Source organism: Kribbella kalugense, assembly GCF_004365875.1.
GTDB classification, from domain to species: domain Bacteria; phylum Actinomycetota; class Actinomycetes; order Propionibacteriales; family Kribbellaceae; genus Kribbella; species Kribbella kalugense.
On record NZ_SODF01000001.1, the window covers coordinates 1,365,155 to 1,478,871 of the forward strand.

Here is a 113,717-nt window from a genome sequence, read left to right on the forward strand (position 1 = left end):
CGAACTGGTCGAACTTGATCCACTTCAGCGCCGCGACGACCTCGTTCTTGGTCGCCTTCGGGCTGATCATCTTCAGCGAGCCACCGGTCAGCGTGCCGTACGGGCCGCCGTCCTGCGGCAGCGCGCCCTCACCGAAGTCGGCGGGCTTCATGCCGAACTGCTTCACGCTCATGTCGTAGGCGTCCGGCGCCTGCAGGACCATGCCGATCTTGCCGGCCGCGAAGTCCTGGCGGACCTCCTCCTGGTTGTACAGGAAGCGGCTGCCCATCGAGTTGTCGGTCCAGCGCATGTCCTTGAGCAGCTGCAGCGCCTTCTTGGTCGGCGCGTCGTTGAACGTCGACTTCTTGCCGTCCGCGCTCTCGACCGTGCCGCCCATGCTGTAGGTCATCGTGGTCAGCATCCAGCCACCGGTGTTGTTGGTGGTCAGCTGCGAGTACCCGGCCTTGCCGGTCTTGTCGTGGATCTGCTTCGCGTACTGACGAACCTCGTCCCACGTTGTCGGCGGCTTGTCAGGGTCCAGACCGGCCTCGGTGAACAGCTTGCGGTTGTAGGCGATGCCGACCGAGAACACGTCGATCGGTACGCCGTAGATCCGGCCGTTGGCGTCCTGGACGATCTTGAGGACGTTCGGGTTCAGGTCCTTGGTCAGGTCGACCAGCTTCAGCTCGTCGGTGATGTCCGGCAGCTGCTTGTTCGGGATCATGTTGGCCGGCTCGGTGAAGCTGATGTTCATCACCGTCGGCAGCGTGCCGCCGGCCACCTGAGCCTGGAAGGTCTGCGCCTGCCAGCTGGTCTCGGTCGACTTCACCGTGATGTTCGGGTTCTTCGCGGTGAAGTCCTTGACCTTCTGGTTGAACGCCTTCAGGTCGTTCGGCTTGTCGGGGGTCGGACGGTCCCCGATCGTGATCGTGACCGGCGCGTTCTGGTCGATACCACCGCCGGCACCACCGGACGACGACGGCGTCGTCCCCTTCGCACAGCCGGCAACCAGCATCAGGCCGGTCACACCGAGGGCAGTCCCGTACCGGGCCCACCTGCTCACACTCGTCATCGGAACTCCTCAGGTTTCCGGATGCCGCCGATGTGCTCTGAGCCACACACCGGCCAGGTCCCGAGTAAGTTAAACCAAGCGTGTTACTAACTCAAGACCTCGCCCAAGACTTTTGGGGTAACGCTTTCGCTACATGTCGATCCGGCTTGTGGCGCTCCGACGTACCCGCTGACGAAAGGAGACACAGATGGCTAACCAGGTTGTGCACTTCGAGATCATCGGTACCACCCCGGCCCGCCTGCGCGAGTACTACGGCGAACTCTTCGGCTGGACCTTCGACGTCGGCGACACCGTGTCCGGGGCGGTGTCCGAGCCGGGCGAGTACGGCTTCGTCCCCGACTCCGTCGCCGGACTCAACGGCGGAATCGGCGGCGGACCGTCGCTGCAGCCCAAGTTGCTGTTCTACGTCGGTGTCGACGACGTAGAAGCCGCGCTGGTTGAAGCCGAGGCCCTCGGCGGGCACCGAGTCTTCGGCCCAGACGGCGTACCCGGCAAGCTGGTCGTCGGCCAGTTCACCGACCCGGAAGGCAACTTAATCGGCCTCGCCGGGCCTCAGTAGCGCTGCAGCACCAGGCGTTCGGCGGCGGTGACCATGAGGTCCGCGACCTCGTCGGCAGGCAGGCCGCGTCCTGTGTAGAGCTGGTCGAAGAACTCGAAACCGGTGACTGCCCACAAGAGGTGCGTCGCCTCCGCGGCGGTGATGCCTGGAGCGAGCACGTCCTGTTTGGCGAGGCGTTCGGCGTGCCAGGCGAGGCCGGCGGCACGGTCGGAACCCATCCGCTCCACCACGCCGCCGACGGCCTGCGGATCCAGCGCTGCCATCGAGTAGAGCGCGCGCAGGACCGGCCGGTGCTCGGCGAAGAGCGGGACCGAGGCGCGGATCGAATGCAGCAGGCCTCGACGGGCGTCCGCTTCCCCGTCCGCCGGACGGTCGAATCCGCCGCGGCGGCGCAGGTCGTCGCCGAGTGCGTCGAAGAGACCGGCACGGGAGCCGAAGACCAGGTAGACCGTTGATCGCGACACCTGCGCCATCGCAGCGATCCGCTCGACGCTGACCGGCTCGGCCGGCTCCTCGCGCAGCCGCTGGTACACCGCGTCCAGGATCCGGCGGCGGGTCTGCTCGGCGGCGTCCGCGCGCAGCCGCTGATCGTACTTCCGGGTCGCCATAAGCCCAGATCCTACATTTCGCTTGACAGCCCGTCCATTGAAACCACAGCATGTCCATCGAAAGACACCCTGTCCGATGAAAGAGGGCATCTCCCATGGACCTGCAGCTGAACGGCAAACGCGCCCTGGTAACCGGCAGCACCAGTGGCATCGGCCAGGCCATCGCGACCGCTTTAGCAGCCGAAGGCGTAGCAGTAGTCGTCCACGGCCGCGACGCCGAACGGGCGAAGGCCACGGCCAGTGCGATCGACGCGAACGGCGGTACGGCGGCCGTCGTACTAGGCGAACTGAGTCACGATGCCGGTGCGCAATCGGTCGCGAGCGCGGCAGTCGAGGCGTTCGGTGGCATCGACATCTTGGTCAACAACGCCGCCTCGGCGGGTGAGGTGGACGGGTGGATGGCGGGCGGGCCGCAGGACTGGCTCAACCTGTACAACGCCAACGTCGCATCCGCGGTCCGGCTCATCGGCCTGCTGACTCCGGCGATGCGGACGGCCGGCTGGGGCCGGGTGATCCAGATCGGCAGCGCCGCGCAGCCTTACCCGCTCCCCCTCAAGGCCGCCTACAGTGCAACCAAGGCCGCGCTCTCCAACCTCACCGTCAGTCTGTCGAAGGAGCTGGCCGGCACCGGCGTGACGGCCAACACGATCAGTCCCGGCCCGACGTCGACTGCCGCGTTCCGCGACCTCGCCCTGTCCTTCGCTCAGCACCACGGCATGGGTGACGACGTCGAGGCGGGCGCCCGCACCCTGATCGCCGGACCGCTCGCCAACCCGTCCGGCCGCCTCGCCGAGCCCGACGAGATCGGCGCGCTGACCGCGCTGGTCGCCAGCCCGTTAGGGGCCTCGATCAACGGTGCGAACCTGCGTATCGACGGCGGGTTCACTCCTACGGTCAACTGATATTGCTCGAGCATTAGCCGAAGCCGCGGACTCGGAACTGCATTACTCGGTAGGGCCAGCCGTTGTCGGTGTTCCATTGGCTGACGGAGAGGTGGAGGTCGGACAGGGTGGAGCCGGGGATGACGTAGCCGCCGTACAGCTGGGCGACGTGGTTGTCGTCTTCGGAGCCCCAGGCGCCGCCGTAGATGAGGGTCTGGCGGTACGCCGTGTAGAGGTTGGACGTCGGCGTGTCCATGATGATGCCGTCGATCCGGTAGTCGCCGGCGTTGAACCAGGTCAGGACCCACTTGCCGCCGAGCGGACGCAGGCTCATCTCGCCGAAGGAGCCGGACAGGATCGGAGTTGCCGGGTTGCCCCAGGCCCAGACGCCGTCGCGGTAGCCCCACGGCTCGTACGCGGCCGGGTTCGCGATCTGGTCGGAGCGGACGCGCTTGAGGATGATCGGCTTGTCCCGCTGGAAACCGGTCGAGTAGACGTACACGTACCCGTCGTTCCCGAGTCCCCAGGTCAGCAGCTGGAACAGCCCGCCGTCGATGCCCGGATCGAACTTCGCCCCGGTGTGGTACCAGCTCGCACCGGAGTCGTCCGACCGCCAGATCTCCGTCCACACCACGTTGCCGAGACCCTTGTTCACCATCGCGTGCAGGTACATCGACCCGCCGATCGTGATCACGTCCGACGGCAGCACGGTCGAGAACGTCGGGTTGTCGTGCGGGTAGTCCCACAACTGCTGCGCCGCCTCTCCCCCGACCGCACCCGACCACTTCACGCCGCTGGCAAGGTCCGTCGTCGTCGACCACAGCGCGACCGGCGAGCGCCACCACCCGCCACCAACAGTCGGCTGCTCGAACGTGTCCCCGAACATGAACAGCAGCCGCCCATCCGGCGTACGCGCGGGAATCCCAAGATCGGTCGCGGCCATCCGGAACCGGTCGGTCAGCCCCGGCCCGGTCAGATCGGCCACCTTGTTCGTCGTCAGCGCCTGACTGCTGGCCAAAGCCCTCGACGGTACGGCGGCAATCACGCCGGCACCGAGCGCGGCACGAAGGAACGTGGATCGCTTCATCATCGACTGTCTCCCAGGGGCGGTTGGGTGTGGGAAATCGATTTCTGACTCAGAGTGCTTCAGGTGCGCATCGGTGTCAAGTGTTCACCAGGACGGAGGCCAGTTGGGTGAACTGTTTGCGTTGGGTCGCGTTGAGTCGTTTCGTCAGCTCGGTGATCCGCCGGTTGATCTGCGCCTCCCCGACCTCGACGAGCCGACGGCCGGCTGGGGTCAGGGCGACGAGTACGCCGCGGCCGTCGTGAGGCGAGGGCGAGCGCTCGACGAGGCCGCGTTTCTCTGCTCGGGAGACGAGGCCGGTGATGGAGGACTTGTCGAGGCCCAGGTGCTGGCCGAGTTCGAGCATGCCGGGTTGCCGGTCGCGAAGGATCCCGAGCAGCCGGAGCTGGACGATCGACAGGTCGTGCTCGGCGCCGGCCTCGGCCAGGATCCGCTGGACCTGGAAGGACAGCTGCACGAGGGCGTCCACGGTGTTCATGTCCACAGTCTAGTTGACCTGGTACGTGACACAAACTATCTTCAGTAGTACGTGAGACAAACTACTTTGCGAGGTGCTGGATGTACGCAGCCGTGGTGCGGTCGTTCGACGAACCGCCGGCGTACGACGTGTTCCCCGAGCCGGCCGTGTCGGGTGACGGCGAGGTGCTGGTCGACGTTGTTGCCGCAGGCCTCCATCCGCGGGTGCGGTCGTCGGCGGACGGGACGCATTACACGTCGGAGGGTTCGCTCCCGATGGTCCCGGGTATCGACGGGGTCGGGCGGACGAGCGACGGCGAGTTGCTGTACTTCGTTGCCCCGGACAACGCGGTGGGCACGATGGCGGAGCGGGCGGTCGTGGATCGCCGGCGGGCCGTCGTACTGCCTGATGGAACCGATCCGGTGGCGGTGGCGGCCGCGATGAATCCGGCGATGTCGTCGTGGATCGCGCTCCGGCGGCGGGCTCAGTTCGAGGCTGGTGGGTCGGTGCTGGTTCTTGGCGCGACGGGGAACGCCGGCCAACTCGCAGTACAGCTCGCCAAACACCTGGGGGCGTCGACGGTGATCGGCGCCGGTCGAGATCCCGAACGGCTGAAGTTGCTCACCACCCTTGGCGCGGACGAGGTTGTCGACCTCCACTCCCCCGACGACTTGGCCAAGTCCGCTGCCGACGTCGACGTGGTCCTCGACTACCTGTGGGGTGCGCCCACCGAACAGGCGATGCCGGCGCTATTGCACGCCCGCTCCGACCGGGCTCGCCCGCTCACCTGGATCCAGATCGGCTCGATGGCGGCCCGCGAACTGACGCTCCCGTCGTACCTCCTCAGAGCCGCCGCCCTAACCATCATCGGCAGCGGCCAAGGCTCCGTCCCCGCCCAGGACATCCTCGCCGAACTCCCCGCCCTGGCCACCCTCATCACCTCAGGCGACCTGGCGATCAATCCTCGCCTCGTCCCACTCGCCGACGTACAACAGGCTTGGACAAAGCCCACATCCCCAGGCGAACGAGTGGTACTGATCCCCTGACCGCACCTGGGTCCGCCCCAACCCCCGGGACGTTTCAGGGGTCAACCCCTCAGATTGCCGGTTGCCCACCCGGAATCCGCCTACGCAACCGACCGTCTCGGGGGTTGACCCCTGAAACGTCCCGGGAGTGCTGTCGCCGGGAGCGGGTGGCTAGGGCGCGGCGCCGGGCGAAGGGTCGCGTGAGTCGGTGTGGGTCGGTCTGGTGGGCGTGGGGTCCGTCGGGGTGGCCGGTCGGGCGTGGGGTGGGCGTGGGGTCAGGCTTTGCCGGTGGCTACGGGGCGGTCGGGGTTGGTGATCCATTCGGACCAGCTGCCGATGTAGACGGTGGCGGGGAGGCCGGCGGATTCCAGGGCCAGGGCTTCGTGGGCGGCGGTTACGCCGGAGCCGCAGTAGACGGCTACCTCGGTGTCGGGGGTGACGCCGAGGGCGGTGAAGCGGGCGCGGAGGTCGGCGGCGGGGAGGAAGTGGCCGGATCCGTCCACGTTCGCGGTGGTTGGAGCGTTGACGGCGCCGGGGATGTGGCCGGCGACCGGGTCCATCGGTTCGACCTCGCCGGCGAAGCGTTCAGGTGCACGTGCGTCTAGCAGTACGCCGGACTTCGCCGCAGCAGCCGCGCCTTCGGCGTCGAGCATGGGTAGCTGGCCGGGCGACGCGGCAAATCCGCCGCTCGAGGCGCCGCCAGCCGCATCGGCAGCACCTGAGGCGCCGTCAGCTGCATCTACAGCAGCCGGGGCGTCCGTGGTGACGTCTCCGCCGGCTGCCTTCCAGGCGGCGAGACCGCCGTCGAGGACGCGGACGTTGGTCAGGCCGAAGTACCGGAAGATCCAGCGGGCTCGGGCGGCGGACATCGCGTTGGCCGCGTCGTACACGACGACCGGGGTGTCCGCGGCCGTCACGCCGATCCGGCGGAAGGTCGCGGTGACGGTGGTTGCGTCCGGCAACGGGTGGCGGCCGGGGCCGGGTGGGCCGGCGAGCTCGGTGTCGAGGTCGACGAAATACGCCCCAGGCAGGTGACCGGCGTCGTACGCCTCTTTGCCGGGCGGACCCGCGAGGTTCCACGTCACGTCCACCAGCACCGGGGACAGCGCGCGGAGTTCGTCAACGGTGATCAACGCACTCATCCACGTCCTCGCTTCGCTCCGGGCGCGGATGAGGCACGGTCCGCGCTGTGCATATTGATGAACTCGCTGCGCTCGTTCATGAAGCGGCTCCTCCGAAGGGTAGGACCTCGGGTGACAGGGTGGCTCGGGCGCGGGCCTGGGTGAGGCGGCGGCGGTGGTGCCGGCGGCAGAGCACCTCGTACGCGGGCTCGTGGTCCCGCGTCACCATGTCGCCCACCACCAGCTGCTCGCCCTCGGTCACCATCTCCCCACCGATCGTACGGGCGTTGTGCGTGGCCCGTTCACCGCACCAGCACAACGCCTCGACCTGGAGCAGCTCCATCCGGTCCGCCAGCTCGACCAGCCGGGCCGAACCCGGGAACAGCGTCGCCCGGAAGTCGGTCAGGATCCCGAAGCAGAACGCGTCGATCTGCAGCTCGTCGACCAGCCGCGCCAACTGCTCGATCTGCAACGGGCTGTAGAACTGCGCCTCGTCGCACACCACGTAGTCGATCCGCCCGCCCTGGGTGAGCTCGTTGACCACGTAGTCCCAGAAGTCGAAGTCGGGCCGGACCTCGACCGCATCCGCCGACAGCCCGAGCCGGGACGACAACACCGACTCGCCGGCGCGGTCGTGGCTGGTGAAGATCCGCCCCAGCCGGCCGCGCGCCTTGTGGTTGTGATCCATCTGCAGGGCCAGCGTCGACTTACCGCAGTCCATGGTCCCGGTGAAATACAGGAGCTCCGCCACGGGCGGACATCCTGCCAAGTCAGTGGTCCAGGTTGCACGTTGGGGTCTGTCTGCGGGGGCGGGTTGGGTTCTGGGCCCTCGTACGGTTTGAATGGAACGTGCGCAAAGCTCTGCTCCTCGTTCTCGCGGCCTGTCTCACGGTCGCCACCGCCGCCCTTCCGGTCACTCCCCCGGCCGCCGCGGCGCCGGTTCGGTCGGAGGCAGGGCTCCGTGCGTACTTCGTGATCACCGAGCCGAACCAGACCGGCAAGGTCACCGGAGCGATCACCCAGAAGGGTGGGACGGTCTACGCGACGTACGACGCCATCGGGGTAATCGTGGCGCACTCGACCGCTTCCGACTTCGCCACCAAGATGCGCGGCGTCGACGGAGTCCAGAAGGCCGGGGCGACGCGTACGACGGACCTGCCGGCCGATGTCGGCAACCCGGCGATCCCGCCGGCGGTCACGGAGACCGCGACGGCCGCACCGGAATCGGAGCGCGCCGACATGACGCAGATCGGCGCCGACCGGGCCTGGGAGAAGAACCCGGGCTCGAAGAGCATCACGGTCGGCGTACTCGACACCGGCATCGACGACCAGCACCCGGACCTGAAGGCGAACTTCGACGCGTCGAAGTCGGCGTCCTGCGCCTACGGCAAGGTCGACACCCGGCCGGGCGCGTGGCGACCGGTCGAGGAGCATGGCACGCACGTGGCCGGCACGATCGCCGCGGCGAAGAACGGCATCGGCATGATCGGGGTCGCGCCCGGGGTGAAGGTGTCGTCGATCCGGGTCGCCGAGGCCAAGACCTCGCTGTTCTTCCCGGAGAACACGGTGTGCGCGTTCATGTTCGCCGCCGACAAGGGCGTCTCGGTGACGAACAACAGCTACTACGTCGACCCGTGGCTGTACAACTGCCCGAGCGACAAGGACCAGGACGCGATCGCCGAAGCGGTACGGCGGTCCGTCGCGTACTCGGACAGCAAAGGCGTCGTGAACGTCGCCGCCGCCGGCAACGAGGACGCCGACCTGGCCAACAAGACCGGCGACGACTCGAGCCCGGACGACTCGACCGCCACCCCGCGGACCGTCACCACCGACTGCATCAGCCTGCCGAACGAGCTGCCCAACGTCGTCGTGGTCGCGTCGGTCGACCCGACGAGCATGAAGTCGCAGTTCTCGAACTACGGCGTGAACAAGATCAACCTGGCCGCCCCGGGCGAGGACGTCTACTCGACCGTGCCGGGCGGCGGCTACAAGATTCTCGAGGGTACGTCGATGGCCTCGCCGCACGTCGCCGGCGTCGCGGCACTGCTCCGGAGCATCAATCCCAAGCTGACTCCCGCCCAGGTGCGGGCTCGACTCGCCCAGGAGGCCAACGATCTTCCGTGCCCGGCGGGTTCGTCCGGCCAATGTGCAGGGGCGGCAGCCAACAACTCGTTCTACGGCGAGGGTCTGGTCGACGCGGCCGAGGCGGTCGGCGCCGCGTCCGCACAAACTCAGGGTGCGCTCACGATCACCGAGCCGTCCGAGCAGATCGGCGTCGGCGGAATCCCCGGGATCCCCCTGCTGATGAAGGGCACCGGCGGCACGGGCAAGATCAGCTATACCGCCACCGGTCTCCCGCCCGGCCTCTCGATCGACGCCGAGCGCGGCTGGATCACCGGCGTACTCACCCCTGGCTCCGGCCGCTACAAGGTCACCGTCACTGCCCGCGACGGCGAAGCCAAGACGGCCGGGACCACTTTCTACTGGGACGTGTGGAGCTTCTAGCGGGGCAATTGCACTTTCACGCGAAGTCCGCCGGCGGCGCGGGGCGTGAGAGTCAGGGTTCCTTCGTGCGCTTGCGTGATGCTTTTGACGATCGCCAGGCCGAGGCCGACACCTGCGTGGTCGGTGCGGGTGCGTTGAGTGCCGCGCTGGAACGGTTCGGTGAGTGTCGAGACCAGCTGTGGCGTGAGCTTCTCGCCGGTGTTCTCGACGGTGAGCACCACAGTCCTGGAGCGAAGGCTGGTCGTGACCCACACCGTGCCGTCCGCCTGCAGGTTGTGGACAATCGCGTTGTTGACGAGATTCGTGGTCAGCTGCAACAGCAGCGTGTGTGAGCCGGTGGTCGGGGTGATCTCGCCGGAGGTCTCAATCGTCAGACCGCGCTTCTCCGCCAATGGAAGCAGTGTTTCGGCTGCCTCCTCCGCGATCAGGGACAGGTCGACGGGTTCCCGGCTGAAGGTCCGCTGGTTGGCCCGGCTGAGCATGAGCAACGCTTCGGTGAGGTCGATCGCCCGGTTGTTGACGTAGAGCAGGCGGTCGACGAGTTCACCGCTGTCGCGGTTGCGATCGTTGCGGGCCACCTCGAGAAGGGTCTGCGTGATCGCGAGCGGCGTACGCAGTTCGTGCGAGGCGTTGGCCGCGAATCTCTGTTGCTCGGCGTCGTGTGCCTCGAGCTGCGCCAGCATGGTGTCGAAGGCATCGGCGAGCTCACGGAACTCGTCCTCGCGGCCCTCCAGTTGGATCCGGTGCGACAGCGATCCGGTCGCGGCCAGTCGCGCGGCGTTGGTGATCCGGGTCAGCGGCGCGAGCATGCTGCCGGCCAGGATCCAGCCTCCGATCAGGCCGAAGACCAGCAGAAACGCGATCATCAGGGCTGCCTTCGGGGCGAACGCGCTCAGCAGGTCGAAGCGGTCGGGACCGCTCATGTGCGTGGGACCGAAGTTCGTGGGGACGTACCGCAGCAGGAACACCCACACGACCGCGAGCAGCGCACCACCGGCGAGCATGATGACCGCGGCATAGCTGAGGGTGAGCTTGAGGCGAACGCTCAAACCCGGCTCTCTATCCACGGTCCTCTCCTTCGCGTCCGGTCGCTGCGTCTATGCGGTAGCCGACGCCCGGCACGGTCGCGATGATCCAGGGTTCGCCGAGGCGTTTGCGCAGTGCCGAGACAGTGATGCGTACGGCGTTGGTGAAGGGGTCGGCGTTCTCGTCCCAGGCCCGTTCGAGCAGCTCTTCGGCGCTGACCACACCACCTTCGGCTCCGACCAGGACCTCGAGTACGGCGAACTGTTTGCGGGTCAGGGCGACGTACCGGTCGTCGCGGTAGACCTCGCGGCGGAACGGATCCAGTCGCAGACCGGCGATTTCCCGCACGGGCGGCCGGTTGTGGGCGCGTCGACGGTCGAGTGCTCGGAGACGGAGTACCAGCTCTTGGAGTGCGAAGGGCTTGGTGAGGTAGTCGTCGGCGCCGAGCTCGAACCCGGTGGTCTTGTCGTCGAGCCGGTCGGCCGCGGTCAGCATGATGATCGGCATACCGCTGCCGGAGGCAACGATCCGTTTGGCCACCTCATCGCCGGAGGGACCGGGGATGTCGCGGTCGAGGACGGCGATGTCGTAGCTGTTGATGCTCAGCAGTTCCAGCGCGGTGTCGCCGTCGCCGGCGATGTCAGCCGCGATCGCTTCCAGGCGCAATCCATCACGGACGGCCTCTGCCAGATAGGGCTCGTCCTCGACGACCAGCACACGCATGCCGTCCATGTTACGGACCGGACCATATCGCCCGCGTATCGAAAACCACATACATAGTGACAACACCGCGGCGCCTTGACTGGCAGTATGACGCGAGCCGTGAGGCATATGCCTACCGAGGATGACGGTGCCGTTCCCGATGGCGCGACAGTCTTTGACGACCAGTATCCGGGCGTGGCGAACCTCGACGGGGAGCTGCTCAAGGCTCTGCGGGAGGCCGCGATCGATGCGGCTGAGGACGGCGTCGAGTTCTATGTGAACAGCGGTTGGCGTTCCCCGGAGTACCAGCAAGAGCTGCGCCTGGACGGGGTTGCGAAGTACGGCTCAGAAGAGGAAGCCGCTCGCTGGGTGGCCACGCCCGAGACGTCTCCGCATGTGCGGGGGCAGGCGATCGACATCGGGCGGTCCGACGCCAGGGCTTGGCTTTCCGAGAATGGTGCCAGGTATGGGCTGTGCCAGATCTACAGCAACGAGCCTTGGCACTATGAGTTGCGCCCGGATGGTTGCCCGCCGATGTACCCCGACCCGAGTCACGATCCGAGGATGCAGCAGTGAGTCTTACCGTCAGGCCGATCGGGGCCGACGAGCATCTGGCGTTCGTGCGGGCGCAGCGGTCGGTCAGCTTCCTGCAGACCCCGGCCTGGGGCAGCGTGAAGACCGAGTGGCGCAGCGAGTCTCTCGGTTGGTACGACGGCCTGCAGTTGGTCGGAGCCGGACTCGTTCTGCATCGTCCGGTGCCGCGGCTCGATCGGTACACGCTGGCCTATCTGGCGGAGGGGCCGGTCATCGATTGGACCGGCGATATCGGCGCGTGGCTCGAGCCGTTGGCGGCGTACCTGAAGGCGCATGGCGCGTTCGCGATCCGGCTCGGGCCGCCGGTGCGTACGGACAGCTGGAGCGCTGGACAGGTGAAGGAGGGCATCGCTTCGCCGGACGTCCGGCGGCTGACGGACATGCCTAGTCAGGTCGACCCGGTCGGAGCGCATGTGACCGGCTGGCTGAGCGGGGCCGGCTGGTTGTCGCAGAGTCCGGAGGACGGGTTCGGGGCGGGGCATCCGCAGTACAACTACGAGGTGCCGCTGGCGGGGAAGTCCGAGGACGACGTACTGCGAGGCATGAACCAGCTCTGGCGGCGAAACATCAAGAAGGCGGCCAAGGAGGGGGTTGAGGTCAGTCAGGGCTCCGTCGACTTGAAGGCCTTCCACGACCTCTACGTCCACACAGCTGAGCGCGACCACTTCACTCCTCGGGCGCTGGGGTACTTCGAGACGATGTTCGCGGCGATGAGCGCGGAGGATCCGGAGCGGATCAAGCTTTATCTGGCCCACCACGAGGGTGAGCTGGTTGCTGCGACCGTGCTGGTCCGCGTCGGCGGGCAGGCGTGGTACTCGTACGGCGCCTCGTCCACCGAGAAGCGTGAGGTGCGCGGATCGAACGCCTGTCAGTGGGCGATGATCCGTGACTCGCTTGCGGCCGGCTGCGATGTCTATAGCCTGCGCGGCATCACCCCGACGCTGGACGCGGACGACTCGCATGTCGGGCTGATCCAGTTCAAGGTCGGCACCGGCGGCGAGGCGGTGCGGTACGTCGGCGAGTGGGACCTGCCGCTGCGACCGTTGGTCTACCGGGCTTTTGACCTGTACATGACGCGGCGCGAGTCCGTCAGGCGGCGCGGGCGATGAGCCACACGGACAAGTCCCTTGGCGTGATGATGCACGGCTGGGTCGAGACGTTCACCGGCGTGGCAGCACTCACCGTCTTCGCACTGCCGCTCGCTGCTTTGCTGGTATGCCTTCTGGCCTACCGGCGTGGCGGCAGTACGTCGGCCTGGCGTACGTCGCTGGCCGAAGTCGGGATCGTCTACTGGACGGTCCCATCGGTCTGGCTGACCATGGTCCCCGGCAGCCACGCCGGCTCCGCCGCACGCCGGGTAAGCCTGATCCCACTGCGAGACCTCGCCACGATGCCTGCAGTCCAAATCGTCGGCAACCTACTGATCTTCGCCGCACTAGGCTTCCTCGCCCCACTACGCTTCACCACCCTGGCGTCACTCCCCCGAATCCTGGCCCTCGCAGCCACCAGCTCAATCCTGATCGAGCTAGCCCAGTACACGTTCCCCCTGGACCGAGTCTCCTCAATTGACGACGTACTCCTAAACACACTCGGAGCAGGCCTAGCCGCCCTAGCCTCACGCCCCTGGTGGCACACCACACAACCAACAGCGCGCCCTCGCTCGACATCGACACCGGGCCGCTGAGCCTCTGACCACGTGAGCGCGACGATCTCGATCGGCTCGTGTGCCGGGGCGCAGCTACGTGAGGGCGGCGGCGACCTCGTCTAGGTGTACTCCGCGGGAGGCCTTGATTAGGACCACGTCGCCGGCTGCGAGGTTGCCTCGGAGCCAGTCGATGGCTGCGTTGTTGTCGGCGAGGGACACCGCTCGCTCGCCTGCGCCGTCGGCGATCGGCTGGGCGAGCTTGCCGACTGCGACCACTACGTCGGCGCGGGAGGCGGCGTACTCGCCGACGGCGCGGTGTTCGGCCTCGCTGGCGTCGCCTAGCTCGAGCATCTCGCCGAGTACGGCGATGCGGCGGCCGCCCTCGATCGCCGCGAGCGCGTCCAGGCCGGCGAGGGTCGATTCGGGGTGGGCGTTGTACGAGTCGTTGAGCAGCGTGGCGCCGACGGCGAGGTCGCGCAACTCCAGCCGCCACTTCGACAGGGAGACGGTGGCCAGCGCTGCCGCGGCGGCATCCAGCGGTATGCCGGCCGCAAGTCCCGCTGCGACCGCGGCCGAGGCGTTGAGTGCCTGGTGGGCGCCGAGGACCGGCAGCGCTACCTTCGCGGAGCCCTTGGCGGTCTGCAGTCTGAAGGACGGTCGGCCGAGGCGGTCGAGCACCAGGTCGATTACACGTACATCGGCGTGCTCCGCCTGACCGAAGGTCAGCACCGGGCCGTCAGCGACTGCGCGCATCGCGACCACACGTGGGTCGTCGGCGTTGAGTACGGCGGTGCCTCCGGGGGGCAGCGCCTGGACCAGTTCGCTCTTGGCCGTGGCGATCGCCGCGCGCGAACCGAACTTGCCTAGGTGAGCCCGGCCGACGTTCAGTACGACGGCGATGTCCGGTGAGGCCAGACCGGCGAGGTGAGCGATGTGGCCGATGTGGCGAGCTCCCATCTCGAGGACGAGGAACCGTGTGGAGGCGTCGGCGCGCAGCATGGTGATCGGCACGCCAAGCTCGTTGTTAAGCGAGCCAACTGTGGCGATCGTCGGCCCGCTGCTCGAAAACACGGCCGCCAGCAGGTCCTTAGTGCTGGTCTTCCCCTGAGACCCAGTCACCCCAGCAACCATCAGCCGACCGCGCAGTCCAGCCTCGACGTCAGCGCGAGCGTGCAGTCGGGCTACGACGTACGCGCCGAGCGCCTGCAGCGCGGCTTGAGCGTCCTCGACCACGATCGTGGGAAGCGGCGTCGGTCGCGAGCCCAGCACGGCCACCGCGCCGGCCCGGCCGGCCTGATCCGCGTAGTTGTGGCCGTCGACGTGGTCGCCGGCGAACGCGACGAAGAGCCCTCCCGGCTCCGCCTGCCGACCGTCCAGCACGGCCGGTGCAGTCACCTTTACGTCACCTGCGCCGTTGACCGTCCCGCCGACGATCGCGGCGATCTCGTCGAGCCTGAGCGGGATCACGCGGAGGCCGCCTGAAGGCCGGCCGTGTGCAGCGAGCTGGCGAGGTTGTTGGAGTTTCGTTCGGTGGGGTTTGGGTCGGGGTGGGGTTGTTCGCGGCGGCGGCGGGAGCGGACGCGTACGGCGCGGACTATGAAGACGGCGGCGAGGGTGAGGAGGGCGAGGGTGTAGATCACGCGTTCAGTCAACGAAGGGGCGTGTTGCCGACGCGTATCTGAATTTACATATGCGGACGATATGTGCACTGAGCGGTGCTACTGGCGGTTAACATATCGTCGGCGTATTCAAAACCGGATACGTGCTGGCAACACCTTGCTTACTTGACTGTGCGCATGACCTTCAGCGAACAGGCGCGAGCAGGGGTACGCCGTCCCCGGTCGCTGGCGGCCTGGATGTCCTCCCCCGCTGTCCCGGAAATGGGCATCACGATCTACGGCTGCGGCGAGGACGAGGCCGTGCTGTTCCGGGACCTGGCGCCCGGTTTCGGCGTTGCGCCAACCATCACTGCCGCCGCGGTGTCCGAGGCCAACGTAGAACTTGCCATCAGCAACCAATGCATCAGCGTGGGTCACAAAACTCCTATCTCGAACGACACTCTGCTCGCCCTCAGCAAGGCCGGCGTCACCTACATCTCGACGAGAAGCATCGGCTACAACCATCTCGATGTGGAGTACGCCGAGAGCGTCGGCATCTGCGTCCAGAACGTCGCGTACTCCCCCGACAGCGTCGCCGACTACACGTTGATGCTGATGCTGATGGCAGTACGGAACGCCAAGTCGATGATCAGGCGTGCGGACGTCCACGACTACAGACTCAACGCCGTACGCGGGAAAGAACTTCGCGACCTGACCGTCGGTGTCGTCGGAACAGGACGCATAGGTACGGCGGTCATCGACCGGCTGCACGGTTTCGGCTGCCGAATCCTGGCTCACGACAGCTTCCCGCAGACTGCCGCCGACTACGTTCCGCTCGATGAACTCCTCCAGCTGAGCGACATCATCACGCTTCACACGCCGCTCACCACAGACACCTATCACTTGCTGGATCGTCAGCGTCTCAAGCTCCTGAAGGACGGCGCGTTCATCATCAACACCGGACGCGGCGCGCTCATCGACACCGACGTTCTGCTGTCGGAGCTGGAGAGCGGCCGACTGGGTGGCGCGGCGCTGGACGTCCTCGAAGGCGAAGTAGGAATCTTCTACGCCGACTGCAGCGACAAACCCATCGAAAGCGAGCGGCTGGTGCGCCTGCAGAAACTGCCGAACGTGATCGTCAGTCCGCACACCGCGTACTACACGGATCATTCGCTGAGCGACACGGTCGAAAACTCAATCGTCAACTGCCGGAAGTTCGAGAGTAGAAAGCAGCAATGGATATGAAGCTCGGCATCGTCTTCGGGGGATCTTCCGAAGAACACCCCATCTCCCTCAAGTCCGCGCAACAGGTCGCCGACAACATCGACCGCGAGAAGTACGAGCCGTACTGGATCGGGATCACGAAGAGCGGCGCGTGGATGCTGTGCGACGGCCCCGACGCCGATTGGGAGAGCGGCAACTGCCGACCCGCCGTACTGTCACCCGACCGGAACATGCACGGACTGCTCGTCCTGGACCAGGGGCGTTGCGAGACGATCCGACTGGATGTCGTGCTGCCCGTTCTGCACGGCAGGTTCGGCGAGGACGGTTCGGTGCAAGGTCTGCTCGAGCTCTCCGGCATCCCGTACGTCGGCTGTGACATCCCGAGCTCTGCCCTGTGTATCGACAAGTCCCTGGCCTACACCGTCGCCGGCAGTGCTGGAATCGCCACACCGAAGTACTGGATCATCACGACGGACGACGACATCGATACGAGTCAGTTCACCTATCCCATCTTCGTGAAGCCGGCTCGTTCGGGTTCGTCGTTCGGCGTCAGCAAGGTCTCCGGAGAAGACGAATTGCATGATGCACTGAAGGCCGCGCGGCAGTACGACTCGAAGGTGCTGATCGAGGAAGCTGTCGTCGGCAGCGAGATCGGCTGCGCCATCTTGGGGAACGGTCCGGAGTTGCTCGCCGGCGAGGTGGACCAGATCGCGCTGACTCATGGTTTCTTCAAGATCCATCAGGAGAGTACGCCGGAAAGCGGCTCGGACAACTCGACCGTCATCGTCCCCGCGGACATTCCGGCCGAGTCACGGACACGTGTCCAGGAGACCGCGAAGGCCATCTACCGCGCTCTGGGCTGCCGCGGGTTGTCGCGGGTGGACATGTTCCTCAAGGAAGACGGGACCGTCATGCTCAACGAGGTCAACACCCTGCCCGGGCTGACGTCGTACAGCCGCTATCCGCGGATGATGGATGCCACCGGACTGTCGCGGACCGAGGTGATCGACCGGATGGTGTCGTTGGCGTTCGCAGCAAAGTCCGATGGACGCTGATCGACCTATTTCGATTTCGCGATCACGCGGTAGCCGACCAGCAGATAGCCCGTCGGTGAGGTCGTGCTTTCGATCGACTCGAGCCGAATCGCCGGCAAGCTTTCGAGCAGCTTCCGCCCACTGGCCGGAATCGTCGGTGCGATCACCAGCCTGAGCTCGTCGACGAGGCCAGCGGCAAGCAGCGCCTGGGCGACCGCGATGCTTGCATGTACGCCGATGTCGCGCCCAGGCTGGTTCTTCAGCTCCCGAACGAACTCGACCAGGTCGCCGTCGACCGCAGTCGCGTTGGCCCAGCCCCGATCGAGCGGCGTGGAGGTGGCGACGTACTTCGTGACGCCGTTGATGAACGTTGCGAACGGCTCGACGTCACTGGTCGGCCAGTACCCGGACCACTCGTTGTAGCTGCGCCGGCCGAGGATCACCAGGTCCTGCGTTGCGATGACGGCGTCGAGGTTGTCCTCCATCGCGTCGTCCCAGTCGGTGAAGAACGTGTCGGGCGCCTGCGCGACGCCGTCGAGGGACAGCAACTCGTACACGACAACCTTGCGCTCGCTCACACCTGGACCCTACTGGGAGGCAGGCAGCTCGCGGAGGAACCGGGACGATTTTCCTGCTTGATCGGTATAGCCGCGGCCCTGGTAGAACTTGTGCGCAGCTACCCGCCGGTCCGCACTCGTGACTTCCATCCGGACACATCCGTGGTCCGCAGCGAAGGCCTCAGCGGCCGCGACCAGTCGCGAGCCGACCCCTTGTCCGCGCACCGCATCCGAGACCACCAGCGCGGTGATGCGACCCCAAGCCCCGTCGCGCTCGAAGAACCGACAGAGCTGTACGGCGATGACGCCCTGCACCTCGCCGTCGTCGGCGACATAGACCGCGCAGGCCGGGTCGTCTAACCAGGTCTGGATCCGGACCGCCGGACTGTCCTGGGGATAACCGAGTTGGTCGAGCAACTCGCCGATGGCGTCAGCACTAAGCGCTGGTCGTATCCGCATGCGTCAGAACGCTACGAGCCGACGCATATCGTCGGCGTACGAATTAGTTGCCTGGATCGACGAGCAGGGGGATCAGCATCTCGTCCGAGGTCAGGGAACCATGGAGGCCGATCAGGCCGGCTTCCTGGGTGTGGCGGCGGCTGGCGACGAGCGCCACCGGGCCAAGAGACGCGACGATCACATCGCCCAGCCGAGGCGACACCCGATCCTCGACCGCGCCGAACCAGCCGCGGCCAATCGCGTCGGCACGAGACAACACCAACGCCTTGTCACCAAGGCGTTCCCGGTACGTCGCGATCACGTCGGACTCGGCGCCGGAAACGCAGTACAAATGGCGGAAGCGAGACTCACCGCCAACGAGACGTACGCCGTCCGTCAACGCCGGCTCTGCATCGATGTCGACGCGATGCTCAGGCGCGACGTCGATCATGCCGTGATCGGCGACAACGACCAGTACAGCGTCACGCGGCAACGCGGACCGGACCTGCAGAGCCAACTCGTCAGCCGCGGACAGTTCCTTCTGCCACTGCAACGAATCGCAGCCCTGCTGGTGACCGATGTAGTCCAGCTGGGAGTCGTACACATACACCAGCGACGACCGACCCTCACGACTCGCGAACCGGGTCGCATCCAACCGGTCCTCGACCGTGTCGGCACCACGATGCGCACTCCCCCGGAACGCAGCGGCCGTCAGCCCGGACGAGTCGAACCGCGCCTTGCTGACGTTGCGAGTGGCAACACCCGCGGCCGCTACCCGCTCGAAAACGGTCCCGTGCGGTTGCCAGCGCCGCGGGTCGACCGGAGCGTCCCAAGCGAGTGCATTCAGCAGATCGCCGGTCTCCGGCACGATCGACGTGTAGCCAACGATCCCGTGCGCGCCAGGCGGCAACCCGGTGCCCAGACTGGTCAAACTGACTGCAGTCGTCGACGGCACCCCCGCGGTCAGACTCCGACCGGCTGGCAACAGTGACGACAGGTACGGCGCAGCTTCGGCGTACCGCTGAAGCAGGTTCCACCCGAGTCCGTCCAGCAGCAGTACGGCGTACCGCGAGGCGGAGGGCAGGCCGAGGAGGTTGGTCTCCCCCGGCACCGATAGCGCGCCGGCCACCGACGGCAGTACGTCGGCGAGCGATCCGCCGCCGTACTGCGGGGAAACGGGGTCGATCACGGCACTACCTGCTGGTCGCGAACGACAGCGCCTTCGCGAACTCGAGCACCTGCTGGATCCCCGCCGGCCCGTCGGCCGCGGCGCTGATCCGCAGCGAGATGTCGTCGGCCGCGACCGAACCGGTGTACCCGTGGTCGGCCTCGCAGTTCGGGTCCGCGCAGACGGCCGGCTCGAGGTCGATCCGGTTGACCATGCCCCACCCGATCGTTAGCACCACCTCACCGGCGCCGGCCACCGCCGGGTCGGACTTGCCCGAGGCGTAACCGGCCGGGTTCGGTACGACGCGGTTGACGACCACGGCGTTGACTCGCTGCAGCGGGATCGCCTCGGTGGAGGTCGACGCGTACGGCGCGCGGATCAGCTCGTCGGCGGCGTGTTCGTCGGTGTGGCCGACGATCAGCCGGGTCGAGGTGAGCGCCAGGATGGTGATGTGCCGCCGGACCTCGTCGCGGTCGAACGTCGGCTCGTGCTGCAGCACATAGGCCCGGATCGGCTCGCCGGCGATCGCCACCTCGAGCGAATCCGTCACCACATCGGGGTAGTAGCCGCACCGGTCGATCGCCTCGCGCAGGTCCGCCGACGCGTCCGCGAGCTCCGGCGTATTCAGGTCACGCATGCCCTCTATCCTTGCACGATCGCGCGCCCGGACGGTTCACCCTTGTGGATAACCGCGATCAGTTCGCACTTGCCTTCCGCAGTACCGGCGCACCGGCGGCGCCTGCGACCGCGACCAGGACCAGCCCGGCCACGACCTGCCCGATCAGCAGCAGGATGCCGGAACTTCCCTGCGTGATCACCTTGCCGCCGCTCAACGCCAGCCCACAGAGCGCACCGAACCCGACCACCGGCAGTCCAACCCCAATGACGGGTACGACGGCCGCCAGTCGAGCGGACCGCTCGATCACCCGCAGTGGTACGCCGGACCGCCGCAGCGCCCGAGCCGGAGCCGCCTGGTCCAGCGCCGTACCGACCGCACCTGCTGCAGTGGACGCGGCGACAGTCAGGAACACCAGTGACAGCAGCAGCGCCACGCCGATCCGCATGTCATGGAAGCTCGGGTCGTCGTCACCAGGCGGCATGAACACCGAGATGAACCCGGTGACGAAGCCCGACAGCACTAGCGCGGCAACAGGCCGAAAAGCGCCCTTCGGATCATCAACAAGCCGACGACCGGCCAGCAGCGCCACAGGTCCGTTTGCCAGGTTCGCCATGGTTTTGCCGACGATCTGCACGGCCCACGGCCCGATGATCCGTACGGCGAGTGCAGCGAACCCGACTCCGATCAGCAACGGCAGCAGAGCCGCCTGCATCCCGTAGTACGCCAGGACCAGCGGACCGATCACCAGCAGCCCAAGACGAAGCACGCTGACCCTCTTACGGGTCTGACCGCGTACGACGCCAAGCGGGGTGATGCTGACCCGACCCAGCCCGATCAGTGCACTCACCACAGACAGGATGGGTACGGCGAACAGGACGAGAAGGACTGTCCACCAGTTGACGGTGATGTCAGCGACGTACCAGCGTCCACCGCCAAGCGGGATGCGGGCGATCAGTGGACTCAGAACGGTGTAGCCGACCAGTCCGACCACAGCGCCGGCCAGACCGAGTACGGCCTGTTCTACTGCGCTCAGCCAGAGCACCTGGGTCCGCGTGGCACCTGCCAGTCGCAGAGCAGCCAATCTGTGCTCGCGGCGCTTGGCCGCTACCCCGGCCGCCTGACCGACGAGGCTCAGGATCGGGAACAGCACCAGAGTGATGCCGAAGGCCACAGCGATCAGCAGGCCAACCATCCGGCTGTCCCAGACATCTTCGTTCCAGCTGCTGACGTACTGCGGATGGTCGTCAGCGGAGATCGTTTTGACGCCGCGGATGACGATGTACTCCTCCGGCGAGGACAGGCCCTTCTCGCTGATCACGCCGGTCGGCTGCTCGACGCCGTACTGCGTGCTGAGGCTGGACCAGTGCTTGGCGACCTCGGGCGATACGAAGACCTCGCCGGGCTTCGGGGTGTGGTCGAGGCCGGGTGGTGGCGGGAGTTCGTTGGGACGGAGCGTTGCGAGGTCGAGGACGCTCATCCGGTGTCCGGCCACGCGCTGGTCGTCGTCCAGATTCAGCATGCCGATCGCTGTCGCCGGGTCGGCCTTGTCCGCGCTGCGCCACCCGATCCGGTCCGACCGATGCGACAACCCGAGTGAACCAGCAATGAGAAACGTGACCAGCAACGCGACCACAGCCGTCGCGCCCAGCGCAGCCAAGTTGGCGGCCCGTCCGCCAGGCCCTGGCCGCCGTACAAACCGCAGCCCGAGTTCGGTCATCGGGTTCATCGTCCGACCCCCATCCCAGCGGACACGCGACCGTCGACGATGTGGAGAGCCCGGTGGCAGCGGGCGGCTACTGCGTTGTCGTGAGTGACCACTACTACTGCCGCGCCGCGATAGGTAGCCGCACCAACCAGCAAGTCGATGACCTGGGAGCCAGTAGCGGCGTCCAGAGCGCCGGTCGGCTCGTCGGCGAACACCACCTGGGGCTCGCCGACCAGTGCACGAGCAATCGCGACGCGCTGCGCCTGACCACCGGACAGCTCGCCAGGCCGTCGCCCGACCTCAGCAGCAAGCCCAACCTGCGCCAGCGTGTCGCGCGCCCGGCCGATCGCGTCCCGCCGGCTCAGCCCGTCGACCATGAGTGGCAGCGCCACGTTCTCGTCAGCAGGCAGCTCGGCGAGCAGCTGGTTGTCCTGGAACACGAAGCCGAGACGACGGCGACGTAGTACCGTCCGGGCGGCGTCGTTCAGCTGGTCTACGCGTTCACCGCCCAGCCACACCTCTCCCTGGTCCGGCGTGAGGATGCCGGCCAGCACATGCAGGAGGGTGGTCTTGCCGTTGCCGCTCGGGCCCATCACCGCAAGCGCCTCGCCGGACCGGACGGCGACATCCACGCCGGCCAGGCCGACCACGTCGCCGTAGTACTTGACCAGGCCGTGACCACTGAGGACGACCTGCGACTGGGGACTCTGGAAACTCATACCCAGAGCCTTTCGCGAACCGCACCGGCGATCGTCCGCCCGTGGACCGGTCTTGTTGTCGTCCTTCGACGCTACGGCGTACGACTCCAGTCGTACGTCAGGCCTCAGCGAACGCCGACGGATAGGCGTCCCGGTAGCTCGGAATCGTGCCGCCCGGCGTCTCCACGGACTCGGCGTTCAGCATCGCGTGCACGATCGCCCGCGACAGCGTCCGCGCACCCGCCGCGTACGCCGTCTCCAACTGCCCGAGCGCCAGCGGATCCGTGACACTCAGCCGCTGCCGATCGTCCTCGGCCACCCGGGTGGACAGCGCGAAGATGCTGTCGCCATCGACCAGCGTGTGAATCGGATCGATCGCCCGCGCGAGCCCGTCGTGCGCAACCATCGCCATCCGCTGCGTCGCCGCCTTGTCGAGCGGTACGTCGGTCGCCACCACCGCGATCACCGTGTTCATCGACGGCCCCGGGATCAGGTTGCGACCAGGCGCCGCCGGTGGCGGGGGCTCAACCGGCGTTCGCAGATGGCCGAACTCGTCACCGAGACCAAGGCGAGCGCCGTACAAGTTGCCGTCGGCGTCGACCGTCGAGCCGGCCGCGTTCACGATCACCAGCGCGCCGACCGTCGTACCGTCGTCAAGCCGCACGCTGGCCGAGCCGACGCCGCCCTTCAACGAGCGCGCCCGCGCACCGGCCCCGGCTCCATGGTTGCCCAGGGCAACTGGTCCGGAGGTGGCGGCGGCGATCGCGTCCGCTCCCCAGGACGGCTCCGGCCGCGCCTTGAAGTCGCCGCCGCGGGCGAGGTCGAAGATCACCGCGGTCGGCACGATCGGTACGACGTCGTACTCGCCCTGCCCGACGCGCACACCTTCGCCGCGCTCCTCGAGCCAGCGCATCACGCCGCCGGCCGTGTCGAGACCGAACGCGCTCCCGCCGGTCAGCACGATCGCGTTCACGCCGCCGTTCGAGTTGACCGGCGACAGCAGGTCCGTCTCGCGAGTGCCGGGTGCACCGCCGCGGACGTCGACACCGGCGACGGCGGTGAGTGGCACGTGGATGACCGTCGTACCGGTGAGGTACGGCGCGTCGACGCGCTCCACCTGGCCGACAAGGACTCCGGGGACATCGGTGATCGCATTGTGCAGACCAGGTTGCATGCTGCGGATCATAATCCGGTTGCGGCGAGCGTTAGCGTGAAATGTATGAACGCCGATCAGCTCTGTGGTCTGCTGGCCGAACCGTCGAGGTTGCGCACGTACTCCGCGATCGTCCTCGGCGCCTCCACTCCCGAGCAGGTTGCCGGCAGCACCGGACTCGCCGCACCGGTCGTGGTCAAGGCGCTGCAACGGCTGACCAAGGGCGGGCTGATCGAGGCCAGCCGGGACGGGTTCACCGCCGACGAGGCCGCGTTCAAGGACGCCGTACGACAGAGCCGTCCCGAGCGGGTGCCGCTCGATCCGGATCCGGCCCGCGACAACGTGCTGAAGTCGTTCATCCGCGACGGGCGGCTGACGCATTTCCCGACGTTCCCGGAGAAGCTCCAGATCGTGCTCGAGTACCTGGCGCAGAGCTTCGAGGTGGGCCGGAGCTACCCGGAGTCCGAGGTCAACGAGATCCTCAACCGCTGGCACCCGGACCACGCCGCGCTCCGCCGCAACCTGGTCGATGCACTTCTACTCGACCGTGAGAACAGCATCTACGTGAGGCGGCGTGCCGGGGTGTCCTGACGAGGCTTCTCGTTTGGCGCGATCCGGACCCTAGTGTCGAGGATGGTCGCCCCCTGGGCCGCGACCAGCACCGAACGGAGATCGAGGCGGACGACCTCCTCGAGGTCGAGGGTCAGCCGGGACACCCGATGCAGCAGGTCCTCGATCGCCGGGATGTCGACCGGGTCTGAGCCGCGGTACCCGTACAGCAAGGGAGCCGCCTTCACCTCACGGACCATCTCGGCCGCGTCCCGCGTGGTCAACGGCGGCATCCGGTACGACCGGTCCCCCAGCAGATCTGTCGCGACCCCGGACAAGCCGAACGTGACCACCGGTCCGAACGACACGTCCTCGATCGTCGAGATCACCACCGGCACTCCCGGTGGCGCCATCTTCTGTACGACGAACTGCGCCCGCGCCGGATCGGACGCGACCCCGAACATCTGGGTCATCTCCGCCCAGGCCGCCCGCATGTCGCCCTCGTCGTGGATGTGCCGCCAGATGTCGGCCAGGTCCGGCCGCATCCGCCACTGCTCCGCGGTCGCCTTCAGGATCACCTCGAAACCAAGGTCCGCGGCCCGGTCGACCGCCTCGTCCGCGCTCAGCACCGGGAACGCCGGCAGCACCGAAATCCCGTAGAAGCTCAGCAGCCGCTGCCGATCCGCCTCGTCCAGGTACGCGCCCTGCGGGTGCCGCTGCAGGAACTCCGAGACGAAGTCCTCTGCCCCGGCGGTGTCCACCTCCGGGAGGTCCGGGATCCGGCTGTCCGACCTGCGCCGCCACTCGGCGTACTGCGTCGCCTTCGCCAGCGCACCGACGGCGTACTGCGGATTGAGGAACGACGGGATCGAACCGCGGGCAGCGCCACCGTCCTCGTCCGGCACTCGCAGCTCTTCAGGGACGCTGCGGGAGGCGAGGAACGTCGACACGACCGGCTTGTCCGAACCCGCGGCCGCCGCGGCCAGCACCTGAGCGACCTCCGCGCCGTTCGACAGCACCGGCGGCGTGTAGATGACCACGACGGAGTGAACGCGGTCGTCGGCGAATACCTCGGACAAGGCCACTCCGAAGTCCGAGGCGGTCGCGTCCGCGCTCAGGTTCTGCGGCTCACCTGCCACCTCCAGGCCGACGCCCGCCATCGAGTCCAGTGCGAGCAGCGTCAAGGCGTCGGAGTTCGAGACGATCGCGACTCGGCGCCCCTTCGGCAGCGGCTGGTGTGCGAGCAACTGAGCGACATCGAAAAGTTCGCCAGTCGTGTCTACCCCGATCAGGCCGCTCTGCCGGAACATCGACTCGACGGTGGCCGGTGGCAACTTGCTGCGCCGGATCAGCTGACCGACCGGGACGCCCTGCGTCGAGCGCCCGGACTTGAGCGCGATCACCGGCTTCCGACCTGCCAAGCGGCGCGAGACCCGGCTGAACTTGCGCGGGTTGCCGAGCGACTCCAGGTACAGCAGGACGACCTCGGTCGCCTCGTCGGAGTACCAGTACTGCATCAGGTCGTTGCCCGACACATCGGCCCGGTTGCCGGCCGAGACGAAGGTCGACAGCCCAAGGCCACGCGCGGCCATGTCAGCCAGGATCGGCACCCCGAGCGCGCCCGACTGGCAGAAGAACGCCACCCTTCCCCGGCTCGGCATCAGCGGCGACAAGGTGGCGTTCAGCGACACCCCGGGCGCAGTGTTGAGAACGCCAAGCGCGTTCGGCCCGATCACCCGCATGCCGTACGACCGCGCGAGTCCGACCAGGTACCGCTGCCGCTTCCGGCCTTCGTCCCCGATCTCCGCGAACCCGCTGGACACCACGACCAGCCCGCGCACGCCCTTCGCCGCGCAGTCCAGGACCACGTCCGCGACCATCTCCGCCTTCACCGCGACCACGGCCAGGTCGACGGTGTCGGCGACGTCCCGGATCGTCGGGTACGCCGGGATGCCCTCGATCTCGTTGGCCTTCGTGTCGGTGTTCACGGCGTACAACCGGCCCGGGAAGCCGCCGTCGCGGACGTTGCGCAGCAGTGCGTTGCCGATCGTGCCCTCGCGCCGGCTCGCACCGATGACGGCAACCGACGACGGGGTCAGCAGGCGCGCGATCGACAGTGCCTCGGACCGTTGCTCGCGAGCCTGCATCACGCCGAACGAGGTGTCCGTCGGCGCGATGTCGAACTCGACCACGATCACGCCGTCCTCGAACTCCCGGGCGACCTTGTAGCCGGCCTCGGTGAAGACCGTGATCATCTTCCGGTTGTCCGGCAGCACCTCGGCGACGAACCGGTGGATGCCGTTCTCCCGGGCCGCCTGGGCCAGGTGCTCCAGGAACAGCTGGCCGAGCCCGCGGCCCTGGTGTGCGTCCTCGATCAGGAACGCCACCTCCGCGGTGTGCCGCCCGGTCCGCTCGTACCGCCCGACGCCGATCATCTCGTCACCGACGGTGACGATCAGCGCGAGCCGGTCGTGGTAGTCGACCTGAGTGAACCTCGCCACGTCTCGATCGGACAGTTCCGGGTACGGGGCGAAGAAGCGGTAGTACTTCGACTGCTCGGACACCCGCGCGTAGAACGCCACCAGCAGCTCGGCGTCGGCGGGCGTGATCGGGCGGAGATGCGCGGTCGCGCCGTCCCGGAGGACGACGTCGGCCTCGTACTCCTCCGGATAGCCGTCGGGGAGCTCGTGGTCATACTGGAGCTCGTTGTCGGCGGGCCCGGTCATGGCGCCAGCGTACTCAAAGAGTCACCTCGGAGGTCGTGAATTTGGTCGCGCGGATCGCACCGGTGCTGGTGTTCCTGATTGCCGTGACCGTCATCGCCGAGCTGGCCGACCAGGCCAAGGTGTTCGATGTCGCGGCCCGGGAAGCCGCGCACCTCGCCCGCGGCCGGGTCTGGCGGCTGTGGCTGCTGGTCGTGGTTCTCGCCACAGGCTTGACGATTGTGCTGTCACTGGACACCTGCGCGGTGCTGCTGACCCCGGTGGTGCTGTCGATGGCACGCCAGCTGGACATCCCGCCGAAGCTGTTCGCGTTCACCACGGTCTGGCTGGCCGGTACGGCGTCGTTGCTGTTACCGGTGTCCAATCTCACGAACCTGTTGGCCCAGCATCCGTTCCGCCAGTTGGACGCCAACTTCATCGCCGTGAGTTGGCGGCCGGCGATCGCGTCCATCCTGATCACGGTCGCAGTACTCGCTGTGCTCTTCCACCGCGATCTGCCGCGCAAATACGTCGTACCGGCGACACCTGATGTGGAGGACAAGGTCCTGTTCTGGGGCTGTGCTGTGGTCTGTCTGCTGCTCGGGCCGGCGTTTGTGTCGGGTGTCGAGGTCGCGTACCCGGCCAGTGTCGGAGCGATCGTGCTGGTCGTCCTGTTCGCGATCCGTCGGCGCAGCGTGCTGCGGTGGACGCTGATCCCGTTCAAGCTGGTCATCACGGTCGTGGTGCTGTTCACGGTCGTCGGTTTCCTCAGCAACCACGGTCTGGAGGACCTGCTCCGCCGGATCGCCGGTACGACCTCGGAGCTGCGGTTGAGCGCAACGGCTTCAGTCGGGGCGAATCTCTTCGACAACCTCCCGGCGTACCTCGCCATGGAGCCGGTCGCCTCGAACAGCCCACACCGGATGATGGCGCTCCTCATCGGCGTCAACTGCGGCTGCCTACTCACACTCTGGGGCTCACTGGCCACCCTGCTCTGGCGAGCCCGGTGCGACGCCGCCCGAGTCGAGATCTCCTGGTGGTCGTTCCTGTGGCGCGGCCTGATTCTCACGCCACTCGTGGTCACGGGGTCAGTTCTCGTACTCAATGGGTAATGTGCGGGACATGGCCACGGAGCAGAGCACTTCGGACGTCACGCGGGAGTTTCGGGCGGCGCGGGATTTTCTGGTCGCGCATCGGGAGGACTACGAGACGGCGTACCGGGACTTCAGTTGGCCGGCGTTCGAGCGGTTCAACTGGGCGCATGACTGGTTCGACGCGCTCGCGGTCGAGCAGCCCGAGATGGCCGCGCTGACGATCGTCGAGGAGGACGGCGAGGTCACCTCCCGGACGTACGCCGAGATGGCCGAGCAGTCTCGCAAGGTCGCCGGCTGGCTCACCGCGGCCGGGCTGAAACCAGGCGACCGCGTGCTGATCGTGCTCGGCAACCAGGTCGAGCTGTGGGAGACGATGCTCGGCTGCATCCGGGCCGGCGCGGTGATGATCCCCGCGACCACTCTGCTCACCGACGCCGATCTGGCCGACCGGATTACCCGCGGCAACGTCCGGGCCGTGGTCACCAGCGGCGCCGACGCCGGCCGGTACGCCGGGATCGCGGATGACTGCATCCGGGTCGCCGTCGGCTCACCGGCCGACGGTTGGCTCCACTACGACGACGCGGCCTCGTACGACGGCGCCGTACCCGAGGTAGAGACCGCCGCGGACGACTCGCTGCTGCTGTACTTCACGTCCGGTACGACGAGTCAGCCGAAGCTGGTCGAGCACACTCAGGTCAGCTACCCGCTCGGCCATCTGTCGACGATGTACTGGATCGGCCTGCAGCCCGGCGACGTACACCTCAACGTGTCCTCACCCGGCTGGGCGAAGCACTCGTGGAGCAACCTGTTCGCGCCGTGGAACGCCGGTGCGACCGTCTTTCTCTACAACTACACGCGCTTCAACGCCGAGCGGATGCTCCAGGTCCTGCAGGAGTACGGCGTGACCACCTTCTGCGCACCGCCGACGGTGTGGCGGATGCTGATCCAAGCCGACCTGTCCGCGGTCGACGTACGGATCCGTGAGTGCATCTCGGCCGGCGAACCGCTGAACCCCGAGGTGATCGAGCAGGTCCGCAACGCCTGGGGCATCACCATCCGGGACGGATACGGCCAGACCGAGACGACCGCGCAGATCGGCAACCCGCCCGGTCAGCCGGTGAAGCTCGGCTCGATGGGCCGGCCGCTGCCCGGGTACAGCATCGCGCTGATCGACCCGTCGACCGACGAGATCGGCGACGACGGCGAGATCTGCATCGAGCTGGCGCCCGCACCGGTCCCGCTGATGCGCGGCTACCGCGACGCCGACGAGCTGACCGCCGAGGTGATGCGCAACGGGTACTACCACACCGGTGACGTCGCCAGCCGGGACGCGGACGGCTACATCACGTACGTCGGACGCTCGGACGACGTGTTCAAGGCCAGCGACTACCGGATCTCGCCGTTCGAGCTCGAGTCGGTGCTGATCGAGCACCCGGCCGTCGCCGAAGCAGCCGTCGTACCGTCGCCGGACCCGGTGAGGCTCGCCGTACCCAAGGCGTACGTCGTCCTCGCGGCCGGTCACGAGCCGTCACGGGAGCTGGCCGGGGAGATCCTGGCGTTCTGTCGGGAGCACCTGGCGCCGTACAAACGGATCCGGCGGCTCGAGTTCGCCGAGCTGCCTAAGACGATCTCCGGGAAGATCCGGCGGGTGGAGCTGCGCGCCGACGAGGCGGAGAAGGTGCAGAACGGGTCGGACGGCGGGCACACCTACGACGAGGCCGACTTCAAGTAGCGGCGTACATTTTGCTCATGACCGACGACAAGAGCATCATCAGCCGGATCGACGAGCTGGTCGCAGAGGAGAAGGACCTTCGGGCCAAGCACGCCGCCGGGCAGATCAACGACGCCGACGAGCACGCCCGGCTGAAGGCCGTCGAGGTCGAGCTGGACCAGTGCTGGGACCTGCTCCGCCAGCGGCGTGCGCGGCGCGAGTTCGGCGAGAACCCCGACGAGGCCCAGCCCCGCTCGGCCGACACCGTCGAGGGCTACCTCAACTAGAAGCCTCTGAGCTTCTCCGGGGTGATCCGGATCAGGACCGAGTACGACGCGTGGAACTGGTCCGGAGTCATCCCGATGTCTTCGGTGTACTTCGCGTCGTACGCCGCTGGCTGCTGATCAGGATCTGGTCACACTTTCAGAGGCCGGTCCGAGGCGTCCCCACTCGATCGCCGGGCAATGGTTCATCACCATGGTGAGACCCGCGGCCGTCGTCCGTGTATAGGCGTCCTGATCCACTACACCGAGCTGGAACCACACCGCCTTCGCGTTGATTCCCACCGCCTGGTCCGCGATGTCGCCGGCCAGCTGCGAGCGGACGAACACGTCCACGCAGTCCACCGGGAACGGGATCTCCGCGAGCGTCGCGTATCCCTTCTCACCGTGCACCGTCGATGCGGACGGATGCACCGGCACGATCCGCTTCCCGTGACTCTGCAGGAACCGAGCCACGCCGTACGCCGCCCGGCTCGTGTTGTTCGACAGCCCGACGACCGCCCAGGTCTCGCAGTCCGCCAGGATCTTCCGGATCGTCTCGTCCATCTTCAGCCCCTCAGATAAGTCAGCACCGCGGATACACGCCGGTCCAACCCATCTTCCAACCGCAGTTTGGCGAAAATGTTTCCCACGTGCTTGCGTACGGCGGCCTCGCTCACGACCAACTGCTCCGCGATCGACGCGTTCACCCGACCCTCCGCCATCAGCGCGAGCACCTCCAGCTCGCGCGGAGTGAGTGCGGCCAACGGCCCGTCGTTCCGCCGCCGCGCCAGCAGCTGCCGGACCACCTCGGGATCCACGACCATGCCACCACCCGCGACCCGGTCCAGCGACTCGAGGAACTCCGTCACATGCCCGACCCGGTCCTTCAGCAGGTACCCGATCCCGCCGCTCGTTGTCTCCAGCAACGACGAGAGATAGGCATCCGCGACGTACTGCGAGAGCACCAGGATCCCGATGACCGGCAGCTCCGCCCGGATCACCGCCGCGGCCCGCAGACCCTCGTCACTGTGCCCGGGCGGCATCCGCACGTCAGTGATGACCACGTCCGGCGGATCTTTGCGTACGACGGCCAGCAGGGTGTCCGCGTCCCCGACACTGTCCCGTACGTCGTGCCCGGCGCGATCCAGGATGCTGGCCAGACCCTCCCGCAACAGCAGCGAGTCTTCGGCCAGCACGATGCTCAGTCGCCGAGTCGGCACGGGCACTCCATCCTCAGTCGGGTCGGCCCTCCAGGTGGGCTGTCGACGTCGAGTGTGCCGCCCAACGCGTCCAACCGCGTCACCAACCCGGTCAGTCCGGTCCCCGCGCCGAGTCGCGCGCCACCGATGCCGTCGTCCTGCACCGTGATGACGAGCCGGTCGCGGTCGACCCAGCCGGACACCTCGCAGTTCGCGGCCTGGGCGTGCTTCGCGACGTTCGCCAGCGCCTCGCTCACCACGAAGTACGCCGCGGCCTCGATCGGCGGCGGAAGACGCATCGGGATCGACAGCTGCAACGTCACCGGGAGCGGCATCCGGTCGGCCACCTCCCGTACGGCGGCCTCCAGCCCGTGATCGACCAGCACCCGCGGATGGATCCCACGCACCGCGGCCCGCAGGTCGGCCAGCGCAGCCTCGGCCTCGGCGTGCGCCTTCACGACCAACCGCCGCCCGTCACCCTCAGGCAGGTCCAGCTCGGCCAGCCCGAGCGTCATGGTCAGCCCGACCAGCCGCTGCTGTACGCCGTCGTGGAGGTGCCGTTCGATCCGCACCCGCTCGGTCTCGAACGCGTCGACCAGGTCGAGCCGTGAACGACGCAGCTCGGCCAGGTTCCGCTGCAGCTCCTGTTCGCGCGGCCCCAGCATCGCCTTCGCCAGCGATGCCTGTGCTCCCGCGATGACGCCGAGCAGGTACGAGCTGACGACGTAGAACGGCGGCGTGAACAGGACCAAGAACAGCAGTCCTTCCCAGAACGTGTCCAGCGTCCACGGTCCCATGCCCATCTCGTCGCCGTCGGCGATAATCGGCGCGGCGAGGGAGACGCCCAGGACGGTCGCGCTGATTCCCGCGAACAACGCGCTGAGCGGCCAGAGCAGCACACCGAGGACGAAGCTGTACCCGAGAGCCCGCATCGACGCCTGCTCGCGCCGGCGGAACGTCCGCCGCTGGCGGAGCGAAAGCGTGCGCGGCAGCTTCGCGTGTGGACTGCTGATGCCGTCCAGCAGCATCAGCCCGGCACGCCACCGCTCGACCCGACCGATCGCCGCACCGACCAGCGGGAACGCGGTCAGCAACAGAATCCCGATCAGAATCGGGCTGAGCACCGCACCCAGGGCCGCCAGCCCGATCAGGACCCCGATCGCCAGCCCGCCCATCGGCACCGACGTGAAGAGATACCCGTAGCTACGCCACGGCCACGACGAGATCAGGTAGCGCGGCGACGCCAGCGCTGCCCACACCGTCTTCGGACTCTCCACTCCACAACCCTAGGGCCCCTACAACCCGCAGGTCGGTAGCGTGCGCGCTACCGCTGGTCTCCCCCACAGGCCAGGGTGCACATCGCCGTACGACGGTTCGCTGGAACCATGACCGCTACTGCGCCTTCGTATCCGACCGTCGCCCCCATCGAGCCGCCGGCGCTGCTGCTGGACGGCATCACCAAGACGTACCGTTCCAAGGCCGGAGCGGTCGACGCGCTGCGTGGGGTGACCTACCAGTTCGCCCGCGGCTCGTTTACTGCCGTCATGGGACCGTCCGGCTCCGGCAAGTCGACGCTGCTGCAGTGCGCGGCCGGGCTCGACCAGCCGACCAACGGCACCGTCGTACTCAACGGTGCGCCTCTCGGCGGGCTGAGCGAGGTAGAGCTCACCAAGCTGCGCCGGGCGGAGATGGGGTTCGTGTTCCAGGCCTACAACCTGCTGCCGTCCCTGACCGTGTACGACAACGTCGCACTGCCGCTCCGGCTGACCGGGCGGCGTCCGTCCCGGTCCGACGTACATCGGGTGCTGGAGCAGGTCGGGCTGGAAGGTAAGGCGAAGCGGCGGCCTGCGGAGCTGTCTGGCGGTCAGCAGCAGCGGGTCGCGATCGCGCGGGCGCTGATCACGAAGCCGTCGGTGTTCTTCGCCGACGAGCCGACCGGTGCGCTGGACAGCGGCACCAGCCGGCAGATCCTCGGGCTGTTGCGTGAGGCAACCGACCGCGCCGGGCAGACCGTCGTGATGGTCACCCACGACCCGGTCGCGGCGGCGTACGCCGAACGCGTGCTGTTCCTGTCCGACGGGCTGCTCGCCGGCCACCTCGATCGCGCCACCCCGGCGCAGATCGCGGCGTCGATGAGTGACCTGGAGCGATGATGTTCTACCTCAGCCGGCAGACAGTCAGCCGCCACCGGTCGCTGTACGCCGGTTCCTTCGTGGCACTCGCAGTCGGAGTGTTCCTGCTCGGTCTGGCCGCAACCGCGACAGCCGCGACCATCGCTTACAAAGGCCCGGCCAGCTCGATCATCAGCGTGATGACACTCGGCGGCGACGGCGCTGAGCCACGCCGGATGAACGTGCCCATGTCCGGCGAGGACGTCTCCGGTCTGCAGGTCGTCCTGAGCATGGTCGGGACGATCAGCGGGTTCATCACGATCTTCGTCATCGCGAGCACGTTCGCCTTCGCGGTCGCCTCCCGTCGGCGTGAGCTCGGCCTGCTCCGACTGGTTGGCGCAACCCCGCGACGGGTACGCCGAATGGTGCTCGGCGAAGCCCTCGTCGTCGCAGTCGCCGCCTCCCTCACCGGTGCGGTCCTGGCCCAACTAGCAACCCCGCTCCTGCTCCGCAAGGCGTCGTACTCCGAACTGGCGCCGGTGAAACTCGAACCCGCCGCGCCGTGGATCCCGCTCGCCATCGCGGTCGCCGCCGGACTGCTGGTCGCGATGCTCGGCGCGCGGTCCGCCGCCCGCCGAGCTGGACGGGTCGGCCCGATCGACGCACTGCGGGAGTCCGCGCTGGAGGGGTCGCGGATCGGGCCGGTGCGGATCATCTTCGGGCTGCTGTTCATGGCGGGCGCGATCACGATGCTCACGCTGATCCGGCCCGCGACCGGCGACGGCGCCGTACCGCTGGCGATGTTCGCACCGATGGTGATGGTGATCGGGCTGACGCTGCTCGCGCCGCTCATCGTGCCTTTGGTCGGTCGGCTCTGGGCGCTGCCGCTGGTGGCGTGGACGCGGGTGTCCGGGCGGCTGGCTCGCAGCAACGTGGTCGCCGCGCCTCGGCGTACGGCGTCGTTGGCGGCGCCGATCCTGGCGATCTCGGCGATCGCGGGCTCGATCGTGCTGAGCCTCAGCATTGCCGCCGATACGGCCGGCGCCCAGATCCGCGACGCCGTCAAGGCACCGATCGTGGTCACCGGCGGCGCCGACGTCTCGCGCTTCCCGGGTGTCGAGACGGTTGACGCGGGGCTGCCGCTGCAACTGGTCCGGATCGATCGGGACGACGCTCAACTGGAGGACGCGGAGGGCATCGACCCGGTGATGGCGACCCGGACCCGTGATCTCGTCGCGCTGTCCGGCGATCTCCGTGGGCTGACCGGCAATACCGTTGCCGTCAGCAAGGAGATGTCCGGGTTCGAGAACTATCGAGTCGGCGACGAGGTGCCAGTGACGTTCCTCGACCGGACCTCGGTGAAGCTCCGGGTCGTCGCGATCGTGAAGGACGCGTTCGGCGTGAACCCGTCGCTGCTGCTGCCGCTCGACCTGGTCCGCGCACACGCACCGAAGGCGGTTCCCGATCGGCAGTTCGTCGTACCGGCTGCGAACGTCGACCCGGCGCCGTTGGTGACGCGGTTGCCGAACGCTCAGTTGGCGACTCGGTGGGAGGCCGACCAGGCGGACGGCGTACGCAAGGGGAATCAGCTCGGTCTGATCCTGCTGCTCGGGCCGGCTGGGTTCTACAGCGCGATCGCAATCGCCAACACGCTGCTGATGGGCAGTCTGCAGCGTCGGCGCGAGTTCGTCACGTCACGGCTGTTGGGTGCGACGCCGGCGCAGATTCGGCGGATGGTGTTGTGGGAGTCCTCGCTGGTCGGTGCGGTCGCGCTGAGCCTCGGTACCGCGATCACGATCACCGTCGGTGTGCTGATCCGGCACGCGATGACGGCCGGGCTGATCGACGTACCGCTGACCGTTCCGTGGGGTGTGCTGCTGGGGATCGCCGGACTTTGTCTGATCCTGGCGATAGGGTCCGCTCTGGCCCCGACCGCGTACATCCTGCGCCGGTCCGAACCGTCGGCAGCGGTGGACTAGACCGCTCCGCAGGCTCAGATCGGCCCAACGGTGGGTCGTGGCCAGGTAATCCGCCGTTCACCAGGGACAATGGGCACGGCGCCGGACCGTCGCGGCGCCGTACCGGTTTGATCGAGGAGTTCGTAGACCCGCATGGCACGCCGTACCAGCACCGCCGAACCCGAGGACTTCGAGGAGCGCATCCTCGACGTCGACGTCTCCGACGAGATGCGTACCAGCTACCTGGAGTACGCCTACTCGGTGATCTACGCCCGGGCGCTGCCCGACGCACGGGACGGGCTGAAACCGGTCCAGCGGCGGATCCTGTTCTCGATGGCGGAGAACAACATCCGCCCCGACCGCGCCCACGTGAAGTCGGCCCGCGTCGTCGGTGAAGTCATGGGTAAGTACCACCCGCACGGCGACGGCGCGATCTACGACGCCCTGGTCCGGACCGCGCAGCCGTGGTCGATGCGGGTCCCACTGATCGACGGCCACGGAAACTTCGGCTCGCTGGACGACGGCCCGGCCGCGATGCGGTACACGGAATGCCGGATGGCGCCGTCCGCGATCGCGATGACCAGCGGCCTGGACGAGAACGTCGTCGAGTTCAAGCCGAACTACGACGGTCAGGAGAACGAGCCGCAGGTCCTGCCGGCGGCCTTCCCGAACCTGCTGGTCAACGGCGCCACCGGCATCGCGGTCGGGATGGCCACGAACATGGCCCCGCACAACCTGGTCGAGGTGATCCAGGCGCTGCGGCACCTGATCAAGACGCCGACCGCCGACCTGGACGACCTGATGCGGTTCGTGCCCGGACCCGACCTGCCGACCGGCGGCAAGATCGTCGGCCTGGAAGGCATCAAGGACGCGTACGCGACCGGCCGCGGCAGCTTCAAGATGCGCGCGACCGCCCGGATCGAGAACGTCACCCCGCGCCGCAAGGGCATCGTGGTCACCGAGCTGCCGTACGCCGTCGGCCCGGAGAAGGTGATCGAGAAGATCAAGACCCTGGTCCAGTCGAAGAAGCTGCAGGGCATCGCCGACGTCAAGGACCTGACCGACCGCACGCACGGCACCCAGCTGGTGATCGAGGTCAAGAACGGCTTCGTCCCCGAGGCCCTGCTCGAGCAGCTGTACAAGCTGACCCCGCTCGAGGACGCGTTCCACGTCAACAACGTCTGCCTGGTCGAGGGCCAGCCGCGCACCCTCGGCCTGAAGGAACTCCTCGAGGTCTACCTCGGCCACCGGTACGACGTGACCCGGCGGCGCACCGAGTTCCGCCGGAAGAAGGCCCAGGACCGGCTGCACATTGTCGACGGACTGCTGATCGCGATCCTCGACATCGACGAGGTCATCCAGATCATCCGGTCCAGTGACGACGCGGCCGCGGCGCGAGCCCGGTTGATCGAGATCTACGACCTCAGCGAGATCCAGACCAACTACATCCTGGACATGCCGCTGCGCCGGCTGACCAAGTTCTCCAAGCTCGAGCTGGACACCGAGAAGGGCGAGCTGGAGCGCGAGATCGAGGCACTGACCGCGATCATCGAGGACCCGAAGCTGCTGCAGAAGACGGTCTCCGACGAGCTCGCCGAGGTCGCCAAGACCTACGGCACGCCGCGACGGACCGTGCTGCTGGAGTCGTCCGGCGCGACCAAGACGGCCGCCGTACCGCTCGAGGTCAGCGACGACCCGTGCTGGATCCTGATGAGCTCGACCGGTCTGCTCGCGCGGACGAATGGAGTCGAACCGTTCGGGGCCAGTGACTCTCGGGCGAAGCATGACGCGATCGTGTCCGCGGTGAAGAGCACAGCGCGTGGACAGTACGGCGTGATTACCAGCGCCGGCCGGTTGATCCGGCTCGAGTCGCTCGACCTGCCCGCCGTACCGACGACCGCGAACGCGCCCAACCTGCAGGGCGGCGCGCCGATCGCGGAGTTCGTGTCGCTCGACCCGGGTGAGCGTGCGCTCGCGCTGAGCACGATGGACCCGGAGTCGATCGGTGTTGCTCTGGGTACGACGAGTGGCGTGGTGAAGCGAGTCGTGCCGGATCACCTGAGCAACCGGGACTCGTGGGAGATCATCGGGCTCAAGGACGGCGACGAGGTCGTCGGCGCGGTCGAGCTGACGACCGGCGAAGAGGAGCTGTGCTTCATCACGTCGGACGCGCAACTGCTGCACTTTGCGGCGTCTGCGGTGCGGCCGCAGGGACGGACAGCCGGCGGTATGGCCGGGGTCCGGCTGGCCGCGAAGGCGAAGGTGGTCTTCTTCGGTGCCGTCGACGCCGGCCGCGAGGCGCAGGTCGTGACGATTGCTGGCTCCTCGTCCGCGCTGCCGGGCACGGAGGTCGGCGCAGTGAAGGTGACGCCGTTCAGCGAGTACCCGGGCAAGGGCCGCGGGACCGGTGGCGTGCGTTGCCAGCGGTTGCTGAAGGGTGAGGACGGGCTGCTGCTCGGGTATATCGGCGCGGCGCCGGTGAAGGCCAGTGCGAGCAGCGGTGCACCGGTGGATCTGCCGCCGATCGACCCGCGCCGGGACGGTTCCGGCGTACCGGTCGCGCAGCCGATCGCTGCGTGCGCTTCCGATCTGGCAGGCTGAGCCCGTGAAGAGACTGCTCGCGCTCGGCGCGGTCGTAGTACTTGCGCTGGCCGGATGCAGCAGCAAGAAGGACTCCGGCGGGGGTGCTGCGCAGTCCGGCGGCGACGCGGTCTCGCTGCTGACCGACGTCAAGAAGACGATCGACGACGCCGCTAGCGTGCACATCGTGCTGACCGGTCGCGATCTGCCGGACAGCGCGCAGACGCTCGCCAGTGGTGACGGCGTTGCGACGCACGCGCCGGCCTTCAAGGGCAAGCTGACGGTGCGGTCCGGTGGTTCGCCGATCGACGCCGAGGTGGTGGCGATCGGCAGCAAGGTCTACGCGAAGCTCTCGTACATCCCGAGCTACATCGAGCTCCCGCCGTCCCAGTTGGCCGCTCTCGGTGCGCCCGACCCGTCGGTTCTGCTTGACCCGGCGAAGGGCCTGACCGCGGTCTTGCCGACGCTGAAGGATCCCAAGATCACCGGCGACACCCGTCAGGGCGCGAAGGTGCTGACTGAGGTCACCGGGTCGGTCCAAGGCAAGTCGCTGCAGGGGATCTTCCCGAAGGCGCCCGCGGACAAGGACTTCCCGAGCACGTTCAAGATCGACAAGGACGCCAAGCAGCTCATCTCGGCGACGATCACCGGGCCGTTCTACGCCGGCGCGACCAGCAGCTACGACGTCACCCTGGACAAGTACGGCGAGAAGGTCGAGATCACCAAGCCGTGACCTCGTCAGTCGGCAATCCGAGGACCCGGCTGACCCTGGCCTCGATCGCCGTCGCTTTCGCGGCGGCGGACACGTACGTCGTTGTGCTCGCCTTGCCGAACATGATGGCCGGGGTCGGGCTGTCCGCGGACGAGTTGCAGCGGGCGGCGCCGATCATCTCCGGGTTCCTGCTCGGGTACATCGCCGTACTGCCGCTGATCGGACGGATCGCGGACGTCGTCGGGCGGACGCCGGTGCTGGTCGGTGCGCTGCTGCTCTTCGCGGTCGGGTCGCTGATCACGGCCGGCGCGTACGACCTTCCGCTGGTGGTAACCGGTCGGTTTCTCCAAGGGGTCGGCGGTGGCGGGCTGGTCCCGGCGACACTCGCGCTGGTCGCCGACCTGTGGCCGGCCGAGCGTCGCGGACTGCCGCTTGGCGTGGTCGGCGCGGTGCAGGAACTCGGATCGGTCCTCGGTCCGCTGCTCGGTGCCGCCGTACTCGCGGTTGCCGACTGGCGGTACATCTTCTGGCTCAACCTGACCGTCGCCGTCGTCCTCGCACTCCTCCTCCGCGGACGCCGATGGCCACCGATCTCAGGTCTGGTCGGTGTCCTCGCCTGTGTTGCTCTAGGCCTCACGTTGACCGCGCCCGAACGGCTCGCATCCGGCGTCACGCTCGGCCTGCCCTTCGTACCCTTCACCGGGTCGTCACGGCTGCTCACACCGATCGGCGTCGTCACGCTGGTACTCGGTTTGCTGTGGCTAGGCCTCGTCTTGTGGCGGCAGCGCGGTCGACTGAGCGGCGTACTGTCGCAGGTCGACCTGGTCGGCGCCCTGCTGCTCGCGCTCGCTCTGGCCGGGGTCGTACTGGCTTTTGCGACTGCCGACCCCGAACGTGAGCTGATGTCGCCGGCCGGTCCGTGGCTGCTGGTCGCGGCTGCTGTCTTCGCGGTGGCGTTCGCGCTGTGGCAGCGTCGTACGGCGGCCGCCATCGTGCCGCGTGGTCTGCTGGGTGCGCGACCGGCCTGGGGGTCCTTGCTGGTCAGTTTCCTGATCGGATGCGCTTTGATCGCCGCGCTGGTCGACGTACCGGTCTTTGCACGCACCACCCAAGGCGGTGGGCAACTGGAGGCCGCGCTGGTGCTGGTGCGCTTCCTCATCGCGCTGCCGGTTGGTGCAGTTGCCGGTGGCTGGCTCACACGACGCTACGGGCTCGGACTGATCGCGGGCGGCGGGCTGGGGTTGTCCGGCGCGATGTTCGTGGTGATGGCGTTCTGGAGTCGTACGGCGCTCGATCACTGGCCGGCGACCGTCGTACTGCTGGTGTGCGGCTTCGGCTTCGGCCTGGCGTTGTCACCACTCAACACGGCAATGCTTGGCGCGACACCAGCCGGTAGCCACGGTCTGGTGAGTGCGCTGGTCGTGGTCGCCCGGATGGTCGGGATGCTCGTCGGCGTCTCGGCCCTGACCGCGATCGGCCTCCGCCGGTACTACGCCATTGCCGACGGCATCAAATCGCCGAACGAGCTGTGCCCGTCCTCCCCCGGAACCTGCCGCCCGTTCCTCGACGCGCTCCGCGACGCGGCCATTTCACAAGTTCACGCAATCTTCGCCGGCGCCGCCGTCTGCGCCTTCCTGGCCGCCGTACTCGCCGTCCTGCTGCTCGGCCGACGTGGCGTTGTGCACACATCATGATCAACATGAGGGACAGCCGTCTCACCTCGCGTACCGTGATGGTGTGACCCCTGCGCCCGACGCCACCGGCCGGTGTTCGACGTTCTGTCGAGTACTGCGTGAACCGCTGGCGGGGACTGCTGTCGTGGCGGCCGGATGGGTCGTTGTCGAGCAGCCAGGTCCGTGGGGCGCGAAGGCGCCCACTCAGAGTCACCTGAACCCTGACTTCGGCGGGTCGTTCGACGACAAGTGCAAGAAAGTGGACGTGCGCTTCGGGCTGATCCGCTCCCCTGGGCGGCACGCCGACGCGGTTGAGCGGTCGCACCAGGTGTTCGTCGCCTCGACCGGGCCGGGCAGGTCCTGGTTGCTCGGCGGCGGGATCGCTGATCCATCCGAGCTGGACGACCTCGACCTCGCTGCGGTCGCGCGTGGTGACCGCGCTGCTGTCATGGCGTCCCTCCCCACGCTCCAGCCGGTGGACGAGCCGGTCGTGCTCGTCTGCACGAACGGCAAGCGCGACGGCTGTTGCGCGATCCTCGGGCGGCCGCTGGTGTCAGCGCTGGCCGAGCGGGCACCGGGCCGGGTGTGGGAGGCCAACCATCTCGGCGGACATCGCTTCGCGCCGACCGCGACGTACCTGCCGGCCGGCACGATGCACGGGCACCTCACCGTCGAGACGGCGGTCGAGGCGCTGGCCGCGGCCGACCGGGGCGAGACGGTCCTGACCGGGCTGCGTGGGCGGTCGACCTGGACCAAGCGCGGTCAGGCCGCGGAGGTCGCCGTACGCGAACTCACAGGCGAGCTTTCCCTCGATGCGTTGCGAGTCGTGGCCGAAGGTCCCGAGACTGTCACTGTCCAGCATGTCGATGGCCGGTCGTGGATCGTGCCCGTCACCAGTGCGCCCGCTGATCCTCCCCGTCCGGACTCGTGTGGAAAGGAACCGTTCGCGATGTCGATCCTGCAAGCCGGAATTCCAGTGTCAGGTGGTGTCCGATGAGCGGCGGATTCGACGATCTGCTCGCGGCCAACGCGGAGTACGCCGCCGACTTCCACTACGGCGGGTTCGATGGGATCGCCCATGCCGGCATCGGTGTGGTCACCTGCATGGACTCGCGGATCCCGCCGCTGGAGATGCTCGGCCTGAAGCCGGGTGACGCGAAGGTACTGCGCTCGGCCGGTGGCCGGGTCACCGAGATCACGCTGACCGGGCTGGTGCTCGGCGTCCAGCTGCTCGGCGTACGGCGGATCATGATCATTCCGCACACCCGCTGCGCGATGGCCGCGATGTCCGAGGACGACCTGCGCGCCAAGGTCGAGCAGGCCGCGGGCAAACCGGCCGGCTACCTGCCGATCTCGGTCATCCCCGACCAGGTCGAAGCGCTCCGTCGCGACGTCGCCGCAGTCCGCGAGCACCCGCTGATCGGCGACGACATCCTGGTCGGCGGCTTCATGTACGACGTCGACAACGGCCGCCTCACCGAGATCGACTGACCAGCACCTCGAACCCGTCGAGGTGACGGGCGAGGCTGTACTCGAACAGAGCGCGCAGGTCGGACGCAGCGTCCTCGGGGACGGCCGCGAGCAGCGGGAACCTGCCGGTGGCGAGCAACTCTTCGGCGCGGCGGCGGGTGTCGAGTCGCCAGCGGTCGAGGGTCACGCCGGTCTCCTGCTCGGCCTCGATCTCGTCCGCCATCGCGCGGGCCGCGGTGATGACGAGGCCGTGGAGGGTCAGGGCCTCGCGGATGCAGACCTCCGTCGGGAGCCCGAGTCCGTCGATGGCTCGCATGGTCCATTCGGTTTGGGCGGTTAGGTTCGGCACCAGGAGCGGGCGGGTGAACGAGACCGCCGCAGGGAGCCATAGGTGGCGGCGGCACAGCTCCCACTGCAGCCAGGCGATCAGCTCGAGCTTGGCTCGCCAGCCGTCGGGGCCTGGTTCGGGGAGCTCGTACTCGCCGAAGACGGCGTCAACCATCTCTGTCACCAGTTCGTCCTTGCCGGCCACGTGGCGGTAGAGCGACATCGCGCCCACGCCTAGCTCGACTGCGACGCGCCGCATCGAGACGGCCTCGATCCCCTCGCCGTCCGCCACCGAAACCGCCGCCCGCAAGACATGGTCATGGCTCAACACCACCCGCGGCTCCACCGCCCGCCTGGGGGTCCGCCGGCCTCTGGGTAGTGCGACGACTGTGCCGGCGCCGACCTTCGTCTCGACCAGGCCGGCGTCGCGAAGGCTCGCCATCACCTTGGTCGCGGTGGCGATCGCGATCCCCCAGCGGCGCGCGATCTCGCGTACCGACGGCACGCGTTCTCCAGGTCGCAGTTCCCCGGTCAGGATCCGGGTCCGCAACTCCGCAACCACTCGCTGATACGGCGCTTCCATGACCGGAAGTGTACTAGTTCATTCGACCTTGGCCTGGCACACTTCCTCCCGTACTGGCGGGCGTTTGAAGATGTAGCTGAATACGGTGTACGCATGATCCACCGCGCCACTCCCGCCGACCACGACACGGTGGTCGCCATCCTCGCCAGAGCCTTCACCGACGACCCGATCGTCAGCTGGCTCTTCCCAGACCCGACAACTCGGGCTCACCTCCAGACCGAGCTCTACTACGCCCCGCTCCTCACCCACCCATCCGTCGAGACCGACCTCGTTGCCGAAGCCGGCGCTGCCATCTGGCTACGTCTCGCCACCGGCCAACCGCCGTACGGCGATGGGCCCACCTCACCGCCGTACCGCAACGAGCCGGCCGAGCTGCCCGCTGCCGCGCACCGCCTGCAAGCGCTCGGCGAGGCCCTCGCCCAGCGGCACCCACACGACCAGCCGTACCTGTATCTCCCATGCATGGGTGTCGCCGCAGCACACCGCGGCGCCGGAATCGGCTCGACCATGCTGCGCGACCGCCTCCGGTACGCCGACTCACTCGCCATCGGCACCTACCTGGAGGCGAGCTCACCCCGCAGCCGCGCCCTCTACCTCCGCCACGGCTTCCGAGACCAGGGCTCACCGGTGCAAGTCGCCGACAGCCCAACGCTCTGGCCGATGTGGCGACCCACGACAGGAGACAAACGATGACAAAGCGACCGATCTTCGTATTCGTCCACGGCACCCACTCGTCCGGCGCCTCGTGGCTCGACCTCGTCAACGAACTCACCCTGCGCGGGCACCGCGCCGTCGCCGTCGACCTGCCCGGCCACGGCGCTAGGGGCTTCTTCCCGCACGCCTACCAGGCTCCCCAGGACGTCCGCGGACTCGCCACCGAGCCGTCGCCGCTCGCTGACCTCACCCTCGACGACTACGTCGACCACGTGATCCGCGTCGTACGCCGTGCGCACCAGCTCGGACCGGTGATCCTTGTCGGCGCTAGCCAGGGCGGTGTGACGGTCAGCCGTGTCGGCAACGCAGTACCCGAGCTACTCGAGCGCGTCGTCTACACGTCGGCGTACTGCTGCGTCGACCTGCCGAGCATGGCGGAGTACTTCGCTACACCGGAGAACAGCGAGAGTCTCGTCGATCAGGTCACCAAAGCACTCGCCGGCGACCCGGCGACCCTCGGCGTCGCCCGCGTGAACTGGCGGACAGCCGACCTGGACCTGATCGCCGGCATCAAGCAATGCCTGGCCGACGACTTCACCGACGAGGCGATGCACAACCTGCTGAACCACTTCCAGCCGGACGAGCCCATCGCCATCCCCGCCTCCGACGCTCGCGGCCATGCTGACACGTGGGGCCGCATCCCCCGCACGTACATCCGCTTCACGGAGGACCGCCTCATTCCACCCGCACTTCAAGACCGCTTCATCGCCGAGGCCGACCGCCTGACTCCCGACAACCCCACCGACGTCCACAACGTCCCGGCGCCCCACGCCGGCCCCATGTCCCGCCCCGAGCTCGTCCAAATCTTCGAAACCCTCGGCGCGTGATCAGCTGCTGATCTTGAACTTCGGTGACGTGACCAGCTCGGCCAGTTGGTGGGTGGTGAAGACCGGTTGTGTGAGTGGCGATCGGGCCGGGTTGTCGGTCTTCTTGGCCTGCGCGAGGTACACGACGGTGCCGTCGCCGTACCGGTAGGCGGCCCACTGGTCGTAGCTGCCACGCCCGCTGTCGGTGACCACTCCGACCTTCTTACCGCCGACGTTCATGATGGTGCAGCTACCGGTCCCACCCCAGAACTGCTTCGCCAGCTTGCACAGGTCCGTCGCCGGCTTCCCGTCGGGTGTGGTCGACTCCACCAGCAACTGGCCGACCCGGTCGTCCTTCTGCACCGGGATGATGGCCTGGTACTCCCAATAGTCCTGCTCACCGTCATTGGACGCGTACTGGCTCTGCGGCCATCTCATCGCGCGACCGTCCGGGTACTTCAGATCCGGCGTACTGGACCCGGGCGGCACTGACGAGCTCAGGTCGTTCATCAGCGTCACGGCCCGAACGGCGCGAGGACCCGCGGTCGCTGTGCGATCCACCTGGCCCTCCGGCCACGGGTCACCAGACTTACGCGTGGTCGGCGTCGTCGTCGGGGGCACGGTGGAGACCGGCTTCGAAACTGAGGGCGTTGCCCCCGACGGCGTAGCCACTGGCTGCGTCGTGCCGCCGCCGTTCGCCACCAGCTGGTCGGCCGGCCCACCGGTGAAGTTCGCGACCAGTGCGGGACCGGCCCCGACGCCAACCGTCAGCGTGACGACGGCGACCCCGCCCCACGCCACCCTGCGCCGCTTGCGCACCCGGCGGGCCTGCTCGAGAGCGCGCGCGGGATCCATCGACGCCGGTGGACTGCTGCGCACTATGACGTCGTGGAATGCCTCGTTGAGATCCTCTTCGTTCATCGAACCTTCTCCTCTTCCAGCAGACCCCGTAGCGTCGCCAGCCCGCGCGCGGCCTGACTCTTGACATTTCCGGTCGAGCAGTCGAGCAGCGCGGCGGTCTGCTCGACGGACTGGTCCTCCCAGTACCGCAGTACCAGCACGGCGCGTTGCCTCGGCGGCACCTGCACGAGCGCCTCCAGCAACACCAGCCGATCGTCGGCGAGGTCAGGCGACCGCGCCGGCGGGTCGGTCTCCGGGGACCCGACCGACTCGTGCCGGAACCACCCCCGGCGCCGCTCGGACAGGAACGTACGGACGAGCGTCTGCCTGGTGTAGTTGTCCATCGCCTCGTGCCGGTGGATCCGGCGCCACGCCAGGTAGATCTTCGTGAACGTCTGCTGTACCAGGTCTTCCGCGCGATGCCAGTCGCCACAGAGCAGGTATGCCGTGCCGCGCATGGCGTCGGAACGTGCCGCGAAATAGGCCTCGAACGCGGCGTCCCGATCACTCATGTGTTCTCCCATCCTCGATACCGGGTTAGACACGCCTACGAGACCGAAGTTGGTTGCATCTGATAGACACCAGGGATGAGACTCCGCCCCAGCTCATTCCATCGTTCCCTGCTCGTCGGCGCCCTGGCGCTGACTGCCGTCCTGTCCGGCGCTCCGGTAGCCCAGGCATTGCCCGACGCTGCACCAGCGCTTCGCGGCGGTCCGGTAACCGGGTGCCTCGATCATTCGATCGTCGGCACCGTCGAGGAACAGCGGCTCAACAGAGGCGTGGCCGACGGACCGTCGGTTCCGGCCGAGATCCTCCGGCGGTCCGGCTTCGACCGGCAGGTGGAGCTGTTCGCCCAGCTCCTGTGCCGGGTCCCCAACCGCCAGGCCGCAGCAGCCCTCGTACAGACGCAGGGCGAGACCCTCTGGCGTACGGCGACGTACCGGGCACAGCATCCCGTGCACGGTACCGACGCACTGCCCGCGACCGACGACCGCGGTCTGTACTGGGCGCGGATCTCGATGGCGCTGGCGTTGCGCCAGTGGCAACCACGCTTCGGCCTCGGTACGACGGAACGCGCCGGGCTGATCCGGTCGTTCGAGTACGCGTCCCGGGGTATCACGAGCACACGCTTCACACCCGGCGTCCGCAAGATCCTCGTCACCGGCTTCGACCCGTTCACCCTCGACGCGGACATTCGCATCGGCAACCCGTCCGGGGCGAACGCGCTCACGCTCGACGGTCAGCGCTGGACGGTGAACGGCAAGACGTACGAGATCCAGACCGTGGTCTTCCCGGTCCGGTACACCGACTTCGACGAGAACATGGTCGAGAACGCGCTCGCACCGCATTACCGGCCGGGACCCCAGCACGCGGACCTCGTGATGACCTCCAGTCAGGGCCGCGTCGGCATCTTCGACCTCGAGGTCTTCAACGGCCGGCGTCGTTCGGTCAGCTCGATCGGCGACAACAACAACCTCTGGGGCGGCGGCACGATCAACGCCCCGGTCGTCTCCCCCAGCATGCCGGCCGGCCCCGAGTTCATCACCTCAAGCCTCCCGCTGGCCCGCATGTCACACGCCGACGTCGCCCCGTTCAGGACCCGTGTCAACACGTCAGTCCTGGAGATCCCAGCCGGCCAGACCGAACCAGTCCGCCAGGCCGATGGCCCGACCCCCGGCTCGATCGCCTCGGAAGGCACCGGCGGCGGCTACCTCTCCAACGAGGTTGCCTACCGCAACACCCTCCAACGCGACCTCCTCGACCCCTCCATGCCCGCCGGCCACCTCCACGTCCCCGTCCTCACCTTCGACCCAACCAACAAGACCAACCTCACCGACCCAACCTACGAAGCCAACCGCCAAGCCATAGTCAACGGCGCCCACGCAGTCCTCCGCGCAGCACTCGGCTAGGACAGAAAACTGATCACAGTCCTTCGGCGCATGATCAGTATTCTGTCCATCAGATCGTGAGTACGTCGGCCGTTCGGACTGGGAGGCCGGTTTCGAAGGAGCGGTTTGCTGCTAGGCCGGTTACCAGGGCTAGGGCTGCTTGGCGGGCGTCGGCGATGTCGGCTCCTTCGGTGGGCTCGCCGTCCAGTAGGGCTGCCAGGACGCGGGCGTCGGCGCCTCCGTGGCCGGTGTGGTCGTGGGGGACGGTCTTGTCGATCGGCGGTTCCCACAGGGGGCGCAGGGTGATTGTTGTGCGGCCGGCGGTTGGCGCGGCGAGGTCGCCGTGGACCCAGCCTTTGGCGGATTCGACCCGGCGATTCGGTGGGGTAAATGTCGACTCTTCGACATTCAGCTCCAGTCGGCCGCGGGATCCGTTGAACATCACCCGGTAGCCCTCGGACGGTGAGTACGCGGTCAGGTGGTACGTCATCGTCGCGCCGGTGTTGTAGGACACCAGCACGGCCATGTCGTCCTCGATCGTCACCCCTGGCGCGAAGACGTTGCGATCGCGGTAGTACCCATCCTCGGCCTCTGCGTCCAGATACAGCTCGCTCAACGTCGCGTTGTCGGCCAGGTGCAACGCGAACGGATCGTCCAGGGCCTCCGCGGCTCCGTGCACTCGGGCGTACGGACGTGCGTAGCCGTGCCGCTGACCAGGCCCGTAGAACGCCAACTGCCCTTGTGCGTAGACGATCCGCGGCTCCGCGCCCAGCCACCAGTTCACCAGATCGAAGTGGTGACTGGCCTTGTGGACCATCAGTCCCCCGGAGTTCGCCTTGTCGCGATGCCAGCGCCGGAAGTAGTCCGCGCCATGCGACACGTCGAGCATCCACTCGAAGTGCACGGAGTGGATGTCCCCGATCGCGCCCTCGGCCAGCAACGAACGCACCCGGCGATGCACCGGGTTGAACCGATAGTTGTAGGCCACCGACAGCGACCCGCCGGTCTCCCGCACTGCGGCCAGGATGCTCGTGGCCTTGGCCGCGTCCGTGGTCATCGGCTTCTCGCTGATCACTCGTACGCCGGCCCGCAGCGCCGCCTCGATGTAGCGGTTGTGGGTCGCATCCACGCTGGTGACGATCAGCAGTTGGATCCGCTCAACCCGAAGCATCTCGTCGAATCGGGCGGGCGGCCACTGATGCGCCGTACGACGGCCGGCCGCGAGCAGCATGCGGTTGTGGAAGGCCATTCGGACCGAGTTCGGGTCGCACAGCGCCACGACGTCGTACCTGTCCCGCTTGGCGAGGCCTTCGGTGAAGAGTTGAGCGCGGTTCCCGGTTCCGACGATTGCCGTCCGCACAGGCATGGAGTACCTCCTATTGCTTGACCGCACCGGCCAGACCGTTGACGAAGAAGCGCTGCAGGAGCACGAAGAGCAGGATGATCGGGGCGAGCGTGATGACCGTGCCGGCGCACAGCAGCGTCCACTCGGTCGAGTTCTCGCCGATGAATGCGTACATGCCGATCGCGAGCGTCCGCAGCTCTGGCCGGCCGAGCGTGAACACCAACGGGATGAAGAAGCTGTTCCACGCGCTGATCGCGGTGAACAGGCCGACCGTGGCCAGCATCGGACCGGACAGCGGCAGCATGATCCGGGCGAACGTCTGGTGGAAGTTCGCGCCGTCCACCTGGGCCGCGTCCTCGAGCTCTTTGTCGATCGCCATGAAGTAGCCCATGAACAGGAACGTCCCGAAGACCACGCCGCCCGAGGCCTGCACGATGATCACGGACCACAGGCTGTTCAGCAGATGCAGCCGCTGCATCAGGTCGAACACCGGAATGATCGTGTAGCCGTGCGGCAGGAACAACGTCGCCGACACCAACCCGAGGCAGAAGCCGCGGCCTGGGAAGCGTGTGCGGGCAAGTACGTATCCCGCGCAGGACGTGACTACTAAAGTGATCACTACCGTGCCTACGGTGATCAGTATTGTGTTCATGAAGTACCGGCCGAACGAGGCCTCCTGCCAGGCGTTGAGGTAGTTCGCCCAGAGGAAGTGCGACGGCATTGGATTCAGCCCGTCGGTGAAGAAGTCGTCGTCACTCTTCAGCGACGACCCGAGCGCCCAGAACAACGGGTACAGCCAGGCCAATCCGCTGACCAGCAACGCCATATGCGTCATCACTGTCACTACCCGCCGCCGGGTCATCAGGCACCTCTCCGACGAGCGAGCGAACGCAGTACGATGACTTGGACCACGGAGAATCCGATCAGTAGCAGGCCGTAGATGAACGACGCCGCGGACGCCAGACCGATATCCGGCTGGACCGCGTTGGCGTTACTTCCGCCGAACGCCAGGTGGTAGATGTAGGTGTTCACGACCTCGGTGGCGAAGTACGGACCGCCGCTGGTCAGCACCTGGACCAGGTCGAAGATCTGGAACGTCCCGATCACGGCCAGGATCACGATCACCACGCCGACCGCACGCAGCATCGGGATCGTGATGTACCAGAAGGTCGCGAACCGGCCGGCGCCGTCAAGCCGCGCGGCCTCGTAGAGCTCGTCCGGAATGGTCTGCAAACCGGCCAGGAAGTACACCAGGTTGTAGCCGAACGTGTGCCAGATCCCCACCAGGATGATGATCGCCAGCGCGAAGTGCGGATCCCCCAGCCAGTCGATGTGCTGGTGGACCAGGTGCAGGTTGAGCAGCAGCGTGTTGATCGAGTCGCCGAAATTCGACACCAGCAACTGGATGACGACACCGATCACCGCCGCCGATGTCACCACCGGCAGGAAGAACAGCGTCCGGTAGAACGACGCGAACCGCAGCCGCTTGTTGTTCAGCACCAGCGCGAGCGCCAACGCCAGCACGAGCTGCACCGGTACGACGAAGGCGGCGTACACGAAGGTGTGGCCGAGCGAACGCCAGAAGATGCTGTCGTGGACGATCTGCCGGAAGTTGGCCAGCCCGACGAACTCCGACGGATCGCCGATCCCGTCCCACTTGTAGAACGTGTAGCCGAGCGAGGCGACGATTGGGTACACGATGAACGCGAGCAGCAGCACCATCATCGGCGCCAGGTACACGTACGACCACAGGTAGGTCCGGCGCCGCGATCGCCGCCGTCCGGCCGAGCGCGGCGGCTCGGCCGTGACGACGTCCTCGCGGACCTGGGTGGTCATCACCATCAGGCGCCCGGCTTGGTCGTATAGGGCTTGGTGAGCTCCCAGTCCGCGAACGTGAAGTCCTTCGCGCTCACCCCAGGCGCCTTCTTGATCGCATCCGCCAGCGCCTGGTTCGTCTTACCCTCGAGCTCGGTCAGCGCCCCCTGCGGATCCTTGATCTGACCGGTGTAGATGCCTGCGAGTACGTCGTTGATGTCCGGCTTCACCGCGGCCAGTTGAACCGCCGACACCTTCGGGTTCCGGATCGCCGGCTGCGGACCGACCACGGCCGTCCCCGACATCGCGACGTACTGCGCGAACGGTGCGAAGCTCACGCCCTTCGGGTCGTTGTTCTTCGCGTAGACCGACAGGCCCTGGCCCTGCTCGACCCACCGCTTCCCCGCGTCCGCGCTGTAGAGCCAGTCGAACCACGCCCATGCCTCATCGGTATGCGTCGACTTCGACGAGACCGCTACGAACCGTCCTCCAGGCGGCCCGTAGAACAGCGCCTTCGGGTCCCCGGCAGGCGAAGGCAGCGTGACCAGGCTGTAGTCGGTGAACTTGTGCTGGCTCCACTCCGGCTGGTTCCACACCCCACCGACCGTCATGCCGAACCGGCCGCGCTCGAAGAACGCGCGCGCCTGCTCGTCGGAGATGCTCATCGAGTTCGGGTAGAACCAGTTCTTGTTCTTCCACTCGAGCAGCAGGTTGACCACGTCGAGGTAGTTCCGGTCGCTGCCGAACGTCCACTGCCCGGTCCGGTAGTCCATACCGTCGATCCCGCCGACCGCCGCACCACCTGGCGAGCCGGCGCCGCGGACGAACAGATCCAGCCACCAGGCCAAAGTCGTGTTCGTCGAGTTCCCGAAGCCGAACGGCGCGACCTTGCCACCACTCTTCGACGCGATCGCCTCCGCGGCGGCAGTCACGTCGTCCCAGGTCTTCGGCAGCTTCGCGCTGCCGTCTTCGTTGGTCAGACCGGCGTCCTTGAACACACCGTGGTGGACGTAGAGCTGCAGCGACGGTGCCAGCGCGGCAAACGGCGCGGTGTAGACCTTGCCGCCGAAGACATCCACTCCTTCAACGAAGCTGTTCGAGGGGAAGCGGGACTGCCACGACTTGGTCGCCCACTTGTCCACCGGCAGCAGCCAGTCCTGCGACACCTGCTGGCTGAGCTGCGGGCTCTTCGGCACCATCAGGATGTCCGGCGGGTTGTTGCTCCGGTACGCGAGCGACACCAGGTCGGCGTACTTGTCGCTGACCTGCGTGGTCTTCTTCACGATGACGTCGGGGTGGGCTTGCTGGAACAGCTTGATCTCGTTGTCGACCCAGCCGGCCTGGCTCGCGTACCAGTCCCAGTAGGTGATGGTGGTCTTGGCCTTCGACCCCTCGGCGTCGTTGCCCGAGGAGCAGCCCGCGAGTGCGCCCGCGCCGGCCAGAGCGGCCGCACCGCGAAGCAGTGACCGCCGTGAGATGGGTGATGACATGAGAGTTCCTCCAGTGACTTAGCTGCAGGCCGGCGAAGCCGACGAGGCGGTCTGGGACAGAGAGCCGAGCCGCCAGGTGAGGGGGCTGCCGTCCCAGGTCACCGCGACGCGACGCGGGCGCTGGAAGGGCAGGAACGAGACGGTCTGGCCGCGATCCGACGGTCCGGGGCTGAACGCGTTGTCAGTGCCGACCGGGATCGGGATGTAGTAATTGTTGGCGTTCGAGTAACCGAAGTACGCCGTGTACGAGTCGACGTTGTGTACGACGCACGCCGCCGTCGGCTGCACCGGGTTGAACGCCGTCTCTTCCGGACCGGTCGGCGGATTCGCAACGGTCTTCGCCATCGGCGCGAACGACGCGTCATCGACCAGCAAGTCGCCGGCGCCTGTCGCGGTGCTGATCCACCACTCGGCCTTGGTCAATGTTCCGGTCCAGGACACCGTGGTGTTCAAAGCCGAGAGCTGTGTCCACCCAGTGGAGGTAACTGGCGCCGACCCGAGCCTGACAGTGGTCGATCCGGTCGACGTGGTCAGCTTCAGACTCACCGTCGCGGTGTCCGATCCGGACGCCAGCCGCACCCAGGCCGACGAGTCGTACAGCCCGCCGCTCACGACCGACACTCCCTGTGCCGGACCGGCCCAAGCCGCCTCTCGCCCAGCTGCCGACAGATCGCCCGCGCCGGTGTGCGGCGTCGTCGACGCGTTCTTCAGCGTGCAGGTCCCCAGGCAGTACCAGCCGGTGGTGTTCGACTGGTTCTCCAGCGATCCGTTCGCCAGCACAGACGGCGTCGGCAGGTACGGCGCAATTGCGGGCGGACCCTGCGCCGGTGGCGGCGTACCATCCGTCGGCGTGATGGCCAGGTCGTCCAGAGTGCACTCGGGCGACGAGGCGCTGGGGTTGGACCAGGCGAACACTTGGACCCACTTGGTGCCCGTCGGTGGAGTGAACGCCGCCAGCTTCTGGGTGTACGCGCGCTCGTCGGCGTACGTGAGCTCGTACTGGAAGGTCGGCGTACCGGCAGTGGCACCACCACGGACTCCGACGTAGCACTGGGTACCGCCAGCGTTCAGACGGCCCCAGCCGGAAAGCAGGTAGCTAGTGCCGGGGGTCAGACCGGTGATGTTCTGGGTCACGCCGGAGCCTGGGGTCAGTGAGAGGGCGGTGTGGCCGCTGTGCGCATTCGCGGCGGTCGCCGGGCCGGTACCGAGTGCTGTCCAGCCACGGGTGCCGCTCTCGAAGTCGCCGTCGCCGACCGGGTTCGGCTGGTCGGTGCGGACCGTGGTGGCGATGCCGTCGGTGATCACCTTGACCGATGCGCCGGCCGTGGTCGGCATAGCGACCTTCACCTGCTTCGAGACGCCGTTCACGGTGACCGTCACCAGGTAGTCACCGAGGAAACCGCGCGTACCGAACGTCCCCGCCGCACTGGACTGCCCCGCGACGCTGGTGTGCCACTGGTGCTGGATCAGGTCCTGCCAAACCAAGGCGTTCGGCTTGGGCGACCAGTCGTCGTTGTAGAGCGCGACCTGCGGGTTGTAGATGTTCTTCGACCAGATGCCGAAGTTGCTGATCTGGTTGACGTTCGGGTTCGAGAACATCGCGGTCATGAAGTCGCGGGTGTAGTCGGCCTGCAGCTGCTGGTCGTCGGTGTCCACGTCGAACTCGGTGACCGCCACGTTCACGCCGAGTCCAGCGAACTGGTCGACGATCGTCATCAAGTCGTCCGGCGAGGTCAGCTGCAGCCCGTTGAAGTGGCTCTCGAAACCGACGGTATCGATCGGCGCACCCGACGACTTCAGCGACTGCACCATGTTGTAGACGCTGTCGCGGTGACGCTTCTCCCAGCCGTTGTTCTCGACCAGGCCGTAGTCGTTCAGGGTGAGCTTCGCCTGCGGGTCGGCCTGGTGCGCGAGCCGGAACCAGTTCGCCATCTCGTTCGGACCGAGGACGTCCTGGACGTTGTGCTCGGAGTACGGCTCGTTCACCACGTCCCACTCGTCGATCAGACCGGCCAAAGAGCTCGCCTCGTCGGTGATGTGCGTGTTGATCCGGGCTCTGAGCGCGGCCGGATCGCTCTGCAGGTTCACGACGTCGGGTTGCATGAGGCCCCACGACGGCCAGATCAGGTTGTGGCCGCGGACCCGCAGCCCGTGCTGCCGCATCCACTGGATGGCCGGCAGCGTGATCGCGTCGCGTTCGGCCGGGGTCTCCCAGTGGTTCCACTTCAGATTGTTGCCGAGGGCACCTTGGTTGAAGAGCGTCGAGTACTTCGACTGGTACTGCTGCAGATCGGTCCCGCTGATCCCGCCCGACGGATCCCCGATCAGCCGAGCCCCGTCGGACGCCGCGCCGAACTTGAACGCACTGGTCTGCTGTACTGCGGACACCGTCGCACCACTGACTGGGTTGCCGGCCGGGTCGACGACGGAGACCGCCAGATTCCCCTTGCGATACTGATCGATCCGGGCGTTGGCCGCCGTACGCCAGGCTGCGTTCGGATCACGCCCGTCATACGTCACCTGCGGGTAGCCGGCCGGATTGCCCGGGCCGAGGTCCTGCACCGAGACACCGGCGATCTGGAACTTCTGTGTGCCGTAGCCAAGCCAGAGGTTCAGATGCGCGGCAGTGGTCGTGCCCGCGGTGTAAGTGACAGCGGCGCGGAAGGGGAACTGGAACTTCTTCCACTCGGTGCCGTACAGCAGCGCGGCGTTCAGCGACTTCTTGAACGGCGATCCGTCGGTCTCGAAGACGACGTGAGCATTGCCGGTGGTCGCGCCCGGCGTCGGCTCGATCGACCGGGCCCATACGGTCGCCACCAGCGCGTCGCCGGCGGTGACCGTTGCGGCAGCGGGTACGCCGAGGCTGATCTCGTACTCGCCGTCCAGACCGGGACTCTGCGGTCCGTTGGGGACGGTGATCTCGAGGGCCTTGGTGAAGTCGGGGTTGCCGGTGATGTCGACTTGGCGGGTGGAGTCGGTGGGGAGGCTCTTGAACTCAGTAAAATTGGCGACGGCATCGGTCGGGAGGACCTCGAACGGTGTCGCGTCGGCCTGGGCGCTCGGCTGGATCGCGACCGTGGCGACGAGCGCGAGAACCGCACCGGTGGCCAGTTTTCTGAACACTGGAGGACTTCCTTCCAGAAGGCGCGCAGCAGCGCATGACCCGCCGGCCATCGGCCTGGGTCTGAACGCGTTGGGCTGCTGCGGGTCGGGAGTGCTCGGTCGGGCGGGACCTCGATCCGGGGATCAGGCCTTGGTGGTCTGCGAGCGTCCGCGCGGGGATCGGGTCACGGGCACCGGCCCGCAACTCGCCCGGACGATAAGGCTGGTCGGCATCACAAGACGAGGCAGTTCGGCGGGCGGTTCCACGACGTCGGCCTCGCTGGAGTCGTCGGTCGGGCCGATCTCGGCCAGCAGCATTTCGGCCGCCCGCTTGCCCATGTCGATGAACGGTTGCTGGATAGTGGTCAACGGCGGCCGGATCTGCGCCGCCGACTCGATGTCGTCGAAGCCGATCACAGACACGTCCTCCGGCACCCGCAGCCCCGCTTCGGCGGCCGCCGTCATCACGGCGTACGCCGTCACGTCGGAGTGAGCGAACACCGCGGTCGGCCGTTGATCGGCAGGCAGGGCGAACAACTCGTGCGAACGCGACCGGATCTGCTCGGGCAGGAAGTCGCCGGGTTTCGTGAGCTCAGGGTCCGGCTGGAGACCGGCGGACCGGAGCGAGTCCAGGTAGCCGCGGTAGCGATCCTGGCAGCACCGGTACGTCATTCGGCCTTGCACACAAGCGATCCGCTCGTGCCCGAGCTGCAGCAGATGATCCATCGCCGTCAACGCGCCGTCGTAGTTGTCGGCGGTGACCGACGGCAGCGCCACATCGGCGTCGATGGTGTTCACCAGGACGACCGGCAGGCCCTCCTCGTGCAGCTGCACCAGCGGCTCGAGCGGCTGTTCATGACTGACCACGAGCAGACCGGACGCCATGCTCGAGGTCAGGATCCGGTCGATCAGCGAACCGTAGTCGCGGTCGTTGGTCGCCGTGTAGAGGATGATGTCGAACCCGCTCCGCTCGGTCACCGCGGCCACCCCGATGTTGATCGAGGCAACCATGTGCCAGGACAGGCCGGGCACGACCATGCCGATCAGCCGGGTACTCCCCTTGGCCAGCGCGGTCGCGGCGAAGCTCGGCACGTACCGGTGCCGGCGCATCACCGCGAGGACGTGCCGCCTGGTCGCGGGGTCGACCTTGGGGCTGTTGTTCAGCACCAGCGAGACGGTCGACTTGGACAGACCCGACAGCGCCGCGATGTCGCGGATCGTGAGCTTCGCCATCCGGTTCGTCCTTTGCTGTTGTCCGTTGGACTGGTCCAACGGCCTCTGGCACCGGAACGTAACAGCGCGCCGGTACGGCGTCAACACCTTGCCTGCAATCGGTTTCAGTACGAGCCATTGCGCCCGGCGCGGTCTTCATGCCACGATCGGCGCACCGTGTTGGACCGGTCCTATGCAGGCCGGGATCACCTGCCGGGACCGGTCCGGCACGCCCCCCCAATTCCGACGAGCCGCAGCAGGAAGGCCGCCCGCATGCCGCCGTACGCCCTCGACGACTTCGCCTTCGATCTCCGGCGCGCAGTACCTCCGGCCGCGATCTGGGCCAGCAGCGGCACCGCGACCGTCAGCCAGCTCCCCGGGACCGTCTGCGGAGCCGGCGGTTGGTTCGCTCCCCCACTGGCCGCGCCCGACAGCACGCTCACGATCTCGTTCGACCTCGACGGGCATCGCCTCGTCGACGCGGCCCGCCCGGGCGCCGGCAATCGCGGTCTGCTTCCCGCGGGCGGCACGTGGCGTCCGGATCGGATCGTCCGTCGCGGTACCTATCACCAGTACGCCGATGGCCGCCTCACGTCGTTGGCCGTCGAGTCCACTCTCGTCCCGGCGTACAACTCCCCCGGCTATGTCCTCACCCTCACGATCCGCAACCGCTCCGCCAACACTCACCGGATCGCCGTTCACCCCGAGCTCGCGCCGACCCAGGTGCACGATGTCCCGCTGGCGAGTTGGGGCTGGGTACCACCGCCGCCCGGATCCGGCGAGCCCGTCGCGCTCACGCATGACGGCCTGACGGCGGACCTTGCAGCCGAAGGCGAGGCGACCTTCACCATCGGCGTCCAAGCCGGCGCGGCGTCGGAAGCCGACGTGGCGTCGGAAGCCGACGCTGCGAACACCACCCGCGCCTGGGAGTCGCGCATCGCCCTGGCGCTCCGTCGGATCCCGGTGCTCACGTCCGACATTCCCGGTCTTGAGCAGTACTACCGCCGCTCGCTCGCCAGCGGACTCGTCTGCTGGTGGGATCACCCCGGCTTCGTCACGCAGCCGTTCATCGCAACGTCCGGCCTCGACGGCGGCGCGTTGTGCGCCTACGCCTGGGACACCGGTGGCTACGCCCCGAACGTGCTGAGCCTGATGCTCGGCGACAGCGTCCTCGACATCATCGAGTCGTTCCTCGACGCCGACCTGACCGATCGCTACGCCATCGCCCCTGACGGCACCGGCCTCGGAGTCGCGTACGCCTACAGCGGCTGGTCCCTCGTCGCCTTGACCCGAGCGGCCGCGGCCGAACGCCGGCTCGATCCGGATCTGATCGCCCGACTGCACGACGTACTGACTGCCCTCGACAAGCGGTTCCAGCCGGACGACCAAACCGGCGTACTGCGGGATTACGGCGACCAGTCCAATCTGCTCGAGATGCGCGGATCCGGATGGGAACACGTCGTCGCCAGCCCGAATGCCGAACGCGCCTCGACCCTCGACACCCTCGCCGAACTGTCCGACCTCACTGGCGCCGCGCTTCCGGCCGACGAGCTCCGCGCGGCCGCACAGCAGATCCGGACCGAGGCGATCCGCCAGCTGTGGGATGACGACGCGGGATGGTTCCGCAGCCGCTACCCCGATGGCCATACCGAGCTCGCGTACTCCGTCCAGGCGTTCGACGTACTGCGGTCCGGCGACTACCCGCCCGAGATCGCGGCCGCCTTGATCAGTCATCTTCGACCGGGCGCGTTCCTGGGTGAGTACGGCGTCAGCAGTGTGAGCGCCGAGGACGAGCTCCATTACGAGACCGCCGACATCGACTGGTCGGGCGCCGGCGCGTACACAGGCGAGGCGCCCCAACTGGCCCTCACCCTGTGGCAGCAAGGTGAGCCCGAGCTGGCCTGGGACGTGCTCCGGCGGCTGTTCTGGATGGGCGAGCACTATCCGTACCTCCCCCAGGACCACTATTCCGACAAACCCGGCGCCCCCGCATCCGGCCGCCGGATCAACGTCATCGCCGGCCTCACCGGCGCCGAGGCCATCCTCACCGGACTGGCCGGCGTCCAACCCAACCCCGACGGCTCCCTCCACATCCGGCCGAACCCTGTTGCCGCCGGCAACATCACTCTCAGTGGCCTCGGCTTTCGCGGTCACACCGTCGACATCACCATCAGCACCGACGACTTCGAGGTCATCGTCGACGGTCAGCGAGTGTCAGCCGAACCAGACGGCACCGTCATCGCAGTACGCCCCGCTGTCAGCAGTTGCGGTTCGCCGAACAGCGCCGGATGATTCATAGGTTCGATCCGCCCGCCGAACACTGGGGACCAGTCATGAGAATCCGGCTTCTGGTCAGCGCTGCCGCAGCGACCGCACTCGTGGTTGCGGCCCTTGCCAGTCCCGCATCCGCCAAGCCGTCGCAGCCGCTGACACCGACGTTTGTCGACGGTCTCGCGCAGCCGGTCTTCTCGACCAACCCGGCCGACTGGTACAGCGGTGAAGTCTGGGTACAGGCGCCGTTCGACAGCGACCACGACGGCGTACCGGACCGGATCCACGCGGACTTCACCGCGCCGCCAGAGGTCCTCACCCAGGGGCTCAAGGTGCCGGTCATCTTCGAGGACAGTCCCTACTACGCGGGTACGGCGGACACGTACAGCAACTGGGGTGTCGACCACGAGTTGGGCTCCCCGCCAGCGACACGACCGCGCGCGCCTTTCTGGTCTGCGTTCGACACCAGCCCAGTGATCAGCACCGTCTACGAGTCGACCTGGGTGCCACGCGGGTTCGCCGTCGTACACGCGGAATCGCCCGGCACTGGTCACTCGGACGGCTGCCCGACGTCCGGTGGCACGAACGAGACGCTGGCCGGGAAGGCAGTGATCGACTGGCTGAACGGTCGCGCCCGCGCGTACACGACCAGGGACGGCTCCACCCGAGCCGTAGCCAGCTGGACGACCGGCAACGTCGGCATGATCGGTACGTCGTACAACGGCACGCTGCCGGAGGCTGTCGCCACGACCGGGGTCGCCGGGCTGAAGGCGATCGTGCCGATCTCGGCGATCTCTGACTGGTACGACTACTACCGCGCGAACGGCATGGTCCGGGCGCCGCACTCGTCGTCGAACCCGTCCGGTGACAACAACGCCTTCCAGGGCGAGGACCTGGACGTGCTGGCCGACGTGGTGTACTCGCGGCTCGACGAGACCGGCGCGCGGACCATCTGCCAGCCGGTGATCGACGACATCGAGAAGCACATCGACCGCGCCACCGGGAACCGGAACAGTTTCTGGCAGGAGCGCAACTACATGAAGGACGTGGGCAAGGTCCGCGCCGCGACCTTGCTGGCCCACGGCAATAACGACTTCAACGTCATCGCGAAGAACGCGGCCCAGTTTTACGACGCGCTCAAGAAGCAGCACGTGCCGCACATGTTCTACTTCCATCAGGGCGGGCACGGCGGTGCGCCGCCGGACGTGCTGATCAACTACTGGTTCACCCGGTACCTGTACGGCGTACAGAATGGTGTCGAGCGGCTGCCGCGGTCGTGGGTCGTCCGCGAGGCCGCGTCGTGTCCGCCTCGCCAGACCGGCGTCAAGGGAGATCAGTCGAACACGGCGACGCTGACGGTGGCCGACACGAAGCCGTTCCGGATCGGGTTCTCGTTGACCGTGCCGCAGACCAACGCCGACGGCACGATCACCACCACGAACCGGTTGATCTCGAAGATCCCTGACTCGACTCATCTCGTCCTCGCCTCGCCGGTGGCGACCACGGCCGGTCAGAAGGTCGCCGATGGCGCGACGGTCAGCCTGCTATGCAGCAACGCCAACCCGACGCCGTACGCCGAGTGGCCGGATCCTGCCTCCAGTCAGGCCGGGCTGCATCTCACGCCGGGAGCACCGACCCGCGGCGGCCTGACGTTCGGGCCGAGCAATGCGGGTACCGAGACGCTCACCGACGACGCGTCCATCGCCGGCATCACGTCCGCGAACGCGGCGTCCTCGAACGTGCGGCTGATCTACCAGACTCCGCCGCTCACGAAGGCGGTCCGCATCAGCGGTACGCCGTCGGCCTCACTGCAGCTCGCCTTCAGTGCGTCGAAGGCGAACGTGACCGCGGCGCTGGTCAGCTACCCGCCGACCGGCAACGGCACGATCCTCACCCGCGGCTGGATCGACCCGGCCAACCGTGTCTCCGACTGGATCGACGCCCCGGTCAAGCCAGGCAAGATGTACCGCATGGACGTCGACCTGCAACCCAAGGACGTCGTCGTACCAGCCGGAAACCGCCTGGCCCTGATGCTCATCTCCAGCGACCGCGACTTCACCATCCGCCCTGCCCCAGGCACCCAACTCACCCTCGACCTGACTCACAGCTCCGTCGACATCCCAGTGGTAGGCGGCCGCAAGGCACTAGCCGACGCCCTCAACTGAGAGAACGCTTCAAGCACAGACTCAAATTGATAATCTGCAACCGGCAAGTCCACCGCATGATGACTGCCGACACGGATCGTCTTCAGCCCGGCGTGGATCCCCCCGGCGATGTCGTACGCCGGATGGTCCCCCACCATCCACCCGCCATCGAGCACCGCGCCCGCCCCCGCCGCCGCGATCTCGAAGATCCGGGCATCCGGCTTACGAACCCCGACCGCCTCTGAGATGCAGCAATAGTCGACAGCATCAGCGATACCAGTGTGCTCGAGCTTCCGGCTCTGCTGGACGACGCCGCCGTTCGTCACCACGGCCAGCCGCCACCCCGTCGTACGCAAGGAAGCGAGCCCGTCGAGCACTGCAGGCTCCACCCAGGTGAACCCCGGATGCTCCCGGTCGTAGTCGTCGGCCGAGATGCGCACGCCGAACTGCTCCTCGAAGCCGGCGAACAGTTCGGCCCTCGGTGTGAAGCCGCCGTTGTCGTGGGCGAGTAGCCAGTCGACCGCGGTCAGGCCGAGCCCGGCGCGGTCGACCCACCAGCGGGCCCAGGCCAGGAAGGCACCGTCGCGGTCGATCAGGGTGTTGTCCAGGTCGAAGCAGGCCAGGGGCATCAGACGTCGATGCGGTTTTCGTCCAGGTCGTAGGCGCCTTGGACGATGAACTCCTTGCGGGGCGCGACGTCGTTGCCCATCAGAAGGTCGAAGACCTGGGCCGCGGCTTCGGCGTCGTCGACGGTGATCCGGCGCAGCGTCCGGTGACGTGGATCCATGGTGGTCTCCGCCAGCTGGTCGGCGTCCATCTCACCGAGGCCCTTGTAACGCTGCGGGGGCTCCTTCCAGCGGACGCCCTTCTTCATCAGCTCGGCCGTCTTCCGCTGGTGCTCCGCGTCGCTGTACGTGTACAGGTACTTGTCCTGGCCCTTTTTCGGGTTCGTCAGCTCGAACCGGTGCAGCGGCGGTACGGCGGTGTAGACCCGCCCCGCCTCCACCAGCGGCCGCATGTACCGGAAGAACAGGGTCGCGAGCAGACACCGGATGTGGGCGCCGTCGGAGTCGGCGTCCGCCATGAAGATGATCTTCCCGTACCGCGCCTGCTCCAGCTCGAACGTCCGGCCGGAGCCGGCGCCGACGACCTGGATGATCGATGCGCACTCGAGGTTCTTCAGCATGTCGCCGACGGACGCCTTCTGCACGTTCAGGATCTTGCCGCGGATCGGCAGCAGCGCCTGGAACTCCGAGCTCCGCGCGAGCTTCGCCGTACCGAGCGCCGAATCACCCTCGACGATGAACAGCTCGGACCGGTCGACATCGTTGCTGCGGCAGTCGGCCAGCTTCGCCGGCAGTGCCGACGACTCCAGCGCGGTCTTCCGCCGCTGCAGCTCCCGGTGCTGACGAGCGGCCACCCGAGTGCGTGACGCGGCGACAACCTTCTCCAGCACCGCCCGCGCTTGTGCCTTCTGCGCGGCCTTGGTCGAGGTCAGGAACGCCTCGAGCTCGGTCTGCACGACCTTCGCCACGATCCGCGAGGCCGCCGGCGTACCGAGGACCTCCTTGGTCTGGCCGTCGAACTGCGGCTCGGCCAGCCGAACCGTGACCACCGACGTCAGACCTTCGAGTACGTCGTCCTTGATGATCTCCTCGCCGCTCTTCAGCAGCCGGGTGCCATCAAGTGCGTTCGTGAAACTCTTCGACAGCGCGCGTTCGAATCCGCTGACGTGCGTCCCGCCCTTGGGCGTGGCGACGATGTTCACGAACGACCGCAGCTCGGTCTCGTACCCGTCGCCCCAGCGCACCGCGATGTCGACTTCCAGGTCGCGCTCGACGTCCGACGGCGTCATGTGGCCGGCGTCGTCGAGCATCGGCACGGTCTCGGTGAAGTGTCCTGTGCCAGACAGCCGGACCACGTCGGTGACCTTCTGGTCGGTCGCGAGGAACTCGCAGAACTCGCTGATCCCGCCGTCGTGCTTGAAGTGCTCCTCGGTGGTCTCGTCAGCGCGTTCGTCCCGGATCACCAGCTCGAGCCCCGGCACCAGGAACGACGTCTGCCGCGCCCGGGTGACCAGCTCGTCGTAGTTGAACGCCGCGTCCTTGGTGAAGACCTGCCGGTCCGCCCAGTACCGGATCCGGGTGCCGGTCACACCCTTCTTCGCCCGACCGGCCTTGCGCAGTCCCTTCGACGGCGTGAACGGGGCGTCCGCACCGTCGCCGTCGAACTCGCCCGCCACGCCACGCCGGAACGACGTGGTCCAGATCGTGCCACCGCGATCCACCTCGACGTCCAGCCGCGCGGACAGCGCGTTCACCACCGAGGCGCCGACACCGTGCAGACCGCCGGAGGCGTTGTACGACCCGCCGCCGAACTTGCCGCCGGCGTGCAGCTTGGTGAACACCACCTCGACACCGCTGAGCTTGGTCTTCGGCTCGATGTCGACCGGGATGCCGCGCGCGCGGTCGATCACCTCGACCGAACCGTCCTTGTGCAGGACCACGTCGATCAGCTCACCGTGACCGGCGAGCGCCTCGTCGACGGCGTTGTCGATGATCTCCCACAGGCAGTGCATCAGACCGCGGCTGTCGGTCGACCCGATGTACATCCCGGGCCGTTTCCGGACCGCCTCGAGGCCTTCGAGGACAAGCAGATGGCGGGCGTTGTACGCCGGGTCGATCTCGGTACTGCGAGGCGTCGGGGCGGCCACTGGGCTCCTTCACTGGTTCACCACACTTACACAGACAGCCTATGCGGCCGGACCCCCAAAACGCGGCAGGCGGGGCCTGATCCGGCATGCGCCTGGGTATAGGAGATATGTGTTGCGACAGGTATCGATCCGGACTCGATTAAGAGTGGCGTACGACACTCCGATCGTCAGCACACGGTGACTGCGTCATGGCGCACAGTGAGAGAAGAAGCACTGGACCTCCGTGACTCGCCAGAATTCCGCCGTGCACGAAACGATTCCTCGTCAACAAGCGTCATACGGGAACAGGTGGTTCGTCTCACATACGGACACGTTGTCCCCACCGGGAAGCGATCCGCGTGTCAGGATGTTGCTATCTGGTGAGTACGGAACTAGATGAGATGAGGCCTCAATGACTACAGCACTCGCCCCGAGTTCGGCCCTGTCGGCCGCGGATCGTTGTGACCGCTGCGGAGCACAGGCCTACGTCCGGGTCACCCTGACCAGCGGTGGGGAGCTGCTTTTCTGCGCCCATCACGGCCGGGAGCACTCGGAGAAGCTGCGCAACATCGCGATCACCATCCACGACGAGACGGGTCGGCTTGAACCCACCTCAACGGTCGCCGCGGAAGAAGAGCGGTAACCACCAGGCTGTTCCAAACGCGCCAACGGCGGCGCCAAAGTCATACAGGCTTCGATGGCGGTTCACCCGAGCAGGGTGACCGCCATCCCTCTGTTACACGACAGGTACGCCAGGCCCGGGGCCGTGCCGGCGTAGTTCTCGCCAGGCTCGGGCCAGCCGGGTGACCGCATCATCAAGCACTTGTTCGGAGTAAGCGAACGGCACCCGTAAGTAGTCGTCGTGCGAGCCGGACGGATCCATCGCCTGACCGGCTACTACCTCGACACCGTGCCGCAAGGCCACCTGAGCGAACACCCGGGCGTCTGTGTCCGGTAGCCGGATCCACAGCGCAGACCCACCGACTGGCACCGACCACTCCCATTCCGGAAGTCGTTCCGTCAGCAACTCCCCCATCAACTTCTTCCGCGCCGTCGACAACCGAGCCCGCGTCGCTGTGAGCTCGCCGAGCCGCGGCAGCAACCGAGCCGTGAGTGCCTGATCGATCAGCGGACTGCCGAGATCGGCCAGCGCCTTGTGCCGGGCCAGTCGTTCTGCCAGCGGCCGCGGTGCGCGGATCCAGCCGATCCGCAGACCACCCCAGACGGCCTTCGACACCGACCCGATCGTCAGCACCCCCGCGTCGTCCGGGGCGTACGCCGCCAACGGCGGAGGGATCGTCGGCCCGGACGGGTCCCAGGCGGAGTACGCGTTGTCCTCGACGACCACAACGCCGTACCGCGCGGCCAGCTCGGCGACCTGTCGGCGCCGGTTCGCCGACATCAGACCACCGGTCGGATTGTGGAAGGTCGGCATCACGAACAACAGCGCCGGCTGATGCTCAGCGAACGCCTTCGCGAGCAGATCAGGCCGGATCCCGGCGTCGTCCAGCGGTACGCCGGCCACCCGCCCGCCGGCCGCCCCGAACAGGTCGAAGCACCCCGGCCAACTGGGCTGCTCGATCACGACCGCCGCACCGTTCCGCAGATACATCTGCGTCACCAAAGCGATCGCCTGATGCGCGCCGGTCGTCACCACGATCTCGTCAGGAGACGTCGGCAGGCCGGATTCGGTGAAGTGCTCGGCCACTCGCTCCCGCAGAATCGGCAGTCCGCGCGGGTGATAGCCGACGTCGCCGAGGAGTGCGGGCAGCTCGGTTGACGCCAGGTCGATCAGCTCCGAGGTGAGCTCGGGCAGTCCGGGATCGACGGCGTACGTGAGTGAGATGACCTCGCCCGGTCCGACGGTGATCCGGTGGAAGAGCGACTCGCCGTACCCGGCGGGCATCCGCTTGTCCGCTCGTGAACGACCACGTCCGGCCGCGCGGGCGACCGTCGTACCGCTGCCGCGTCGGCTTTCGACCAGGCCGCGAGCGCGGAGTTCGTCGTACGCCGCGACGACCGTCGAGCGACTGATCGCCAAGGACTCGGCCAGCCTGCGCTCGGCTGGGAGGCGGGCGCCGACCGGGAGCTCGGCGGAACCGATCAGCGCGGCGATCTCGTCGGCCAACCGGCGGTACAGACCGCCGGTTCGATCGCTGAGTCGGTGACCGATCAGGTGGGCCAGATCGGCAGCAGCTCCAGAACGGTCCACTTCTCCTCTTATTGGCTCGGGTGGACTGCTTCTCGCGCGACCAGGCTAGTACCGCCAAGCAGTCCAGTTCGATGAGGAGACACATGGGGATCGGTCGCGTACTTGGGTTCGCCGGTGCGACGGTGGTGCTGGTGGGGATGCCGGGGCCGAACAACCTGTACATCTCGCTCCGCAGCCTCACCCAGGGACGTCGCGCCGGCGTGGTGTCCGCGCTTGCGATCGAGACCGGGACGCTCGTCTACATCGTCGTCACTGCCCTGGGACTGGCCGCATTGGTGCAGGCCTCCCCCGCGCTGTTCACCGCAATCACCATCACCGGCGCGCTGTACCTCGCCTACCTCGGCGTGAAGACGCTCAGGGCGTCGGGGGCCGAGCTCGGCGGCATCGCGCCGGCGCCGCTGGGGCGGGTGTTCCGCGATGGTGTCGTCGTCAACCTGCTCAATCCCAAGGTCGCGCTGTTCTTCCTCGCGTTCCTCCCGCAGTTCACCACCCGCGGCGCCGGACCTGACCAACTCCGCACCGAGATGCTGCTGCTCGGAGTCGGCGCGATGCTGATCGGCCTCACCTTGGACCTGTGTTACGCCGTCGGCGCCGACGCGATCGGCCGACGCTTCCGGTCAGTCCGTACGACGGGACGCGCGCGGAACCTGGTCGTTGCGACCATCTACCTCGGGCTGTCGGCGTTCGCGCTGATCACCGCACTCTGAGGTGCTTCGAGCACGGTCAGCTCGTCGCCGTCGAGGCGCACGGACAACGTCTCGCCGCCAACCCGCAAGCCGCTTACCTCAAGGGCGTTCCAGGGCATCGACTCCGCCGGGTTGATGACCAGGGTGCCGCCTGGGACGTCCGGCTCGATGCCGAGGGCAGCGACGAGTACGGCGACCGCGGACGCGGCTGCCCAGGCCTGCGGGCGACACGACAGCGGGTACGGCGTCGGAGTGGTCTCCTCGCTCGTCCCGCGTCCGCCGTACAACTCCGGCAGTCGGTAGTCGAACGCTTCCGCCGCACGGATCAAGCCCTCGGTGTACGACGACGCCACGTCAGACTGCCCGGTCGCGAACAGGCCCTGGACGGTCATGGCCGTGTCGTGCGGCCAAACGCTGCCGGTGTGATAGCCGAGCGGGTTGAAGCGGGTCATTGCTGTCGACAACGTACGGAGGCCGAAGCCGCTGTTCAGGTCCGCGCCGGCGAGGACCTCGGCGACTAGCTCCTCCTCGTCCGCGTCGAGCAGGCCGGTGCCGAGCAGGTGGCCCATGTTCGACGCGCGGCCGACGACCGGGTTCTTGGCGCCGTCGAGGGCGATCGCCGGGTAGCCGTCGACCCAGAACGTCTTCCGGAACCGCTCTTGCAGCGCGACCGCCCACTCACGCCACTCGTCGCCGGACTCATCGTGTGCCTCGAGCAACTCGGCACCCTTGATCGCGGCGGCGTACGCGTAGCCCTGCACCTCGCACAACGCGATCGGCGCGGTCGCGAGCGTGCCGTCGGGCCACTGGACCGCGTCGGCGGAGTCCTTCCAGCCTTGGTTGGCCAGGCCGTGACCGGACTCGTCGACGTACTCGAGGAAGCCGTCGCCGTCGGGGTCGGCGTACTCCTTCATCCAGGTCAGCGCGCGCTCGAGGTTCGGCAGCAGGTCGCGGACTTCCTCGGCCGGCATGCCCCAGCGCCAGGCTTTGTGGAGCGTGGTGATCCACAGTTGGGTCGCGTCGTGCGTGCCGTAGTACGCAGCGGGCAGGACCAGGCCGCCACCGTGATCGGCGACCTCGGCGCGCAACTCGTGCGGGATCTTGCCCGGCTGCTCGGCCGACTCCGCGTCGACCTTCGTGCCTTGCCAGGCGGCCAGTGCACGCAGCGTGCCCGCGGCGAGGCCGGGGTCCACCGGGATCAGCATGCCGGACGAGATCAGCGAGTCGCGGCCGAAGAGCGTGAGGTACCACGGCGGGCCGGCGCCGAGATAGCGATCATCGTCGGCGGCCAGTTGGAGCGCGCGGACGTCTTCCAGGGAGCGGTCGATCCAGCGCTCGACCCGCTTGTCGTCGCAGCGGACAGTGACGTCGTACGCCGCACGCTCGGCAGGCGGGTCGATGGTGAAGCCGGTGTTGGACTTCGGGAAGTCTGCCGTGACGCGGAGCGTGATCGTGAAGTCCTCCCCCGGCTGCAGCTGCGGCGTCGCGGAGGTGCCGGGGTCGGCGGTCGCGATGACACGGGTGTCGTCGCTCTCCCAGCTCAGGCCGTCTGGGCTGGGCGTGAGCTGCGGCAGGCTCGTGGCGGCGCCGCTGCGTACGGCGGCTGTGCCGGCGAGATCGGTGCCTAGGGCAACGTCCAGGCGGCACTCGATCGCCGACCGGGAGCGGTTCACCAGCGTGATCCGCTCGGTCAGGCCATCGGAGTCGACCGTCCGGGTCCGGTACAGCATCACGGTCGGGTCGTGCCGGGTGTCGCCGACGCCTTCGACCATCGCGACGTACTGATGAGTGGCGGCGTCGCGCTCGTCGACGTGGACCGGGATCGGTTCTCGGCCGTCGACGGTGACGCTCAGCCGGGACAGGATCCGCCGGTCCCGCGCGTACACGCCCTCCGCGCCGGAGCCGGTGAGCTGACCGGATCGTGGCGAGAGGACCACCCACGGGGCGGCGAGTGCGGTGACCAGTTCGTGTAGCTGGGACATGTCTTCACCCTAAAGGTCTACTTTTCGGGCACAGTGTGGGTGTGGAGACTGGAGTGACTGTCCTGGTCGGGATCGCGATCTTCGTCGGGATCGTGGGCATCATCGTGCCGATCCTGCCCGGGGCGATTCTCAGCCTGGCGGCGATCCTGGTCTGGGCGATCGTCGAGCAGAGTGCGACCGGGTGGATCGTGTTCGCGATCACCGCGGTCCTCATCGGTGCGAGTCAGGTGGTGAAGTACGTCGTACCGGAGCGACGGCTCCGCGAAGCCGGCGTACCGCGGCGATCGATGTTCTTCGGGATCGTGCTCGGGATCGTCGGATTCTTCGTGATCCCGGTGGTCGGGATGTTCGTCGGGTTCCCGATCGGGATCTACCTGTCCGAGCTGCAGCGGCTGCGCACGCACGCGGCCGCGTGGACCTCGACCAAGCACGCGCTGCGCGAGACCGGGGTGTCGATCCTGATCGAGCTCATCGGCACTTCGCTGGCCGCGGCGCTCTGGCTTGTTGCAGTCCTCTTCATCGTCTGATCTCTCAGGTGATTGCCAGAGCCTTCTTATCCGCAGCGGAGGTTCGTCTCAGGTCCGCGGGGCAGTGTGGGGAGGATCAGTGCCAGGTGACGGTTTGGCACGCTTTACGGAAAGGCACACGATGAAGCTTTCGCAAAAGCGATGGCGGTTGCTCGGCACCGTGGCCGCGGTTGCCGCGACGGCCACGGCCGGCGGGGTCGCCTGGGCGACGACCAGCACAGATCCGACGCCGTCGGCGTCCCCTTCCACACCTGGGCAGCAACAGCAGAAGCCCGATCATCCTGGCAAGGGTGGTTTCGGGCCGCGGGGCGAGTTCGGGCTCGGCGGTGCCCTGCACGGCGAGTTCGTCGTACCGAAGGACGGTGGCGGGTACCAGACCGTCGCCACCCAGCGCGGTTCGGTGACCGCGGTCAGCAAGGACTCGATCACGGTCAAGAGCGACGACGGCTACAGCCGGACCTACAAGGTCGCGGCCGAGACCCTGGTGAACGCCGCTCGGGACGGTATCTCCTCGATCAAGACCGGCAGCACCGTGAACGTCAGCGCCGTGGTGGCGGACAACACCGCGACCTCGATCAACGACGGCTCGGCCCGCGACGCGGCCGCCCAGAAGTGGGGTTTCAAGCACGGTCCACGCTGATCACGAGCCGACTCACAGGTGATTGCCAGGAAGCTTCCAGTGTTCACATGGGTAGCGGCGGCACACTGTGACCATGAGTCCGCATCTGCTGGTGGTCGACGACGAGCCGAACATCGTCGAGCTACTGTCCGCGAGTCTGCGTTTCGCCGGGTACGACGTGACTACGGCGACCCACGGCGCCGAGGCGCTGCGCAAGGCCCGGGACGTGGAGCCCGACCTGGTTGTACTCGACGTGATGATGCCTGGCCTGGACGGGTTCGAGGTGGTTCGCCGGCTGCGCGGTGAGGACCGGCACGTGCCAGTGCTGTTCCTGACCGCCCGTGACGCCGTCGAGGACAAGGTGCTCGGCCTGCAGACCGGTGGAGACGACTACGTCACCAAACCGTTCAGCCTGGACGAGCTGGTCGCCCGGGTACGCGCCCTGCTCCGCCGGTCCGGTCACCGCGAGCAGACCGCCACGGAGGCCGCCGTACTGCGTTATGCCGACCTGGAGCTGAACGAGGACAGCTACGAGGTGTTCAAGGACGGTCAGGCTGTTCAGCTGTCGTTGACCGAGTTCAAGCTGCTCCGGTGCCTGCTGGAGAACGCCGAGCGGGTCATGTCCAAGGGCCAGATCCTGTCCGCGGTCTGGAACTACGACTTCGCCGGGGACGCCGGCGTGGTCGAGTCGTACATGTCGTACCTGCGCCGTAAGGTCGACACCGGCGACCAGAAGCTGCTCCACACCGTCCGCGGGGTCGGCTACGTCCTGCGCACCCCGCGAGGCCCCAACTGATGCAACTGACCCACCGGCGGTTCGCCGACCGGTACCCGTTGCGCGTCACGATCGTCGTCGTCCTACTGGCGCTCGTGGTGGTCGCACTCGGCGCGTCCGGCGTGCTCGCGACCACGATCATGCGCGGCTACCTGATCGACCGGGTGGACGAGCAGCTGCAGCAGACCGCCGTACCGCTGTCGCATGCGCAGGCCGATCGGCGTCCGCTGCCGCCTGGTGCGGGTCCGGCGCGCCGGCAGTTGCCGAGCCAGTTCGTGGTGCAGTTCAACAACTCGGAGGGGGCGAGCGACAACGGGCCGTTCGGCTCCCGGCCGGACGAGACCGAGCCGCTGCCCAAGCTTCCGTCGCTCAACCTGAACCAGGTCCGCGCGCTCGACGGGAAGTCGTTCAACGTCGACGCCCAGTCCGGCGGCGCCAGATGGCGGGTCCTGGCCGTGCCGACCGACGACGGCACGGGGTCGGTCATGGTCGCGCAGAGTCTGAAGGACATGGACCACACGATCCAGCGCTTGGTCGGGATCCAGGCGGCTGCCGGGCTGATCCTGCTGATCCTGCTGGCCGGTGTCGGGACTTACGTCGTACGGCGAAGCCTGCGCGGACTCGAGGACGTCGAACACACCGCGGTCGCGATCGCCGGCGGTGATCTGAGCCGACGCGTACCGCAGCGCGATCCGCGGACTGAGGTCGGACGGTTGTCGCTTGCGTTGAACCAGATGCTTGGGCAGATCGAGACCGCGTTCACCCAACGGACGGCTTCAGAGTTCGCCGCTCGGCGGTCCGAGGACACAGCGCGACGGTCGGAAGAGGCGGCGCGTCAGTCCGAGGATCGGATGCGGCGGTTCGTGGCGGACGCGTCGCATGAGTTGCGTACGCCGTTGACGTCGATCCGCGGATTCGCCGAGTTGTCGCGGCAGCGCGGTGACGTGACTGATTCCGACACGATGCGCCGGATCGAGGACGAGGCCAAGCGAATGGGCCTACTCGTCGACGACCTGCTGCTCCTGGCCCGACTCGATCAACAGCGCCCGCTGCGGATGGAGTCGGTCGACCTGCTCCCGATCGCGGCCGACGCTCTGCATAACGCCCAGGCAGTCCAGCCCGACCGCAACATCTCCCTGCGAATCCTGCCCGACTCGGAGGCCCCGGTCGTCGAAGGCGACGAGGCCCGCCTACGCCAGGTCCTCGGCAACCTGGTCAGCAACGCCCTCCACCACACGCCGATCGAATCCCCCATCACCGTGTCGGTCGGCACCCGCGGCACCGAGGCGATCCTGGAAGTCAGCGACACCGGCCCCGGCCTGACCGACGAACAAAAGGCCCGAGTCTTCGAACGCTTCTACCGAGCCGACACAGCCCGCACCCGAACCACCGGCGGCTCAGGCCTAGGCCTCTCCATAGTCGCCGCTCTCGTCGCCGCCCACCACGGCCGAGTAACCACCACCGACACCACTCCCCACGGCGCCACCTTCACCGTCCACCTACCAGTCGCCCAGTAGCACCACCCGCCTGCTCCCTCACCGCCGCCAGCCAACCCTCCCTTTCCGGAACGAAATTGCCAGATACCGCCTAAATCGTTCCGGAAACCGGGCCACGCGTGGGACAGACCTACAGCTTCGGGAACGCGCGGTTGGCGGTTTCGCCGTGTTCTAGGACCTCGGCGGCGGGGCCGAGGATTTTGGGGTCGGGTTGGCCTACTAGGGCTACGTCTTTGTCGGTGTAGTCGTAGAGGCTGAGGACGTGGCGCATCGCCTCGAGGCGGGCTCGTTTCTTGTCGTTGCTCTTGACTACGGTCCACGGAGCGTACGGCGTGTCCGTGTAGTGGAACATCGCCTCTTTCGCCTCCGTGTACGCCGCCCACTTGTCGAGGGACGCGAGGTCGGTCGGGGACAGTTTCCACTGCCGGACCGGGTCGATCTGGCGGATCGTGAATCGGGTCTGCTGCTCGGCCTGTGACACCGAGAACCACAGCTTGACCAGCAGGATCCCGGACCGGACCAGCATCCGCTCGAAGTCCGGCGCCTGCCGCATGAACTCCTCGTACTGCTCCTGCGTGCAGTACCCCATCACCCGCTCGACGCAGGCGCGGTTGTACCAGGACCGGTCGAACATCGTGATCTCGCCGGCGGCCGGCAGATGAGCGACGTACCGCTGGAAGTACCACTGGCTCTGCTCGCGGTCGGTCGGCTTCTCCAGCGCGACGATGCTCGCGCCGCGGGGGTTCAGGTGCTCCATGAACCGCTTGATCGTGCCGCCCTTGCCGGCCGCGTCCCGGCCCTCGAACACGATCACCATTCGCTGCTTCGACCGCTTGACCCAGTACTGCAGCTTGAGCAGCTCGATCTGCAGCAGCCGCTTGTCCCGGTCGTAGATCTCCCGCGGCAGCCGTTCGCCGTACGGATAACCCTCGCGCCAGGTGTCGACCGGCGTACCGTCGGCACGCAGCAGCACCGGGTCGTCGTCCTCTTCGTCGAGGACGCGGAAGCCAAGCTCTTGGACCAGGTCAGGCCCGCTCATCGACGTCCTCGCTTCGCTCCGGGCGCCGATGAGACTCGAACGGTGCTGTGCCTTTTGATGACCTCGCTGCGCTCGCTCATGAGCACAGACTCAGCCTCGATGATGACGTGCAGGTGAACAGTCTCAGCGGCGGCGGAGCTTGACGGTGCAGTCGCGGCGATTGATCGGCTGACCGTCGCGCATCACCTGTGCTCGGTCGTGCACGCGACTGACCAGCGTCTCCCATTCGTCGTCCGGCAGGTCGAGGCCGGCGATCACCTCGTCCGGGGTCGGAAAGTGAATGTCGGGGTGCGGGTTGTGCTCGCCCGGCGGGAACCCCATGTGTCCCTCGATCAGCAGTACTCCGTGCTGCGCGACCACCGATGCCGCGCTGCGCAGGATCGCGTCCCGCGACAACTCGGTCTTCGAGTGCAGGAACTGGGCCGAGACGAGATCGAACTCACCATCCGGGAACGACTGCCCGAGCTCGTGCTGCTGCCAGTCGATCCGATCGTCGACCCCGGCGTCCTTCGCGTGCTGCGCCGCACGTCCCAGCGCGACCGACGAGATGTCGACCGCGGTCACCGTCCAGCCCTGTTGCGCGAGCCAGATCGCGTCCGCACCTTCGCCGCAGCCGAGGTCGAGTGCGCGACCCGGCGCAAGGTCGGACACCTCGTCGACCAGGACCACGTTCGGCCGGCCGCTCCAGATCTGGTCGTGCTCGGCGTAGAACGAATTCCAGTAGTCCTCGGAGACCTGCTCGGTTGTCATAGGACGATGCTGCGTTGGTACTCCGTCGTCGCGCAAACATGTTTGCCGGGTTGGCAAATCATCCTAGGATCGGGCATTCATCCAACGGACTGGGGGCTTCAAGTGATCGAGGACGGCGAGGAGATTCCGCTGCTCGGCGGCGACGTGACCGAGGGCTTGGTCCGGGTCGGTGACACGGTACGGCGTCCGCCCGGAGAGCGGGCCGAACTCGTCCAGGACGTCCTGCTCTACCTGGAGAAGGCCGGGTTCGAGGGCGCACCACGATTCCTCGGCATCGATTCCGCCGGCCGTCAGGCGCTCACGTACATCGAGGGCGAGGTCGCCGGCCGCCCACGTCCGCCGTGGATCGCCGACGAGGAGCGGATGCTCTCGGTCGCTCGGCTGCTGCGCAGGTACCACGATGCTGTCGAAGGATTCGGGATCCCGACGAACCTGCCGGCGCCGATCGAGCCGCCCGGGCTACCCGACCTCGACGACCCGCCCGAGCTGGTCGGGCATCAGGACGTCACGCCGGAGAACGTGGTCTTCCGCGAAGGACGCGCGTACGCACTCATCGACTTCGACCTGGCCCGGCCGGTCAGCCGGGCTCGTGAGCTTGTGAACCTGATGCTGTGGTGGGCGCCGTTCGGCGAGGACGCCGACCTCGATCCGGAGTTCCGCGGTCTCGACCGCCGGCGCCGCTGCCGCCTCCTCGCCGACGCCTACGGCATGTCGGAACCAGATCGCCGCCGGTTGATGGCGCTCTCGATCGGGCTCAACGAGCGCGCCTGGCACACGATGAAGCACCGCGCCGAAACCCTGGGCGGCGGCTGGCAACGAATGTGGAGCGAGGGAGTCGGCGACCAGATCCAGCACCGCCAAATCTGGCTCGAAGAAAACGCCGACCCCCTCACCACTGCTCTCCTCAACTAGCGGGCGATGGTTACCTCGGAGCCGATTCGGGCGGACTCGTAGATTCCGGACAGCATCCGCGCCATCTCGAGGCCGTGCTCGGCGGTGGCGTCGGCCGGGATCTCGCGGCGGCAGATCTGCAGGAAGTGGTCGATCTGGTTGGCGAACCCGACCTGGAAGTCGAAGCCGAGTGAATCGATCTGCGGCTGCATGTGCAGCAGCGTGTCGTGCCGCTCGGTGATCATCAGCAGCTCGGGCTCGATCTCGGCCCCGCCCTTGGAGCCGTGGATCTTCACGCTCGTCGAGTTCCGTGCGTGCAGCGAGTACGACGTATCCACGTCGAGGACCGCCCCGCCCTCGAAGCGGATCTGCGCGGTCGCGTAGTCCTCGACGTTGTTCACCCGGGTCTCGGACGCGGCCCGGTACCGGGTCAGGTGCTGGATGTTGTCGCGGGCACCGAGCTTCGAGAACGTCGCGCCCGACACCGAAACCGGCGCGGGCATCCCCATCAGGTACCAGCACAGGTCGATGATGTGGACACCCAGATCGATCAGCGGACCACCGCCCGAGACAGCCACGTCACCGAACCAGCCACCGGGGTTGCCGGCAGCCCGGATGATCGTGGCCCGCGCGGCGTAGATGTCGCCGAACTCGCCCTCGTCCAGGAACCGCTTGGTGACCAGGGCGTTCGGAGCGAACCGGCGTACGTAGCCGATCTGCAGCGCCTGCCCGGTCTCCTTGGTCGCCTGGACCAGCGCTTCGGCTTCGGCGACGTTCACGGACATCGGCTTCTCGACCAGGACATCCTTGCCGGCCCGCAGCGCCGCCTCGGCGAACTTGGCGTGCAGGAAGTTCGGCACGCAGATGCTCACCGCGTCGACGCCGTCATCGGCCAGGATCTCGTCGACGACATCAGTCGCCTTCGGTACGCCGAACTTGTCGGCCTGCGCCTTGGCGCGGGTCCGGTCGATGTCGCACACGGCGACCAGTTCCGCCTGCGGATTCTTCTGGTACGACAACAGGTGCTGGGTGGCGATCGAGCCCACCCCGATGACAGCAATTCGGGTCGTCATGTCAGGCGGCTCCCGCCAGTCGAAGGATGTTGTTGAGCGAGCGCTCGATCGCGTCCGGAGTCGACTCCAGGCCTTCGAACTCGAGGCTCACCGGTACGTCGGGCTTGGTGGCGGCCAAGGCCAGCAGGCCGGCCAGGTCGAGGTCTCCATGTCCGGAGATCGTGCCGAGCAGGTAGTCGCCGGCCAGCGTCTTCAGCCAGCCGTCGCCCGCCGACCGGCGGATGTGGAAGTCCTTGACGCCGATGGAGGCCGCGATGTCGATCAGTCCGGCCGCGGTCTTGCCGGGCACCTCGCCGACGCAGAGTCCGTTGCCGAGGTCGAGCGTGACCCGGAAGTTCGGGCGGTCGACGGTGTGCACGAGCCGGGCCAGCCGGTCGCTGCCGTTCATGAAGAAGCCGTGGTTCTCGATCGTCGAAACGATGCCCAGCTCGGCAGCGTGGTCGGCGACCGCACGGCATCCCTCGACTACCTTCGCGAACGTCGTCTCGAACTCGCCCGGGTCCTGTTCACGCCACGACCACGGCGCGACGTCGTGCCGGAAGATGCGAGCCCCGAAGCGGTGCGCGACATCCAACTGCCGACGAAGCCGGTCGATCTCCTGGGAGTCCGCAGTACGCAGGTCACCACTGACCAGGTAGTTCACGATCGGTACGCCGACGTCCTCGGCGTGCTTGGCGGTGTCGCGGACGACGTCCTCGTTCTCGAGGTAGTACTCACCGTCCAGGCCGGCGATCTCGAGATGTCCGGCCGGCGACTTGGCGACCCAGTCCAGGACGGCGATCAGGTCCATCTCGCCGCTCGTCATGAGTCCGCGGAAGCAGTATGAGCTGACTCCTAGCTTCACTTACTGGTCCTCTCTAGATCTTGGGTGAGCTGCGTCCACGGACTCGGGTAGCCGTGGACGCCGAAAATGCGGGTACTGAACCGGTCGAACGCCATGCCGACCGCTCCGAGCACCACTGCCTCACGGCCCAGGGCCGAGGCGACGAACGGTGGGCGCTCGGGGAAAACCAGTTCCTGCTCGACTGCGGCCTCGAGCGGGCGAAGCAGCGCGGCGGTGTCCTCTGCGCGCCCACCACCCCGTACGACGACGACCTCGGGATCGACCACCAGCAGTACGCCGGCGATACGTCCGGCGATCTGCGTACAGAAGTCCTGGACCTCCGCCTGGGCGTTCGTGTCACCGGCGGCGGCCGCTCGCAGTACGTCCTGACTGGTCGAGTGGGAGGTCCAGATCAGTTGGCCGCGTTGCGCATTCCGTGTCCAGCGCATGCCTCGCTGCGCGCCGAGTTCACCGGCTAGGCGGTGACGTCCTTGCCGGATGACTCCGTTCAGGACGATCGAGACGGACAGCCGTTGGCCGATCTGCAGGTAGACGACATCGGAGTACCCGCGTCCGGCGCCGACGCGCTGCTCGGCGAGAGCCGCCAGTTTGATGTCGTTGTCGACAGCAACAGGACGGCCGAGGTCCTGCGACACGATGTCCGCGATCGGCAGGCCGACGAGTTCAGGTAGCGCAAGGCTGGCGCGCAGGTCGCCGTTCGTCTCGATCACACCAGGCAGAGCCACGCCGACCGCGCGCAGGCGATCGAGGTCGATCGAGCTCTCTTTGGCAGCCGTGTGTACTGCGCGCTGGATCAAGGAGACGTCGGGCCGTCGAAGCAGCTCGGTGTACGCGACGCGGCGACCGGACAGGTCGCAGATGATCGCCCGCACGCCGCGCGGGCCGAGGTCAACGCCGGCGACCAGACCGGCCTCCCGAGCAAATCGGAACGCACGGGCGGGCCGGCCGGGACCAGCGGTCGCCGGATCCGTGGGTACGACGAGATTGGCCTCGAGGAGATCGTCGAGCACCGCATGCACCGTGGGTCGCGACAGACCGGTCTCGGCGCTGATGACCCCGACCGTTTGCGCTCCGTCGGTACCGGAAAGGAAGCGTAGACAGGCGACCTGATTCGCCGACCGCTCCGCTTGAGCGGCGACCCCACGCGCAGTGTCCATCGATCCCAACCTGTTATGCAACCGGCTTTATTAAAGACCGTAACAGAATGGCCACACGACTGGCAACGGATAGCGCCGGGCTTGGCAGTCAAGTCGACAGGAGGTGTCCGGCAGCCGGTAGTACACCTGAGCGTGGACGCGGCCGCGCGTACGGCGTATCGCGGGTGTACTAACTGTCGAGCTGCAGATTGCCGGCCCAACCAAGCTCCATCCCCAGTTGCTGTCGCGATCCTGCCCCGCTGTGCCCGAGGTAGTGGCCTCGGGCAACCAACTGGGGGTCAGCGTTGGAGGATTGTGCGTTCGGCTACGGTCCAGGCGGTTGTGGTCAGCAGGTAGAGGCCGGCGGCCAGCGGGAGGAAGGCGGCGCTGAGGAGAGTGCCGTAAGGCAAGAACTGCGCCATCCGACGGGTCAGCGGAGTCGCCGTCTCGTCGAGTTGGCGGCGCGCGAGACGGGCCGAGAACCACGCGACAACGGCCAGCAGTACGGCGAGCACCAGGAACGCCGGCGTACCGCTGAAGATCGGCCAATGCGTGCCGAGCGGAGCACCGAGCAGACTGCCGCTGATCAGATGGTTCGACTCCCCCGCCACCACCGCGCGCGAGAACAGTGTGTACATCAGCCAGAAGAACGGCAGCTGCGCGAGCGTCGGCAGGAACCCGGCGAACAACGAAGTACCAGACTCCGACTGCAGCTTCGCGACCTCACGCTGCAGCCGTTCGGGGTTGCCCCGATGCCGCTCGGTCAGCTGCTTCAGCTGCGGCATCATCGCCGCCCGCGCCTTCAGCCCGCGCTGAGCACGCACGCTCAACGGAACCAGACACAGACGTACTACGACCGTGCACAACACGATCGCGATCACCGCGGCGTACGCGCCGGTGAGCGGTTGGAGGGTGGTGACGAGGGACGTGAGCAAGTGATAGGCACCGGCGACCGGTGCCTCCAGAAAGGAAGGCACAGCAGAACTCCACGAGTGAGAAGGAACAGGTAGCGAGGAAGTCCGCTACCGTCCCGGTGCTCGTGGACGTGGGCGCCCGGCGGCGTCCGGGTCGCGAAGAAGCAGGTACGCCGTACGTCGAGCATTCGCCCGCGTCGCGCTGACACGCGCAGGCAACGGCGAGCCGAGCGGGCTGCGCGCCGACGAGCGCGCGACCAGCAGAAGAGTGAACAGCAAAGCCGCCGCCGTGAACACGGCGGCGGCCAACGATGCTGTGTCGAACACAGGGATCACCAGCGCGAGCACGCCGGCGATCCACTGCGTCATGTCATCAGTCCAGGTAGTCCCGGAGGACCTGCGAACGCGACGGGTGCCGCAGCTTCGACATGGTCTTGGACTCGATCTGGCGGATCCGCTCGCGGGTCACGCCGTACACCTTGCCGATCTCGTCGAGCGTCTTCGGCTGGCCGTCGGTCAGACCGAACCGCATCGAGACCACACCGGCCTCGCGCTCGGACAGCGTGTCGAGGACGGCGTGCAGCTGCTCCTGGAGCAGCGTGAACGACACGGCCTCGGCCGGCACGATCGCCTCGGAGTCCTCGATCAGGTCGCCGAACTCGGAGTCGCCGTCCTCACCGAGCGGAGTGTGCAGCGAGATCGGCTCACGGCCGTACTTCTGCACCTCGATGACCTTCTCCGGGGTCATGTCGAGCTCCTTGGCGAGCTCTTCCGGAGTGGGCTCGCGACCGAGGTCCTGCAGCATCTGCCGCTGGACCCGGGCGAGCTTGTTGATCACCTCGACCATGTGCACCGGGATACGGATGGTGCGGGCCTGGTCGGCCATCGCGCGGGTGATCGCCTGCCGGATCCACCAGGTGGCGTACGTCGAGAACTTGTAGCCCTTGGTGTAGTCGAACTTCTCGACCGCGCGGATCAGACCGAGGTTGCCCTCCTGGATCAGGTCCAGGAACAGCATGCCGCGGCCGGTGTAGCGCTTGGCCAACGACACCACCAGGCGCAGGTTGGCCTCGAGCAGGTGGTTCTTGGCGCGGCGGCCGTCCTCGGAGATCCACTCGTACTCGTCGCGGACCTTCTCCTTCAGCTTGGCGGCCTCGTCCGCGGTCTGCTCCTCGGCGAACAGGCCGGCCTCGATCCGCTTCGCGAGCTCGACCTCCTGCTCGGCGTTCAGCAGCGGAACCTTGCCGATCTGCTTCAGGTAGTCCTTGACCGGGTCCGCGGTGGCGCCGGCCACCATCACCTGCTGCTCGGGCTCGTCGGTCTCGTCGGCCTCGGAGACGATGAAGCCCTGGTCCTCGGTGAGCTCCTTCTCCAGCCCCTTGACCGCCTCGGGCTGGAAGTCGGACTCGTCCACCTCGTCGAGCGCACGCGGCTTCCCGGTCTTCGGGTCGATCGCAAGACCCGCCTCGGACACTGCCTTCTTCGCCGGAGCCTTCTTGGCAGCGGCCTTCTTCGCGGGGATACCGTCCTCCTTGGTGCCGGCGGGCTTCACCGCCGCCTTCTTCACGGCCGCCTTCTTGGCAGCCGGATCGGTCACTCGGGCGCTGGTCCTCGGAGCCGTGCTGCGGGCGGTGGCGGCCACGGCCCGGGCCGGCTCGGCGGGAAGATTCTCGGACGAGCTGGACGACACGAATTACCTCTCGTCTGACGCAGGGTTTGTACGGCGGTACGACGTTGTGTTGCTGAGCTTTTGGGTACTGCGGTTCGCGGCTGCTCGCTGGTCAGGCGGCGGCAACAGTCCATTGTAATCCGCGAACCAAGGCAAAGCGTCGCGCGACCCCCCGAACGGCGCACTCGGACCCCCGCCGGGCGGGCTTTCCCGCGCCGGTAGGGGCCTGAGTTGCTCGGTCTGCCAAGGGTACGTCGTCTGTCGTCCTTCGCTCACCCCGTCGCGGGAAACTGCCTCACCCGTTGCGGGTCTGCCGCAACGGCCGAGCCACCACCCGCTGCCGGACCACCTGCTGTTCCTGCTTGAACTGCCGCACCCGGACCAGCGATGCCACGTCGATCACGTCCGCGACCGACTTGAACGCGCCGTCCTCGCCGTACGGCTCGGACGCCTCGCGCCAGCCGCGCGGCCGGACCTTCAGTTGCTTCCCGAGCAGCGCGACGAAGATCTTCGCCTTCTGCGCGCCGAATCCCGGCAGGGCCGACAGCCTGGCCAGCAGGTCGTCCCCCGACTTCACGTCGGACCACAGGCCCGATGCGTTACCGCCGTAGTGGTCGTCCAGGTGTTTGGCCAGCGTCTGGATTCGGGCCGCCATCGCCGTCGGGAACCGGTGCACGGCCGGCGGACCGGCCACGATCTCCACAAACGCGTCCGGATCGTAATGCGCGACCGTGGACGGATCGAACGGGCCCATCATCCGTTTCGAGATCGCGACCGGGCCCGCGAACGCGCGCTCCATCGGGATCTGCTGGTCCAGCAACATGCCGACCAGCAAGGCGAACGGATCTCTGCTCAGCATCTCGTCGGCGTCGGGCTGTTGTGCGAGGCACAACTTCCTACTGCGAGTCGAAGTCACCTCAGTCCTCCTCCCCATCAGACAACTCAGGCTCGGCCTTGACGGCCAGCACCGGACACGGCGCGTCGAGCAGCACCCGCTGCGCATTGCTGCCGAGGATGAGTTTCCCGACCGGTGACCGGCGTCGCAGCCCGATGACGATGAACTCCGCATGCACCTGCTCGGCGACGGCCACCAGGTCCTCCGCCGGGTCCAGGCCACGCACCAGCTGCCGCACCTCGTAAGGCACACCGGTGGAGTCGAGCTGCTCCCGTACTTCTGTCAACGCGGCGTCACTCGCCGCAGCCTCGTCACTGTCGAAGCTGCGTCCACCCCGGTGCGAGTTCACCACCACCAGCTTGGCGTCCCGTAGTGCCGCTTCCTCTGCTGCTCGCCGAAGAGCCGCACGGCCTTCCGCCTTCGGCACATAACCCACGACGATGGTCGTCATCGCCCTGCCTCACCTCCGGGTGTGTGTCGACCCGTCTCGAACGATACTGCTCCCGACCGCGGTCGGCATCCGCTGCATTTACACCTGTTGTGTCGCGGCGGTGACGGAGGGCTGTCGATGGCCCGAGTAGTACCCGCGGCGGGCCTGCCTAACCTTCCGGTGGCCACACCTTTGCAGGGCTGTCACCCAACGCGCCACCCCTGTAGTCCGGGTCGTTATCGAACTCGTCCAAGAACCTGCCCGTCCCGTTGCCCAAGGCAAGCTCGAACGAGTTCCACCAGAAGGACCGGGGTTCCGCCTCCCCTGTCCTACGTTGTCGCGCGTCCGAACCGGTTCAGTCGACCGGCCATTCGTGTACCGGCGTGTTCTCGTGCATGTGATCGCGGTACCGGCCTAGCATTCCGCGCAACGCGTCCCGCCGACCGTGCGAGCCCTTTGTATACAGGCGGTGGAACTCGTCGGCCTGCCACGACGCGCCGTTACGGCCGGTGAGGCAGCGCTGCTCGATGATTCCGAGCAGCCGGTCCCGCACCGCCACGTCGACGCCCCATGCGTCCAGACCGCGAACCGCCAACGGCAGAAGGCGTCTGAGCACGAGCTCGGTCGCCCGCGCCGTACCGACCCCTGGCCAGAACACCTCGGCGTCGATGCCGTTCCGGGCGGCGTTGTGGAAGTTCTCCTCGGCCGCGCTGAACGACATCTGTGACCAGATCGGCCGTTCGTCGTCGGCCAGCGCCCGTACCAGACCGAAGTAGAAGGCGCCATTGGCGATCGTGTCGACCACTGTCGGGCCTGCCGGCAGGACACGGTTCTCGACGCGCAGATGCGGCTTCTCCCGGACAACGTCGTACACCGGGCGGTTCCAGCGGTAGATCGTCCCGTTGTGCAGCCGCAACTCCGAAAGGGCCGGAGTGTCGCCGCGGTCGAGAACCTCGATCGGATCCTGGTCGGAGGTGACCGGGAGTAGTGCCGGGTAGTAGCGCGAGTTCTCCTCGAACAGGTCGAAGATCGAGGTGATCCACCGTTCACCGAACCAGACCCGCGGCCGGACGCCCTGCGTCTTCAACTCGTGCGTGCGGGTGTCGGCGGCCTGCTCGAACAACGCGATCCGGGTCTCCCGCAGTAACTCCTTGCCGAACAGGAACGGAGAGTTCGCCCCGACCGCGAGTTGTACGCCGGAGATCGCCTGCGCCGCGTTCCAGTACCGCGGGAACGCCTCCGGGGTGACCTGGAGATGGAACTGCGTCGACGTACAGGCGGCCTCCGGGACGATGCTGTCCGCGGTCACCTGCAGGCGTTCGACGCCGTCGATGGAGATCTGCACGTCCTCGCCGCGGGCGGCGAAGATCTGGTCGTTGAGCAACGCGTACCGCGGGTTGGTGCTGAGCGCGTCACGGCGGATGTGTTCGGTCAGCAGCGTCGGCAGGATGCCGATGACCACCATCGACGAGCCGGTCCGGGCCGCCTTCTCCTCGGCCGCGTTCAGGCTGTCGCGGATGCTCGACTCCATCGTGTCCAGGCCGAGTCCGTCGATCTGCCCGGGCGGCACGTTGATCTCGATGTTGAACTGGCCGAGCTCGGTCTGGAACGCGTCGTCCTCGATCGCGCTCAGCACCTCGGAGTTCTTGAACGCCGGGTCGCACTTCTCGTCGACCAGGTTCAGCTCGATCTCGATTCCGGTCATCGGCCGCTCGGGCGCGAACCGGTCCTCGCGCAGCATGCGCGCGAAGGCGTCCAGATTGCGATGGACCTGACCGCGGAAAGCGGTCCGGTCCGCCCGGGTGAACTCGACCCGGTCGACTTCCTCACCCATCAGCGCCTCCCCTGGTGGCTCCCCCGCTACGACATGGCCTCAGTGTGCCTGAAGGTGCCCGGATGTGTACGGCGCAATCGCGTGGTGGACTCAGACCGGGTAAACGATGAAGTGATCGCGCTCGATCCGCACCGGCTCCTCCCCCGCCTCCGCCACCACGGCGGCCAGCTCGGTGAGTACGTCGGGATGCAGCTGCAGCTCGTGCTCGTCCGGGTGCTTCGCCTCGCCCATCTCGTAGTCCCGGCCGGGCTCGGTGGTCAGCTCGATGTGCGCCCCCAGCACCCACTCCACGGGCTTGCCGTCAGCAACAAACTCGGCCAGCCGCGCGACGCTCGCCCGGAACGCGGGCCAGTCGAAGACGTACAGCCGGCCCGGGTACAGCGAGTCGCCGCTGAACAGGACCCGGGTGTTCCGGTCGTACACCGCGATGTGCGAGGCGTGGTGTCCCGGGATCGGCACGATGTCCAGCACCCGCCCGCCCAGGTCGAACTCCACGACTCCCTCCGGCCAGTCGGCGAACCCGAAGTACGCCGCGACCTCTTCGGCCGACTTGCCGACGACGGTGTCGAACTCTGCGTCGCCGCCGACGTGGTCGCCGTGGCTGTGCGTGTGCGCCACGATCAGCTCCTGGCCGGTGAGCAACTCCTCGACCACCGGGCGCAGCTGCGCGTGACCGGTCCCGGTGTCGAGCAGCAGGGCGCGCTCGTCGCCGAGCAGCAGGTAGATGAACGGTCCTTCGAAGTTGGTTCGGAGCGACTGGCGGATGATCGCCGTACGGTCGTCGTACCAGTGGATCTGGTGCTCGGGGCTGGACGGGTCGGTGCCGTCGTCCCACTGCTCAGGAAAGGTCATGCCGCAAATTGTCGGTGATGACAGGGACACTGGGGACGTGCGAGGGGATCCGTCAGTGCTGCATGTCGATCTGGACGCGTTCTTCGCGGCCGTCGAGCAGCGGGACAAGCCGTCGCTGCGGGGCAAGCCCGTGGTCGTCGGCGGCGTCGGCGTCCGCGGAGTCGTGTCCACCGCCTCGTACGAGGCCCGCAAGTACGGCGTACGGTCCGCGATGTCGACCGCGGAAGCGCGATCCCGTTGCCCGCACGCGGCGTACCTGAGTCCGCGCTTCGAGGCGTACCGGGAGAGCAGTCAGGCGGTGATGGCGGAGATGCGGGCGCTGTCGCCTCTCGTCGAGCCGCTGTCGCTCGATGAGGCATTCATCGATCTGACCGCGAGCGGGCTCAGCGGACTGACGGTCGACGACGTGGAGGCGATCGCGGGCGATCTGAAGGCGGCGATCCGGAAGGTGACCGGCGGTCTGACCGCGTCGGTCGGTGCGGGTACGTCGAAATTGATCGCGAAGATCGCCAGCGAGCTCGACAAGCCGGACGGCGTGGTCGTCGTACCGGCCGGGACCGAGGCCGAGTTCCTCGCGCCGATGCAGGTGACCGTGATCCCCGGTGTCGGTCCGGCGACCGCGCAACGGCTCAGCATGGCCGGCGTCCGGACCGTTGCCGATCTGCAGCAACTCGACGAGGACGAGTTGATCCGGCAGGTCGGATCAGCGCACGGGAGCAGCCTGCACCGGCTGGCCGTTGCGGCCGACGACCGGCCGGTGGTGAGCGACCGCGAGACCAAGTCGGTCAGTGTCGAGGACACTTTCGAGATCGACATCATCGACCGGGCCCTGCTGGCGGCGATCGGCGACCGGATGGCCCACCGCGTCTCCGAGCGGCTGCAGAAGGCACAGCTCTCCGGTCGGACCGTCACAGTCAAGACCCGGATGCACGACTTCACCACGCACACTCGTTCATCGACACTGGCCGGTCCGACCGACGACGCCCGGGTGATCGCGCGCGTCGCCCGCCGGCTGCTCGAGGAGAGCGACATCGGCGGCGGCATCCGGTTGCTCGGCGTCGGTGTTTCGTCGCTTGCGGACTGGAACCAGGACGATCTCTTCACCGAGGGCGAGCACGCCGAGAGCCCGGTCGAGGTGATCGAGCTGCCTTCCCGGCCGCGTGACCAGATCGGGTTCCACCCGGGTCAGGACGTCGCGCATCCGGACTACGGCCGCGGCTGGGTCTGGGGCTCGGGCCGCGGCCGGGTGACGGTTCGGTTCGAGACCGCGGACACGCCGGCAGGCCCGGTGCGGACCTTCGCCGTGGACGACCCGGGCCTGACAAAAGTGCAGATCACCGGTGCGGATGCAGACGCCGAACCCAAAACTGACCACAATGGGCCGAATGAATGAGGAACGGCGGGGGGTCTACCCGTTCTGTGCGCCGTGTACGGCGTCGTCGGAGGCGTGGGGGTTCACCGCGACCACCGGCCCGATGGGTAGCCGGTTCTACGGGCACCATGACGTTTGCGAGAATTGCGGGTCCTCGGTGCGCACGCTCTACAGCACCGTCCTGTGGGTGCCGGTGGCGAAGGTCGGCCAGTTCCGGATCGTCCCGACCGGCCGTCGTTCGTACGTCGGCCGCAAGGTAGTCGATCCGCCCGTGCAGGCCGTCGCACGGCGGGAGCCGGTGTCGGCGATCGTTGACCATCCGGAGCTCGAGGGCACCTCGGAGTACAGGCAGGCCGAGGCTTTCTGGGCGGACAGCGAGCCGGGACGGGCGTTGCCGTTCTACCAGTCGGCGCTGAGCGAGCGGGAGAAGGTGCTGGCGGCCGACGACCCGGCGACGTTGCGGGTGCGGCTGCGGGTGGCTCAGGGGTTGCTGGCGACGGCGAACTACGGGCGCGCGATCGCCTGGTTCGAGTTGGTCACGCCGCAGCTGACTGAGGTGTTCGGGCCGCATCATGCGCTGACTCGAGCGGCGGCCGAGGCGATCACCGGTGCGCGGTTGATGGTCGGCGGGCCGCGCTCTGAGGCCCAGCTGCTCGCGGACATCGTTGCCGCTGACGAGGAAAGTCTCGGTGCCGGGGAGGCGCAGTTGTTGCGCGATCGGGCAGCGTTGGGGAACGCGTTGCTCGCGTGCGGCGAGATCTCGGAGGCGCTCGAAGCGCTAACCCTCGTGATCCGTCACGCGACGCCGGGGCATCCGGACACTGCGATCTATCGCGCGGCGCTGGTGGAGGCGTGCAAGGTCGCCGAGGCGCGTGGGAAGAAGCGCGAGGTGCAGCTCGCCGAGGCCGCGCGTCAGGTCCTTACCGGCGAAGGCGCACCGACAAGCACGTGACGCACCCCTCGAGCTTCTCGAACTCACTGATGTCCACGACGACCGGCGTGTAGCCGAGCTCGGCGAACAACTCCGCCGACCTCGGCGCGGACCCCGCCATCAGGAGGCGATCGGCGCCGAGCAGTACGACGTGCGCGCCGGACTCCTCCGGCACGGGCCGGAAGCTGTCGAACGCCTCGCTGTCGTCGACGAGCGGCTCGTACCCGATCACTGTCCCGTCGGGCAGCGCCGTCACGGCCGACTTGAGATGCAGCACCTTCTGCACCGGCACCGCGCGCACGTCGGCGCTTTTGAACGCCTCACGCAGTTGCTCGATGCCCGCTGCATTCGTCCGTCCGCCTTGGCCGACGTAGATCGTCGAGCCGATCTTGAGCACGTCGCCGCCGTCCAGCGTCCCGGGTTCGGTGATGCGGACGATCCGGTAGCCCTGGGCCGCGACAGTCTCCTCGGCTGCGGCCGCCTCGGGTCGTCGCTCGTCCGCCCCAGCTCGGGCGATCACGGCAACGTCGCCGTACACCACCATCGTGTCCTCGACGAACACGCTGTCCGGACACTCGTCGATCGCCGGCACCTCGACCGTCGTCCACCCGGTCCCGTGCAGCGCGTCCACGTACTCCTGCCACTGCTGCAAGGCGAGCTCGACGTCGACTGGTTGCCGCTCGATGTGCGTGACGAGGCCCTCGGCCAGGCGTGGACTCGGGCGGCGGATCAGGGCTGTCGGCATGGGCGCAGGTTATCGGGGTACCGGCAGGCATCAACGAGAGGAGACAACGGGATGCCGAAGATTCTTCCGGCGGCGGGTGGCGACGTGGTCGAGATCATCCTCGCCGACCACCGGTGGTTCGAGGAGGCGCTGCGCGAGCTGCGTGACGTCCAGAGCGACCGTGCCGCGGTGCTAGCCGACCTGGCCACGGTCCTGATCGCGCATGCGGAGGCGGAGGAGTCGAAGGTCTACCCCGCGCTGCGGCGCAAGGATGCGATCGACGCCGACGAGGTCGAGCACTCCGAGCGCGAGCACGACGAGGGCAACGAAGCGTTGCTCGAGTTGATGGAGGTCGACGACACCAGCAGCGAGGAGTTCAGCTCCAAGCTGCACGAGCTGTCCGAGGCCCTCTCACACCACCTCGACGAGGAAGAACGCGACGTGCTCAACCCGGCCCGCACCGACATCTCCGAGAAGGTACGACGGGACTTGGGCGACTCGTTCTCCGAAGAGCGCGCCCGCCTGATCGAATCGGATTGCGGTGACATCGCCAACGTCCGCAAGATCGTCAAAGGCTGAGAACGAGGCCTTCGTCGGCGGCGATCACTTCGCCGTCGAACTCCCGCGAGGCCTCGGCAACCGAGATGGAGCGGTCGGACCCTGGCCAGAAATGCGTCAGCATCAGCCGCTTGGCTCCGCGCGCACCTTGAGCAGCCTCTGCGGCGGTCATGAGGTACGGCGAGGTCTGGTCGCCTTGGTACGTCGCGTCGGAGATGAAGAGGTCCGTCCCCTCGGCCAACTTCTGTAGGTCGGGTGACGGGCCGCTGTCGCCGGTGTAGGCGACCGACACCCCGGGCGCGGTCAGCCGCACGCCGAGATTCGTCTTGAAATGCGGCAGTTCGACGGCGAGCACCTCGAACGGTCCGATCCGAGTGGTCGATGCCAGGTCGTGGACGGCGAACACCTCGGCCGGATCCGGGTTCGGCTCGAGAGCCCGCAGTACGTCGATCACGCCGGGAGCGCAGTGCAGCGGGACGGGCGGCGCGTCCGGCGCCTCGTAGTACCTGACGCGGGCCAGGCCGCTCACGTCGACGCAGTGGTCCGGGTGCTGATGCGTCACGATGACCGCATCGATCTCGCCGTGAGGGCAGTGCTCGAGCAGTCGCGGCAGGGCGGCGTAACCGAGGTCGAGCACCACCCGGAAGCCGTCGTACTCCAGCAGGAACCCGGCGCACGCGCGGCCCGCCTCGGGCCACGCGCCGCAGGAACCGAGAACGGTCAGCGACCTCACCGTACGGCGAACGGCTGGTCGGTCCGGACGATCTCCTTGCCCAGCGGTAGCAGCGAGACCGGGATCAGCTTGAAGTTCGCGATGCCCAGCGGGATGCCGATGATCGTCAGGCACAACGCGATCCCGGTGGTCAGGTGACCGAGCGCCAGCCACCAGCCGGCGAAGATAATCCAGATCAGGTTGCCGATCAGCGCGCCCGCGCCGGCGCTGGGCTTGTCGACCACGGTCCGGCCGAACGGCCACAGCGTGAACCCGGCGATCCGGAACGACGCGATGCCGAACGGGATGGTGACGATCAGCACGCAGCAGATGATGCCGGCGATCGCGTACCCGACAGCCAGCCAGAACCCGGCCAGCACCAGCCAGATCAGGTTGAGAAGCGTCTTCATACCTCCCAGCGTGCCACCTGACCGGTGTGTTCCAGGACCAACTGCGCGACAAGTCCGGGATCGTTCCGGGGCATCCAGTGCCCGCCCCTGACGATCTCCACCCTGAGGTTCGCGGCCCACCGCCCGACCTGGGTCTGCAGCGGCGTGGTGACGAATGGGTCGTCCTCTGGAGACACAGCCAGCACGGGTACGTCGGTGTGCCGCTCGGTCGGCCGGATCAGTCGTGGGACGACGTTGGCGCGGTACAGCTCCATGCCGTTGACGTAGTCGCCGATGGACCTCTTCTCCTCGGCGTCCTGCGTCTCCAAGCGGTTGAAGGCTCGGTGCGCCCAGCCCTTCCGCCAGGCCAGCTCGGGCAGCCATGGGAGGTGGAAATAGAAGATGTACCAGGAGTGCAGGAGTTGCCGGAGCGCCGCACGGTTGCGCTGACGGATGAAGTACCCGGCGTGATCGAGTGACGGCCCGGAGATCGATACGAACGACGTGATGCGGTCGCGAAGCGCTGGGTCGGTGACGAAGTGCCAGGACTGGATGGAGCCCCAGTCGTGAGCCAGCACGTGCACCGGCTGGTCGGGCGAGACCGTGTCGATGACGGCGCGGAAGTCCTCCTCCAGCCGGTCCAGGTGGTACGCCGACGTGCTCTGCGGACAGTCGGATTCGCCGGCGCCGCGAACGTCGTACGCGACGACGTGGAAGTCGCCGGCGAGGCGCTCGGCCACTGGCTCCCACAAAGCTGCGTTGTCCGGGTAGCCGTGGACGCAGATCAGTACTGGCGCACCGGAGTTGCCGTAGTCGTAGACGGCGATCCGGGTGCCGTCTGCGCTGACAACGGTGCTAGTAGTGGTCGACTTCGAGGGTGGCAAAGGTCATCCCCGCTTTCACCAGCCGGTCCCGAAGGGCGGGCCCCATGGCCGCGGCAGTCGTGGTCTGGCCGGCAGTCGCCGGCAGGTCGTCGAGCGCCAGGCAGAGTGCGCTTTCTCCCAACATCTTCGCGGTCTCGTCGTACCCGGGGTCGCGGCCGGCCACCTCGGTGATCACCTGCTTGCCACCGCCGCGGCCGACGAAACGGACGTTGAACCAGGACCGCGCTCGGCGCTCCGGGCTCGGCCCGTCACCGGGTTGGAGGCGGCTGAGCAACGCGTTCCGGATCGGCGGGACCTGCGCGCCGGCGGCCAGCAGACCGATGCCACCGATGCCGGCGGCAACCATCGGGAGACGCCTGAGCGCGGCGTAGTGCGAGTAGCGGAAGTCCGGCCCGTAGCTGTCGAGCAGCCGTGCCGAGTATCCGACGATCTGCGGATCGATCGTCGGCAGCGGAACCGCCCAGAACCCTTGCTGGCGGTGGATCCGGCCACCTGTGGCGCGCGCCTTCCGATCGTCCGGACAAGGCTCCGCAGCGCGGCGGGCGCGATGCGCTTCCAGGTTCTGCTTCGGGCGGGACAATGCCATGATGGCTGTGTGAAACGTCCCACCGGACGGTCGGCCGCCGGCGCGCACGAGACCGTCGACCTGGATCGGCACGCCCTCCGGCAGTTGCTCGACGGTGTACTGCACGCCGAGGTCGTACGGGATCGAGTCGAAGCCGCACGCGTGGATGAGCCGGGCACCGGTCTGCTTCGCCTGCTCGTGATAGCGCACGTACATCCGGTCGACGAACTCCTGCTCGCCGGTCAGGTCGAGATAGCCGGTCCCGGCCTCGGCGCAGGCGGCGACCAGCGGCTCGCCGTACCGGATGTAGGGACCGACGGTGGTGGCGACGACCTTCGTCGACTCGGCGAGTGCTTGGAGTGACTTCGGGTCGGTCACGTCCGCGTGCAGGATGTCCCTGTTGAATCGCTCCAGCTTCTGTTTGTTGCGTCCGGCAACGGCCCACTTCAGTCCGTCCGGCGCGTTCTTGGCCAGGTACTCCGCGGTCAGCGCGCCGGTGAAACCACTCGCGCCGAGCAGCACGACGTCGTACTCGCGGCTCACTTCTGCGCAGCCTTCGCTGCGTCGGCACGGCCACCCGCGCCGGTCGGCCGGGACGCGTCGGCGCCGCGGGCCTGGATGTCGGCGAGTGCGGCCGCGTCGGCCTTCGGGACGCTGAACCGCGAGGTCAGCTCGATCACGTGCGGGATCGCCCAGCGGAAGACCTTCAGCGCGCCGATCCAGCCCGGTACGTGAACGGTGCGAGAGCGCTTCCTGATGCCGTCGACGAACTTGTCCACGGCGAACTCCAGCGGGTACGTCTTGCTCGCCAACGGGATCCCGGTCCGCATCTTGCCGAACACCGGGTGCTCGTCCGCTCCGCGCACCATGTCGGTGTCGACGAAGGTCATGTGCGCGACACCGACCCGTACGCCGAGGTGCTTCAGCTCCGGCCGTAGCGTGTCGCCCAGCGCCTCGACGCCGGCCTTCGACACGTTGTACGACGCGAGGCCGGGGATGTGCACGATCGCCGCGAGGGACGAGACGAGCAGCAGGTAGCCCTTGCTCTCCAGGAGATAGGGCAGTGTGACGTGGACTGTGCGCCAAACGCCGTACAGATCGACGTCGACCACGCGCTCCCAGACGTCCGGATCCATGCTGCGGCTGAAGCCCGGCGCGGCGATGCCGGCGTTCGCCATCACGACGTCGATGCGGCCGTAGCGCTCAGCGATCCCCTCGACGGCGGCGCGCAACGAGTCCGTGTCGGTGACGTCGGCCTCCCACCAGTCGGCATCCGGACCGCAGTCCTCCGCGACCTTCTTCAGCTCGTCCGGCTCCAGGCCGACCAGCGCGAGCTTCGCACCGTCGGCTGCCAGCTTCCGGGCCACCGCGGCTCCGATCCCCCGGGACGCGCCGGTGATGAGGACGACTTGACCGGCCAACGGACGCATCTGGAACCTCCAGCTTGTTGAGTGGATACTCAACAGTAAGTGCTTGTTGACCGATTACTCAATAGACTGGCCCGTATGACCCAGACCTCATCCTCCAGACTGCGCCCCGATGAACGGCGGGCGCAGATCCTGGCGGCCGCGCGGCGGGTGCTGCTCGCGGACCCGCATCGGGAGCTGACGGTCGAGCTGGTCGCCGCGGAGGCCGGCGTCTCCCCCGCACTCCTGTTCCACTACTTCGGCTCGAAGAAGAAGTTCCAGTACGCCGTCATCGAGGAAGCCGCCGCGGAGGTCATGCTGCGGACCGCCCCCGACCCGTCGTTGCCCCCGGACGAGCGGCTCCGGTCCGGCATCCGCGCGTTCGTCCGCGCCGTACTCGAAGCCCCGCAGCTCTACCGGGCGACGCTGCTGATGTCGGCCGCCGGCGACCCGGAGATCCGCGCGCTGCACTCCGATCTGCGGCGCGTGTTCAGTCAGTGGGTGGTCAGCGCGGTCGCGGAGCGTGGCATCGAGATCACCCCCGTCGTCGAGCTCGCGTGTCACGGCTGGCAGGGTTACGTCGAACAGACCCTGCTGGTTTGGATCGACAACCCGGCTGTCTCACCCGAGGCGCTCGAGCACCTCTGCGAGCAGTCGCTGGATGCGATCCTCTCGACAACGTCCGAGTGAGAAGGCATGAACAAGTTCTTCCTGACGGTCCACATCCTCGCGGCCATCCTCTGCGTCGGTCCGGTGACGATCGCGGCCAGCATGTTCCCGCCGATCGCGCGGCGGACGCTGACCGCCGACAGCACTGGCAGCACTCCGGACGCCGGTGGCCTGCAGGTGCTGCACCGGATCACCCGGATCTACGCGTGGGCGAGTCTCGCCGTACCGGTGTTCGGGTTCGCGTTGGCGGGCAGTATGCAGGTGATGGACGAGGCCTGGTTGATCGTGTCGATTGTCCTGACGCTGATCGCCGCGCTGGTTCTCGCGTTCCTCGTCGTACCGGCGCAGGCCGCCGTACTTGCAGCCACCGACGCGACACCCGGCGCGCTGTCGAAGGCGAAGCAGCTGTCGATGACGTCCGGGATCTTCAGTCTGATCTGGGTGGTCGTGCTCGTGTTGATGGTCGTCCGTCCGGGGCACACGAAGTAGGGTTCCGGCGTGCTGACGGTTGCAACGGTGAATGTGAACGGGATCAGGGCCGCCTTCCGGCGCGGGATGACGCCGTGGCTGGAGAGCACGGACCCGGACCTGCTGCTGATGCAGGAAGTCCGCGCATCGGACGACGTACTGCGGGAACTGCTCGGCGGAGACTGGAACATCGCGCACGCCGAGCCGACGATCGACGGACACAAGGGTCGCGCTGGTGTGGCGGTCGCGAGCCGGCGGCCGATCAAGGACGAGCGCGGCGAGATCGGTCCGGCGCGGTTCGACGGGACCGGGCGGTGGGTCGAGGCGGACGTCGTACTCGATGACGGTACGACGTTGACCGCGGTGAGCACGTACGTGTTCACGGGCGAGTTCGAGACGCCGCCGCGGCAGGAGGAGAAGTACGCGTTCCTTGACGCGATCACCGCCCGGCTGACCGAGCTGCGCGCCGACGGTCGGCATGTGTTGATCTGCGGCGACCTCAACATCGCGCACCGCGAGGAGGATCTGAAGGCCTGGAAGGCGAACCGCAAGAAGAGCGGCTTCCTTCCCGAGGAACGCGCCTGGCTGGACCGCCTCTTCGACGCCGGCTGGGTCGACCTGGGTCGCCGCTTCGGTGGCGAAGGCCCCGGCCCGTACTCGTGGTGGTCCTGGCGCGGCAAGGCCTTCGACAACGACGCCGGCTGGCGCATCGACTACCAAATCGCCTCCCCGGAGTTGGCCGCGGCAGCCACCAGCTGCGTCGTCCACCGAGCCCCGACGTACGCCGAACGCTGGAGCGACCACGCCCCCGTCGTCGCAACGTACGACCTCTAGCCCTGGTCGCGACGTACGACGTCCTCGCCGCGACGTCCGCAGTCCGGCCCTCGTCGCGCCTAGACTGCCGCGTTGTCGGCGGTGAAGGCTGCGGTGCGCGCTTAGCCGTCGGGCGGGGCGCGGGTAGTCTCGCGGCATGTCCGAGATGAACTCTTCCCCCACTCCCCCGGTCGCCGCGAAGAAGCCTGTCGAGCGGTCCCATCACGGCGATGTCTTCGTGGATGACTACGAGTGGTTGCGGGACAAGACCGATGACGAGGTGCTGGGGTATCTGCGGGCCGAGAACGCGTACACCGAGGCGCGGACGGCGCACCTGGAATCGTTGCGTGAGGCAATCTTCAAGGAGATCTCGGACCGGACGCTGCAGACCGATCTGAGCGTTCCGGCGCGGCGCGGTGGGTACTGGTACTACTCGCGCACGATCGAGGGCCAGCAGTACTCACTGCACTGCCGGGTCAAGGTGGACGGCGACCAGCCGCCGGCGACCGACGGCGAGATCGCCGGCGAAGAGGTGATGCTGGACGGTAACGAGGTGGCCGGCGACTCCGAGTTCTTCTCACTCGGCACCGTCGACATCTCCCCCAACGGCCGACTGCTGGCGTACTCCGTCGACCTCAAGGGCGACGAGCGGTTCACGCTGCGGATCAAGGACCTCGACACCGGCGAGCTGCTGCCCGACGAGTTGCCCGAGGTGCACTACGGCTCGGCCTGGTCCGCCGACGGCTCGACGATCTTCTACACCAAGGTCGACGACGCCTGGCGTCCGTACCAGGTCTGGCGGCACACCCTCGGTACGACGGACGACGTACTCGTGATGGAGGAAGCCGACGAGCGGTTCTGGGTCGGCGTGGACCTGACGCGCAACGAGCAGGCGATCATGATCGGGCTCGGCAGCAAGCTGACCAGCGAGGTCTGGCTGCTCGACGCGCAGAACCCGACCGGCGAGCCCGTGGTCGTCGCGCCGCGCCGTGAAGGTGTGGAGTACGACGTCGAGCACGCCGGTGACCAGCTCCTGATCACCCACAACGCGGACGCCCCGAACTTCTCCCTGGCCACCGCGCCACTCGACTCTCCCGGCGACTGGACGACGTTGATCCAGGGCGACGAGACCAGCCGCCTGCTGGGTACGGACGCGTTCGCCGACCACGTGATCCTCTACCGGCGCCGCAACGCCCTGACCGAGCTGGCGATCATGCGTCGGTCCGGGGACGGGTTCGGCGATCCCGAAGTACTGGAGTTCGACGAGCCGATCTACACGGTGTCGCCCGGCCGCAACGACGAGTGGCACGACACCCGGTACCGCTTCGGCTACACGTCTCTCGTCACGCCAGGTTCGACGTACGACGTGGATTTGGCGACCGGTGAGAGGCGACTGCTCAAGCAGCAGCCCGTCCTCGGCGGCGTGGACCTCACCGCATACACGCAGTACCGCGAGTGGGCGACCGCGTCGGACGGGACCAAGGTGCCGATCTCGATGGTCGCGCGCAAGGACGTCGCGAAGGACGGGAACGCGCCGGTCGTTCTGTACGGGTACGGGTCCTACGAGTCGTCGATGGATCCGTGGTTCTCGATCCCGCGACTGTCGCTGCTCGACCGCGGCGTGGTGTTCGCGATCGCGCACGTCCGTGGTGGCGGCGAGCTCGGCCGGCACTGGTACGACGACGGGAAGATGCTCACCAAGCGGAACACGTTCACCGACTTCATCGCCGCCGCGGAACACCTGGTGAAGGCCGGCTGGACCAAGCCGGAGCGGATCGTCGCGCAAGGTGGCAGCGCCGGCGGCCTGCTGATGGGCGCGGTCGCGAACCTGGCCCCGCAGGCGTTCGGCGGAATCGTCGCCGAGGTCCCGTTCGTCGACGCGTTGACGACCATTCTCGACCCGTCGCTGCCGCTCACCGTGATCGAGTGGGAGGAATGGGGTAATCCGCTCGAAGACGCGGGCGTGTACGAGTACATGAAGTCCTACTCGCCGTACGAAAACGTTGCCTCGCAGCGCTATCCGCGCATCCTGGCGATCACCAGCCTGAACGACACCCGGGTGTTCTTCGTCGAGCCGGCGAAGTGGGTGGCGAAACTCCGGGCGACCGCGACCGGTGACGTCGACGTACTGCTGAAGACCGAAATGGACGCCGGTCACGGCGGCCGCAGCGGGCGGTACGACGCCTGGCGCGAGGTCGCGTTCTCGCTGGCCTGGGAGCTCGACACTCTGGGCCTCAGTTGATCGCTGTGGAATAACTGGCCCCGGATGTGTGTTGTGCAACACATTCGGGGGCACCGGACTGTGGATTTCTGCACAGACTCTCAGCTTCTAGAGCGCACGTTGCGCCGAATAAAGCCGACCGGCCGAGGGACACCGGTTTCCAGAGCGCTTTAGCTGCCAGGAACTCTCAGGGAACGTTCAGGGTGTTTACACACTCGTGCTGGAATCTTGAACCCTACTCGAGCGTTGCTCTCCATGTAACGACGAAGGGAGTTTCGGTGGCTCGCATGGCTCGTATCCGCAGCACGGACGACGGTATCGATGGCAAGGACAGCGTTGGTCTCTACCTCGAAGAGATCGCGCGTACGCCCCTGCTGACCGCAGAGGAAGAAGTCGAGCTCGCTGAGACGGTCGAAGCAGGACTCCTGGCGGAGCAACTGCTGGCCGAGGGGCGGGTTGGACGTAAGAAGGGCGGAGCGCCCAAATATGCCACGGAGGAGGAGCTGGAGTGGCTGGCCGAACAGGGCCGGCGCGCGCAGCAGCGGTTCGTGACCGCGAACCTCCGGCTCGTGGTGTCGATCGCTCGCCGCTACGGGCGTTCCCAGATGCCTTTGCTGGACCTGGTCCAGGAGGGCAACACGGGACTGATCCGGGCGGTCGAGAAGTTCGACTACCGAAAGGGTTTCAAGTTCTCGACGTACGCGACCTGGTGGGTGCGGCAGGCCATCACCCGCGGTATCGCGCAGCAGGCCCGAGTGGTCCGGCTGCCGGTGCACGTGGTGGAGCAGCTGAACCAGATCGGGTCCGCACGGCGCACGCTGGAGCGCAAGCTCGGGCGGGAGCCGGAGATCGACGAGATCGCAGCCGAGCTGAACCTCGAGCCGGAGCGGGTGACCGAACTGATCCGCATCGGCCGGGACCACATCAGCCTGAACAGCCCGGTCGACGACGAGGGTGAGACCTCGCTGGGTGACCTGATCGCGGCCGAGACCGCGCCGGGTCCGGACCAGCTGGTCGCCGATGCGTCCGACCGCTCGGGTCTGTTCAGTCTGGTCGACCAGCTCGACCCACGGTCCGCCGACGTGATCCGGCGCCGGTACGGCCTGCACGACGGCCGGCAGGCCAAGCTTGCCGACATCGGTGCGGTCCACGGCATCTCGGCGGAGCGAGTCCGCCAGATCGAGCGCGAGGCACTAGGTCGCCTCCGCCTGATGGCAGATCCGACGCTGGCCGCGTAACACCCACTCCGAAACCCCTCAGGACCCCCGAGCCGCGATCCGGCCCGGGGGTCCTTCGGTTTCCTAGGCGGCGGCTCCGTTCCAGCGGTCGACCAAAGCGGGCAGCTCGGACAGGCGCTGGATTGTGGCGTCCGGCGTACCTTCCGTGTGACCGACCTGCTCGACCGGGATCGCGCTGTGCGGCAGGTGGACGGCCCGCATCCCGACGTTCTGCGCGCCCCAGACGTCGTCGAACAGCCGATCCCCGACGAACAGGCACAGCGACGGCTCCGTGACGCCGACCGCCCGCATCGCCGCCAGGAACGCCTCTGGGTGCGGCTTCGTGTGCGGGATCTCGCTCGTGTAGACAGCCCCGTCCAGCAGCTCGTGTACGCCGTCCCGCACGAAGATCTCCTCGTGCCGCCGGCGTGGCCAGATCGTGTTCGACAGCACGCCGATCTTCAGCCCGCGATCCCGGAGCGTCCGCAGGGTCTCGACCGCGTCCGGCTCCAGCTCGGTGTGCGGATCCCATCGCCGCTCGTACTCCGCCAGGCCGGCCGGGCTCATCACGACCTCGGCGAGCGAGCACACCTCCTCGAGCGTGCTGCTGCGGTGCTCATCCCGGGAGCGTCGCCAGATCGTCCCCTCCGCCGCCACGAGCCGGCCCGCCAGCTCGTCCGCGCGTGCCTCATCGAGGACAGCGGCGACCGCTCGCCAAGTCTCGTGCAGGTCGATGTCGTGCCAGGTGGCCAGCGTGCCGCCCCAGTCGAACAGGATGGCCTCGATCTTCGCGTTCTTCACCCGGCAAACCCTGCCAGACCCGGCCGACAGTTTCCTTAACTCACTCGGGCGATCTGCTGCCGGCGAGCCAGCCACGTGATCGCGAACGCATAGAACGCCAAGCAGGGGATGTCCGCGACCAGCAGCGTCCACGGCGCGCCGCCCTGGTCGTCCCAGCCACTGAGTTGACCAGTTGCCGCTGGCAACATAAAGGCGAGCAGGTTGTTCAGCGCATGCAGCGCGATCCCGGCCTCCAGCCCCCCGGTCCGGACAGTCAGCCAACCAACCGTCACGGCGAACAGGAAGACATCGGCCATCGCCCAACCGGTGTACCCGTGCGCCGATACGAACGCCGCGCCACCGACGACGATCCCCGGCCACGGCGAACGGAAGATCGTCCGCAGCCAGCGCGCCCGCCCGTTCGGATTGTCCGGCCCGTACGCACCGACCGCCTGAATCAGCCAGCCCCGGAACATGAACTCCTCCGCCGCGGACTGGAACGGCACCAGGAACAGAATCACCAACGCCGGTACGACGAACGCGCCGAAACCGACCCAGGACCCGCCGTCCGACCCGATCGAGTCATCGGCCGGGAAGATCGCGTCGACCAGGAACCCCATCAAGTACGAGAGCACCAGGTAGCCGACGGCCGGTACGCAGCACAACAACAGCCAGCGCCAGCGGATCCGGTTCAGGACCGAGGCGACGCTCCAGAACGGCCGACGTTGGACGAGCCATGCCGCGAGGCCAACGGCCGGCGTCAGGATGCCGAGCATCACCAGCGTGACCGCGAGGTTCTCGGTATCGCTCGGGAAGATGTCCGTTCCTGTCGGCGTCGGGATGGGTCCGGCCAGGACTCGGTGCGCGATCGTCCAGATGACCACGACGGCAGAGGTCAGGAAGAGGACGAAGGCGCCGATCAGGATCGTCCCGACGACGGGCCGCCACCAGGCGTACTTCGGCGTACGGCCGAGGCGGTGGAACGGCGTACCCGGTGGAGCCGGGACGATGCGGGGCTCGCGATAGGCGTACGGCGCTGGGTACGGGGGCGGCGCGCCCCAGGGCTGCGGATACGGGCCTGGCTGCTGGTAAGGACCCGGCGACGGGTACGGGCCGGGCTGGGGTGGCGGCGGTGGGTACTGCCCCGGCTGGGAGGATGGGCCCGGTTGCGAGGGCGGCCCGGGCTGTTGCGGGTCCATGCCAGGACTCTAGAAGATCGGGCCAAGCCGACGACGGGAGAACACGGTGGCTACTGATTCGGGAACTGCCAGGCAGACGGACGCCCTGCCGCAGTCCGTGCTGATGCCGTTGAGCGGTTCGGCCATCTTCCTGGTGGTGCAGGTCGAGCCCGGCGGCGAGGACCAGACCCGTGACCTGCTGGAGCGGATGAGCGGTCTCGTCCGCTCGGTCGGCTTCCGAGTGCCCGGCGGCAACCTCTCCTGCGTCACCAGCATCGGATCGGACGTCTGGGACCGCCTGTTCAGCGGCCCGCGGCCGGCCGAGCTGCACCCCTTCATTGAACTCAAGGGCCGCACCCACCACGCCCCGTCGACACCCGGCGACCTGCTCTTCCACATCCGGGCCGCGCACCAGGACCAGTGCTTCGAACTGGCCAGCCAGATCATGACCGTCCTCGACGGCGCCGCCACCGTCGTCGACGAGGTCCACGGCTTCAAGTACTTCGAGATGCGCGACCTGCTCGGCTTCGTCGACGGCACCGAGAACCCGACCGGCGCCGACGCGCAGGCCGCCGTACTCATCGGCGACGAGGATCCCGAGTTCGCTGGTGGCAGCTACGTGATGGTGCAGAAATACCTGCACAACCTGAAGGCGTGGAATGCGTTGACGGTCGAGCAGCAGGAGCTCGCGGTCGGCCGGACCAAGCTCGACGACATCGAGTTCGACGATGCGAAGAAGCCCGGTAACGCCCACATCGTCCTCAATGTCATCGAGGACGACGAGGGTAACCAGTTGCAGATCCTGCGTGACAACATGCCGTTCGGCACCGTCGGCACGCAGGAGTTCGGCACCTACTACATCGGGTACGCCAAGACGCCGACGGTGACCGAGCTGATGCTCCGCCGGATGTTCATCGGCGTACCCGAGGGCAACCACGACCGGCTGCTCGACTTCTCCACCGCCGTCACCGGTTGCCTGTTCTTCACGCCGACGACGGCCTTCCTCGACGACCTGCCGCCGGCGCCCTGAGCGTCACTCGCCGAACAGCGGCTCGTCGACGACACTCGCCCAGCTGAAGTCGAGCTGGTCGTTGAAGGCCGTCGGTGCCTTGCCGAGCGAGTTGATCACTGTGGCGGTTCCGTTGGCGTGACCGACGGCGTACAGGTAGCCGGCGCCGAGGTCCTTGTCGATGGCCAGCAGCACCGTGCCGTAGTTGCCGCAGCGGGCGGTCTGCAGCTGCTCGAAGCCTCCCCAGGTCGCGGTCCGCAGCGGCTTCACGACCGGCTTCATCGGCGACGTCAACGGGATGTGAATCGAGTAGAGCGCGCCGCCCCGCGTCGTTGCCAGCAGCGTGTCGTACGTCGACGTACGGCTCAGCAGGGTGACTGCCTTCACCGCGGAGAAGCCCGGGTACGAACCGGCTGCGTGCCAGACCTCGGTGCCGTTCTGCGTGGTGAGGTTCCAGCGATAGAGCGAGCCGTCGCTGCGGAGGGCATACATCCGCCAGCCGGGTGTCTGCAGTGACCATGACTGCGTCAGGGTCCGGAACGCGTCCCAGCCGCTGCCGATCCGGGTCAGGCTGCTGCTCACGACCTGCCCCTCGCTGCCCGTCTTCACCATCTGGTGCGACTGGTACATCACGCCGCCGGAGACGACATGGCCGTCGAGCGAGGTCTGGTCACCGTTGTCGCCGAGGTCGTCGTCCCAGGTCCAGCTGGTGCTGAGCGAGATCGCGCGGCCTCCGAACGGGTTCTTGGCCATCACGTCGACCGGTTTCACGGTGATCGGTGAGGTGGCGTTGACGTACCGGTCGACGGTGTCGTTGCCGGCCGTCAGCCCGCCGGACTGCACGTAGCAGGCGGTCGCGGCCGGTGCCGCGGTCGCCGTACCAATGCCGGTCAGGGCAGGAACGGCCAGGGCCAGGCCTGCTAGTGCCGCGAACGTGTGTCGCATATTTGACTCCCCCTCGAGAAGCTGACTAGTCCAGAGTTCACTACTTTGCTCGATGCCGGTGTCCCTTCGAAAGTTGTGAAAACCAACCTGTCGGTGCCATAGGCCAGACTGGATTCATGTTGCTCACCGAGGTGGTCGAGACGTCGGCCGCGCTGGCCGGGACCCGGTCGCGGCTGAAGAAGGCGGAGTTCATCGCCGGATTGTTGTCCAAGGCCACTGAACCGGTGGAGATCGAGATCGTCGTGACCTACCTGTCCGGCGAGCTGCGGCAGCGGCGGACGGGCGTGGGCTGGCGGACCTTGAGCGACGCACCGGAGCCGGCCGCCGAGCCGTCGCTGACGGTCGAGGAAGTCGACCAGGCGTTCGCGGAGCTGGCGGAGATGTCGGGCACCGGAGTGCAGGCTCGGCGGCGGGCCGCGATCGACGCGCTCTTCGGGCGGGCGACTGCCGATGAGCAGTGGTTCCTGCGTCAGTTGGTTGGCGGTGAGTTGCGGCAAGGGGCGCTCGACGGCGTGATGGCGGACGCGGTGGCGCGCGCCACCGGGATTCCGCTGGACAAGATCCGGGCTGCCGCGATGCTGCGCGGGGCGACTGCACCGGTCGCGGTCGCCGTACTCACCGAAGGAGAAGCTGGGCTCGCGCAGTTCGGGCTCGAGGTGGGGCGTGGGGTGCAGCCGATGCTGGCGCAGTCGGCGACCACGGTCGCGGAGGCGTTGGCCAAGACGGGTGCGCCGGCCGCGCTCGAGTGGAAGCTGGACGGGATCCGGATCCAGGTTCATCGCAATGGCGACGAGGTCGTCGTCTATACGCGGACCCTCGACGACATCACGACGCGAGTGCCGGAGGTCGTGAGTGCAGTGCTCGCGCTCGATGCGCAGCAGGTCGTGCTCGACGGTGAGCTGATCGCGTTGCGGCCGGACGGGCGGCCGGAGCCGTTCCAGGTGACCGGGTCGCGGACGGCGACGCGTGCGACGACCGGTCCCGAGTCTGTGCCGCTCACGCCGTACTTCTTCGACATCCTGCATCAAGACGGCGAGGATCTGCTCGGGCTCGACGGAGCGGCGCGCCAGGAGTGGCTGTCGAAGCTCGTGCCCGCTGAGCGCCGGGTCCCGCGGCTCGTGACTGACGATGCCGAGGCCGGGCAGGCGTTCTTCGTCGACGCGGTACGCCGGGGCCACGAAGGCGTGATGGTGAAGTCGTTGACCGTTCCGTACGAGGCCGGCCGGCGCGGGTCGGGATGGGTGAAGGTCAAGCAGACGCACACACTCGATCTGCTGGTGCTCGCGGCCGAGTGGGGACACGGTCGGCGGACGGGTTGGTTGTCGAACCTGCATCTCGGCGCTCGCGATGAGGAAACCGGCGAGTTCGTCATGCTCGGGAAGACGTTCAAGGGACTGACGGACGAGCTGCTGCGGTGGCAGACCGAGCGCTTCCAGGAGCTCGCCGTACGGCGGGATGACTGGGTCGTCTATCTGCGTCCGGAGGTGGTGGTCGAAATCGCGTTCGACGGCGTGCAGACCTCGCCGCGGTACCCGGCCGGGATGGCGTTGCGGTTCGCTCGGGTGATTCGTTATCGCGAGGACAAGAAGCCTGCCGACGTTGATACCGTGCAGGCGGTGCGCGCGATCCATCTCGGTCCGGACCTGGCGGAAGAAGGCATGACTGATGAGTGAGGACCCCGATGTCGTGTCCCGCCGGATCGCCCGGGAGTCGATCGAGCGCGACGACCCGACCGGCTGGTTCGAGAACCTGTACGCCGCCGCTGCTGACGGATCCGCAGTCGTTCCATGGGACCGCGGTACGGCGCACCAACTGCTGATCGACTGGGTCGACGAGTCCGAGCCCGACGGCACCGGGAAGACGGCGCTCGTCGTCGGCGCCGGCACCGGGTGGGACGCCGAGCTGATCGCGGACCGCGGCTACGACACGACGGCGTTCGACATCTCCCCCACCGCCATCGAGACAGCCCACCGGAACCATCCGGGCTCCAAGGCGCACTACATCGTCGCCGACCTGCTGGCACCGCCGGCCGACTGGCACCGCGCCTTCGACCTGGTCGTCGAGATCTACACCGTGCAAGCGCTGCCGATCCCACTGCAACCCGACGCCATCAAGCAGGTCACCGAGCTGGTCGGCCCCGGCGGCACCCTCCTGGTCATCGCCGCCGCCCGCCCAGACACCCAACCCGACGACGAGATCCAGGGCCCGCCATGGCCCCTGACCCGAGCCGCCATCCAGTCCTTCACCACCCCCGACCTCCACCTCATCCAGCTCGACCAAGCCCCCAGCCCCACCGCCCCAACCACCCTCCGCTGGCGCGCCGAATACCTCCGCGACTAACCGGCGAGGTTAGAGCGGGCGCTCATCCGCGGCACGTTGTAAGACGCGCCGGCGGCACCTGGTAGTACTACGGGCTCCGCTGGACGCCGCGTCGGTGGCCGAGTTGGCGCGGCATCCGCGCCACACGGAAGGACGCGCCTGCAGGCACGGCACGAGGCGCCTGGTGGTACTACGGTGCTTTCGGTGGATGCCGCACGAATGCGATGCGGGTGGGCTGACTCCTGGGGGTGTGATGGGTGACGTACCGCCGTTGGTGATGCGGGCGTTTGAGGCGGCGGATGAGTTGGGGATGCCGCGGACGCAGGACGGTACTGGGCCGTCTTGCTGTCTTCCGGGGGTCGGGCGGTTTCTGGCGGTGCTTGCGGCGGGATGCGTGGGCGGCCGGATTGGCGAGCTCGGTACGGGGGTTGGCGTTGGGGCGGCGTGGATGGCGTCGGCGATGCCGGCGGACTGCGAACTGGTGACTGTCGAGTTGGATCCGGTCCGGGCGGCTGCGGCGCGCAAGGTGCTGGCGGATGATGCTCGGGTCGAGGTGATTCGTGGGGATGCGTTTGATGAGTTGGCTCGGCGGGCGCCGTTTGATTTGGTGTTCGCGGATGGTGGGCAGTCGGCTCGGGCGGTGGAGTTGTTGCGGATCGGCGGGCGGTTGGTGGTCGACGACGTGACGCCGGTGGAGGCGTTGCCGGCAGATTCGCCGTACCGGACGAACGATCCGAAGCGGGGGTTCTTCTTCACCGATTCGCGGCTGGTGGCGACCGAGGTGGTGCTGCCAGATCTGCGGAACTCACTGCTGGTGGGCACCCGGGTACGATGAGATTGCATGGGAACATGTGTTCGATAATGATGTAGACTTGGCTCATGGCGGGGCAAGGCGTGGTGGGGCCGACGGCTCTGCGGATGATGCTGGGCAGTCATCTGCGGGAGCTGCGTGAGCGCGCCGGCGTCACCCGTACGGATGCAGGCTGGGCGATTCGGGCCTCGGAGTCGAAAATCAGCCGGCTCGAGCTCGGCCGGGTCGGGTTCAAGGAACGCGACGTCCTCGACCTCCTGACGTTGTACGGCGTGAACGAGGCCCGCGAGCGTGATCGGCTGCTCGACCTCGCCCGTGAAGCCAACCACCCAGGCTGGTGGCATCGGTACGGCGACGTCACGCCGGACTGGTTCAATGCGTATCTCGGGCTCGAGGGGACGGCCGAGCTGATCCGGACCTACGAGACTCAGGTCGTCCCGGGTCTGCTCCAGACCGCGGACTACGTGCGGGCCGTTGCTCGGCTGGATCCCGCTCGGGAGCCGACCGACGCGGAGATCGAGCGGATCGTCGCGCTACGGTCGCGCCGGCAGCGAGTGCTCGACCGCGACCCGCCACTCAAGTTCTGGGCCGTGATCGAGGAGTCGGTCCTGCATCGCCCGATCGGCGGCCGCGACGTGCTGCGCCACCAGCTCGAAGCGCTCCGCCAAGCCGTCACCCGGCCGAACGTGACCATCCAGATCATCCCGCTCGACGGCGCCGGCCACGCCTCAACCGGCGCATTCACCCTGCTCCGCTTCCCGCAACGCGACCTACCCGACACCGTGTACGTCGAGCACCTGACCAGCGCGCTGTACCTGGACAAACGCGACGACGTCGAGGCCTACACCCAAGCCCTCGACATCCTCGCCTCCAGCAGCCCCTCCCCCCAACAAACCGAACACGAACTAACCCGCCTACTCGACCAACTCACCTAAGTCCCCGCCAGCACACACCCACCCCCGAGTCGCCGACGGGACACAGCCGGGACGCGCCTCGGTAGCGGCCGGGGTCGCAGCCGGGTCGCCCGGCGACAGCAGCCGAACGGCACCGCCACGTCGCCTTGGCGCCGACATCGCCGGCTCCGAGGGACCACCTCTGGTGGCCTGGGACTGGTTCTGGTGGGGAAGGACCTGATATTTCAGGTCTGATGCCACGGCGTCCTGTTGCACGCCACCATGTCTTGTCTCAGGTCACCGGTTTCCGCCATCGGTTCCTGCCATCGGTTCCTGCCAGTCCCACAAGGCGCAGGCCCGGTGGCGGGTTGTTTGACTGGGTGGCGTGCTGTAACCCGCCATCGGCCACACAAGTCGCCAGCCGGCGGGCCATAGCCGGGCCTCGCGGGTCACCCGGCTAGCGCGGTCACCGAGCTAGCGGGCGACTGGGTTAGACGTCGATTTCTTCGGTGTGGTCGGCTAGGGCTATTTCTGGGTGGTGGAGGTCGAAGGCTGGGGATTCGGAGCGGATTCGGGGTAGGCGGTCGAAGTTGTGGCGTGGGGGCGGGCAGCTCGTTGCCCATTCGAGGGAGCGGCCCCAGCCCCATGGGTCGTCGACCTCGACGCGGGGGCTGCGGCGCGACTTGTACACGTTGTAGAGGAACGGCAGCGTCGAGATCCCCAGGATGAACGCACCCACGGTCGACACCTGGTGCAGCGTGGTGAAGCCGTCGCTCGCCTTGTAGTCGGCGTACCGCCGCGGCATTCCCTCGACCCCGAGCCAGTGCTGCACCAGGAACGTCGTGTGGAAGCCGACGAACAGCAGCCAGAAGTGCAGCTTCCCCAGCCGCTCGTCGAGCATCCGGCCCGTCATCTTCGGCCACCAGAAATAGAACCCGGCGAACATCGCGAACACCACAGTCCCAAACACGACGTAGTGGAAGTGCGCCACCACGAAGTACGTGTCAGACAGCTGATAGTCCAGCACCGGCGACGCGAGGATGATCCCGGTCAGACCGCCGAACAGGAACGTGACCAGGAAGCCGACCGACCACAGCATCGGGGTGTCGAACGACACCGACCCGCCCCAGATCGTCCCGATCCAGTTGAAGAACTTCACCCCGGTCGGGACCGCGATCAGGAACGTCATGAACGAGAAGAACGGCAGGTTCACCGCACCGGTCACGAACATGTGGTGCGCCCACACCGCGATCGACAACGCCCCGATGCCCAGGGTCGCGGCCACCAGGCCGTAGTACCCGAAGATCGGTTTGCGGCTGAAGACCGGCAAGATCTCGGTGATGATGCCGAAGAACGGCAGGGCAATGATGTAGACCTCAGGGTGTCCGAAGAACCAGAACAGGTGCTGCCACAGGATCGCGCCACCGTTCGCGGCATCGAAGACGTGCGCGCCTAGCGATCTGTCCGCCTCGAGCACCAGCAGCGCCGCCGCGAGGATCGGGAACGCGATCAGCACCAGGATCGACGTGACCAGGATGTTCCAGCAGAAGATCGGCATCCGGAACATCGTCATCCCCGGCGCCCGCATGGTGATGATCGTGGTGACGAAGTTGACGCCACCGAGGATCGTCCCGAGGCCGGCCATCCACAGGCCCATGATCCACATGTCGCCGCCGATGCCGGGCGATCGGACCGCGTTCGAGAGCGGCGCGTACGCCGTCCAGCCGAAGTCGGCCGCTCCACCCGGGGTCAAGAACGCGCCCATCGTGATCAGGCCGCCGAACAGGAACAGCCAGTAGCTGAACATGTTCAGCCGCGGGAACGCCACGTCCGGCGCCCCGATCTGCACCGGCATGATCACGTTGGCGAAGCCGACGAACAGCGGCGTCGCGAACAGCAGCAGCATGATCGTGCCGTGCATCGTGAAGAGCTGGTTGTACGTCTCCTCATTGACGATCTGCAGCCCTGGTTCGGCGAGCTCGGCGCGGATGATCAGCGCCATCACGCCTGCGACCAGGAAGAACAGGAACGACGTGACGAGGTACAAATTGCCGATCATCTTGTGGTCGGTGGTCGACAGCAGTCGCCCGAGCACTTGCCCCAGTGGCCGCCGCCGTGCTCCGACGGCAGTCGATCCGGTGCGCTCGGTGATCCCGGCCTGTCCGCTGACGCTGGCCATGCGACCTCCCGTACTACGGCATCTTTTCGATTAGACACCCATGAATCCGGGAGCAACACCCCATCAACGCGGTGGACCGGCCGCAATCGCCGCACGTACGTCGGCCAGCCGCAGCGTCGCCGGGTCGATATCCATCAGGCACCAGGTCGCACCGGCCTCGGCGTACGGACGCGGATCGACCGACGGCTCCAGCGCCACCGCAATGTCGTAATTGTCCAGATTGCCGCGCAATTCACGCAGTACGGCGGCCGGCTCGGCGACCTGGTCAGGCGACGTCAGGTTGACCGGGAAGAACCCGTCGTACCGCGCCGCCCGTCGGACCGGTTTCGGCTTGCCCGGGAACCCGGCGAGCCACACCGGCACTCGACCAGCCACTGGCCGCGGCAGGAACTGCACGTCGTCGACCAGGTAGTGCTTGCCGTAGTACTTCACCGGCTCCCCCGTCCAGCCCGCGGTCAGGATGTCGAGCGTCTCGTCCATCCGCTCGGCCCGGACCCGGTCGTCCAGCTCCTCACCGGTCTTGGAGTACTCCTGGGCAAACCGGTCGCTGCCCAACCCGACCCCGAGCACCAGCCGGCCACCCGAAAGCCGGTCCAGCGTCGTCGTTTCACGCAAGAGCTTGGTCGGCCGCCGGCGTGCGATCGGCGAAACCATCGGGCCGATCCGCAGCCGTTCGGTCGCGGTCGCGATCGCACTCATCGTGATCCAGGGATCCGACACCTCGCGAATCGGTTCTCGCCACCACAGCTGATCCCAGAGGAAGAACCCGTCCCAGCCCGCCTCCTCGGCCGCCGCCGCGAGCCGCGCGATCTCGAGCGGATCGGACAGTTCATCGAACAAAGGCAGCCAGATCGCGAACTTCATCATCGCTCCTCGGTGTGCTTGACCAGCTCGTCAACGAAGGACTCCCAGTAGGGCTCCGACAGCCCGTGACCCATCCCCCGCATGACCACCAAACGTGCGCCCGGCACCGCATCGCGGATCGCCTCACCGTGCGGCAGCGGCAGCAGCGGATCGGCATCTCCGTGCAGCACGAGAACCGGCATCTTGAGGTCGCCGAAGCCACCACGCGGCCCGTCGAACCTCATCGCGTAGTGGTTCGTCAGAGCAGCCTCGTAGTCCCTCGCCCGAGCCATATCCCGCTGAACGAGAGCCCGCGCCGTCGCCTCATCGAAATGACCGGCTGCCTCTGCCTCGATCGACCGTACGACGTACTCCTCGACGGCGGCCGGATCGTTGAAGTCCGGCGTACCCAAGCGGGTCATGTCGGCCGATGGTGGCGGGAGTCCCTCATCGCCAGTGCTCGTCGACACAAACGTCAGAGAGGCGACCCGCGCCGAGTGGTCGACGCCGAGCACCAGCGCCGTACCGCCGGACATCGACTGAGCCACCACATGCGCCCGTTCGATGCCGAGGGCATCGAGTAGGTCGACGGCGTCGGCGGCCAGGTCGCTCATCGCGTACGTCGGCGCGCCGGGCGGGTACGACGTCGACCGGCCGGTGTCGCGCTGGTCGTACCGGATCACGAACCGCCCGCGACCGGCGAGCTCGCTGCACAGGCGGCTGTCCCACCAGACCATCGACGCAGTGGCTCCGTGGATCAGCAGCACGGCTGGGTCCAAAGGATCGCCGTATGTCTCCGCGCAGAGCTCGACACCGTTGACCGAGTAGAGGTTCTCCATACGAACGACCGTAGAAGGACGGACCGATCATGAAAAGCGATTGATTCTTATCGAAGCGATCGCCTACAGCGATAGACTGCGACGATGTACGAGTTGCGTCACCTCGCGACGCTGGCCGCCGTCGCCGACGAGGGATCATTCGGCCGCGCCGCGCGCCGGCTCGGGTACACCCAGTCGAGCGTTAGCCAGCAGATCGCCGTACTCGAGAAGACGGCCGGCGGGTCGCTGTTCGACCGTCCGGGCGGGCCGAAGCCGGTCCGGATCACCCCGCTCGGCGCCGTCGTACTGCGGCATGGACGCGAGCTGCTCCGCCGGGCCGACGAGATGAGCGACGGGATCGAGCGCTTCCGGGCCGGCGACAGCCGGATCGACATCGGCACGTTCCAGACCGTATCGAACACGTTGCTGCCGCGGGTGATTCGCGGTCTCCGGGACGCGCATCCGGGCTGCGATATCCGGCTGTTCGAGGAGGAGACGGACGACCCCGATCTGACCGGGCTCGACCTGATGTTCTTCGACGGCCGTACCGACGCCAGCATCGAGGATCTCAAGCTGCTCGACGATCCGTACCTGCTCGTTGCGCGCCCCGGCGACTTCCCGCCCGGACCAGTTCCGCTCGAGAGGCTCGACGGCCTCCCGCTGGTCGCGCACCCAGCCATCTGTCATCAGGCGGTCGTCGAGGACTTCCTGCGAACCCGCGGCATCCGCCCGCAGTTCGTGTTCCGCACCGAGGGCAACGAGGCGCTGCTGGCGATGGTCCGCGCCGGCCTCGGTGCCGCGCTGGCGCCGCGGCTCGCCGTACTCCGTGACGACGAGAGCCTGGCGCTACACGACCTCACGCCTGGGCTCCCGCCGCGGGAGATCTTCTTGCTGTGGCAGGCCGGCCGCACGCACTCACCGCTTGCGGCTCACGCGATCGAGCTTGCGCGGAAGGCGGCGGCCGACCTGGCCTGACTAGCTGACGGTCAGGACCTTCGATGCCGTCTGCGTGCCCTGGTGATCAGCGTCCGCCAGCCACACCACGCGGTACGTGTAGGTGCCGCGTGCGGTCGGCTTGATGCTGAACGCGTACTTCCCGTTCGACGTCAGCTTCCCGGTCGTCACCGCGACCCACGTCGTACCGGACCGCCGCTGCAGGTACGCAGTCGTGCCCGCGTGCGGCGGGTTCAGGTACCCGTACAGCAACGTCGACGCACCCAGCTTGATCGCACCCGGAGTGAGGTACGCCGACAGCGCCGGATGGACCTGGATCAGCGCAGCAGCGCTCCGCGTCCCGAGCACTCCGGCGGCACCGTTGTAGCCCCACATGTAGGACGTCGACACCGCCGGCTTCTGCGCTGTCGACACGACCCCGCTGGCGTTCGACGTGAACGAACCGACCGTCGACCACTTGCTCGCGGTCTTCGCCTTCGAGTACAGCACCACCGGTACGCCGGCCAGCTTCACACCGTCGAGCCGGCTCACCGCCGTCGACAGCGTCACCGCGCCGGTGTACATGATCGAGGCCGCGCTGGCTCCGATCGTCGCCTTCGACCCGACCAGTCGTACGTCGACACCGGGACCGATCTTGCCCTTGCTGTCCTTCACCCACACGCGGTACGCGTAGCTGGCCGAATTCGACAGACCGGTCTGGGTGAACAGACTGGCCGAGCCGTTGTACACCGACGTACCGGAAGTCGCCAGCGGCGGCGGAGTCGAGCCGACCGCGCTGCGAACCATGATCTGGCCGAGCGTCGTGTTGGCCGGCTTCGTCCAGCGCAGAGTCGCGGCCGCGACACCACCGGAGACGCTGAAGCTGGTGACGGGCGGCGGCGGCGCGGTCAGGTTGACGTAGTTCCGGTCGATCGACATCTGGACGCCACCGTTGGTCTCGCTGACGTCGCCCGCGAACTGGTGCACCCGCTGATGGTTGGTCCAGTACGCCGAGTTGATGAAGCGGCTCGTCCCCACGGCGGAACCCCAGTGCGCGAACCAGATGTTGTCCGGCCGCGTGTACGCCGTACTCGTGTAGGCGCTGTTCAGGTCAGCGCCACCCGACGCGGCGCCGACGTACGCGCCACCGACGTACCCGCGGGAGTTCAGCTCCTGGGTCCATCCGCTGAGGTAGGCCAGTACGGACGCCTTGCAGGCGGCCGTCGACGTGTAGGCCTCGATGTCGCTGTAGATCGCGCTGCGCTGCGTGAACCCGAGTGCCTGCGCGGCGGCGACCGCATTGATCGCTGCGTTGCGGCCCTGCGTCAAGGCGGTCGCCGGGACCGACGACATCCGGCTCTTGTACGTCGTGCACGGCGCCTGATAGCCGACGTCGACGAGGAGGAACTGCCAGCCCTTGCTCGCGTTCGTGGAGACCCAGTCGGCAGTCAGGTTCGGCTGCGCACAGGCCCGGAGCCCGCCGCTGATGTAGATGCCCACACCTTGGTACGTCGGACGCCAGGCGTCCATCGTGGACTGCGCGGGCGCCCCGCAGGTGTCGAACGCGTTCCCGGCGAAGTTGCCCGTGGCAACCACCGACGGGGTGACCGCGGCCGGCTGCGCGACGCGGGCGGACGGCGTCTTCGAGACGACCTTGCCGGTGGCAAGTACGTCGCTCGCAGCGTGCTCGGCGCCGGGTGCGTAGTACGCGGTCGCAAGCACACCGGCGTCGGTGATGGCACGCCGGAGCAGGCCGTCGCTGGACGGCTGCACTGTGGTCAGCGGCTCGAGCAACAGACCGGAGCTGCGGCCGACGATGTGCGCCGGGCAGGTGGATTGCGCGGTACTGCGGCCGAGATAAACAGCCGCCTGGTCCAGTCGGACGCAGGCGGTCGGGTCAGTGGCCAGATCGATGACCGGCCAGTTGGCCGGGACGGTTACTTCATAGCCGCGATAGGAGACCGTTTTGGTCTCCGCTGCGGCCGCTCCGCCGGCGACGGTGATGCCCGCCACCAGCGCGAGGGCGAGTGCCAGCCCCCCAGGTCTGAACAACCTCACAGTGCTCCCCACTTGTTCGACGGTCGAGACCCCCAAGTGAAAGCGAGCGCCTGCGCTCTTGTCGAAGAGCATCCGGCACTCGCCTCGATGGCCTGATGCTATCGGCGCAGGTGGTTCAAGCGTTCGACGACCCATTTTGGATCGTTCAGTCCATAACGTGCTAGGCTGGTCGACATGCCGAGACCGAGGACGTTCGACGAGGACGGCGCCGTCGATGCGGCGATGCGCGCGTTCTGGACCGCCGGGTACGAGGCGACCTCGACGCAGGACCTCTGCGACGCGACCGGCCTCGGCCGGAGCAGCATTTACAACACGTTCAGCAGCAAGCGCGACCTGTTCGACCGAGCGCTACGGCGGTACGTCGACCAGTTCACCGCGGCCCAGCTCGAGGTGATCCAGGACGCCGACGTACCGATCCGTGAGCGGGTACGGCGGATCCTGTGGACCGCGGTCGAGCCGGATCCGGTCGATCCGGCCGGCTGCTTCGTGATCAACACGATCGTGGAGCTCGGTCCGAAGGAGGCCGAGATCGTCGACCTGCTCGACCGGGACCACGAGGTCAAGCTGACCGCGCTGACGACCGCGATCGAGGCTGCCCAGGCCACCGGCGAGGTCGACTCGGAGCAGGATGCGGCCGGACTCGCGACGTACGTCTTCACCGTTCTCGGCGGTCTTCGGGTCGCCGCCCGCCGCAACGCCACTCCCGAGAGCCAACAGGCCGTCGTCGAGGCAACGCTTCGCAGCTTCTGACCCTCCGCGGCTCTTTGATCCAACTATGAGAGGACCTCATGCCTCGCGCTGTCTATCTGCTCGGCCTGGCGATCTTCGCGCAGGGCACGTCCGAGCTGATGCTCGCCGGTCTGCTGCCCGAGATCGCGTCCGACCTGGACGTATCTATCCCAGCTGCCGGCCTGCTGATCTCCGCGTTCGCCGTCGGCATGCTCGTCGGCGCGCCGATCCTTGCTGTCACCACTCTGCGCTGGTCCCGGCGCGCGGCGATGCTGTCCTTCCTGACGATCTTCGCCCTCACCCACGTCGCCGGCGCGCTCACTACGTCGTACGGCGTCCTGCTCGCGACCCGCGTCGCCGGAGCCTTCGTGTACGCCGGATTCTGGGCGGTCGCGTCGGTCACCGCGATCGAGCTCGCCGGACCGGAGGCTCGCGCCAAGGCGATGAGCATCCTGGCCGGCGGTCTCACGGTAGCCACGATCATCGGACTGCCCGCCGGAACGCTGCTCGGCCAGCATCTCGGTTGGCGGTCCGCGTTCTGGGCGGTCGCCCTGCTGTCGACTCTCTCGATGGCCGGCATCATGGCGACGATCCCGCGTGGTCGCAGTGAGAGCGTTCCGCAGCTGCGTCTGGAGCTGCGCAACATGGCGAACCCGCAGCTCTGGCTCGCGTACGCGACCACGGCGCTGTCGACCGGCGCGATCCTGGTGATCTTCAGCTACCTCGCTCCCCTGCTGACCGAGACGACCGGACTGTCGGACGGCTGGGTCCCGCTGGTTCTGGCGCTGTACGGCGTCGGCGCGCTGATCGGGATCACGATCAGCGGACGGAACGCGGACCGACGGCCGTTCAGCACGCTGGCCTTGAGCCTGACCGGGGTGATCGTCGCGGCCGTGGTCCTCGCGCTCACGACCGGGATCCCGTGGCTTGCCGTACCGGCGATCATTGCGGTCGGCACCTTTGGGTTCGCCAGCAACCCGGCGGTGAACTCGCGGGTGTTCAGCGTCGCCGGATCCGCGCCGACTCTGGCCGCGGCGTTCAACATCTCCGCGTTCAATGTCGGGATCACGGTCGGTCCGTGGCTCGGCGGGCTGGCGCTGGATGCGGGCGCCGGTTATCCGTCGGTCGGCTGGATCGGCGCGGGTCTCGGAGTACTGGCCGTCGGCACCATTCCGCTGGCGATCCGGGCGGCGCGGTCAGGTGACGTACGAGAGCGCGAGCTTGATGACCGGCTCGTAGGCCGCGCGAGCGGGTCCTGACCAGAAGTCGGGTCCGCAGACGACGTCCTCGGTGGTCATGCGGTAGATCAACGCCCGGATCAGCATCTGACCCCACTCCGGTAGGTGCGCCCAGCGGGCGGCGAGCTCCGGCTTAGCGTCGTACCAGCACAGCGCGTCGGCGACGGCGACCGCGGATGCCCAGGACGGCGGTCGCCAGTAGACGGGCCAGTCGATGATCGCCGGCGGGAGACCGTCGGCGAACATCACGTTCCCCGGCAGATCGCCGTGGACGACCTGGTCCACCAGCTCGACCGGCCGCCACACCTCGAGGAGCGGTCCGGTCAGGTCGACGTACCCCGGACTTCCGTTGAAGGACTGTTCGCCCCACGCGACCCGATCGCCGTCGGACCACGGATCCTCGCGGGTGTCGAGGAAGTCCGGCCGCGGCAACTCGGCAATGGCGGCGTGGAAGGCCACAGCCGCAGTGAGTACTTCGTCTTGTCGGCGTACGTCTGTCGCCCCGGGCAACAGTTCACTGGCTTCCCAGCCGAGCGCGATCCACTCACCGGACCGGCTTCGGACCGGGCGCGGCACCCGAAACTCGTCGGACTCCGGCAAAGTCGCCAGTACCTCGGCTCGCCAGACGCTCTCCGACACGACGCGCTTCAGGACGACCGCTCCGGAT

General features: G+C 67.6%; 108 protein-coding genes (2 of these 108 running past the window's edge). 48 read left to right on the forward strand and 60 right to left on the reverse strand.

Annotated features, from left to right (window positions below; all coding sequences use genetic code 11):
- A protein-coding gene (locus EV650_RS06390; RefSeq protein ID WP_134116293.1) for an ABC transporter substrate-binding protein crosses the window boundary here: on the reverse strand, window positions 1-1,051 show its 5' portion. Its footprint begins 341 nt before the window's first position; 1,051 of the gene's 1,392 nt are visible here — the first part of the coding sequence; its start codon is at window positions 1,049-1,051; its stop codon lies beyond the left edge, outside the window.
- Between the two features lie 187 nt (window positions 1,052-1,238).
- Between EV650_RS06390 and EV650_RS06395 the strand changes: the two genes are divergently transcribed.
- Window positions 1,239-1,610, forward strand: a complete 372-nt coding sequence (locus EV650_RS06395; RefSeq protein WP_134116295.1) for a VOC family protein — start codon at window positions 1,239-1,241, stop codon at window positions 1,608-1,610.
- Here the strand turns inward: EV650_RS06395 and EV650_RS06400 are convergent.
- Entirely contained in the window at window positions 1,604-2,218 is a 615-nt protein-coding gene (locus EV650_RS06400; RefSeq protein ID WP_134116297.1) for a TetR/AcrR family transcriptional regulator, read from the reverse strand. The two genes, EV650_RS06395 and EV650_RS06400, sit on opposite strands and share 7 nt — an antisense overlap.
- A gap of 95 nt (window positions 2,219-2,313) precedes the next feature.
- Between EV650_RS06400 and EV650_RS06405 the strand changes: the two genes are divergently transcribed.
- Window positions 2,314-3,120 carry an SDR family NAD(P)-dependent oxidoreductase gene (locus EV650_RS06405; protein ID WP_134116299.1) on the forward strand — a complete coding sequence of 269 codons (807 nt, stop codon included), beginning with the start codon at window positions 2,314-2,316 and terminating at the stop codon, window positions 3,118-3,120.
- Window positions 3,121-3,133: 13 nt separating this feature from the next.
- Here the strand turns inward: EV650_RS06405 and EV650_RS06410 are convergent, their stop codons facing one another.
- Window positions 3,134-4,189: a glycoside hydrolase family 183 protein gene (locus EV650_RS06410; protein ID WP_202874412.1), complete on the reverse strand. Its 1,056-nt coding sequence runs from the start codon at window positions 4,187-4,189 to the stop codon at window positions 3,134-3,136.
- 73 nt (window positions 4,190-4,262) lie between these two features.
- The gene (locus tag EV650_RS06415; RefSeq protein WP_134116301.1) at window positions 4,263-4,661 is read right to left on the reverse strand and encodes a MarR family winged helix-turn-helix transcriptional regulator; all 399 of its coding nucleotides are present in this window, start codon (window positions 4,659-4,661) and stop codon (window positions 4,263-4,265) included.
- Window positions 4,662-4,741: 80 nt separating this feature from the next.
- On the opposite strand from EV650_RS06415, the gene EV650_RS06420 reads away from it, so the two are divergent.
- Window positions 4,742-5,686 (forward strand): quinone oxidoreductase family protein, encoded by a 945-nt coding sequence (locus tag EV650_RS06420; protein WP_134116303.1) that lies wholly within the window; start codon window positions 4,742-4,744, stop codon window positions 5,684-5,686.
- 254 nt (window positions 5,687-5,940) lie between these two features.
- On the opposite strand, the gene EV650_RS06425 is transcribed toward EV650_RS06420, so the two are convergent.
- Both EV650_RS06425 and EV650_RS06430 read right to left on the reverse strand, forming a co-directional pair.
- Window positions 5,941-6,807 carry a sulfurtransferase gene (locus EV650_RS06425; RefSeq protein ID WP_134116305.1) on the reverse strand — a complete coding sequence of 289 codons (867 nt, stop codon included), beginning with the start codon at window positions 6,805-6,807 and terminating at the stop codon, window positions 5,941-5,943.
- Window positions 6,808-6,883: 76 nt separating this feature from the next.
- Window positions 6,884-7,537: a thymidine kinase gene (locus EV650_RS06430; RefSeq protein ID WP_134116307.1), complete on the reverse strand. Its 654-nt coding sequence runs from the start codon at window positions 7,535-7,537 to the stop codon at window positions 6,884-6,886.
- 98 nt (window positions 7,538-7,635) lie between these two features.
- Here EV650_RS06430 and EV650_RS06435 point away from each other — a divergent pair, with 98 nt between their 5' ends.
- Complete coding sequence (locus EV650_RS06435) at window positions 7,636-9,291, forward strand: S8 family peptidase (protein WP_134116309.1); 1,656 nt, start codon at window positions 7,636-7,638, stop codon at window positions 9,289-9,291.
- Here EV650_RS06435 and EV650_RS06440 read toward each other — a convergent pair.
- Window positions 9,288-10,358 (reverse strand): sensor histidine kinase, encoded by a 1,071-nt coding sequence (locus EV650_RS06440; RefSeq protein WP_134116311.1) that lies wholly within the window; start codon window positions 10,356-10,358, stop codon window positions 9,288-9,290. The genes EV650_RS06435 and EV650_RS06440 overlap by 4 nt on opposite strands.
- Window positions 10,351-11,040, reverse strand: coding sequence for a response regulator transcription factor (locus EV650_RS06445; protein ID WP_134116313.1), 690 nt, complete (start codon window positions 11,038-11,040; stop codon window positions 10,351-10,353). The genes EV650_RS06440 and EV650_RS06445 overlap by 8 nt, the downstream gene beginning before the upstream one ends.
- A gap of 174 nt (window positions 11,041-11,214) precedes the next feature.
- On the opposite strand from EV650_RS06445, the gene EV650_RS06450 reads away from it, so the two are divergent.
- From EV650_RS06450 to EV650_RS06460, 3 genes are read left to right on the forward strand one after another with little or no spacing between them, the layout of a single operon-like run.
- Window positions 11,215-11,595, forward strand: a complete 381-nt coding sequence (locus tag EV650_RS06450) for a M15 family metallopeptidase (protein WP_238174047.1) — start codon at window positions 11,215-11,217, stop codon at window positions 11,593-11,595.
- Window positions 11,592-12,722 (forward strand): lipid II:glycine glycyltransferase FemX, encoded by a 1,131-nt coding sequence (locus tag EV650_RS06455; protein ID WP_134116317.1) that lies wholly within the window; start codon window positions 11,592-11,594, stop codon window positions 12,720-12,722. Before EV650_RS06450 ends, EV650_RS06455 begins: the two co-directional genes overlap by 4 nt.
- Window positions 12,719-13,297 carry a VanZ family protein gene (locus tag EV650_RS06460; protein WP_238174048.1) on the forward strand — a complete coding sequence of 193 codons (579 nt, stop codon included), beginning with the start codon at window positions 12,719-12,721 and terminating at the stop codon, window positions 13,295-13,297. The genes EV650_RS06455 and EV650_RS06460 overlap by 4 nt, the downstream gene beginning before the upstream one ends.
- A 54-nt stretch (window positions 13,298-13,351) precedes the next feature.
- On the opposite strand, the gene EV650_RS06465 is transcribed toward EV650_RS06460, so the two are convergent.
- Both EV650_RS06465 and EV650_RS06470 read right to left on the reverse strand, forming a co-directional pair.
- Window positions 13,352-14,725: a UDP-N-acetylmuramoyl-tripeptide--D-alanyl-D-alanine ligase gene (locus EV650_RS06465; protein WP_134116319.1), complete on the reverse strand. Its 1,374-nt coding sequence runs from the start codon at window positions 14,723-14,725 to the stop codon at window positions 13,352-13,354.
- Entirely contained in the window at window positions 14,722-14,898 is a 177-nt protein-coding gene (locus EV650_RS06470; protein WP_166678045.1) for a hypothetical protein, read from the reverse strand. Before EV650_RS06470 ends, EV650_RS06465 begins: the two co-directional genes overlap by 4 nt.
- Before the next feature lie 216 nt (window positions 14,899-15,114).
- On the opposite strand from EV650_RS06470, the gene EV650_RS06475 reads away from it, so the two are divergent.
- Window positions 15,115-16,101, forward strand: coding sequence for a D-isomer specific 2-hydroxyacid dehydrogenase family protein (locus EV650_RS06475; RefSeq protein ID WP_238174264.1), 987 nt, complete (start codon window positions 15,115-15,117; stop codon window positions 16,099-16,101).
- A complete protein-coding gene (gene vanA, locus EV650_RS06480; RefSeq protein WP_166678046.1) occupies window positions 16,092-17,135 on the forward strand; it encodes a D-alanine--(R)-lactate ligase in 1,044 nt (347 codons plus the stop codon). Before EV650_RS06475 ends, vanA begins: the two co-directional genes overlap by 10 nt.
- A gap of 5 nt (window positions 17,136-17,140) precedes the next feature.
- Here vanA and EV650_RS06485 read toward each other — a convergent pair whose 3' ends face one another.
- From EV650_RS06485 to EV650_RS06515, 7 genes are all read right to left on the reverse strand, one after another.
- Window positions 17,141-17,692, reverse strand: coding sequence for a dihydrofolate reductase family protein (locus tag EV650_RS06485; RefSeq protein WP_134116323.1), 552 nt, complete (start codon window positions 17,690-17,692; stop codon window positions 17,141-17,143).
- 9 nt (window positions 17,693-17,701) lie between these two features.
- The gene (locus EV650_RS06490) at window positions 17,702-18,130 is read right to left on the reverse strand and encodes a GNAT family N-acetyltransferase (protein WP_134116324.1); all 429 of its coding nucleotides are present in this window, start codon (window positions 18,128-18,130) and stop codon (window positions 17,702-17,704) included.
- Window positions 18,131-18,173: 43 nt separating this feature from the next.
- Complete coding sequence (locus EV650_RS06495) at window positions 18,174-19,298, reverse strand: alkaline phosphatase family protein (protein ID WP_134116326.1); 1,125 nt, start codon at window positions 19,296-19,298, stop codon at window positions 18,174-18,176.
- Between the two features lie 4 nt (window positions 19,299-19,302).
- Window positions 19,303-19,914, reverse strand: a complete 612-nt coding sequence (locus tag EV650_RS06500) for a DUF5998 family protein (RefSeq protein ID WP_134116328.1) — start codon at window positions 19,912-19,914, stop codon at window positions 19,303-19,305.
- A gap of 58 nt (window positions 19,915-19,972) precedes the next feature.
- Window positions 19,973-21,613, reverse strand: a complete 1,641-nt coding sequence (locus EV650_RS06505; RefSeq protein ID WP_238174049.1) for an FtsX-like permease family protein — start codon at window positions 21,611-21,613, stop codon at window positions 19,973-19,975.
- A gap of 5 nt (window positions 21,614-21,618) precedes the next feature.
- A complete protein-coding gene (locus tag EV650_RS06510; RefSeq protein WP_134116332.1) occupies window positions 21,619-22,320 on the reverse strand; it encodes an ABC transporter ATP-binding protein in 702 nt (233 codons plus the stop codon).
- Between the two features lie 97 nt (window positions 22,321-22,417).
- Window positions 22,418-23,473 (reverse strand): P1 family peptidase, encoded by a 1,056-nt coding sequence (locus tag EV650_RS06515; RefSeq protein ID WP_134116334.1) that lies wholly within the window; start codon window positions 23,471-23,473, stop codon window positions 22,418-22,420.
- A gap of 45 nt (window positions 23,474-23,518) precedes the next feature.
- On the opposite strand from EV650_RS06515, the gene EV650_RS06520 reads away from it, so the two are divergent.
- Window positions 23,519-24,043, forward strand: a complete 525-nt coding sequence (locus EV650_RS06520; RefSeq protein ID WP_134116336.1) for a DUF2087 domain-containing protein — start codon at window positions 23,519-23,521, stop codon at window positions 24,041-24,043.
- On the opposite strand, the gene EV650_RS06525 is transcribed toward EV650_RS06520, so the two are convergent.
- On the reverse strand, window positions 24,013-26,727 hold the full coding sequence (locus EV650_RS06525; RefSeq protein ID WP_134116338.1) for a bifunctional acetate--CoA ligase family protein/GNAT family N-acetyltransferase: 2,715 nt from the start codon (window positions 26,725-26,727) through the stop codon (window positions 24,013-24,015). The two genes, EV650_RS06520 and EV650_RS06525, sit on opposite strands and share 31 nt — an antisense overlap.
- Window positions 26,728-26,762: 35 nt before the next feature.
- Here EV650_RS06525 and EV650_RS06530 point away from each other — a divergent pair, with 35 nt between their 5' ends.
- The 3 genes from EV650_RS06530 to EV650_RS06540 are packed head-to-tail and all read left to right on the forward strand — an operon-like array spanning window position 26,763 to window position 29,795.
- On the forward strand, window positions 26,763-27,815 hold the full coding sequence (locus tag EV650_RS06530; RefSeq protein WP_134116339.1) for an ArsB/NhaD family transporter: 1,053 nt from the start codon (window positions 26,763-26,765) through the stop codon (window positions 27,813-27,815).
- 10 nt (window positions 27,816-27,825) lie between these two features.
- Window positions 27,826-29,529 carry an AMP-binding protein gene (locus tag EV650_RS06535; protein ID WP_134116341.1) on the forward strand — a complete coding sequence of 568 codons (1,704 nt, stop codon included), beginning with the start codon at window positions 27,826-27,828 and terminating at the stop codon, window positions 29,527-29,529.
- Window positions 29,530-29,546: 17 nt separating this feature from the next.
- Window positions 29,547-29,795 (forward strand): DUF2630 family protein, encoded by a 249-nt coding sequence (locus tag EV650_RS06540; RefSeq protein WP_134116343.1) that lies wholly within the window; start codon window positions 29,547-29,549, stop codon window positions 29,793-29,795.
- A gap of 117 nt (window positions 29,796-29,912) precedes the next feature.
- Here EV650_RS06540 and EV650_RS06550 read toward each other — a convergent pair whose 3' ends face one another.
- The 3 genes from EV650_RS06550 to EV650_RS06560 are packed head-to-tail and all read right to left on the reverse strand — an operon-like array spanning window position 29,913 to window position 32,247.
- Window positions 29,913-30,335 (reverse strand): CoA-binding protein, encoded by a 423-nt coding sequence (locus EV650_RS06550; protein ID WP_202874414.1) that lies wholly within the window; start codon window positions 30,333-30,335, stop codon window positions 29,913-29,915.
- Window positions 30,336-30,337: 2 nt separating this feature from the next.
- Window positions 30,338-30,991: a response regulator transcription factor gene (locus EV650_RS06555; RefSeq protein ID WP_134116347.1), complete on the reverse strand. Its 654-nt coding sequence runs from the start codon at window positions 30,989-30,991 to the stop codon at window positions 30,338-30,340.
- Entirely contained in the window at window positions 30,973-32,247 is a 1,275-nt protein-coding gene (locus tag EV650_RS06560; protein WP_134116349.1) for a sensor histidine kinase, read from the reverse strand. The genes EV650_RS06555 and EV650_RS06560 overlap by 19 nt, the downstream gene beginning before the upstream one ends.
- Window positions 32,248-32,355: 108 nt before the next feature.
- On the opposite strand from EV650_RS06560, the gene EV650_RS06565 reads away from it, so the two are divergent.
- From EV650_RS06565 to EV650_RS06595, 7 genes are all read left to right on the forward strand, one after another.
- Window positions 32,356-33,123: an ABC transporter ATP-binding protein gene (locus EV650_RS06565; protein ID WP_134116351.1), complete on the forward strand. Its 768-nt coding sequence runs from the start codon at window positions 32,356-32,358 to the stop codon at window positions 33,121-33,123.
- Window positions 33,120-35,060 (forward strand): FtsX-like permease family protein, encoded by a 1,941-nt coding sequence (locus EV650_RS06570; RefSeq protein WP_238174050.1) that lies wholly within the window; start codon window positions 33,120-33,122, stop codon window positions 35,058-35,060. The genes EV650_RS06565 and EV650_RS06570 overlap by 4 nt, the downstream gene beginning before the upstream one ends.
- 132 nt (window positions 35,061-35,192) lie before the next feature.
- Window positions 35,193-37,640: a DNA gyrase/topoisomerase IV subunit A gene (locus EV650_RS06575; protein WP_134116353.1), complete on the forward strand. Its 2,448-nt coding sequence runs from the start codon at window positions 35,193-35,195 to the stop codon at window positions 37,638-37,640.
- 4 nt (window positions 37,641-37,644) lie between these two features.
- Window positions 37,645-38,352: an LppX_LprAFG lipoprotein gene (locus EV650_RS06580; protein ID WP_134116355.1), complete on the forward strand. Its 708-nt coding sequence runs from the start codon at window positions 37,645-37,647 to the stop codon at window positions 38,350-38,352.
- The gene (locus EV650_RS06585; RefSeq protein WP_134116357.1) at window positions 38,349-40,025 is read left to right on the forward strand and encodes an MFS transporter; all 1,677 of its coding nucleotides are present in this window, start codon (window positions 38,349-38,351) and stop codon (window positions 40,023-40,025) included. The genes EV650_RS06580 and EV650_RS06585 overlap by 4 nt, the downstream gene beginning before the upstream one ends.
- 43 nt (window positions 40,026-40,068) lie before the next feature.
- On the forward strand, window positions 40,069-41,001 hold the full coding sequence (locus EV650_RS06590; RefSeq protein ID WP_134116359.1) for a ferredoxin family protein: 933 nt from the start codon (window positions 40,069-40,071) through the stop codon (window positions 40,999-41,001).
- Window positions 40,998-41,495, forward strand: a complete 498-nt coding sequence (locus EV650_RS06595) for a beta-class carbonic anhydrase (protein ID WP_134116361.1) — start codon at window positions 40,998-41,000, stop codon at window positions 41,493-41,495. Before EV650_RS06590 ends, EV650_RS06595 begins: the two co-directional genes overlap by 4 nt.
- On the opposite strand, the gene EV650_RS06600 is transcribed toward EV650_RS06595, so the two are convergent.
- Entirely contained in the window at window positions 41,479-42,384 is a 906-nt protein-coding gene (locus EV650_RS06600; RefSeq protein WP_134116363.1) for a GntR family transcriptional regulator, read from the reverse strand. The genes EV650_RS06595 and EV650_RS06600 overlap by 17 nt on opposite strands.
- 93 nt (window positions 42,385-42,477) lie before the next feature.
- Here EV650_RS06600 and EV650_RS06605 point away from each other — a divergent pair, with 93 nt between their 5' ends.
- Both EV650_RS06605 and EV650_RS06610 read left to right on the forward strand, forming a co-directional pair.
- Window positions 42,478-43,077, forward strand: a complete 600-nt coding sequence (locus EV650_RS06605) for a GNAT family N-acetyltransferase (protein ID WP_134116365.1) — start codon at window positions 42,478-42,480, stop codon at window positions 43,075-43,077.
- Entirely contained in the window at window positions 43,074-43,925 is an 852-nt protein-coding gene (locus EV650_RS06610; RefSeq protein WP_134116367.1) for an alpha/beta fold hydrolase, read from the forward strand. The genes EV650_RS06605 and EV650_RS06610 overlap by 4 nt, the downstream gene beginning before the upstream one ends.
- On the opposite strand, the gene EV650_RS06615 is transcribed toward EV650_RS06610, so the two are convergent.
- Both EV650_RS06615 and EV650_RS06620 read right to left on the reverse strand, forming a co-directional pair.
- Entirely contained in the window at window positions 43,926-44,825 is a 900-nt protein-coding gene (locus EV650_RS06615; protein WP_134116368.1) for a hypothetical protein, read from the reverse strand.
- Window positions 44,822-45,316, reverse strand: a complete 495-nt coding sequence (locus EV650_RS06620) for a SigE family RNA polymerase sigma factor (RefSeq protein ID WP_134116370.1) — start codon at window positions 45,314-45,316, stop codon at window positions 44,822-44,824. Before EV650_RS06620 ends, EV650_RS06615 begins: the two co-directional genes overlap by 4 nt.
- A 75-nt stretch (window positions 45,317-45,391) precedes the next feature.
- Here EV650_RS06620 and EV650_RS06625 point away from each other — a divergent pair, with 75 nt between their 5' ends.
- Entirely contained in the window at window positions 45,392-46,714 is a 1,323-nt protein-coding gene (locus EV650_RS06625; protein WP_134116372.1) for a pyroglutamyl-peptidase I, read from the forward strand.
- A 49-nt stretch (window positions 46,715-46,763) separates the two neighbouring features.
- On the opposite strand, the gene EV650_RS06630 is transcribed toward EV650_RS06625, so the two are convergent.
- The 6 genes from EV650_RS06630 to EV650_RS06655 form a co-directional block, all read right to left on the reverse strand.
- Window positions 46,764-48,059, reverse strand: coding sequence for a Gfo/Idh/MocA family oxidoreductase (locus tag EV650_RS06630; protein WP_134116374.1), 1,296 nt, complete (start codon window positions 48,057-48,059; stop codon window positions 46,764-46,766).
- 10 nt (window positions 48,060-48,069) lie between these two features.
- Window positions 48,070-48,900, reverse strand: a complete 831-nt coding sequence (locus EV650_RS06635; RefSeq protein ID WP_134116376.1) for a carbohydrate ABC transporter permease — start codon at window positions 48,898-48,900, stop codon at window positions 48,070-48,072.
- A complete protein-coding gene (locus EV650_RS06640; protein WP_238174051.1) occupies window positions 48,900-49,874 on the reverse strand; it encodes a carbohydrate ABC transporter permease in 975 nt (324 codons plus the stop codon). Before EV650_RS06640 ends, EV650_RS06635 begins: the two co-directional genes overlap by 1 nt.
- Window positions 49,875-49,879: 5 nt before the next feature.
- Window positions 49,880-51,343: an ABC transporter substrate-binding protein gene (locus EV650_RS06645; protein ID WP_238174052.1), complete on the reverse strand. Its 1,464-nt coding sequence runs from the start codon at window positions 51,341-51,343 to the stop codon at window positions 49,880-49,882.
- Between the two features lie 18 nt (window positions 51,344-51,361).
- A complete protein-coding gene (locus tag EV650_RS06650; RefSeq protein WP_238174053.1) occupies window positions 51,362-54,466 on the reverse strand; it encodes an endo-1,4-beta-xylanase in 3,105 nt (1,034 codons plus the stop codon).
- A 123-nt stretch (window positions 54,467-54,589) separates the two neighbouring features.
- Window positions 54,590-55,678, reverse strand: a complete 1,089-nt coding sequence (locus EV650_RS06655; RefSeq protein WP_134116383.1) for a LacI family DNA-binding transcriptional regulator — start codon at window positions 55,676-55,678, stop codon at window positions 54,590-54,592.
- A 252-nt stretch (window positions 55,679-55,930) separates the two neighbouring features.
- Here EV650_RS06655 and EV650_RS06660 point away from each other — a divergent pair, with 252 nt between their 5' ends.
- Together EV650_RS06660 and EV650_RS06665 are read left to right on the forward strand one after the other, a co-directional pair.
- Complete coding sequence (locus EV650_RS06660; RefSeq protein ID WP_134116385.1) at window positions 55,931-57,949, forward strand: MGH1-like glycoside hydrolase domain-containing protein; 2,019 nt, start codon at window positions 55,931-55,933, stop codon at window positions 57,947-57,949.
- A gap of 41 nt (window positions 57,950-57,990) precedes the next feature.
- Window positions 57,991-60,093: a Xaa-Pro dipeptidyl-peptidase gene (locus tag EV650_RS06665; protein WP_166678047.1), complete on the forward strand. Its 2,103-nt coding sequence runs from the start codon at window positions 57,991-57,993 to the stop codon at window positions 60,091-60,093.
- Here EV650_RS06665 and EV650_RS06670 read toward each other — a convergent pair.
- Entirely contained in the window at window positions 60,030-60,701 is a 672-nt protein-coding gene (locus EV650_RS06670; protein WP_134116389.1) for an HAD family hydrolase, read from the reverse strand. The genes EV650_RS06665 and EV650_RS06670 overlap by 64 nt on opposite strands.
- Entirely contained in the window at window positions 60,701-62,785 is a 2,085-nt protein-coding gene (locus EV650_RS06675) for a DNA gyrase/topoisomerase IV subunit B (protein ID WP_134116391.1), read from the reverse strand. The genes EV650_RS06670 and EV650_RS06675 overlap by 1 nt, the downstream gene beginning before the upstream one ends.
- A 391-nt stretch (window positions 62,786-63,176) precedes the next feature.
- On the opposite strand from EV650_RS06675, the gene EV650_RS06680 reads away from it, so the two are divergent.
- Window positions 63,177-63,407: a DUF7455 domain-containing protein gene (locus EV650_RS06680; RefSeq protein WP_134116400.1), complete on the forward strand. Its 231-nt coding sequence runs from the start codon at window positions 63,177-63,179 to the stop codon at window positions 63,405-63,407.
- A 93-nt stretch (window positions 63,408-63,500) separates the two neighbouring features.
- Here the strand turns inward: EV650_RS06680 and EV650_RS06685 are convergent, their stop codons facing one another.
- Window positions 63,501-64,976 carry an aminotransferase-like domain-containing protein gene (locus tag EV650_RS06685; protein ID WP_202874415.1) on the reverse strand — a complete coding sequence of 492 codons (1,476 nt, stop codon included), beginning with the start codon at window positions 64,974-64,976 and terminating at the stop codon, window positions 63,501-63,503.
- 83 nt (window positions 64,977-65,059) lie between these two features.
- Here EV650_RS06685 and EV650_RS06690 point away from each other — a divergent pair, with 83 nt between their 5' ends.
- Window positions 65,060-65,683, forward strand: coding sequence for a LysE family translocator (locus EV650_RS06690; RefSeq protein ID WP_134116404.1), 624 nt, complete (start codon window positions 65,060-65,062; stop codon window positions 65,681-65,683).
- Here EV650_RS06690 and EV650_RS06695 read toward each other — a convergent pair.
- Window positions 65,641-67,644: an amylo-alpha-1,6-glucosidase gene (locus tag EV650_RS06695; protein ID WP_134116406.1), complete on the reverse strand. Its 2,004-nt coding sequence runs from the start codon at window positions 67,642-67,644 to the stop codon at window positions 65,641-65,643. The genes EV650_RS06690 and EV650_RS06695 overlap by 43 nt on opposite strands.
- 41 nt (window positions 67,645-67,685) lie before the next feature.
- Here EV650_RS06695 and EV650_RS06700 point away from each other — a divergent pair, with 41 nt between their 5' ends.
- The 4 genes from EV650_RS06700 (at window position 67,686) to EV650_RS06715 (ending at window position 71,082) form a co-directional block, all read left to right on the forward strand.
- A complete protein-coding gene (locus tag EV650_RS06700; protein WP_134116408.1) occupies window positions 67,686-68,171 on the forward strand; it encodes a DUF456 domain-containing protein in 486 nt (161 codons plus the stop codon).
- Between the two features lie 121 nt (window positions 68,172-68,292).
- Window positions 68,293-68,811, forward strand: coding sequence for a hypothetical protein (locus EV650_RS06705; RefSeq protein ID WP_134116410.1), 519 nt, complete (start codon window positions 68,293-68,295; stop codon window positions 68,809-68,811).
- A gap of 73 nt (window positions 68,812-68,884) precedes the next feature.
- On the forward strand, window positions 68,885-69,586 hold the full coding sequence (locus tag EV650_RS06710) for a response regulator transcription factor (RefSeq protein WP_134116412.1): 702 nt from the start codon (window positions 68,885-68,887) through the stop codon (window positions 69,584-69,586).
- Window positions 69,586-71,082, forward strand: coding sequence for a sensor histidine kinase (locus EV650_RS06715; protein ID WP_134116414.1), 1,497 nt, complete (start codon window positions 69,586-69,588; stop codon window positions 71,080-71,082). Before EV650_RS06710 ends, EV650_RS06715 begins: the two co-directional genes overlap by 1 nt.
- 109 nt (window positions 71,083-71,191) lie before the next feature.
- On the opposite strand, the gene ppk2 is transcribed toward EV650_RS06715, so the two are convergent.
- Window positions 71,192-72,100 carry a polyphosphate kinase 2 gene (ppk2, locus tag EV650_RS06720; protein WP_134116417.1) on the reverse strand — a complete coding sequence of 303 codons (909 nt, stop codon included), beginning with the start codon at window positions 72,098-72,100 and terminating at the stop codon, window positions 71,192-71,194.
- 123 nt (window positions 72,101-72,223) lie between these two features.
- A complete protein-coding gene (locus EV650_RS06725; RefSeq protein WP_134116419.1) occupies window positions 72,224-72,850 on the reverse strand; it encodes a class I SAM-dependent methyltransferase in 627 nt (208 codons plus the stop codon).
- A gap of 102 nt (window positions 72,851-72,952) precedes the next feature.
- Between EV650_RS06725 and EV650_RS06730 the strand changes: the two genes are divergently transcribed.
- Complete coding sequence (locus tag EV650_RS06730; RefSeq protein WP_134116421.1) at window positions 72,953-73,762, forward strand: phosphotransferase; 810 nt, start codon at window positions 72,953-72,955, stop codon at window positions 73,760-73,762.
- Here EV650_RS06730 and EV650_RS06735 read toward each other — a convergent pair.
- The 10 genes from EV650_RS06735 to EV650_RS06780 form a co-directional block, all read right to left on the reverse strand.
- On the reverse strand, window positions 73,759-74,814 hold the full coding sequence (locus tag EV650_RS06735) for a Gfo/Idh/MocA family protein (RefSeq protein ID WP_134116423.1): 1,056 nt from the start codon (window positions 74,812-74,814) through the stop codon (window positions 73,759-73,761). The two genes, EV650_RS06730 and EV650_RS06735, sit on opposite strands and share 4 nt — an antisense overlap.
- Before the next feature lies 1 nt (window position 74,815).
- Window positions 74,816-75,658 carry a sugar phosphate isomerase/epimerase family protein gene (locus EV650_RS06740; protein ID WP_134116425.1) on the reverse strand — a complete coding sequence of 281 codons (843 nt, stop codon included), beginning with the start codon at window positions 75,656-75,658 and terminating at the stop codon, window positions 74,816-74,818.
- Complete coding sequence (locus tag EV650_RS06745; RefSeq protein ID WP_134116427.1) at window positions 75,655-76,815, reverse strand: ROK family transcriptional regulator; 1,161 nt, start codon at window positions 76,813-76,815, stop codon at window positions 75,655-75,657. The genes EV650_RS06740 and EV650_RS06745 overlap by 4 nt, the downstream gene beginning before the upstream one ends.
- Before the next feature lie 278 nt (window positions 76,816-77,093).
- Window positions 77,094-77,771, reverse strand: a complete 678-nt coding sequence (locus EV650_RS06750; RefSeq protein ID WP_134116429.1) for a YidC/Oxa1 family membrane protein insertase — start codon at window positions 77,769-77,771, stop codon at window positions 77,094-77,096.
- 45 nt (window positions 77,772-77,816) lie between these two features.
- Window positions 77,817-78,077 (reverse strand): DUF6412 domain-containing protein, encoded by a 261-nt coding sequence (locus EV650_RS06755; protein ID WP_134116431.1) that lies wholly within the window; start codon window positions 78,075-78,077, stop codon window positions 77,817-77,819.
- Between the two features lie 4 nt (window positions 78,078-78,081).
- Window positions 78,082-79,398 carry an RNA polymerase sigma factor gene (locus EV650_RS06760; protein WP_134116434.1) on the reverse strand — a complete coding sequence of 439 codons (1,317 nt, stop codon included), beginning with the start codon at window positions 79,396-79,398 and terminating at the stop codon, window positions 78,082-78,084.
- Between the two features lie 274 nt (window positions 79,399-79,672).
- Window positions 79,673-80,293, reverse strand: coding sequence for an HhH-GPD-type base excision DNA repair protein (locus EV650_RS06765; protein ID WP_134116436.1), 621 nt, complete (start codon window positions 80,291-80,293; stop codon window positions 79,673-79,675).
- A gap of 1 nt (window position 80,294) precedes the next feature.
- Entirely contained in the window at window positions 80,295-80,723 is a 429-nt protein-coding gene (locus EV650_RS06770) for a universal stress protein (protein ID WP_134116438.1), read from the reverse strand.
- 334 nt (window positions 80,724-81,057) lie between these two features.
- Window positions 81,058-82,536: a glutamate-cysteine ligase family protein gene (locus tag EV650_RS06775; protein WP_134116440.1), complete on the reverse strand. Its 1,479-nt coding sequence runs from the start codon at window positions 82,534-82,536 to the stop codon at window positions 81,058-81,060.
- A gap of 90 nt (window positions 82,537-82,626) precedes the next feature.
- Window positions 82,627-83,388 carry an MBL fold metallo-hydrolase gene (locus EV650_RS06780; RefSeq protein ID WP_134116442.1) on the reverse strand — a complete coding sequence of 254 codons (762 nt, stop codon included), beginning with the start codon at window positions 83,386-83,388 and terminating at the stop codon, window positions 82,627-82,629.
- Window positions 83,389-83,425: 37 nt separating this feature from the next.
- Between EV650_RS06780 and EV650_RS06785 the strand changes: the two genes are divergently transcribed.
- Window positions 83,426-84,781, forward strand: coding sequence for a DNA polymerase IV (locus tag EV650_RS06785; protein WP_134116444.1), 1,356 nt, complete (start codon window positions 83,426-83,428; stop codon window positions 84,779-84,781).
- On the forward strand, window positions 84,774-85,712 hold the full coding sequence (locus EV650_RS06790) for a tetratricopeptide repeat-containing protein (protein ID WP_134116446.1): 939 nt from the start codon (window positions 84,774-84,776) through the stop codon (window positions 85,710-85,712). Before EV650_RS06785 ends, EV650_RS06790 begins: the two co-directional genes overlap by 8 nt.
- Here EV650_RS06790 and ddaH read toward each other — a convergent pair.
- Window positions 85,681-86,436, reverse strand: coding sequence for a dimethylargininase (gene ddaH / locus EV650_RS06795; RefSeq protein WP_134116448.1), 756 nt, complete (start codon window positions 86,434-86,436; stop codon window positions 85,681-85,683). The genes EV650_RS06790 and ddaH overlap by 32 nt on opposite strands.
- A gap of 51 nt (window positions 86,437-86,487) precedes the next feature.
- Between ddaH and EV650_RS06800 the strand changes: the two genes are divergently transcribed.
- Entirely contained in the window at window positions 86,488-86,994 is a 507-nt protein-coding gene (locus EV650_RS06800) for a hemerythrin domain-containing protein (protein ID WP_134116450.1), read from the forward strand.
- Here the strand turns inward: EV650_RS06800 and EV650_RS06805 are convergent.
- The 5 genes from EV650_RS06805 to EV650_RS06825 are packed head-to-tail and all read right to left on the reverse strand — an operon-like array spanning window position 86,984 to window position 90,953.
- The gene (locus tag EV650_RS06805; RefSeq protein ID WP_134116452.1) at window positions 86,984-87,706 is read right to left on the reverse strand and encodes an MBL fold metallo-hydrolase; all 723 of its coding nucleotides are present in this window, start codon (window positions 87,704-87,706) and stop codon (window positions 86,984-86,986) included. The genes EV650_RS06800 and EV650_RS06805 overlap by 11 nt on opposite strands.
- Window positions 87,703-88,095 carry a YccF domain-containing protein gene (locus EV650_RS06810; protein ID WP_134116454.1) on the reverse strand — a complete coding sequence of 131 codons (393 nt, stop codon included), beginning with the start codon at window positions 88,093-88,095 and terminating at the stop codon, window positions 87,703-87,705. Before EV650_RS06810 ends, EV650_RS06805 begins: the two co-directional genes overlap by 4 nt.
- A complete protein-coding gene (locus EV650_RS06815; protein ID WP_134116456.1) occupies window positions 88,092-88,958 on the reverse strand; it encodes an alpha/beta fold hydrolase in 867 nt (288 codons plus the stop codon). The genes EV650_RS06810 and EV650_RS06815 overlap by 4 nt, the downstream gene beginning before the upstream one ends.
- A complete protein-coding gene (locus EV650_RS06820) occupies window positions 88,930-90,066 on the reverse strand; it encodes a saccharopine dehydrogenase family protein (protein ID WP_134116458.1) in 1,137 nt (378 codons plus the stop codon). Before EV650_RS06820 ends, EV650_RS06815 begins: the two co-directional genes overlap by 29 nt.
- Entirely contained in the window at window positions 90,063-90,953 is an 891-nt protein-coding gene (locus EV650_RS06825) for an SDR family oxidoreductase (protein WP_134116460.1), read from the reverse strand. Before EV650_RS06825 ends, EV650_RS06820 begins: the two co-directional genes overlap by 4 nt.
- A 75-nt stretch (window positions 90,954-91,028) precedes the next feature.
- Here EV650_RS06825 and EV650_RS06830 point away from each other — a divergent pair, with 75 nt between their 5' ends.
- From EV650_RS06830 to EV650_RS06850, 5 genes are all read left to right on the forward strand, one after another.
- Complete coding sequence (locus EV650_RS06830; RefSeq protein WP_134116462.1) at window positions 91,029-91,619, forward strand: TetR/AcrR family transcriptional regulator; 591 nt, start codon at window positions 91,029-91,031, stop codon at window positions 91,617-91,619.
- Window positions 91,620-91,625: 6 nt separating this feature from the next.
- A complete protein-coding gene (locus EV650_RS06835; protein ID WP_134116464.1) occupies window positions 91,626-92,087 on the forward strand; it encodes a hypothetical protein in 462 nt (153 codons plus the stop codon).
- Between the two features lie 9 nt (window positions 92,088-92,096).
- Complete coding sequence (locus EV650_RS06840; protein ID WP_134116466.1) at window positions 92,097-92,900, forward strand: exodeoxyribonuclease III; 804 nt, start codon at window positions 92,097-92,099, stop codon at window positions 92,898-92,900.
- A gap of 136 nt (window positions 92,901-93,036) precedes the next feature.
- Window positions 93,037-95,121 (forward strand): S9 family peptidase, encoded by a 2,085-nt coding sequence (locus tag EV650_RS06845; RefSeq protein ID WP_202874416.1) that lies wholly within the window; start codon window positions 93,037-93,039, stop codon window positions 95,119-95,121.
- Window positions 95,122-95,378: 257 nt separating this feature from the next.
- Window positions 95,379-96,338, forward strand: a complete 960-nt coding sequence (locus tag EV650_RS06850) for a sigma-70 family RNA polymerase sigma factor (protein WP_134116468.1) — start codon at window positions 95,379-95,381, stop codon at window positions 96,336-96,338.
- Between the two features lie 63 nt (window positions 96,339-96,401).
- Here the strand turns inward: EV650_RS06850 and EV650_RS06855 are convergent, their stop codons facing one another.
- Window positions 96,402-97,118 (reverse strand): HAD family hydrolase, encoded by a 717-nt coding sequence (locus EV650_RS06855; protein ID WP_238174054.1) that lies wholly within the window; start codon window positions 97,116-97,118, stop codon window positions 96,402-96,404.
- Between the two features lie 35 nt (window positions 97,119-97,153).
- A complete protein-coding gene (locus EV650_RS06860) occupies window positions 97,154-98,296 on the reverse strand; it encodes a CPBP family intramembrane glutamic endopeptidase (RefSeq protein WP_134116470.1) in 1,143 nt (380 codons plus the stop codon).
- Between the two features lie 46 nt (window positions 98,297-98,342).
- Between EV650_RS06860 and EV650_RS06865 the strand changes: the two genes are divergently transcribed.
- Entirely contained in the window at window positions 98,343-99,305 is a 963-nt protein-coding gene (locus tag EV650_RS06865) for a Dyp-type peroxidase (protein WP_238174055.1), read from the forward strand.
- A gap of 3 nt (window positions 99,306-99,308) precedes the next feature.
- Here the strand turns inward: EV650_RS06865 and EV650_RS06870 are convergent, their stop codons facing one another.
- Window positions 99,309-100,229: a hypothetical protein gene (locus EV650_RS06870; protein WP_238174056.1), complete on the reverse strand. Its 921-nt coding sequence runs from the start codon at window positions 100,227-100,229 to the stop codon at window positions 99,309-99,311.
- 116 nt (window positions 100,230-100,345) lie between these two features.
- Between EV650_RS06870 and EV650_RS06875 the strand changes: the two genes are divergently transcribed.
- The 4 genes from EV650_RS06875 (at window position 100,346) to EV650_RS06890 (ending at window position 104,294) form a co-directional block, all read left to right on the forward strand.
- A complete protein-coding gene (locus EV650_RS06875; protein WP_134116472.1) occupies window positions 100,346-101,902 on the forward strand; it encodes an ATP-dependent DNA ligase in 1,557 nt (518 codons plus the stop codon).
- The gene (locus EV650_RS06880) at window positions 101,895-102,569 is read left to right on the forward strand and encodes a class I SAM-dependent methyltransferase (protein ID WP_134116474.1); all 675 of its coding nucleotides are present in this window, start codon (window positions 101,895-101,897) and stop codon (window positions 102,567-102,569) included. The genes EV650_RS06875 and EV650_RS06880 overlap by 8 nt, the downstream gene beginning before the upstream one ends.
- 187 nt (window positions 102,570-102,756) lie before the next feature.
- Complete coding sequence (locus EV650_RS06885) at window positions 102,757-103,383, forward strand: O-methyltransferase (RefSeq protein WP_202874417.1); 627 nt, start codon at window positions 102,757-102,759, stop codon at window positions 103,381-103,383.
- Window positions 103,384-103,427: 44 nt separating this feature from the next.
- Window positions 103,428-104,294, forward strand: coding sequence for a Sco1979 family transcriptional regulator (locus EV650_RS06890; RefSeq protein ID WP_238174057.1), 867 nt, complete (start codon window positions 103,428-103,430; stop codon window positions 104,292-104,294).
- A 448-nt stretch (window positions 104,295-104,742) separates the two neighbouring features.
- On the opposite strand, the gene ctaD is transcribed toward EV650_RS06890, so the two are convergent.
- The 3 genes from ctaD to EV650_RS06905 form a co-directional block, all read right to left on the reverse strand.
- Window positions 104,743-106,431 carry an aa3-type cytochrome oxidase subunit I gene (gene ctaD, locus EV650_RS06895; protein WP_134116476.1) on the reverse strand — a complete coding sequence of 563 codons (1,689 nt, stop codon included), beginning with the start codon at window positions 106,429-106,431 and terminating at the stop codon, window positions 104,743-104,745.
- Window positions 106,432-106,494: 63 nt separating this feature from the next.
- Complete coding sequence (locus EV650_RS06900; RefSeq protein ID WP_134116478.1) at window positions 106,495-107,295, reverse strand: LLM class flavin-dependent oxidoreductase; 801 nt, start codon at window positions 107,293-107,295, stop codon at window positions 106,495-106,497.
- Window positions 107,295-108,113, reverse strand: coding sequence for an alpha/beta fold hydrolase (locus EV650_RS06905; RefSeq protein ID WP_134116480.1), 819 nt, complete (start codon window positions 108,111-108,113; stop codon window positions 107,295-107,297). The genes EV650_RS06900 and EV650_RS06905 overlap by 1 nt, the downstream gene beginning before the upstream one ends.
- Window positions 108,114-108,197: 84 nt before the next feature.
- Here EV650_RS06905 and EV650_RS06910 point away from each other — a divergent pair, with 84 nt between their 5' ends.
- A complete protein-coding gene (locus EV650_RS06910; protein WP_134116482.1) occupies window positions 108,198-109,067 on the forward strand; it encodes a LysR family transcriptional regulator in 870 nt (289 codons plus the stop codon).
- Here EV650_RS06910 and EV650_RS06915 read toward each other — a convergent pair whose 3' ends face one another.
- Entirely contained in the window at window positions 109,068-111,083 is a 2,016-nt protein-coding gene (locus EV650_RS06915) for a DUF1906 domain-containing protein (protein ID WP_238174058.1), read from the reverse strand.
- Between the two features lie 174 nt (window positions 111,084-111,257).
- On the opposite strand from EV650_RS06915, the gene EV650_RS06920 reads away from it, so the two are divergent.
- On the forward strand, window positions 111,258-111,833 hold the full coding sequence (locus EV650_RS06920) for a TetR/AcrR family transcriptional regulator (RefSeq protein WP_134116486.1): 576 nt from the start codon (window positions 111,258-111,260) through the stop codon (window positions 111,831-111,833).
- Window positions 111,834-111,871: 38 nt separating this feature from the next.
- A complete protein-coding gene (locus EV650_RS06925; protein ID WP_134116488.1) occupies window positions 111,872-113,071 on the forward strand; it encodes a Cmx/CmrA family chloramphenicol efflux MFS transporter in 1,200 nt (399 codons plus the stop codon).
- On the opposite strand, the gene EV650_RS06930 is transcribed toward EV650_RS06925, so the two are convergent.
- Window positions 113,009-113,717, reverse strand: partial view of a TIGR02569 family protein gene (locus EV650_RS06930; RefSeq protein WP_238174059.1) — the 3' portion only. 89 nt of this gene lie beyond the right edge of the window; 709 of the gene's 798 nt are visible here — the last part of the coding sequence; its start codon lies off the right edge, out of view; it ends in the stop codon at window positions 113,009-113,011. The genes EV650_RS06925 and EV650_RS06930 overlap by 63 nt on opposite strands.

Coding starts and splice junctions, on each gene's coding strand:
- EV650_RS06395 (WP_134116295.1), top strand. CDS start 1,239: ATGGCTAACCAGGTTGTGCACTTCGAGATCATCGGTACCACCCCGGCC.
- EV650_RS06400 (WP_134116297.1), bottom strand. CDS start 2,218: ATGGCGACCCGGAAGTACGATCAGCGGCTGCGCGCGGACGCCGCCGAG.
- EV650_RS06405 (WP_134116299.1), top strand. CDS start 2,314: ATGGACCTGCAGCTGAACGGCAAACGCGCCCTGGTAACCGGCAGCACC.
- EV650_RS06410 (WP_202874412.1), bottom strand. CDS start 4,189: ATGATGAAGCGATCCACGTTCCTTCGTGCCGCGCTCGGTGCCGGCGTG.
- EV650_RS06415 (WP_134116301.1), bottom strand. CDS start 4,661: ATGAACACCGTGGACGCCCTCGTGCAGCTGTCCTTCCAGGTCCAGCGG.
- EV650_RS06420 (WP_134116303.1), top strand. CDS start 4,742: ATGTACGCAGCCGTGGTGCGGTCGTTCGACGAACCGCCGGCGTACGAC.
- EV650_RS06425 (WP_134116305.1), bottom strand. CDS start 6,807: ATGAGTGCGTTGATCACCGTTGACGAACTCCGCGCGCTGTCCCCGGTG.
- EV650_RS06445 (WP_134116313.1), bottom strand. CDS start 11,040: ATGCGTGTGCTGGTCGTCGAGGACGAGCCCTATCTGGCAGAGGCCGTC.
- EV650_RS06460 (WP_238174048.1), top strand. CDS start 12,719: ATGAGCCACACGGACAAGTCCCTTGGCGTGATGATGCACGGCTGGGTC.
- EV650_RS06475 (WP_238174264.1), top strand. CDS start 15,115: ATGTCCTCCCCCGCTGTCCCGGAAATGGGCATCACGATCTACGGCTGC.
- vanA (WP_166678046.1), top strand. CDS start 16,092: ATGGATATGAAGCTCGGCATCGTCTTCGGGGGATCTTCCGAAGAACAC.
- EV650_RS06490 (WP_134116324.1), bottom strand. CDS start 18,130: ATGCGGATACGACCAGCGCTTAGTGCTGACGCCATCGGCGAGTTGCTC.
- EV650_RS06500 (WP_134116328.1), bottom strand. CDS start 19,914: ATGCGTGACCTGAATACGCCGGAGCTCGCGGACGCGTCGGCGGACCTG.
- EV650_RS06505 (WP_238174049.1), bottom strand. CDS start 21,613: ATGACCGAACTCGGGCTGCGGTTTGTACGGCGGCCAGGGCCTGGCGGA.
- EV650_RS06510 (WP_134116332.1), bottom strand. CDS start 22,320: ATGAGTTTCCAGAGTCCCCAGTCGCAGGTCGTCCTCAGTGGTCACGGC.
- EV650_RS06515 (WP_134116334.1), bottom strand. CDS start 23,473: ATGCAACCTGGTCTGCACAATGCGATCACCGATGTCCCCGGAGTCCTT.
- EV650_RS06520 (WP_134116336.1), top strand. CDS start 23,519: ATGAACGCCGATCAGCTCTGTGGTCTGCTGGCCGAACCGTCGAGGTTG.
- EV650_RS06525 (WP_134116338.1), bottom strand. CDS start 26,727: ATGACCGGGCCCGCCGACAACGAGCTCCAGTATGACCACGAGCTCCCC.
- EV650_RS06535 (WP_134116341.1), top strand. CDS start 27,826: ATGGCCACGGAGCAGAGCACTTCGGACGTCACGCGGGAGTTTCGGGCG.
- EV650_RS06540 (WP_134116343.1), top strand. CDS start 29,547: ATGACCGACGACAAGAGCATCATCAGCCGGATCGACGAGCTGGTCGCA.
- EV650_RS06550 (WP_202874414.1), bottom strand. CDS start 30,335: ATGGACGAGACGATCCGGAAGATCCTGGCGGACTGCGAGACCTGGGCG.
- EV650_RS06565 (WP_134116351.1), top strand. CDS start 32,356: ATGACCGCTACTGCGCCTTCGTATCCGACCGTCGCCCCCATCGAGCCG.
- EV650_RS06570 (WP_238174050.1), top strand. CDS start 33,120: ATGATGTTCTACCTCAGCCGGCAGACAGTCAGCCGCCACCGGTCGCTG.
- EV650_RS06575 (WP_134116353.1), top strand. CDS start 35,193: ATGGCACGCCGTACCAGCACCGCCGAACCCGAGGACTTCGAGGAGCGC.
- EV650_RS06595 (WP_134116361.1), top strand. CDS start 40,998: ATGAGCGGCGGATTCGACGATCTGCTCGCGGCCAACGCGGAGTACGCC.
- EV650_RS06600 (WP_134116363.1), bottom strand. CDS start 42,384: ATGGAAGCGCCGTATCAGCGAGTGGTTGCGGAGTTGCGGACCCGGATC.
- EV650_RS06605 (WP_134116365.1), top strand. CDS start 42,478: ATGATCCACCGCGCCACTCCCGCCGACCACGACACGGTGGTCGCCATC.
- EV650_RS06610 (WP_134116367.1), top strand. CDS start 43,074: ATGACAAAGCGACCGATCTTCGTATTCGTCCACGGCACCCACTCGTCC.
- EV650_RS06615 (WP_134116368.1), bottom strand. CDS start 44,825: ATGAACGAAGAGGATCTCAACGAGGCATTCCACGACGTCATAGTGCGC.
- EV650_RS06620 (WP_134116370.1), bottom strand. CDS start 45,316: ATGAGTGATCGGGACGCCGCGTTCGAGGCCTATTTCGCGGCACGTTCC.
- EV650_RS06625 (WP_134116372.1), top strand. CDS start 45,392: ATGAGACTCCGCCCCAGCTCATTCCATCGTTCCCTGCTCGTCGGCGCC.
- EV650_RS06630 (WP_134116374.1), bottom strand. CDS start 48,059: ATGCCTGTGCGGACGGCAATCGTCGGAACCGGGAACCGCGCTCAACTC.
- EV650_RS06635 (WP_134116376.1), bottom strand. CDS start 48,900: ATGACCCGGCGGCGGGTAGTGACAGTGATGACGCATATGGCGTTGCTG.
- EV650_RS06640 (WP_238174051.1), bottom strand. CDS start 49,874: ATGACCACCCAGGTCCGCGAGGACGTCGTCACGGCCGAGCCGCCGCGC.
- EV650_RS06645 (WP_238174052.1), bottom strand. CDS start 51,343: ATGTCATCACCCATCTCACGGCGGTCACTGCTTCGCGGTGCGGCCGCT.
- EV650_RS06655 (WP_134116383.1), bottom strand. CDS start 55,678: ATGGCGAAGCTCACGATCCGCGACATCGCGGCGCTGTCGGGTCTGTCC.
- EV650_RS06660 (WP_134116385.1), top strand. CDS start 55,931: ATGCCGCCGTACGCCCTCGACGACTTCGCCTTCGATCTCCGGCGCGCA.
- EV650_RS06665 (WP_166678047.1), top strand. CDS start 57,991: ATGAGAATCCGGCTTCTGGTCAGCGCTGCCGCAGCGACCGCACTCGTG.
- EV650_RS06670 (WP_134116389.1), bottom strand. CDS start 60,701: ATGCCCCTGGCCTGCTTCGACCTGGACAACACCCTGATCGACCGCGAC.
- EV650_RS06680 (WP_134116400.1), top strand. CDS start 63,177: ATGACTACAGCACTCGCCCCGAGTTCGGCCCTGTCGGCCGCGGATCGT.
- EV650_RS06690 (WP_134116404.1), top strand. CDS start 65,060: ATGGGGATCGGTCGCGTACTTGGGTTCGCCGGTGCGACGGTGGTGCTG.
- EV650_RS06695 (WP_134116406.1), bottom strand. CDS start 67,644: ATGTCCCAGCTACACGAACTGGTCACCGCACTCGCCGCCCCGTGGGTG.
- EV650_RS06705 (WP_134116410.1), top strand. CDS start 68,293: ATGAAGCTTTCGCAAAAGCGATGGCGGTTGCTCGGCACCGTGGCCGCG.
- EV650_RS06710 (WP_134116412.1), top strand. CDS start 68,885: ATGAGTCCGCATCTGCTGGTGGTCGACGACGAGCCGAACATCGTCGAG.
- EV650_RS06715 (WP_134116414.1), top strand. CDS start 69,586: ATGCAACTGACCCACCGGCGGTTCGCCGACCGGTACCCGTTGCGCGTC.
- ppk2 (WP_134116417.1), bottom strand. CDS start 72,100: ATGAGCGGGCCTGACCTGGTCCAAGAGCTTGGCTTCCGCGTCCTCGAC.
- EV650_RS06725 (WP_134116419.1), bottom strand. CDS start 72,850: ATGACAACCGAGCAGGTCTCCGAGGACTACTGGAATTCGTTCTACGCC.
- EV650_RS06735 (WP_134116423.1), bottom strand. CDS start 74,814: ATGACGACCCGAATTGCTGTCATCGGGGTGGGCTCGATCGCCACCCAG.
- EV650_RS06745 (WP_134116427.1), bottom strand. CDS start 76,815: ATGGACACTGCGCGTGGGGTCGCCGCTCAAGCGGAGCGGTCGGCGAAT.
- EV650_RS06755 (WP_134116431.1), bottom strand. CDS start 78,077: ATGACGCAGTGGATCGCCGGCGTGCTCGCGCTGGTGATCCCTGTGTTC.
- EV650_RS06770 (WP_134116438.1), bottom strand. CDS start 80,723: ATGACGACCATCGTCGTGGGTTATGTGCCGAAGGCGGAAGGCCGTGCG.
- EV650_RS06775 (WP_134116440.1), bottom strand. CDS start 82,536: ATGGGTGAGGAAGTCGACCGGGTCGAGTTCACCCGGGCGGACCGGACC.
- EV650_RS06780 (WP_134116442.1), bottom strand. CDS start 83,388: ATGACCTTTCCTGAGCAGTGGGACGACGGCACCGACCCGTCCAGCCCC.
- EV650_RS06790 (WP_134116446.1), top strand. CDS start 84,774: ATGAATGAGGAACGGCGGGGGGTCTACCCGTTCTGTGCGCCGTGTACG.
- ddaH (WP_134116448.1), bottom strand. CDS start 86,436: ATGCCGACAGCCCTGATCCGCCGCCCGAGTCCACGCCTGGCCGAGGGC.
- EV650_RS06800 (WP_134116450.1), top strand. CDS start 86,488: ATGCCGAAGATTCTTCCGGCGGCGGGTGGCGACGTGGTCGAGATCATC.
- EV650_RS06810 (WP_134116454.1), bottom strand. CDS start 88,095: ATGAAGACGCTTCTCAACCTGATCTGGCTGGTGCTGGCCGGGTTCTGG.
- EV650_RS06825 (WP_134116460.1), bottom strand. CDS start 90,953: ATGCGTCCGTTGGCCGGTCAAGTCGTCCTCATCACCGGCGCGTCCCGG.
- EV650_RS06830 (WP_134116462.1), top strand. CDS start 91,029: ATGACCCAGACCTCATCCTCCAGACTGCGCCCCGATGAACGGCGGGCG.
- EV650_RS06835 (WP_134116464.1), top strand. CDS start 91,626: ATGAACAAGTTCTTCCTGACGGTCCACATCCTCGCGGCCATCCTCTGC.
- EV650_RS06845 (WP_202874416.1), top strand. CDS start 93,037: ATGTCCGAGATGAACTCTTCCCCCACTCCCCCGGTCGCCGCGAAGAAG.
- EV650_RS06860 (WP_134116470.1), bottom strand. CDS start 98,296: ATGGACCCGCAACAGCCCGGGCCGCCCTCGCAACCGGGCCCATCCTCC.
- EV650_RS06870 (WP_238174056.1), bottom strand. CDS start 100,229: ATGCGACACACGTTCGCGGCACTAGCAGGCCTGGCCCTGGCCGTTCCT.
- EV650_RS06875 (WP_134116472.1), top strand. CDS start 100,346: ATGTTGCTCACCGAGGTGGTCGAGACGTCGGCCGCGCTGGCCGGGACC.
- EV650_RS06880 (WP_134116474.1), top strand. CDS start 101,895: ATGAGTGAGGACCCCGATGTCGTGTCCCGCCGGATCGCCCGGGAGTCG.
- EV650_RS06885 (WP_202874417.1), top strand. CDS start 102,757: ATGCCGCACGAATGCGATGCGGGTGGGCTGACTCCTGGGGGTGTGATG.
- EV650_RS06890 (WP_238174057.1), top strand. CDS start 103,428: ATGGCGGGGCAAGGCGTGGTGGGGCCGACGGCTCTGCGGATGATGCTG.
- ctaD (WP_134116476.1), bottom strand. CDS start 106,431: ATGGCCAGCGTCAGCGGACAGGCCGGGATCACCGAGCGCACCGGATCG.
- EV650_RS06900 (WP_134116478.1), bottom strand. CDS start 107,295: ATGAAGTTCGCGATCTGGCTGCCTTTGTTCGATGAACTGTCCGATCCG.
- EV650_RS06905 (WP_134116480.1), bottom strand. CDS start 108,113: ATGGAGAACCTCTACTCGGTCAACGGTGTCGAGCTCTGCGCGGAGACA.
- EV650_RS06910 (WP_134116482.1), top strand. CDS start 108,198: ATGTACGAGTTGCGTCACCTCGCGACGCTGGCCGCCGTCGCCGACGAG.
- EV650_RS06920 (WP_134116486.1), top strand. CDS start 111,258: ATGCCGAGACCGAGGACGTTCGACGAGGACGGCGCCGTCGATGCGGCG.
- EV650_RS06925 (WP_134116488.1), top strand. CDS start 111,872: ATGCCTCGCGCTGTCTATCTGCTCGGCCTGGCGATCTTCGCGCAGGGC.